Origin of the sequence: Streptomyces blastmyceticus (genome assembly GCF_039521185.1) — a bacterium.
Lineage (GTDB): Bacteria > Actinomycetota > Actinomycetes > Streptomycetales > Streptomycetaceae > Streptomyces > Streptomyces blastmyceticus.
Genome location: NZ_BAAABW010000043.1, coordinates 1 through 84,240, shown reverse-complemented (window position 1 = coordinate 84,240; position 84,240 = coordinate 1). Strand labels below are relative to the sequence as shown.

78 protein-coding genes and 8 tRNA genes are annotated in these 84,240 nt (G+C 72.3%); 67 read left to right on the top strand and 19 right to left on the bottom strand.

Translation table 11 applies throughout. The features are described from left to right. The first annotated feature begins 126 nt into the window (after nt 1-126). From ABD269_RS34765 to ABD269_RS34745, 5 genes are all read left to right on the top strand, one after another. A complete protein-coding gene (locus ABD269_RS34765; RefSeq protein WP_344124553.1) occupies nt 127-768 on the top strand; it encodes a GNAT family N-acetyltransferase in 642 nt (213 codons plus the stop codon). Between the two features lie 162 nt (nt 769-930). Then, nucleotides 931-2,184: a precorrin-6y C5,15-methyltransferase (decarboxylating) subunit CbiE gene (gene cbiE / locus ABD269_RS34760; RefSeq protein ID WP_344124551.1), complete on the top strand. Its 1,254-nt coding sequence runs from the start codon at nt 931-933 to the stop codon at nt 2,182-2,184. Between the two features lie 218 nt (nt 2,185-2,402). After that, nucleotides 2,403-6,251: a nicotinate-nucleotide--dimethylbenzimidazole phosphoribosyltransferase gene (gene cobT / locus ABD269_RS34755; RefSeq protein ID WP_344124549.1), complete on the top strand. Its 3,849-nt coding sequence runs from the start codon at nt 2,403-2,405 to the stop codon at nt 6,249-6,251. Between the two features lie 209 nt (nt 6,252-6,460). Next, entirely contained in the window at nt 6,461-7,708 is a 1,248-nt protein-coding gene (gene cobA / locus ABD269_RS34750; protein ID WP_344124547.1) for a uroporphyrinogen-III C-methyltransferase, read from the top strand. A 28-nt stretch (nt 7,709-7,736) separates the two neighbouring features. After that, nucleotides 7,737-8,555 carry a TrmH family RNA methyltransferase gene (locus ABD269_RS34745; RefSeq protein ID WP_344124545.1) on the top strand — a complete coding sequence of 273 codons (819 nt, stop codon included), beginning with the start codon at nt 7,737-7,739 and terminating at the stop codon, nt 8,553-8,555. A 24-nt stretch (nt 8,556-8,579) separates the two neighbouring features. Here the strand turns inward: ABD269_RS34745 and ABD269_RS34740 are convergent, their stop codons facing one another. Then, the gene (locus tag ABD269_RS34740; protein ID WP_301894559.1) at nt 8,580-9,839 is read right to left on the bottom strand and encodes a serine/threonine-protein kinase; all 1,260 of its coding nucleotides are present in this window, start codon (nt 9,837-9,839) and stop codon (nt 8,580-8,582) included. 611 nt (nt 9,840-10,450) lie between these two features. On the opposite strand from ABD269_RS34740, the gene ABD269_RS34735 reads away from it, so the two are divergent. Then, on the top strand, nt 10,451-10,657 hold the full coding sequence (locus ABD269_RS34735; protein WP_301888805.1) for a hypothetical protein: 207 nt from the start codon (nt 10,451-10,453) through the stop codon (nt 10,655-10,657). Nucleotides 10,658-10,877: 220 nt separating this feature from the next. Here the strand turns inward: ABD269_RS34735 and ABD269_RS34730 are convergent. The 6 genes from ABD269_RS34730 to ABD269_RS34705 all read right to left on the bottom strand — a co-directional run bounded on the left by ABD269_RS34730 (nt 10,878) and on the right by ABD269_RS34705 (nt 11,410). Continuing rightward, a tRNA-Val gene (locus tag ABD269_RS34730) sits at nt 10,878-10,949 on the bottom strand. Nucleotides 10,950-10,972: 23 nt separating this feature from the next. Next, a tRNA-Val gene (locus tag ABD269_RS34725) sits at nt 10,973-11,044 on the bottom strand. 14 nt (nt 11,045-11,058) lie between these two features. Continuing rightward, a tRNA-Val gene (locus ABD269_RS34720) sits at nt 11,059-11,130 on the bottom strand. A gap of 20 nt (nt 11,131-11,150) precedes the next feature. Continuing rightward, nucleotides 11,151-11,225, bottom strand: a tRNA-Val gene (locus ABD269_RS34715). Between the two features lies 1 nt (nt 11,226). Beyond that, a tRNA-Cys gene (locus tag ABD269_RS34710) sits at nt 11,227-11,300 on the bottom strand. Between the two features lie 37 nt (nt 11,301-11,337). Then, nucleotides 11,338-11,410 (bottom strand) — tRNA-Gly (locus ABD269_RS34705). 163 nt (nt 11,411-11,573) lie between these two features. Here ABD269_RS34705 and ABD269_RS34700 point away from each other — a divergent pair. From ABD269_RS34700 to ABD269_RS34690, 3 genes are read left to right on the top strand one after another with little or no spacing between them, the layout of a single operon-like run. Continuing rightward, nucleotides 11,574-12,629 (top strand): chorismate-binding protein, encoded by a 1,056-nt coding sequence (locus tag ABD269_RS34700; RefSeq protein ID WP_344124561.1) that lies wholly within the window; start codon nt 11,574-11,576, stop codon nt 12,627-12,629. Next, entirely contained in the window at nt 12,626-13,447 is an 822-nt protein-coding gene (locus tag ABD269_RS34695) for an aminotransferase class IV (RefSeq protein ID WP_344124542.1), read from the top strand. Before ABD269_RS34700 ends, ABD269_RS34695 begins: the two co-directional genes overlap by 4 nt. Nucleotides 13,448-13,487: 40 nt before the next feature. Further along, a complete protein-coding gene (locus tag ABD269_RS34690; RefSeq protein ID WP_344124540.1) occupies nt 13,488-14,324 on the top strand; it encodes a GNAT family N-acetyltransferase in 837 nt (278 codons plus the stop codon). Between the two features lie 36 nt (nt 14,325-14,360). Here ABD269_RS34690 and ABD269_RS34685 read toward each other — a convergent pair whose 3' ends face one another. Next, the gene (locus ABD269_RS34685) at nt 14,361-14,876 is read right to left on the bottom strand and encodes a DsbA family protein (RefSeq protein ID WP_301888809.1); all 516 of its coding nucleotides are present in this window, start codon (nt 14,874-14,876) and stop codon (nt 14,361-14,363) included. 191 nt (nt 14,877-15,067) lie between these two features. On the opposite strand from ABD269_RS34685, the gene ABD269_RS34680 reads away from it, so the two are divergent. Next, entirely contained in the window at nt 15,068-15,526 is a 459-nt protein-coding gene (locus tag ABD269_RS34680) for a hypothetical protein (RefSeq protein WP_301888811.1), read from the top strand. A 171-nt stretch (nt 15,527-15,697) separates the two neighbouring features. Here ABD269_RS34680 and ABD269_RS34675 read toward each other — a convergent pair whose 3' ends face one another. Next, the gene (locus ABD269_RS34675; protein WP_344124535.1) at nt 15,698-16,261 is read right to left on the bottom strand and encodes a CGNR zinc finger domain-containing protein; all 564 of its coding nucleotides are present in this window, start codon (nt 16,259-16,261) and stop codon (nt 15,698-15,700) included. Between the two features lie 201 nt (nt 16,262-16,462). Further along, on the bottom strand, nt 16,463-16,876 hold the full coding sequence (locus ABD269_RS34670; RefSeq protein WP_003959770.1) for an SsgA family sporulation/cell division regulator: 414 nt from the start codon (nt 16,874-16,876) through the stop codon (nt 16,463-16,465). Between the two features lie 192 nt (nt 16,877-17,068). On the opposite strand from ABD269_RS34670, the gene ABD269_RS34665 reads away from it, so the two are divergent. The 4 genes from ABD269_RS34665 (at nt 17,069) to ABD269_RS34650 (ending at nt 18,025) form a co-directional block, all read left to right on the top strand. Then, nucleotides 17,069-17,209 (top strand): hypothetical protein, encoded by a 141-nt coding sequence (locus ABD269_RS34665; RefSeq protein WP_344124533.1) that lies wholly within the window; start codon nt 17,069-17,071, stop codon nt 17,207-17,209. Nucleotides 17,210-17,268: 59 nt separating this feature from the next. After that, a tRNA-Val gene (locus tag ABD269_RS34660) sits at nt 17,269-17,340 on the top strand. Between the two features lie 68 nt (nt 17,341-17,408). Next, complete coding sequence (locus ABD269_RS34655) at nt 17,409-17,891, top strand: SRPBCC family protein (RefSeq protein ID WP_344124531.1); 483 nt, start codon at nt 17,409-17,411, stop codon at nt 17,889-17,891. A gap of 62 nt (nt 17,892-17,953) precedes the next feature. After that, a tRNA-Val gene (locus ABD269_RS34650) sits at nt 17,954-18,025 on the top strand. Between the two features lie 88 nt (nt 18,026-18,113). Here ABD269_RS34650 and ABD269_RS34645 read toward each other — a convergent pair. Next, on the bottom strand, nt 18,114-18,836 hold the full coding sequence (locus tag ABD269_RS34645; protein WP_301888935.1) for a 3'-5' exonuclease: 723 nt from the start codon (nt 18,834-18,836) through the stop codon (nt 18,114-18,116). A 169-nt stretch (nt 18,837-19,005) separates the two neighbouring features. Between ABD269_RS34645 and ABD269_RS34640 the strand changes: the two genes are divergently transcribed. The 6 genes from ABD269_RS34640 (at nt 19,006) to ABD269_RS34615 (ending at nt 25,713) form a co-directional block, all read left to right on the top strand. Next, a complete protein-coding gene (locus ABD269_RS34640) occupies nt 19,006-19,680 on the top strand; it encodes a DUF4365 domain-containing protein (RefSeq protein WP_301888936.1) in 675 nt (224 codons plus the stop codon). Continuing rightward, a complete protein-coding gene (locus ABD269_RS34635; RefSeq protein WP_344124527.1) occupies nt 19,680-20,855 on the top strand; it encodes a hypothetical protein in 1,176 nt (391 codons plus the stop codon). Before ABD269_RS34640 ends, ABD269_RS34635 begins: the two co-directional genes overlap by 1 nt. A 121-nt stretch (nt 20,856-20,976) precedes the next feature. Then, the gene (gene thrS, locus ABD269_RS34630; RefSeq protein WP_344124525.1) at nt 20,977-22,953 is read left to right on the top strand and encodes a threonine--tRNA ligase; all 1,977 of its coding nucleotides are present in this window, start codon (nt 20,977-20,979) and stop codon (nt 22,951-22,953) included. Nucleotides 22,954-23,035: 82 nt separating this feature from the next. After that, on the top strand, nt 23,036-23,599 hold the full coding sequence (locus tag ABD269_RS34625) for an HIT family protein (RefSeq protein WP_301888941.1): 564 nt from the start codon (nt 23,036-23,038) through the stop codon (nt 23,597-23,599). A gap of 102 nt (nt 23,600-23,701) precedes the next feature. Next, the gene (locus ABD269_RS34620) at nt 23,702-24,493 is read left to right on the top strand and encodes a polysaccharide deacetylase family protein (RefSeq protein ID WP_344124522.1); all 792 of its coding nucleotides are present in this window, start codon (nt 23,702-23,704) and stop codon (nt 24,491-24,493) included. Continuing rightward, on the top strand, nt 24,490-25,713 hold the full coding sequence (locus ABD269_RS34615; protein WP_344124520.1) for a YVTN family beta-propeller repeat protein: 1,224 nt from the start codon (nt 24,490-24,492) through the stop codon (nt 25,711-25,713). The genes ABD269_RS34620 and ABD269_RS34615 overlap by 4 nt, the downstream gene beginning before the upstream one ends. Before the next feature lie 66 nt (nt 25,714-25,779). Here ABD269_RS34615 and ABD269_RS34610 read toward each other — a convergent pair whose 3' ends face one another. Next, entirely contained in the window at nt 25,780-27,432 is a 1,653-nt protein-coding gene (locus ABD269_RS34610) for a hypothetical protein (RefSeq protein WP_344124518.1), read from the bottom strand. A gap of 165 nt (nt 27,433-27,597) precedes the next feature. Continuing rightward, nucleotides 27,598-29,805 (bottom strand): elongation factor G-like protein EF-G2, encoded by a 2,208-nt coding sequence (locus tag ABD269_RS34605; protein ID WP_344124516.1) that lies wholly within the window; start codon nt 29,803-29,805, stop codon nt 27,598-27,600. A gap of 302 nt (nt 29,806-30,107) precedes the next feature. On the opposite strand from ABD269_RS34605, the gene pgsA reads away from it, so the two are divergent. From pgsA to ABD269_RS34590, 3 genes are read left to right on the top strand one after another with little or no spacing between them, the layout of a single operon-like run. Then, nucleotides 30,108-30,779: a phosphatidylinositol phosphate synthase gene (gene pgsA, locus ABD269_RS34600; RefSeq protein ID WP_301888947.1), complete on the top strand. Its 672-nt coding sequence runs from the start codon at nt 30,108-30,110 to the stop codon at nt 30,777-30,779. After that, a complete protein-coding gene (locus ABD269_RS34595; protein WP_301888948.1) occupies nt 30,776-31,708 on the top strand; it encodes a phosphatidylinositol mannoside acyltransferase in 933 nt (310 codons plus the stop codon). Before pgsA ends, ABD269_RS34595 begins: the two co-directional genes overlap by 4 nt. Continuing rightward, nucleotides 31,705-32,877 (top strand): glycosyltransferase family 4 protein, encoded by a 1,173-nt coding sequence (locus ABD269_RS34590; RefSeq protein ID WP_301888950.1) that lies wholly within the window; start codon nt 31,705-31,707, stop codon nt 32,875-32,877. Before ABD269_RS34595 ends, ABD269_RS34590 begins: the two co-directional genes overlap by 4 nt. A gap of 23 nt (nt 32,878-32,900) precedes the next feature. Here ABD269_RS34590 and ABD269_RS34585 read toward each other — a convergent pair whose 3' ends face one another. Then, nucleotides 32,901-33,578, bottom strand: coding sequence for a VC0807 family protein (locus ABD269_RS34585; RefSeq protein ID WP_301888951.1), 678 nt, complete (start codon nt 33,576-33,578; stop codon nt 32,901-32,903). A gap of 214 nt (nt 33,579-33,792) precedes the next feature. Between ABD269_RS34585 and ABD269_RS34580 the strand changes: the two genes are divergently transcribed. From ABD269_RS34580 to ABD269_RS34525, 12 genes are all read left to right on the top strand, one after another. After that, complete coding sequence (locus tag ABD269_RS34580; RefSeq protein WP_116210756.1) at nt 33,793-34,335, top strand: LemA family protein; 543 nt, start codon at nt 33,793-33,795, stop codon at nt 34,333-34,335. Between the two features lie 166 nt (nt 34,336-34,501). Then, nucleotides 34,502-35,413 (top strand): pyridoxal 5'-phosphate synthase lyase subunit PdxS, encoded by a 912-nt coding sequence (gene pdxS, locus ABD269_RS34575; RefSeq protein ID WP_301888952.1) that lies wholly within the window; start codon nt 34,502-34,504, stop codon nt 35,411-35,413. Nucleotides 35,414-35,495: 82 nt separating this feature from the next. After that, nucleotides 35,496-36,143: a pyridoxal 5'-phosphate synthase glutaminase subunit PdxT gene (gene pdxT / locus ABD269_RS34570; RefSeq protein WP_344124511.1), complete on the top strand. Its 648-nt coding sequence runs from the start codon at nt 35,496-35,498 to the stop codon at nt 36,141-36,143. An 87-nt stretch (nt 36,144-36,230) separates the two neighbouring features. After that, nucleotides 36,231-36,983: a YebC/PmpR family DNA-binding transcriptional regulator gene (locus ABD269_RS34565; protein WP_301888954.1), complete on the top strand. Its 753-nt coding sequence runs from the start codon at nt 36,231-36,233 to the stop codon at nt 36,981-36,983. A gap of 147 nt (nt 36,984-37,130) precedes the next feature. Next, nucleotides 37,131-37,694, top strand: coding sequence for a crossover junction endodeoxyribonuclease RuvC (gene ruvC, locus ABD269_RS34560; protein WP_344124559.1), 564 nt, complete (start codon nt 37,131-37,133; stop codon nt 37,692-37,694). After that, on the top strand, nt 37,691-38,317 hold the full coding sequence (ruvA, locus tag ABD269_RS34555) for a Holliday junction branch migration protein RuvA (RefSeq protein WP_344124508.1): 627 nt from the start codon (nt 37,691-37,693) through the stop codon (nt 38,315-38,317). The genes ruvC and ruvA overlap by 4 nt, the downstream gene beginning before the upstream one ends. A 101-nt stretch (nt 38,318-38,418) precedes the next feature. Then, nucleotides 38,419-39,489, top strand: coding sequence for a Holliday junction branch migration DNA helicase RuvB (ruvB, locus tag ABD269_RS34550; RefSeq protein WP_301888958.1), 1,071 nt, complete (start codon nt 38,419-38,421; stop codon nt 39,487-39,489). Between the two features lie 163 nt (nt 39,490-39,652). Continuing rightward, nucleotides 39,653-40,144: a preprotein translocase subunit YajC gene (gene yajC / locus ABD269_RS34545; RefSeq protein ID WP_301888960.1), complete on the top strand. Its 492-nt coding sequence runs from the start codon at nt 39,653-39,655 to the stop codon at nt 40,142-40,144. A 148-nt stretch (nt 40,145-40,292) separates the two neighbouring features. Then, nucleotides 40,293-42,086, top strand: coding sequence for a protein translocase subunit SecD (gene secD, locus ABD269_RS34540; protein WP_301888962.1), 1,794 nt, complete (start codon nt 40,293-40,295; stop codon nt 42,084-42,086). A gap of 1 nt (nt 42,087) precedes the next feature. After that, entirely contained in the window at nt 42,088-43,203 is a 1,116-nt protein-coding gene (secF, locus tag ABD269_RS34535; RefSeq protein ID WP_301888963.1) for a protein translocase subunit SecF, read from the top strand. Then, nucleotides 43,200-43,766 carry an adenine phosphoribosyltransferase gene (locus ABD269_RS34530; protein WP_301888966.1) on the top strand — a complete coding sequence of 189 codons (567 nt, stop codon included), beginning with the start codon at nt 43,200-43,202 and terminating at the stop codon, nt 43,764-43,766. Before secF ends, ABD269_RS34530 begins: the two co-directional genes overlap by 4 nt. A gap of 178 nt (nt 43,767-43,944) precedes the next feature. Beyond that, a complete protein-coding gene (locus ABD269_RS34525; RefSeq protein WP_344124504.1) occupies nt 43,945-46,509 on the top strand; it encodes a RelA/SpoT family protein in 2,565 nt (854 codons plus the stop codon). A gap of 77 nt (nt 46,510-46,586) precedes the next feature. On the opposite strand, the gene ABD269_RS34520 is transcribed toward ABD269_RS34525, so the two are convergent. Next, nucleotides 46,587-47,816 carry a DUF349 domain-containing protein gene (locus ABD269_RS34520; RefSeq protein ID WP_344124502.1) on the bottom strand — a complete coding sequence of 410 codons (1,230 nt, stop codon included), beginning with the start codon at nt 47,814-47,816 and terminating at the stop codon, nt 46,587-46,589. 274 nt (nt 47,817-48,090) lie between these two features. Beyond that, nucleotides 48,091-48,912 (bottom strand): peptidylprolyl isomerase, encoded by an 822-nt coding sequence (locus tag ABD269_RS34515; RefSeq protein ID WP_344124558.1) that lies wholly within the window; start codon nt 48,910-48,912, stop codon nt 48,091-48,093. Nucleotides 48,913-49,097: 185 nt separating this feature from the next. On the opposite strand from ABD269_RS34515, the gene ABD269_RS34510 reads away from it, so the two are divergent. The 4 genes from ABD269_RS34510 to ABD269_RS34495 all read left to right on the top strand — a co-directional run bounded on the left by ABD269_RS34510 (nt 49,098) and on the right by ABD269_RS34495 (nt 53,244). Next, complete coding sequence (locus tag ABD269_RS34510) at nt 49,098-49,820, top strand: MBL fold metallo-hydrolase (protein WP_301888973.1); 723 nt, start codon at nt 49,098-49,100, stop codon at nt 49,818-49,820. 11 nt (nt 49,821-49,831) lie between these two features. Next, nucleotides 49,832-51,094, top strand: a complete 1,263-nt coding sequence (hisS, locus tag ABD269_RS34505; RefSeq protein ID WP_301888976.1) for a histidine--tRNA ligase — start codon at nt 49,832-49,834, stop codon at nt 51,092-51,094. A 58-nt stretch (nt 51,095-51,152) separates the two neighbouring features. Further along, on the top strand, nt 51,153-51,803 hold the full coding sequence (locus ABD269_RS34500) for a vitamin K epoxide reductase family protein (RefSeq protein WP_344124497.1): 651 nt from the start codon (nt 51,153-51,155) through the stop codon (nt 51,801-51,803). Nucleotides 51,804-51,885: 82 nt separating this feature from the next. Then, the gene (locus ABD269_RS34495) at nt 51,886-53,244 is read left to right on the top strand and encodes a replication-associated recombination protein A (protein WP_344124495.1); all 1,359 of its coding nucleotides are present in this window, start codon (nt 51,886-51,888) and stop codon (nt 53,242-53,244) included. 31 nt (nt 53,245-53,275) lie between these two features. Here the strand turns inward: ABD269_RS34495 and ABD269_RS34490 are convergent, their stop codons facing one another. Beyond that, nucleotides 53,276-54,007, bottom strand: a complete 732-nt coding sequence (locus ABD269_RS34490) for a DUF2470 domain-containing protein (RefSeq protein ID WP_344124493.1) — start codon at nt 54,005-54,007, stop codon at nt 53,276-53,278. A gap of 188 nt (nt 54,008-54,195) precedes the next feature. Here ABD269_RS34490 and rpsD point away from each other — a divergent pair, with 188 nt between their 5' ends. Then, nucleotides 54,196-54,810 (top strand): 30S ribosomal protein S4, encoded by a 615-nt coding sequence (gene rpsD / locus ABD269_RS34485; protein ID WP_116210738.1) that lies wholly within the window; start codon nt 54,196-54,198, stop codon nt 54,808-54,810. 35 nt (nt 54,811-54,845) lie between these two features. Here rpsD and ABD269_RS34480 read toward each other — a convergent pair whose 3' ends face one another. After that, on the bottom strand, nt 54,846-57,071 hold the full coding sequence (locus tag ABD269_RS34480; protein ID WP_344124490.1) for an ATP-binding protein: 2,226 nt from the start codon (nt 57,069-57,071) through the stop codon (nt 54,846-54,848). A 193-nt stretch (nt 57,072-57,264) separates the two neighbouring features. On the opposite strand from ABD269_RS34480, the gene ABD269_RS34475 reads away from it, so the two are divergent. The 14 genes from ABD269_RS34475 to nusB all read left to right on the top strand — a co-directional run bounded on the left by ABD269_RS34475 (nt 57,265) and on the right by nusB (nt 70,320). Next, nucleotides 57,265-57,717: a DUF948 domain-containing protein gene (locus ABD269_RS34475; RefSeq protein WP_301888987.1), complete on the top strand. Its 453-nt coding sequence runs from the start codon at nt 57,265-57,267 to the stop codon at nt 57,715-57,717. Between the two features lie 8 nt (nt 57,718-57,725). Further along, entirely contained in the window at nt 57,726-58,052 is a 327-nt protein-coding gene (locus ABD269_RS34470) for a DUF6167 family protein (protein ID WP_301888989.1), read from the top strand. Further along, complete coding sequence (alaS, locus tag ABD269_RS34465; RefSeq protein WP_116210736.1) at nt 58,052-60,721, top strand: alanine--tRNA ligase; 2,670 nt, start codon at nt 58,052-58,054, stop codon at nt 60,719-60,721. The genes ABD269_RS34470 and alaS overlap by 1 nt, the downstream gene beginning before the upstream one ends. 5 nt (nt 60,722-60,726) lie before the next feature. Further along, nucleotides 60,727-61,191, top strand: a complete 465-nt coding sequence (gene ruvX, locus ABD269_RS34460) for a Holliday junction resolvase RuvX (protein ID WP_301888993.1) — start codon at nt 60,727-60,729, stop codon at nt 61,189-61,191. A gap of 128 nt (nt 61,192-61,319) precedes the next feature. Next, complete coding sequence (gene mltG / locus ABD269_RS34455; RefSeq protein WP_344124483.1) at nt 61,320-62,942, top strand: endolytic transglycosylase MltG; 1,623 nt, start codon at nt 61,320-61,322, stop codon at nt 62,940-62,942. Continuing rightward, a complete protein-coding gene (locus ABD269_RS34450) occupies nt 62,939-63,781 on the top strand; it encodes a shikimate dehydrogenase (RefSeq protein ID WP_344124481.1) in 843 nt (280 codons plus the stop codon). The genes mltG and ABD269_RS34450 overlap by 4 nt, the downstream gene beginning before the upstream one ends. 169 nt (nt 63,782-63,950) lie before the next feature. After that, a complete protein-coding gene (gene aroC / locus ABD269_RS34445) occupies nt 63,951-65,135 on the top strand; it encodes a chorismate synthase (RefSeq protein ID WP_344124479.1) in 1,185 nt (394 codons plus the stop codon). Next, nucleotides 65,132-65,668: a shikimate kinase gene (locus ABD269_RS34440; protein WP_301888997.1), complete on the top strand. Its 537-nt coding sequence runs from the start codon at nt 65,132-65,134 to the stop codon at nt 65,666-65,668. The genes aroC and ABD269_RS34440 overlap by 4 nt, the downstream gene beginning before the upstream one ends. A gap of 7 nt (nt 65,669-65,675) precedes the next feature. Next, nucleotides 65,676-66,764 (top strand): 3-dehydroquinate synthase, encoded by a 1,089-nt coding sequence (aroB, locus tag ABD269_RS34435; RefSeq protein WP_344124477.1) that lies wholly within the window; start codon nt 65,676-65,678, stop codon nt 66,762-66,764. Continuing rightward, a complete protein-coding gene (gene aroQ, locus ABD269_RS34430; protein WP_344124475.1) occupies nt 66,761-67,201 on the top strand; it encodes a type II 3-dehydroquinate dehydratase in 441 nt (146 codons plus the stop codon). The genes aroB and aroQ overlap by 4 nt, the downstream gene beginning before the upstream one ends. Before the next feature lie 163 nt (nt 67,202-67,364). Continuing rightward, nucleotides 67,365-68,105, top strand: coding sequence for an AAA family ATPase (locus ABD269_RS34425; protein WP_344124473.1), 741 nt, complete (start codon nt 67,365-67,367; stop codon nt 68,103-68,105). 58 nt (nt 68,106-68,163) lie between these two features. After that, nucleotides 68,164-69,270 (top strand): M24 family metallopeptidase, encoded by a 1,107-nt coding sequence (locus tag ABD269_RS34420; protein ID WP_344124471.1) that lies wholly within the window; start codon nt 68,164-68,166, stop codon nt 69,268-69,270. A gap of 46 nt (nt 69,271-69,316) precedes the next feature. Further along, a complete protein-coding gene (gene efp / locus ABD269_RS34415; RefSeq protein ID WP_102921817.1) occupies nt 69,317-69,883 on the top strand; it encodes an elongation factor P in 567 nt (188 codons plus the stop codon). A gap of 2 nt (nt 69,884-69,885) precedes the next feature. Then, the gene (gene nusB, locus ABD269_RS34410) at nt 69,886-70,320 is read left to right on the top strand and encodes a transcription antitermination factor NusB (protein WP_116210727.1); all 435 of its coding nucleotides are present in this window, start codon (nt 69,886-69,888) and stop codon (nt 70,318-70,320) included. A gap of 81 nt (nt 70,321-70,401) precedes the next feature. Here the strand turns inward: nusB and bldD are convergent, their stop codons facing one another. Continuing rightward, nucleotides 70,402-70,902 (bottom strand): transcriptional regulator BldD, encoded by a 501-nt coding sequence (gene bldD, locus ABD269_RS34405; protein WP_004948690.1) that lies wholly within the window; start codon nt 70,900-70,902, stop codon nt 70,402-70,404. A gap of 221 nt (nt 70,903-71,123) precedes the next feature. Here bldD and pyrR point away from each other — a divergent pair, with 221 nt between their 5' ends. From pyrR to ABD269_RS34340, 13 genes are all read left to right on the top strand, one after another. Then, entirely contained in the window at nt 71,124-71,711 is a 588-nt protein-coding gene (gene pyrR, locus ABD269_RS34400) for a bifunctional pyr operon transcriptional regulator/uracil phosphoribosyltransferase PyrR (RefSeq protein WP_301889004.1), read from the top strand. A 104-nt stretch (nt 71,712-71,815) separates the two neighbouring features. After that, on the top strand, nt 71,816-72,796 hold the full coding sequence (locus tag ABD269_RS34395; protein ID WP_344124465.1) for an aspartate carbamoyltransferase catalytic subunit: 981 nt from the start codon (nt 71,816-71,818) through the stop codon (nt 72,794-72,796). 2 nt (nt 72,797-72,798) lie between these two features. Further along, nucleotides 72,799-74,085, top strand: a complete 1,287-nt coding sequence (locus ABD269_RS34390) for a dihydroorotase (RefSeq protein WP_344124463.1) — start codon at nt 72,799-72,801, stop codon at nt 74,083-74,085. Next, nucleotides 74,082-74,654 (top strand): PH-like domain-containing protein, encoded by a 573-nt coding sequence (locus ABD269_RS34385; RefSeq protein ID WP_344124461.1) that lies wholly within the window; start codon nt 74,082-74,084, stop codon nt 74,652-74,654. Before ABD269_RS34390 ends, ABD269_RS34385 begins: the two co-directional genes overlap by 4 nt. After that, complete coding sequence (carA, locus tag ABD269_RS34380) at nt 74,651-75,793, top strand: glutamine-hydrolyzing carbamoyl-phosphate synthase small subunit (RefSeq protein WP_344124459.1); 1,143 nt, start codon at nt 74,651-74,653, stop codon at nt 75,791-75,793. The genes ABD269_RS34385 and carA overlap by 4 nt, the downstream gene beginning before the upstream one ends. Beyond that, entirely contained in the window at nt 75,786-79,097 is a 3,312-nt protein-coding gene (gene carB / locus ABD269_RS34375) for a carbamoyl-phosphate synthase large subunit (RefSeq protein ID WP_301889010.1), read from the top strand. Before carA ends, carB begins: the two co-directional genes overlap by 8 nt. A gap of 75 nt (nt 79,098-79,172) precedes the next feature. Then, entirely contained in the window at nt 79,173-80,288 is a 1,116-nt protein-coding gene (locus ABD269_RS34370) for a quinone-dependent dihydroorotate dehydrogenase (protein WP_344124456.1), read from the top strand. Beyond that, nucleotides 80,285-81,151, top strand: a complete 867-nt coding sequence (gene pyrF / locus ABD269_RS34365) for an orotidine-5'-phosphate decarboxylase (protein ID WP_344124454.1) — start codon at nt 80,285-80,287, stop codon at nt 81,149-81,151. The genes ABD269_RS34370 and pyrF overlap by 4 nt, the downstream gene beginning before the upstream one ends. 226 nt (nt 81,152-81,377) lie before the next feature. Beyond that, nucleotides 81,378-81,701, top strand: coding sequence for an integration host factor (locus ABD269_RS34360; protein ID WP_116210718.1), 324 nt, complete (start codon nt 81,378-81,380; stop codon nt 81,699-81,701). A gap of 38 nt (nt 81,702-81,739) precedes the next feature. Beyond that, nucleotides 81,740-82,330 carry a guanylate kinase gene (gene gmk, locus ABD269_RS34355; RefSeq protein ID WP_344124453.1) on the top strand — a complete coding sequence of 197 codons (591 nt, stop codon included), beginning with the start codon at nt 81,740-81,742 and terminating at the stop codon, nt 82,328-82,330. 60 nt (nt 82,331-82,390) lie between these two features. Further along, complete coding sequence (gene rpoZ, locus ABD269_RS34350; protein ID WP_004948662.1) at nt 82,391-82,663, top strand: DNA-directed RNA polymerase subunit omega; 273 nt, start codon at nt 82,391-82,393, stop codon at nt 82,661-82,663. 112 nt (nt 82,664-82,775) lie between these two features. Then, nucleotides 82,776-83,984, top strand: a complete 1,209-nt coding sequence (coaBC, locus tag ABD269_RS34345; RefSeq protein ID WP_344124452.1) for a bifunctional phosphopantothenoylcysteine decarboxylase/phosphopantothenate--cysteine ligase CoaBC — start codon at nt 82,776-82,778, stop codon at nt 83,982-83,984. Nucleotides 83,985-84,161: 177 nt separating this feature from the next. Then, a partial coding sequence (locus tag ABD269_RS34340; protein WP_225845865.1) for an S-adenosylmethionine synthetase N-terminal domain-containing protein occupies nt 84,162-84,240 on the top strand: 79 nt, incomplete at its 3' end.

Below are 84,240 nucleotides of genomic sequence, written 5' to 3'. Positions count from 1 at the left end.
GTGCGCGGGCCTGCGGCCGTACGGGGTCGCGCTTGGCGCACCCGCGCACCCATGCTGCATGCTGGTGCACTCGAAGCCAGGACCGAGACCGTCCCGAGCACACCCTCCCCGGCGTTGGAGCAGCACATGACATCCACCTTCCCGGACATCTCCATCAGTACGGACCGGCTGGTGCTGCGCCCGTTCGACGCCCAGGACGTGCCCGCGCTCGCCGAGATGATGAGCGACGAACTCGTCACCGCCTGGACCTCCGCGCCCCACCCCTACACCACCGCCGACGCCCGCGACTGGGCGCTGCGCCAGGCGCCGGCCGAGCGCACCCAGGGGCGCGGAATCGTCTTTGCGGTCACCGAGTTCCTCACCCAGCGCCTCGTGGGCTGTGTGCACCTGCACCACACCGACTGGCGCACCCTCTCCGCCGAGGTCGGCTATGTCGTCGCCCCCTGGGCCCGCGGCGAGGGCTACGCCTGTGAATCCGTGCTCGCCGTCGCCGAATGGCTCTTCCGCGACCAGCGGTTCGAGCGTCTCGAACTGCGCACCGCGGCCGACAACACCGCCTCCCAGCAGGTCGCCCAGAAGATCGGCTGCATCAGCGAGGGAGTCCTGCGCAACGCCTGGATAGGCCGCGGCCGCACGGCCGACGGCAGCTGGACGGAGACCCGCAGCGACCTCATCGTCTGGAGCCTGCTCCCCGAGGACCTCGACGAGGTGCGCGAACAGCACGCGAGCGGCCCCGGCTACGCGGGGGCCTTCCGCGACTGGCGCTGACCCGGCGCGCGGCCCGCGGGCGCACCCGCCCGTACGACCGCACGCGCCCACTCCGGACCGTCCGCGGGCCCCTCGGCCCGGACCGACCGGGGTAACCTCACCCTGCCCACGCCTGTGTGGGCTCCCCGACCCGCGACAACGAGCCCCAGGAGACTGACGACGATGGCCGACCGGGTCACGGTGATCGGGTGGGACGGCTCACCGCTGACGGACACGGCCCGCTCGGCCCTGGCCGCCGCCACCCTGGTGGCGGGCGCGGGACACCACCTCGCGCTGCCCGAGATCCCGCCCACAGCCGAGCGCGTCAGGCTCGGCAGCGTCGACCTCGCCGCCCGCCGCATCGCCGGACACCGCGGCTCCGCCGTGGTCCTCGCCGACGGCGACCCCGGCTTCTTCGGCGTCGTGCGCGCCCTGCGCGCCCCCCAGCACGGCCTGGAGGTCGAGGTCGTCCCCGCCGTCTCGGCCGTCGCCGCCGCCTTCGCCCGCGTGGGCATGCCCTGGGACGACGCCCAGGTCGTCGTCGCCCACAGCCGCGACCTGCGGCGCGCCGTCAACGTCTGCCGCGCCCACACCAAGGTCGCCGTCCTCACCTCGCCCGGCGCGGGCCCCGCCGAACTCGCCCTCCTCCTCGGGCCCGTGCACCGCACCTTCGTCATCTGCGAGGAACTGGGCACCGACCGCGAACAGGTCACCGTCCTCACCTCCGACAAGGTCCCCGACCACACCTGGCGCGACCCCAACGTCGTCATCGTCATCGGCGGCTCAGGACCCGGCGCCGCCCAGCCCGCGGCCCAGGGCTGGGGAGCCACCCGGCAGCGCACCGCCGGCGGCTGGATCGCGGGCCGCGACCCCGGCTACCCCCCGGCCGTCCGCGGCTGGGCCCTGCCCTCCGACGCCTACGGCACCGGCCTCGGCGAAGGCGAGTCCGCCGAGCTGCGCGCCGCCCAACTGGCCCGGCTGGGGCCCCGCGTGGGCGACCTCGTCTGGGACATCGGATCCGCGAGCGGAGCGGCCTCCGTCGAGGCCGCCCGGTTCGGCGCCGCCGTCATCGCCGTCGACCGCGACGCCGACGCCTGCGCCCGCACCGCCGCCGCCGCCCGCCGCTACGGCGTACAGCTCCAGGTCGTCCACGGCATCGCCCCCCACGTCCTGGAGGACCTCCCCGAGCCCGACGTCGTCCGCGTCGGCGGCGGGGGAGCGCCCGTCGTCGCCGCGTGCGCCGCGCGCCGTCCCGAGCGGATCGTCGCCCACGCCGCGACCCGCGACGAGGCCGAGGCCATCGGCCGGGCGCTCGCCGAAGGCGGCTACGCCGTGGAGTGCGCGCTGCTCCAGGCGGTGGAGCTCGACACCGGCGCGTGGACCGAGCGCGAGCGCGCCGTGGCCTTCCTTCTGAGTGGTCGCCACACCCACCTGTGAGCCCGGCGCGCCGGGCGGAGGGTAGGGTTGCGGATCGTTGTACCGCCCCTCGGTGTCCGACACCACAGTCGTCAATGTCCCGAACGTTCCCTCCTTTTGGCGGGAGCACGGCAAGGTAGGGGCGGGCGACATGCAACGTGCCGCGAGGCATGGACGCTCGTTCTTGACTATGGGCGTGAGCGGTTGGAAGGAGCACTACCGATGGGCGAGGGGTACGCATGACCGACACCGGCCAGTTCCCGGGCGAGGGACAGCCGGAGAACGCAGGCGAGCTTCCCGGCCCCTCGTTCCCCGCGGATGCCGTGGCCCCTGCCGATCCCGGCGCCCCGGCCGCCTACACCTTCCTGGACCACGGTGGTGAGGCGGACGGCGCCGAGGAGGACGACCTCCTGCTGATGCCGGGCGCCCAGGGCGCCTGGATGGAACAGCCCGCCGTCCAGGGCGGCACGCACGAGACCGGCGGCCGCGACACCGGCTCCGTCGATTACGGCGACGTCCGGACGCCGCCCGGCTCCGCCGCCCCGGCCGCGCCCGCGGCCCCGCGGCGCCCCCTGCACATGGGCCCGCCCGTGCCGGATCCCACGGGCGGGGTCGTGCGTTCCCTCGCCGACCGTGGCCCGGCGGCCCCGCACCAGGCGCCCGCGCCCGGGCGCCAGCCCGCGCCGCCCGTGACGCCGGGCCAGGGCCCCGAATACCTCGACGTCCCGCACGAGGGCGCGGACGTCCAGCAGGCCCCGCGGCTCGGCGAGGTGCCGCAGCAGCAGCCGGGCACCTGGGACGCGCAGCCGCAGCACGTGGCAGCGGAGCCCGCCCCGGTACCCGTCGCCGAACCCGTGGCGGAGGCGGCCCCCGCGCCGGTCGCGGAAGCGCCCGCGGCTCCCGCCGTCGCCTTCGTGCCCGCGCAGGCCACCGCCGCACACCCGGCCGACACGGGCCACGGGATAGTCGCCGACGGTTCCGGACAGACCGCGCCGGGCACGGAGGCCGTCGCCGCCGAGCAGATCCCGGCCGAACACCCGGTCGTCACGCAGCAGCCGGTGGCACCGGCCGTGGCACAGAGCGAGCCCGTCGCCGCACCTGCCGATGTGCCTGTTGACATGCCTCTTGACATGCCTGTTGACGTGACGTCAGCCGTCACGGCTCCGCCGGTCGCCGTCGAGCCGATGGCAGTCGAGCCGACGGCAGTAGAGCCGGTCGCGGCCGAGCCGGTGGCACCCGTGCACCAGGCCGTTCCCCAGGTCGCCGTCGCCGTCACGGCTGTCGCGGAGGCCGCGCCCGTACCGTCCGAGGTGCCCCAGGCCGCGCCCGCCGACGCGCACGTCGCACCCGAGCCCCTGCCCCAGTCGCCGGGCCCGGTCGTGGAGCCCGTCCAGGTCCAGGAGAGCGCCCGGCCCGCGCCCGTACCGCAGGAGGCCGCGCCCGCCGAGGCCGTCCCGGTGTACGCGGACGCCGGTTCCGGTGAGCAGGTCCCCGTGGCCGTGGCACCGGCCGTCGACAGCGCGCAGCAGGCTCCGGTCGCCGCCGAGGGCACTGCTGTCACCGAGGCTCCCGCTGTCGCCATGAACAATGCCGCCGAGAACGAAGCCGCCGAAAACTCCGGCGTCACCGAAGCGGCCGCCGAGCAGATCCCGGTACCGGTGGCCGCCGAGGCGCCGCAGCCCGCGCCGGCCGTGGTGGAGGCGCCCGCATCTGTAGACGCCGGTTCCGGACAGCCGGTTCCCGCCGCCGTGCCGCTTTCCGAGGAGGCGCCGGAGGCCCCGGCCGCCGCCGCTCCCGAGCCGGTCCCGGCCCCGGTCGCCGAGGCCGCGGAGCCCGTACCGGCCGCTCCCGTCACGGCTGTTGCCCCCGAGCCGCAGGCCGTACCGGCCCCCGAGGCCGACCGGCAGCCGCAGGTCCCCGTGGCCGAGGCACCCGCGCCCGTCGCGGTCGTCGACGCCGTCGTGCCGCAGGCACCGGCCGCCGAGCAGGAGGCCGCGCCGCAGGAGCAGGTCTCCGAGGACGTGCACCTCGTACCCCGGCCGCAGGACACGGTGGTCCAGCAGACCGCCGCCCTCGCACAGGACACCGTGGTCGTGCACGCCGAGCCGCGGCCCGTACCGGCCGAGGCGGCCGCGCCCGACGCCGTGGAGCCCGTACCCGCGCAGCAGGAGGAGGAGCCGGCGGCACCCGCCGCCGTGCACATCCCCGCCCCGCAGCAGGAGCCGGTCCCCGCCGCCGCGCCCGAGCCCGTGGCCGTCCCCGCGCCGCGCACCGCCGTCGCGGACGCCGGCCCCGAGCCCGTGCAGCACGCGCCCGAGGAGGCACCGGAGGTGGTGTACGAGGAGCCGGCCGGCCCCGCGGCCGTCGGCTACGGCGACGCGGAGCGCGCCGCCGTCCACCGCGTGATGCGGGAACGGCGCGACATCCGCAAGGGCTTCCGCACCGACCCCATCCCGCACGAGGTGCTGCTGCGCGTCCTGGAGGCCGCGCACACCGCGCCGAGCGTCGGGCACTCCCAGCCCTGGGACTTCGTCGTCATCCGCTCCGCCGAGACCCGGCAGGCGATGCACGAGCTGGCGGCGCGTCAGCGCGACGCGTACGCCAAGTCCCTCCCCAAGGCACGGGCCAAGCAGTTCAAGGAACTGAAGATCGAGGCGATCCTCGACACGCCCGTCAACATCGTCGTCACCGCCGACCCCACCCGCGGCGGCCGCCACACCCTCGGTCGGCACACCCAGCCGCAGATGGCCCCGTACTCCTCCGCGCTCGCCGTCGAGAACCTCTGGCTCGCCGCGCGCGCCGAAGGGCTCGGCGTCGGCTGGGTCAGCTTCTTCGACGAGCGGGAGATGGTGCGCGAACTCGGGCTGCCCGAGCACCTGGAGGTCGTCGCCTACCTCTGCGTCGGGTACGTCGACGAGTTCCCCGACGAGCCCGAGCTGATGCAGGCGGGCTGGGCCAAGCGGCGCCCCCTGTCGTGGGTCGTGCACGAGGAGACGTACGGGCGGCGCGCGCTGCCCGGCGAGGACCCGCACGACCTCCTCTCGGAGACCCTGCGCGGCATCCGGCCGCTGGACGCCAAGGCGCTCGGCGAGGCGTGGGAGCGCCAGAAGCGGATGACCAAGCCCTCCGGCGCGCTCGGCATGCTGGAGATCATCTCCGCGCAGCTGTGCGGCCTCTCGCGGAAGTGCCCGCCGCCGATCCCGGAGCCCGCCGCCGTGGCGATCTTCGCGGGCGACCACGGCGTGCACGCCCAGGGCGTCACGGCGTGGCCGCAGGAGGTCACCTCGCAGATGGTCGCCAACTTCCTGGGCGGCGGCGCCGTGTGCAACGCCTTCGCCAACCAGGTGGGCGCCGAGGTCTGCGTCGTGGACGTCGGCGTCGCGGGCGACCTGCCCAGCACCCCCGGCCTCCTCCCGCGCAAGATCCGGCCCGGCACGAGCGACTTCACGACCGGCGCCGCGATGTCCCGCGAAGAGGCGCTGCGCGCGATCGAGGTGGGCATCGAGACGGCCCGCGACCTCGTCGCGGCGGGCAACAAGGCGCTGCTGACCGGCGAGATGGGCATCGCCAACACCACCGTGTCGGCCGCCCTCATCGCCGTCTACACCGAGGCGGACCCCGCCGAGATCACCGGCCGCGGCACGGGCATCAACGACGAGATGCACGCCCGCAAGGTCGACGTCGTCCGGCGCGCGCTCGAACTCCACCAGCCGGACCCGAAGGACCCGATCGGCGTCCTCGCCGCGGTCGGCGGCCTGGAGCACGCCGCGCTCGTCGGCCTGATCCTGGGCGGCGCGTCGCTGCGCACGCCCGTGATCCTGGACGGCGTGAGCGCCGGGGCGGCCGCGCTGGTGGCGCGGGCGATCGCCCCCGAGGCGCTGGCCGCGTGCATCGCCGGTCATCGCAGCGCGGAGCCGGGCCACGTCGCGGCCCTCACCAAGCTGGGCCTGCGCCCGCTGGTCGACCTCGACCTCCGCCTCGGCGAGGGCACGGGCGCGCTGCTGGCCCTGCCGGTCGTGCAGAGCGCTGCGCGGGCGATGCACGAGGTGGCGACGTTCGATGCCGCGGGTGTCACCGAGAAGGGCTGACCCTTCCGGGGCTCCGCCCCACCCCGCCGGTCGAGCCCACCGGGGTGGGGCGTGAGCCCGGATCGCGTCCGCGGGTCGTCCGTGGCCGGTCGCGCAGTTCCCCGCGCCCCTGACGGGGCGCAACCCCCGGAACCCGGACAGGGGACGGGCCCCGATGCGGGAGCCCATAGAGTGTCACCAGCACCCTGACCAGCCACTCCGGAGGAGCCATGGCCGAGCCCGCGCGCAGCGAAAGCGCCTATCCCGTCGGACTGCGTCTCTCCGGTCGGCGCGTCGTCGTCCTCGGTGCCGGCCAGGTCGCCCAGCGCCGGCTGCCCGCCCTCGTCGCGGCCGGCGCGGACGTGCTGCTGATCTCCCCGTCCGCGACCCCCTCCGTCGAGGCCATGGCGGAAGCGGGCGAATTCCGCTGGGAGCGCCGCCGTTACCGGGACGGCGACCTGGACGGCGCCTGGTACGCGCTGATCTCCACCGACGACCCGGCCGCCAACGAGGCGGCCTCCGCCGAGGCCGAGGCCCGCCGGGTGTGGGCCGTGCGCAGCGACGACGCCGACGCGGCCACCGCCTGGACCCCGGCCACCGGCCGCAGCGAGGGCGTCACCGTCGCCGTGCTCACCGGCCGGGACCCGCGCCGCTCCGCCGCCGTACGCGACGCCGTCGTGGAGGGCCTGCGCGACGGCTCCCTCGCCGCCCCGCGCTACCGCGCCCGCGACACCGGCGCCGGCCCCGGCAGCGTCGCCCTCGTCGGCGGCGGGCCCGGCGACCCCGACCTGATCACCGTGCGCGGCCGCAGGCTGCTCGCGGAGGCAGACGTGGTCATCGCCGACCGCCTCGGCCCCCGCGACCTCCTCGACGAACTCCCGCCGCACGTCGAGGTGATCGACGCGGCGAAGATCCCGTACGGCCGGTTCATGGCCCAGGAGGCCATCAACAACGCCCTCGTCGAGCACGCCCGCGCCGGGAAGACCGTGGTCCGGCTGAAGGGCGGCGACCCCTTCGTCTTCGGCCGCGGCATGGAGGAGGTCCAGGCGCTGGCCGAGCAGGGCATCCCCTGCACCGTCGTACCCGGCATCTCCAGCACCATCAGCGTGCCCGCCGCCGCCGGGATCCCGGTCACCCACCGGGGCGTGGCCCACGAGTTCACCGTCGCCAGCGGGCACGTCGCCCCCGACGACGCGCGCTCCCTCGTCGACTGGGCCGCCCTCGCCAAGCTGCGCGGCACGCTCGTGCTGCTGATGTCGGTGGAGAACATCGGCGCGATCGCCGCCACCCTCATCCACCACGGCCGCCCCGCCGCCACCCCCGTCGCGGTGGTCCAGGAAGGCACGACCGCCGCCCAGCGCCGCATCGACGCGACCCTCGCCACCGCGGGGGAGCGGGTCAAGGCGGAGGGCATACGCCCCCCGGCCGTCATCGTGATCGGCGACGTCGTGACGGTCGGCCCGGAACCCCGCGGCTGACCCGCACCAAAGAGGACCAGGACACAGCATGGCCGAGCTCATCACCATCGACGACCCCGACGACCCCAGGCTGCACGACTACACCGGCCTCACCGACGTCGAGCTGCGGCGCAGGCGCGAGCCCGCCGAAGGACTCTTCATCGCCGAGGGCGAGAAGGTCATCAGGCGCGCCGGGCAGGCCGGGTACGCGATGCGGTCCATGCTGCTCACGGCCAAGTGGGTCGACGTCATGCGCGACGTCATCGACGGGAGCGACGCCCCCGTCTACACCGTCACCCCCGAGCTCGCCGAGCGGGTCACCGGCTACCACGTGCACCGCGGCGCCCTCGCCTCCATGGCGCGCAAGCCGCTCCCGGACGCCGGTGAACTGCTGCGGGACGCCCGGCGTGTCGCCGTCCTCGAAAGCCTGGTGGACCACACCAACATCGGTGCGATCTTCAGAAGCGCGGCCGCCCTGGGCATGGACGCCGTCCTGCTCTCCCCGGACTGCGCCGACCCGCTCTACCGGCGCTCCGTGAAGGTGTCCATGGGCGCCGTCTTCTCCGTGCCCTACGCCCGCCTGGAGACCTGGCCCCAGGACCTGGAGACCGTGCGGGCCGCCGGGTTCCGGGTGCTGGGCCTGACCCCGGACGAGAAGGCCGTCTCCATGGACGCCGCCGCCCCGCACCGGCTCGACCGGGTGGCGCTCATGCTCGGCGCGGAAGGTGACGGGCTGTCGGCCCGCGCCCTGCGCGCCGCCGACGAGTGGGTCCGCATCCCCATGGCCCACGGCATCGACTCCCTCAACGTCGGAGCGGCCGCGGCCGTGGCGTTCTACGCCGTGACGACGGGCCGCCCGGAGAGCTGACGCCTCCCGGCCCCCGACGTGACGTCAGGAACCGTCCGGGGCCGACGGCGTGTCACCGGCCGCCGCCGGGCCCTGCGACGCCACGGGCACCTGGGGCAGCCCGCCCATGCTGTGCGCCGGGCCCTGGCAGCCCTGCGCCACCGCGATGCCCAGCGCGACCAGCAGCGTCACCACGACGAAGACCGTCAGGCGCTGCCGCAGCAGCCGCCGGTCCGGCCCCGGACGCCGGGCGCCGGAGCCCGTCCGCACACCGGGACGAGCCCCGCCGCGCGCCCCGCCGGGCCGCGCCGGACGCGGCACCGCCGGCCGGGCCGGGCCCGACTGGCGCGGCGGCTGCGGGCGCGGGGTGTGCGCCTGGACCGCACGCCGCTCGGTGCGCTGCTCCGCGTACTCCGTGGCCCGCCGGCCCGCGGGCCGCTCGGGCTCCCGGCGCGCCGCCGGGTGCCTGCCGTCCGGCAGCCCGTGCGCCTCGCGCGCCGCGATCTCCTTCAGCCGCAGCGACAGCTGGAGCGTGCTCGGCCGCTCCTCGGGATCCTTGGCCAGACACGCGTGCACCAGCGGCGCCAACGCGTCCGGCACGGCCATGAGCTGCGGCTCCTCGTGCACGACGCGGTAGAGCATGACCTCGGAACTGCCCTGGCCGAACGGGGAGTCCGCCGTCGAGGCGTACGCGAGGGTCGCGCCCAGCGCGAAGACGTCCGTCGCGGGCGTCACGGCGGCACCGCGCACCTGCTCGGGCGCCAGGAAGCCGGGCGAGCCGACCGCCGTCCCGACGTGCGTCAGCGTGCTCGCCCCGGTCGCCCAGGCGATGCCGAAGTCGATGATGCGGGGGCCCTTGGGCGACAGCAGGATGTTCGACGGCTTCAGGTCGCGGTGCACCACCCCCGCGTCGTGCACGGCGAGCAGGCCTTCGGCCAACGCCGCCCCGATGGACGCGGTCTGAGCCGCCGACAGCGGCCCCTCCTCGTTCACCTTGTCGTGCAGCGAGGGCCCCGGTACGTACTGCGTGGCGAACCACGGGCGGTCCGCGTCCAGATCGGCGGCCACCAGCCGCGCCGTGCACCCGCCGCGGATCCGCCGGGCCGCCTGCACCTCACGCGCGAACCGCGACCGGAACTCCTGGTCCTCGGCCAGGTCCGGCCTGATCACCTTGAGCGCCACCCGCTGCCCGCGCCGGTCGGAGCCGAGGTACACCACGCCCATGCCGCCTGCGCCCAGCCGGCGGTGAAGCCGGAACGAGCCGACGACACGCGGGTCCTCGCGCCGGAGCCGCATCATCGCCATCTTCATCCCCGCTGCCCGGTCCGTCTGACGTGCCCAGCTTACGGATTGCCGGGCGACCGCGCTGATAGGCCGCGCATGCGTCGGCGACCGGTTTGCCGGAGCCCCGTGGGATCCCCGACGCCCGGGCCCGGGGAGCGGGTTGCGTACGGCCGGGCCGGGTGCGATCCCCCAAGCCGCAGCCGGAGAAGGGGGATTGGGCGCCCCTCCGGCCTGCGGCGCGCCGCCGCGGCGGGCGTGGCGGACCCGGCCGGGGCGTGCGGAGCGGGCACGGGCCGGGGAGCGGAAAAGATGAAGATCACCCGGCGGTGCGGCCCGCCCGAAGTGAGCGAAGTCACGCCCGCGGCAGGCGTACGGGCCCCGGGCACCCCCTCCGGGAAGACCCGGGGACCGGGCCCGTCCGTCTCCAACCAGAGGAGTAGCCGCCCGGGGCCCGGTCATCCTCCGGGAGGCCCGGCAATCGGTACGAGGGCATGACGCCCCCGAGGGCCCCCGCGCCTAGTGTTTGAGGAAGAGCGGCGGGTGACGCACTCGTCCCCCGAGGTCAGCGCCCGCCGCTCGTCGATCACGGCAGGCGTGAACGGCGGGAAAGGGTCGCACGGCGGGAGAGGACCATGGCGCAATCCGCGGGACGTTCGGTCATCCGGACACAAGCCCAGCGGGCCGTCGATGCCTTCGGCCCCCGCCCGTCCGGCACCCGCCACCCCCTCGTCGCGGCGGCCATGGTGCTGCCCCTCGCGGGGTTCCTCGCCGTGGTCTTCGGCGGCTGGGACGCCGTCGTCACCCAAGCGTCGTCCGTGGCCGGAATGCTGGGGCGCTGAGGCGCCCCGGGCCCGGGAGAGCGGCCCGGGCCGGGGACAGGACCGGCTGATCAACCCCGTGGGGACGGGGGTACGGCGGACGGCACGACGGGCCGGGCACCTGGGGAGGTGCCCGGCCCGTCGCGCGTCCCGGCACGGCCGAGTGCCTGCACAGCTGGGTCCCGGCACGGAAAACGGCCGGAGGCCGGAGCTCTAAGCCCCGGCCTCCGGCCGATCCATGTGCGCGATACTGGGATTGAACCAGTGACCTCTTCCGTGTCAGGGAAGCGCTCTCCCGCTGAGCTAATCGCGCGGGGAGATCCGTGCGGATCTCGGTGGACGATACTGGGATTGAACCAGTGACCTCTTCCGTGTCAGGGAAGCGCTCTCCCGCTGAGCTAATCGTCCGGGATGTTACTGCGTGCGCGATACTGGGATTGAACCAGTGACCTCTTCCGTGTCAGGGAAGCGCTCTCCCGCTGAGCTAATCGCGCGGGAAGGTCCGTGCGGACCTTGGTGGACGATACTGGGATTGAACCAGTGACCTCTTCCGTGTCAGGGAAGCGCTCTCCCGCTGAGCTAATCGTCCTTGGAGGTGGAGACGGGATTTGAACCCGTGTAGACGGCTTTGCAGGCCGTTGCCTCGCCTCTCGGCCACTCCACCAGGAGTGCGGGGGTTCGGGAAGATCCCCCAGACTGCGAGCGGACGACGAGACTCGAACTCGCGACATCCACCTTGGCAAGGTGGTGCTCTACCAACTGAGCTACGTCCGCAGTGTCTGTCCGGTTCGCTTCCGCGTCCCGGCGACGTGTTGAACTCTAGCGGATTCCAGCGCCAGCTCAAATTCCGTTTCCGCAGCGTGCTGCGCTGATTGTCCGTCCCGGCCACCCGGCGTGGCCCCGCCATAGACTCGTTGACGTGCACCGCTCCCCTCCGATGTCCCTCCCGATGGCCCGCTTCGGCGGCCTCCTCGCCACCGATCTCCGCGACGTCACCCGCGACCCGGCAGCCCTGGACTCCACGGGCTGGTGGGCGGTGGTCGCGGACTTCGAGGGAGGTCTGCTGTGCGCCCGCTTCGGGGACGTACGGCCCGCGCCCGTCCCCACGGCGGACCCCGGCCGCTGGCACGGCCCCGCGCGCGAGGACTGGACGTCCTCCCTGGACCGGGCCGCCTATGTCGCGGGCGTGCGCCGCATACGCGAGCACATCGCGGCCGGCGAGGTCTATCAGGCCAACCTCTGCCGCGTCCTGAGCGCGCCCCTGCCGGACACCGCCGACGGCGCCCCCGCCGACATCGACGCCCTGACCGCGCTCCTCGCCCACGGCAACCCCGCCCCCTACGCGGGCACCGTCCGCCTGCCCGCCCACGGCGTGGAGGTCGCGACCGCCTCCCCGGAGCTCTATCTGCGCCGCACCGGCCGCACCGTCGAATCCGGGCCGATCAAGGGCACCGGCCGCACCGCGGCGGACCTCCTGGAGAAGGACCACGCCGAGAACGTCATGATCGTGGACCTCGTCCGCAACGACCTCGGGCGTGTCTGCGCCACCGGCTCCGTGACCGTCCCCGCACTCTGCGCGGTCGAACCGCACCCCGGCCTCGTCCACCTCGTCTCCACCGTCCGCGGCACCCTCGCCGACGGCGCCGGATGGGCGGAGCTCTTCGCGGGCACCTTCCCGCCCGGCTCGGTCACCGGCGCCCCCAAGGCCAGCGCCATGGACATCATCCGGTCCCTGGAGACCGCGCCCCGCGGCCCCTACTGCGGCGGCGTCGGCTGGGTCGACGCCGACCGCGGCACCGGCGAACTGGCCGTGGGCATCCGCACCTTCTGGATCGACCGCACCACCCGCCCCACCCTGCGCTTCGGCACCGGCGCCGGGATCACCTGGGGCTCGGACCCCGAGCGGGAGTGGGCCGAGACGGAACTCAAGGCGTCCCGGCTCCTCGCGATAGCGTCGGGCACACACCAGCCGCTCGGAGGGACGAAACGGTGACGATCTGGCTCAACGGCTCCCTGTACGACGAGGACAGCGCCCGCGTCTCGGTCTTCGACCACGGGCTGACGGTCGGCGACGGCGTCTTCGAGACGCTCAAGGCCGTCCACGGCAGCCCCTTCGCCCTGACCCGCCACCTCACCAGGCTGGCCGCCTCCGCCCGCGGCCTCGGCCTGCCCGCCCCCGACCTCGACGAGGTCCGCCGGGCCTGCGCGGCGGTCCTCGACGCCAACCCCATGCCGCTCGGCAGGCTCCGGATCACCTACACCGGCGGCCTCGCCCCCCTCGGCTCCGACCGCGAGGCCACCGACCCCACCCTCGTCGTCGCCCTCGGCCCGACCACCCGGCGGCCCGACACCACCACCGCCGTCACCGTCCCCTGGACCCGCAACGAACGCGGCGCGCTCGCCGGGCTCAAGTCCACCTCGTACGCCGAGAACGTCGTCGCCCTCGCCCGCGCCCGGGAACACGGCGCGACCGAGGCCCTCTTCGCCAACACCGCCGACGAGCTCTGCGAGGGCACCGGATCCAACGTCTTCGTCGTCCTCGACGGGGAACTCCACACCCCGCCCCTCGCCTCCGGCTGCCTCGCCGGGATCACCCGCGCCCTCGTCGTCGAGTGGACCGGCGCCCACGAGACCACCCTGCCCGCCGACGCCCTGGACCGTGCCGAAGAGATCTTCCTGACCTCCACCCTGCGCGACGTCCAGGCCGTGCGCGCCGTCGACGGACGCCAACTGCCCACCGCCCCGGGCCCCGTGACCGCCAAGGCCGCGCGGATCTTCGAGGAGCGCTCGGCCGCGGACATCGATCCGTAAAGCCCGTGACGTACGGGCGCGGGGCAGGTAGAAAACTTCAGTGACCACCACCCTGCGCCCCACCGCCCCCGAACAGCGCACCGCCGCCGGCGGCCGGTCCCGCTCGTACGAGGTCTGCGTCAACAGCAGACCCGTCGGCCGCATCGACCTGGCCACCGACGACCGGTTCGGCCCCACGGTCGGCCGGATCGTCCGGCTGGGGATCGACGAGCGGGACCGCCACCGCGGACGCGGCACCGTCGCCGCGCTCGCCGCGGAAGAAGTGCTGCGCGGCTGGGGGTGCGGCCGCGTCGAGGTCTCCCTGGACGCGGAGGCGGAGGTCGCCCTGGGACTCGCGGGCGCGCTCGGCTACGTCGAGCGCAACCGCAACATGGCCAAACCGCTCACCACCGCCCCCCGGCTGCCCGAGGGCACCGAGGGGCGGCCCATGGCCGAGGACGAGTACACCGCCTGGGACGAGCACGCGCGCGCCGCCTACGCCCAGAGCTGGATCGACCGGGGCGTGCCCGCCGACGAGGCGCACGCCAAGGCCGCGGCCGACCACCGCAGCGCGCTCCCCGACGGCCCGGCCACCCCCCACGCGCTGCTGAGGGTCCTCACCCACCACGGCACCGCCGTGGGCACCCTCTGGGTGGCCCTGCGCGACCACGGCCCCGACGAGCCCGGCGCCTACGTCTACGACGTCGAGGTCGCCGAGGAGCACCGCGGCCACGGCCACGGCCGCTCCCTGATGCTGCTCGCCGAGGCGGAGTCGCTGGCCGCCGGTGCCACGGAGATCGGGCTCAACGTCTTCGCGGGCAACACACCCGCCCTGCGCCTGTACGAGTCCCTGGGCTACCGGCCGACGGAGTACCACCTCTACAAGCCACTGCTGTAGCCGGTCGTGGCGCCCCGGGGGAGAGGGGAGGCGGGATCAGCCCGCCAGCAGCCGGTCCGCGATCGCCTCGACGCGGGACCGCAGACCGCTCTGGTCCTTGGAACCGTCCAGCAGCTCCCCGCCGATCACATACGTCGGAGTGCCCTTGACCCCGATGGCCTTCCCCTCCGCCTGGTCCGCGTCGACGATCAGCAGATGGCGGCCGTCGATCAGCGCCGTGTCCACCTCTTCGGCGTCCAGCCCCAGCTCACCGGCCACCTCGACGAGCAGCTCCTCGCCCCGGGCGGCCAGCTCCTCCACGCGGGCCAGCACCGCCTCGGCGTACGGCCACCCCTTGCCCTGCTCGGCGGCCTCCTCGGCGGCCTGCGCGGCCGCGTAGGAGTGCTTGTGCTTCTCCAGCGGGAAGTGCCGCAGCCGGATGTCCAGCCGGTCGCCGTAGTGATCGCGCAGGGCGCGCAGGTCGGTGAGGGCCGTCCGGCAGTCCGGGCACTGCAACTCGCACCAGACGTCGAGGGTGGCACGCGCGGTGGTGCCGGTATTGGTGTCGCTCATGGGGTCAGTCTCCCAGCCCCGGCGCTCTAGGGGCGCGTCAGCCCTGGGGAGGAGCGCGCCCCCGAGATGACCCCCAGATCTCCCCGAGCCCCCGGCCGATCGTGGCCAGTGCGGCGCGGCCCGGTGCAGGATGGAAGGAGGCACCCCGCCCGGGGAGCCCCCGCGCAGCGCGAGAAAGCAGGAGGAGCAGGATGCTCGCCTCGACGATCTGTGCCACGGCGGTGTCCGCGGCCGGCCTGGGCATCGCGGTGCTGACGGCCTACCGCAAGCGTTTCCTCGCCGCGGCCCGAATAGCCGCGTACGCCCTCGTCCCGGTCGGCCTGGCCATGACGGGGATCCTCCGCTGGGTCACCGGCCTGGTCTTCGACCCCGGGGTCTGGCTGGGCTTCGGCGTGCTGGCGCTCTCGGCCGTCCTCTTCATGATCACCAGAGCGGTGGAGCGGCGCGGAGCCGAGGGCGGCAAGGCCGGCCGCAAGGAGCGCAAGGCGGCAGCAGCCGCCGCGAGCCGCGAGGCACTGGCCCCCGGCGCCTCCGCTCCGTCACTGGATCCGGCCCGCACCGCGACCCGACCTCAGGCCAAGGGTAAGAAGGCAGGCGGGGCCGAGGACTTCTCGGATATCGAAGCCATTTTGAAAAAGCACGGCATTTAGCGAACCCGCCCCGACGGCCGCCCGCTTGTCGCCCCGTCAGCCATGGATGCTCCGGGCGACCGAATACCGGGCCGCCCCCGCGCTTTCCCGAATTTCTCCGTGCGATTTCCGGCATCCGCATTCCGGCATGTTTTCCCGGCCGTCGGACGCCCTTGCCGAAGGGGCGCTTCCTCAGCCCGTGGCTTCCTTGCGCCGGGCCCGGTACGCGGCGACATGGAGCCGGTTCCCGCACGTGCGCCCGTCGCAGTAGCGGCGCGAGCGGTTGCGGGAGAGGTCCACGAAGGCGCGCCCGCAGTCCGGCGCCTCGCAGCGCCGCAGCCGCTCCCGCTCGCCCGCCACCACAAGGAAGGCCAGCGCCATCCCGCCGTCCGCGGCGAGGTGTTCGGCGAGGGACGCCCCCGGCGCGAAGTAGTGCACATGCCAGTCGTAGCCGTCGTGATCCGTCAGCCGGGGCGTCGTCCCCGCCTCGGCCACCATGGCGTTCAGCAGCTCCGCGAGCGCCGCCGTCTCCCCGGCCGCGAAGGCCCGCGCGAACCGGTCCCGCACCGCCCGTACGGCCACGAGATCCCGCTCCCCGAGAGCGCCGACACCGCTGATGTCGTGGCGCTCGACGAACTGCCGCAGCGCGGCCGCGTCGGCGAGAGTGTCCGGCCCGCCCCCGGGCCCCGCGGTCGCGGTGTTCACGAGGTCGACCACGGCGTCGAGCGCGCACCGGGTGTCGTGGTTGATCAGCACGGTTCGTTCGCTCCCTGGCCGACGCGGGTTGGGGCGGCATTTGTTCGATCGGGAGCACCGACTCTAGCGGCTCCACAACGCGACGGCGCCGTCGCCCGCGGTGGATCCGCGGTGACGGCGCCGTACGGCCCGCACTGTGCGAGGTGTGCGCACCCGACCCCCCGAGTGGGCGGGCGCGCCGGGGTCAGCCCCGGCCCGGGCTCAGCTCTCGGCCAGGATGTGCGAGAGCTCCGTATCCAGGTCGAAGTGACGGTGCTCGGTGCCCGGCGGCACCGCGGCGTCGGTCCGCTTCAGGAACGACTCCAGGGCCCGCGCCGGGGCCTCCAGCAGGGCCTCGCCCTCGGGCGAGCTCAGGGCGATGCAGACGACGCCCTGACCGTGGCTGCGGGACGGCCAGACACGGACGTCTCCGGTGCCGGTGGGCCGGTGCAGCCCCTCGGCGAGCAGATCTCTGGCGAAGACCCACTCGACCGTCTCCTCGGCTCCGGTGTGGAAGGTGGCGTGCACTGCATACGGATCGGCCGTGTCGTACCGCAGGCCTGCGGGTACAGGCAGTGAGGATTCGCTCGACACGACGAGGCGCAGGTGCAGCTCGCAGCTGACCGTGGTGTTCATAAGCGCCAGGGCCTTTCGCTCAGTGTGCGCTCGGGGATTCGCACGTCGGCGAAATCGACATGCCACCTACGGTGCCGTTGTAAACCCCTCTGACCGTTTTGAGACTGTTCGGATACCTCGTACGGCGGAGCCGTTCCCCGGCGAATACCGCCATTCCGGTGAGTTCCGGTTCGGTCCGGTACGTTGGAGCGTATGAATGCGGAGAGTGACGAGCGGCGGCCCCGCGCGACGGCGGCCGGTGGCCGGACCGAGGCGCCCGCGCACGGGGAGCGGACCACGGCGGAGCCACCGGCCCTCGGCTCCCGGGCCCCGCAGTGGAACGCCCACCGCTGAGCCGCCCCCGAGCCGGTTCCGAACACCGTCTGACATGCGGTAATGTTTGCGGTGCGCCCGGGCGATTAGCTCAGCGGGAGAGCGCTTCGTTCACACCGAAGAGGTCACTGGTTCGATCCCAGTATCGCCCACACAGGACCGAGGGTCCGCAAGGTTTCACCCCTTGCAGACCCTCGGTTTTTTGTTGTGTCCTGGGCCCATGCCTCTCCCGTCGGTACTGGTCGACCCGAACCGGTACCGCTTCCACGCCGCTTGGGCCTTCCCCGTCCCGCCCGACACGCTCTACGCCTGTCTGGAGGTCCCGGAGGACTACCCCTCCTGGTGGCCCCAGGTGCGGGAGGTCAGGCGCACCGGCATCGACGCGGGCACCCTCCGGGTCCACTCCTTCCTCCCGTACGAGCTGGCCTTTGCCGTCCACGGTGGCCGCCGCGACCCCGTCGCCCGCACCCTGGAGATCGCCATGACCGGCGACCTGGAGGGCTGGGCGCGCTGGACCGTCCTGCCGCACGGGCGCACCGGCAGCCAGGCCCGCTTCGAGCAGGACGTCGAGGTGCGCAAACCCCTGATGAGGCGCCTCGCGATCCCCGCGCGACCGCTCTTCGTCGCCAATCACGCCTGGATGATGCGCGGCGGGCGGCGAGGGCTCCGGGCCCGCCTGGAGGCCGGAGGCGACCGAATTTGATGAAGCGCCGCCACGGCCTGTATTGTTCAGTGCGTTCCCGGGGGAGACCCCGAGAGCCGCTCGGGCGATTAGCTCAGTGGGAGAGCGCTTCGTTCACACCGAAGAGGTCACTGGTTCGAACCCAGTATCGCCCACCCCGAGAAGGCCGCCACGTCAACCGACGTGGCGGCCTTGTGCGTTGACCGGCAGCACGCCTTCCGCCGGCCGCACTTCCCGCCGCTCTCACGCCGCCGCGGGCAGCGCCGGCCGCAGCGGCCACGCCGGATCGCACGCCTCCTGCGAACCGTTGCGGGCGAACCACGCCTGGAGCCCCCGCGCCTGCGCCGCGTGCCACACCGCCTGCCGCGCGTGCAGCTCCACCGGCGTCAGCCGCTCCAGCCGCGCCGCGAAACGCCGCCCCACCGCCCGCACGACCTCCAGCGACGCCAGCGCGTCCGCGGCCGCGTCATGCGCACCCGTCAGCTCGACCCCGTACTGCGCACACAGATCCGTCAGCGTGCGCCGGCCCTTGCGATAGCGGTCCAGGTGCTTGTCCAGCACCCACGGATCCAGCACACACAGCGCCGCCGACCCGAGATACGCCGCCAGCGCCGACGCGCGGTGCCGCCGCAACTCCCGGTCCAGCAGCGTCAGATCGAACGGCGCGTTCATCACCACTATGGGTATGCCGTGCGCCGCCTGCTCGGCCAGCGACCGCGCCACCTCCTCCATCACGGGAGCCGGCCAGCGCCCGTTCCGCTGGAGGTGCTCGTCCGTCAAGCCGTGTATCGCCGTCGCCCCCGGCGGAACCGGGACCCCCGGATCCACCAGCCAGCGGGTGACCGACGGCGGCGCCCCCTCCGACGACTGCACCACCACCGCAGCCGAGACGATCCGGTCGTGCTCGACATCGACTCCCGTGGTCTCGGTGTCGAAAGCGGCGAGTGGTCCCTCGAACCAGCACATGTGCCCAACTCCTCGCGCTTGTCTGCCGAATGGCGTGTTTTCGCCCTCCCCGCGAGGTGATACCCGGGGAATCCGTCACGCGAACCGCCCTTGTTTGCAGTGGAGTTGCAAAGGAGACAACACAGATGTACGGACCGGAGGGTCCGACGACGCCCGGAGGGATTCGGACATGGCGTTCCCGCGGCCCGAACGGGGCGGGCCGGCCCCCGCGAACGGAAGGCGCGACCGGCCAGGACCGCCCGAGCCCACGCGCGGCGCACTCGCCACCACCGCCTGCATGGAGACGCTCCAGGTCGGCTATCTGCACGCGGTCGCCGCGGCGGCCGGCTGCTCCCTGGCCCAGCCCTTCCCCGACTACGGCATCGACTGGCACGTCAGCCACAGCGCCCCCGGCCACACCGTCGACGACGAAGTCACCATCAAGGTCCAGCTCAAATGCACCTATCAGCTGGGCCCCCGGCTGCCCGCCCGCCCCGACCCCCGCCCGGCCAGACCACCGGGCACCACCCGCCCCACCGACCGGCTCGACCCCCGCCCACCCCCGCAGCCCGCCCCGACCTTCGCCTTCACCCTCGACAACGACCACCTGGCCAAGCTCGCCCGCACCCCCGTCTCGGTCCACAAGATCCTCGTCGTGATGATCGTGCCCCGCGCCCGCGACGACTGGATCCGCGCCGGACACGACAACCTCGAACTACGGCACTGCTGCTACTGGACCAACCTCGCCGGACACCCGGTGACCGGCAGGAGCAGGACCACCGTGCGCATCCCCACCACACGCATCTTCGACGACCGTGCGCTCTGCGAGATCATGACGCGGGTCGGGGCGGGAGGGAGACCCTGATGCACCGGCCGAGCCACCGCTCCGCACGACCCCCCACCCCTCCCGACCCCGCCGTCCTCGGCGCCCTCCTCGCCCGCCACGGCTGGCGGCGGCGCGGCGGCACCCCCGGCGCGTACAGCCGCTGGACCCCGCCCGACGGCACCGGCACCAGCCTGCTGCTCCCCGAGAGCCGCGGCTACCCCGACAGCGCCGACCTGCTCACCGAGGCGCTCACCGCCCTCGAACGCAGCCCCGCCCCCTCCGCGCGCGACATCCTCCTGTCCCTGCGCGTGCCGGGCGACGAGATCCGCTGGCGGCGCGAGGTGCCCGACCCCGGCGTCCCGGCCGCCGTCTGGGCGGCACAGGAGCGGTTACGGGCCGGGGCGCGGGCGATGCTGCTCGCCGCCGCCCTCGCCGCCCATGAACCGGCCGGCTACCACGGCGCCCGCCACCGCCGTCGCGCGGAGGCCGCCCTGGACCGGCTGCTGGTCGGGCCCGCGCCCGGCGGCCGGGAGCTGACCGTCTTCCTGCCCGTCGGATCCGAGGAAGGCGGCGGCCGCCCGGTCACCACCGCCCTGCTCCGCGCCCTCTACGCGGCCCGGGACGCCACCGACTACCAGCGCGCCACCGGGGGCCGGGAGGCATTCGAGTCCGCCGTCGAGGCGGGGGTGTGCCAGGAGCTGACCGAGGCGATCATCACGCTCGTACGCGGCTCCGAGGGCATCCGCATGGACCTGCACTGGTCGCCGACGACGGGACCGCCCGAGGGCTTCGCCGCGCACCCCGAGCCGGTGGAGTTCTCGCCCGGAGACCTGCCCGTACTCCGCGAGGCGGGCGCCCGCTACGTCCGCAACGAACCCTCGGTGCCCGTACGGCTCACCGGCGCCGTGGTGCGGATGCGCCGCGACCGGCCCGGCGGGGCGGGAGTGGTACGGCTCCGGGTCCTCACCGGAGCGGAGGTGACCCAGGTGCGGATCGCCCTCGGCGAGGACGACTACCGCATCGCGGGCCACGCGCACCTGCTGGGGCTGCCGGTCCGGGTGAGCGGACGGCTGGAGAGCCGGGGCGGCTTCCGGCGGCTGGCGGACGCGGCCGGCGTCATGCCCGTGACCGTGGACGACGCCGAGCGGGACCGCCTGCTCAAGACGCTGCAGGAGAATCCGGACTTCTTCGAGGAGGCCTGCGAGGGCGAGTGACCGGCCCGGTTCCCGGGCCCTCCGTACGCGGTGGCAAACCGTTTCGCGACCAAGGGGCCGGGCTCGGTACGATTCAGGCGCGCAGTGTCCACTGTCGCGCCCCCTGAGTCAGGAGAGACCGGTGTCAGACGTCCGTGTGATCATCCATCGCGATTCCGAGCGGGAAGAGCGCGTGGTGACGACGGGCACTACTGCCGCCGACCTGTTCGCCGGGGAGCGCACCATCGTCGCCGCACGCATCGCGGGCGAGCTGAAGGACCTCGCGTACGTCGTCGTCGACGGCGAGGAGATCGAGCCCGTCGAGATCTCCTCCAAGGACGGCCTGGACATCCTGCGCCACTCCACCGCGCACGTCATGGCGCAGGCCGTGCAGGAGCTCTTCCCCGAGGCCAAGCTGGGCATCGGCCCGCCGGTCAAGGACGGCTTCTACTACGACTTCGACGTCGAGAAGCCCTTCCACCCCGATGACCTCAAGGCCATCGAGAAGCGCATGCAGGAGATCCAGAAGCGGGGCCAGAAGTTCTCCCGCCGCGTGGTCACCGACGAGGCCGCCCGCGAGGAGCTCGCCGACGAGCCGTACAAGCTGGAGCTGATCGGCCTCAAGGGCTCCGCCTCGCACGACGACGGCGCGGACGTCGAGGTGGGCGCGGGCGAGCTGACCATCTACGACAACCTCGACCCGAAGACGGGCGAGCTGTGCTGGCGCGACCTCTGCCGTGGTCCGCACCTGCCGACCACGCGGTTCATCCCGGCGTTCAAGCTCATGCGCAACGCCGCCGCGTACTGGCGGGGCAGCGAGAAAAACCCGATGCTCCAGCGCATCTACGGCACCGCCTGGCCGTCGAAGGACGAGCTGAAGGCACACCTGGAGTTCCTGGCGGAGGCCGAGAAGCGCGACCACCGCAAGCTGGGCTCCGAGCTGGACCTCTTCTCCATCCCGGACGAGATCGGCTCGGGTCTCGCGGTCTTTCACCCGCGCGGTGGCATCATCCGCCGGGTCATGGAGGACTACTCGCGCAAGCGGCACGAGGAAGAGGGGTACGAGTTCGTCTACACCCCGCACGCCACCAAGGGCGCCCTCTTCGAGAAGAGCGGCCACCTGGACTGGTACGCCGACGGCATGTACCCCCCCATGCAGCTCGACGCGGGCACGGACTACTACCTCAAGCCCATGAACTGCCCGATGCACAACCTGATCTTCGACGCGCGTGGCCGCTCGTACCGTGAGCTGCCCTTGAGGTTGTTCGAGTTCGGTACGGTCTACCGCTACGAGAAGTCGGGCGTCGTCCACGGCCTGACCCGTGCCCGTGGCTTCACGCAGGACGACGCGCACATCTACTGCACCCGCGAGCAGATGGCGGAGGAGCTCGACACGACGCTCACCTTCGTGCTCGACCTGCTGCGCGACTACGGCCTGAACGACTTCTACCTGGAGCTGTCCACCAAGGACCCGGAGAAGTTTGTCGGGAGCGATGAGACTTGGGAGGAGGCCACCGAGACCCTGCGCAAGGTGGCCGAGAAGCAGGGCCTCGAACTGGTCGCCGACCCGGGCGGCGCGGCCTTCTACGGCCCGAAGATCTCGGTGCAGACGCGGGACGCCATCGGTCGTACGTGGCAGATGAGCACCATTCAGCTGGACTTCAACCTGCCCGAGCGTTTCGACCTCGAGTACACGGCGGCCGACGGCACCAAGCAGCGTCCGGTCATGATCCACCGTGCGCTCTTCGGTTCGATCGAGCGCTTCTTCGCGGTCCTGCTGGAGCACTACGCGGGCGCGTTCCCGGCGTGGCTGGCCCCGGTGCAGGCGGTCGGCATTCCGATCGGTGACGCGCACGTCGAGTACCTGCAGGAGTTCGCCGCCGAGGCGAAGAAGAAGGGTCTGCGGGTCGAGGTCGACGCCTCGTCGGACCGGATGCAGAAGAAGATCCGTAACGCTCAGAAGTCCAAGGTGCCGTTCATGGTCATCGCGGGTGACGAGGACGTCGCCAACGGTGCGGTGTCCTTCCGCTACCGCGACGGGTCGCAGGAGAACGGCATCCCGGTTGACCAGGCGATCGCCAAGCTCGTGGACGTCGTAGAGCGCCGCGTTCAGGTCTGATGCGTTTCCCCGCACTCGCGGGGGCAAGAGGGGCGGCCCATCAGGGTCGCCCCTCGTCGTATGCCGCCCCGCCCCGGGGAATATGCTGCTCACCATGACGACTGAGCCGGAGCAGCAGATCGGAGTAGGGTCCCCGGACGCGTTCCAGCGCCTGTGGACGCCCCACCGGATGGCGTACATCCAAGGGGAGAACAAGCCGAGCGGCCCGGGCGCCGGTGACGGCTGTCCGTTCTGCTCGATTCCGGCCAAGTCCGACGAGGACGGCTTGATCGTCGCGCGCGGCGAGCGCGTCTACGCGGTGCTGAATCTTTATCCCTACAACGGCGGACACCTCATGGTCGTCCCGTTCCGCCATGTCGCCGACTACACCGAGCTCGACGAGGCCGAGACGCTGGAGCTCGCCGACTTCACCAAGCGGGCGATGGCCGCGCTGCGCGCGGCCTCCGGTGCGCACGGCTTCAACATCGGCATGAACCAGGGTGACGCCGCGGGCGCGGGCATCGCCGCCCACCTGCACCAGCACGTGGTTCCGCGCTGGGGCGGGGACACCAATTTCATGCCGGTCGTGGGCCACACCAAGGTGCTGCCCCAACTGCTTGCGGACACCCGCAAGATGCTCGCGGACGTCTGGCCCGCCGGTTCCTGAGGCGGCCGGGTTCACCCGTATACCCGGGCGGACGGTGACACGCGTCCGTGAAAAGCGGGCAAATCTCCCAAAGTCTTAATAACAAGAAGTTCTAATGGAGCGGTGACCTTCCTTCACCGCCGCACCGTGTTGCGCGCGGCCGCCGGTGGCGCCCTCGCCGGGGCGGCCGCCGTGGGCTGCGGCCGGAACGACGGGTCCACCGGCTCCCGGGCCGCCGACCCGTCCGTACGGGCGACGGCGCCGCCGCGGCCTCCCGGATCGCCGTCCGCCCTGCCCGTGCTCCCGGCGGGGCTGCCCGTCCAGATCGAGCACGGCCCCCGTACCGGCACGGCCGTGGCGCTCACCTTTCACGGCCAGGGCGACCCGCGGTCCGCGACCGGGCTGCTGGGGGAGGCCGAGCGGGCCGGGGCGCGGGTGACCGTGCTCGCGGTCGGCGAGTGGCTCGACGCCCACCCCGAGATGGCGCACCGGATCCTCGACGGCGGTCACGAGCTGGGCAATCACACCATGCGCCACCTCGACATCTCGGCGATGGGCGAGGCCGACGCCTATGCGGAGATCACCCGGTGCGCGGACCGGCTGCGCCGGCTGACGGGCGGGATCGGGCGCTGGTTCCGGCCGTCGCGCGCGCAGTTCGCCACCGACCGGGTGGCCGGGCTGGCGCGCAAGGCCGGTTATCAGCACGTCCTCTCCTACGACGTGGACTCCCTCGACTTCACCGACCCCGGCGCGGAGGAGGTCCGGCGTACGGTGCTGGGCGCGGTGCGGCCCGGGTCGGTCGTGAGCCTGCACTTCGGGCACGACGGCACGGTGGCCGCGCTGCCCGCGATCCTCGACGGCCTGCACCGCCGCGGTCTGCGTGCGGTGACGACTACGGAGCTGCTGACCCGATGATCCAGTCCTCGCACGACCGACACTGCCGTCGCTCCCCTCTCCGGTCCCGTTTCCGTGGTGCCCGCCTGGCCCTCCTGTGTGTCACCGCCGGTGCTCTCCTGGTCTCCGGCTGCGGCGGGGATTCCGGTGACGAGGCGGCCGACGCGCATCCGCGCGAGGGCACGCACCGGAAGGCGCAGGCGGCTCCGCAGGGGCTGCCGGGGATGCCGCCGCTGCTGGATCCGCACGACCTGTACGCGGCGGACCGGCCGAATCTGCTCTCGCCGGTGGTGAAGGACTTCCCGTCGCGGGTGTATGTGCCCAATACGGAGTCGGACTCGGTCAGCGTCATCGACCCCAAGACGTACAAGGTGATCGAGACGATCCCGGTGGGGGCCCAGCCGCAGCACGTGGTGCCGTCGTGGGACCTGAAGACGCTGTGGGTCAACAACGACCGGGGGCACACCCTGACGCCCATCGACCCGGCGACCGGCAAGGCGGGGAAGCCGGTCGACGTGCACGATCCGTACAACCTCTACTTCACGCCCGACGGCAAGTACGCGGTGGTGATGGCGTCGATGGACCGGGAGCTGGTCTTCCGGGACGCGCACACGATGAGGCGGAAGAAGACGGAGCCGGTGAAGTGCAAGGGGGTCAACCACGCGGACTTCTCGCCGGACGGGAAGTACTTCATCGTCTCGTGCGAGTTCTCGGGGGAGCTGCTCAAGGTCGACACGGCGAAGATGAAGGTCATCGGTCAGCAGAAGCTGCCGTTCGACGGGGCCATGCCGCAGGACGTGAAGATCTCCTCGGACGGCAGGACGTGGTACATCGCGGACATGATGGCGGACGGCATCTGGGTGCTGGACGGTGACAAGTTCACGGAGCCGTGGCTGATGCCCACGGGCAAGGGGGCGCACGGGCTGTACGTCAGCCGGGACTCGAAGTCGATGTACATCTCCAACCGGGGCGAGGGGTCGATCTCGGTGCTGGACCTGCCGAGCCGGAAGCTGGTGGAGAAGTGGGAGCTGCCGGGCGGCGGCAGTCCGGACATGGGCGGGGTGTCGGCGGACGGCAAGGTGCTGTGGCTGTCCGGGCGTTATGACTCGGAGGTGTACGCGATCGACACCAGTGACGGGCATCTGATCGCGAAGATCCCGGTGGGCGCGGGGCCGCACGGGCTGGCCGTCTATCCGCAGCCGGGGCGGTATTCGCTGGGCCACACCGGGATCTTCCGGTGAGGCCCGGCGGTTGACGGCGGGTCAGGCGGGTCGGGTGGGGCGCCTGCTCGGGGGCGCCCCACCGGCTCAGGCGTTGTAGACGTCGGCCGCGCGCGGCTGGGGGTCCTGGACGGCGCCGCTGAGGTTCATGGCGCGGCCGGCGAAGCGCTCGGTGTTCACGCCGTTCTCCGCGAGGACGCGGAGCGCGGCCTCGTGGACGACGCGGAGGACGGGGGTGGTGGCGCGCAGCGCGTCGTCGGCCATGAAGCGGTGGCGCCAGGGCTTGTCGGCCCAGGCGTGGCGCAGGCCGAAGGGCTCGGGCAGGACGAGCTTGCCGCCCCAGAACTCCAGCAGGGGCGGGTACCAGGTGAGGGGGGCGCGGGCGGCGAGCCGGACGACTTCCTTGGCGGGCACGATCGACAGGTTCCGGGTGCGGGTCTCCCAGAATTTGACGGTCTTGGTGACGGTCTTGGTGCGGGGTGAGGGCTTGCCCATGAAGAGGCCGTGGACGGGGCCGAGGGCGTGGCCGGTGACCTCGATGCGCAGGGTCTTGTGCAGGACGGTGACGGTGATCAGGAGGGTGATCACCAGCTGGCCGTCCCAGAGGACGAACTGCACGCCGAGATAGTGCCTGCTGCCCGCGCCGAACTGCTGCTCGTTGCAGATCTTCTGGAGCTCCGCGCCCCGTATCTGGAAGCCGTCGGTGCCTTCGGGGCGGGAGACGGCGCCCGCGCCCTCGCCGACGGGGGAGACCACCCAGTGCTCGACGGCCGGGGTGGGGAAGCCGCCGGTGTGCAGGGGGCTGCGCTCCAGCAGGCGGAGCTGGTCGTGGATGGCGCGGATGACGTCCCAGCTGCGGAAGGGGTTGATCTCCTTCTCGGGGTCGGCGGGGACGAGTTCCTCGGCGAGCTGCCAGCTGCCCCAGCGGGTGCCCATGCCGAGTATGCCCTTGGGGCCCGCGTAGAAGACGACGTTGCTGTGCTGTTCGGCGGAGAGCCGTTCCAGGGACTGGCGCAGGCGCTCGGCGGCGGTCTCGCCGGGGTTCTTGGGCACGGCTTCCGGGATCTTCGCGCCGATGCCGCCGCCGGAGAGCAGGCCGGTCCAGCGGTCGCGGAGGTCCTTGGCGGTGTTCTCGCAGACGCGGTGGGCGAGGAAGCCGCCGATGAGGGGGGCGATGAGCATGGCGCGGAGGTAGATGCCCCAGAAGCCGTGGAACGGCAGCTTGATCATGAAGATGACCGCGCCGATGCCGAGGGCCGCGAGGAGGGCCATGGCGAGCGCGCCGGCCTTCTTGTTCTGCGCGCCCGCGAAGGAGCGGCGCAGCTGGAAGGCGCCGAGCCACAGGAGGACGCCGGGGAGGAAGAGCACGCCGGCGACGAGCATGATGACGGTGAGCCGGATGTCGCGCTGTTTGCGGATGCGGCTGGCGGCCAGGCAGTGCTCGACGACGGGCTGGGGGTCGAGGCCGAAGGACTGGATGAGGGGTTTGCGGCCGCCGCCGAGCACGCGGAGCTGCACGGCGCGGGAGAAGGCCTCGCCCAGGTTGGGCTCGAACAGCGATATGCGGGGCGGCTTGACCTCGGAGGTGGCCCAGTCGGAGTTGGCGTCGAGGAGCTTGTCGACGGGGCCGTCGCGGTAGGCGGCGGAGGCGAGCGCCTGGGTCGCGGCGGTCTGCCCGGAGGAGCCCGAGAGCGGGATCTGCGCACCCGGGCTGAAGTCGAACGGATCCCCTGCTGCCACTGCTGCCCCCAATGCCGCGCATGCCCGATGACGCGGCCGCTTCCGACGGCCGCCCGTGTCATACGTGTTGGTCCGCGTATCCAGCGTATCCGGGCGAGGTGCCGGATGTCGCCGGAGATCGCAAAGCCGCCCGCCTCCGGTGAGTTGGGGCGGGCGGCTTGCGAACTATGCTCCGTTCTCGGTGAGTTCGCCGATGCGCTCGGCGAGCTGCGGGGGCATCGGTTCGTGGCGGGCGTAGGAGCGGGTGAAGCGGCCGGTGCCGTGGGAGAGGGAGCGCAGGTCCACGGCGTACCGCCCGATCTCGATCTCGGGGACCTCGGCCCGTACGAGGGTGCGGCCGCTGCCGGACTGCTCGGTGCCGACGACGCGGCCGCGGCGGCCGGAGAGGTCGCTCATGACGGGGCCGACGTAGTCGTCGGAGACGAGGATCTCCATCTCGGCGACGGGTTCGAGGAGGTGGATGCGGGTGTCGGCGGCGGCTTCGCGGAGGGCGAGGGCGCCGGCGGTCTGGAAGGCGGCGTCGGAGGAGTCGACGGAGTGGGCCTTGCCGTCGAGGAGGGTGATCCGGACGTCGACGAGGGGGTATCCGGCGGCGACGCCGCGGGCGGCCTGGGCCCGTACGCCCTTCTCGACGGAGGGGATGAACTGGCGGGGGACGGCGCCGCCCACGACCTTGTCGACGAATTCGATGCCGGAGCCGCCGGGGAGGGGTTCGACCTCGATCTCGCAGATGGCGTACTGGCCGTGGCCGCCGGACTGTTTGACGTGCCGGCCGCGGCCGGTCGCCTTCGAGCCGAAGGTCTCGCGGAGGGAGACCTTGTGGGGGACGGTGTCGACGCGTACGCCGTAGCGGGTGCGCAGCCGTTCCAGGGCGACGTCGCGGTGGGCCTCGCCGAGGCACCACAGGACGACCTGGTGGGTGTGCTGGTTCTGCTCCAGCCGCATGGTGGGGTCCTCGGCGACGAGGCGGGCGAGGCCCTGGGAGAGCTTGTCCTCGTCGGCCTTGCTGTGGGCCTGGATGGCCACGGGCAGCAGGGGGTCGGGCATCTGCCAGGGCTCCATCAGGAGCGGGTCGTTCCTGGCGGAGAGGGTGTCGCCGGTCTCGGCGTGGCCGAGCTTGGCGACGCAGGCGATGTCCCCGGCGATGGCCTGGCCCAGCTGGCGCTGGTGTTTGCCGAAGGGGGAGGAGAGGGCGCCGACGCGCTCGTCCACGTCGTGGTCCTCGTGGCCGCGGTCCTCCAGGCCGTGGCCGGAGACGTGCACGGTCTCGTCGGGGCGCAGGGTGCCGGAGAAGACGCGGACGAGCGAGATCCGGCCGACGTAGGGGTCGGAGGACGTCTTGATCACTTCTGCGGCGAGGGGGCCTGAGGGGTCGCAGGCGAGGGGGGCGTGCGGGCGGCCGTCGGGGGTGGTGACGGTGGGGGCCGTGCGCTCCAGGGGGGTGGGGAAGCCGCCGGTGATCAGCTCCAGCAGCTCGACGGTGCCGAGGCCCTGGCGGGCGCCCTCCTGGGCGGGGGCGGCGGCGAGGACGGGGTGGAAGGTGCCGCGTGCCACCGCGCGTTCGAGGTCCTCGATCAGGGTCTTGACGTCGATCTCCTCGCCGCTCAGATAGCGGTCCATGAGGGTCTCGTCCTCGCTCTCGGCGATGATCCCCTCGATGAGCCGGTTGCGGGCCTCGTCGATGAGCGGGAGCTGGTCGGGGCCGGGTGCGGTCTCGGCGCGCTCGCCCGAGGAGTAGTCGAAGACGCTCCGGGAGAGGAGGCCGGTCAGGCCCGCGACGGTGCGGTGGCCGTCGGGTCCCTCGGGGCCGTGCAGGGGGAGGTACAGCGGCAGCACGCGGTCCGGGGAGTCGTCGCCGAAGGCGGTGCGGCAGGTCTCGGTCATCGTCTCGAAGTCGGCGCGCGCGGCCTCCAGGTGGGTGATCACGATCGCGCGGGGCATGCCGACGGCGGCGCACTCCTCCCAGACCATGCGGGTGGCGCCGGTGATGCCCTCGGTGCCCTCCGCCGCGGAGACGACGAAGAGGGCCGCGTCCGCGGCGCGCAGACCGGCCCTCAGCTCGCCGACGAAGTCGGCGTAGCCGGGTGCGTCCAAGAGGTTGATCTTGATCCCGGCCCATTCCACGGGGACCAGGGACAGCTGTACGGAGCGCTGCTGGCGGTGCTCGATCTCGTCGTAGTCGGAGAGCGCGCCGCCGTCCTCGACGCGTCCGGCCCGGTTGACGGCCCCGGTCGCCAGGGCCAGCGCCTCCACCAGCGTCGTCTTTCCGGAGCCGCTGTGGCCGACCAGCACCACGTTGCGCACTTGACCCGGCCGGTCGGCCGACACCGCCCTGCCCGCGGCCCCTGGATATGTGCCCGTCTTCTCGCCCATGTGTCCCGCCTCCCGGTCGACACCTGCGGTACTTCGAGCTTTCCACTGCGGTAACGCTGCGTCCATACATCGCACACGGAGGCGTATACCGGAAGCGGTTCCCCGGTGGTGGGCGCGCTTGGCCGGAAACGGCCCGGAAACGGGCAGGGAACGGGTCGTGGCCGTACCGTGGCGCGCCCGCGGCGAGGGGGACGGGGGCGGGGTGGAGTGATGCGTGCGCGGCGGCCCCCGGCCGCCTGGCTACGATGGGCCAGCCGGTGGCCTCCTGACCACGCGGCCCGCCACGACCCTCCGGGAAGGCCATGCTGAACAAGTACGCGCGTGCGTTCTTCACGCGTGTTCTCACGCCGTTCGCCGCCCTGCTCATCCGCCTGGGCGTCAGCCCCGACGCGGTCACCCTCATCGGGACCGGCGGCGTGATGGCGGGCGCGCTGGTCTTCTACCCCCAGGGCGAGTTCTTCTGGGGCACGGTCGTCATCACGCTGTTCGTCTTCTCCGACCTGGTCGACGGCAACATGGCCCGCCAGCTCGGCCGCTCCAGCCGCTGGGGCGCCTTCCTGGACTCGACGCTCGACCGCGTCGCGGACGCGGCGATCTTCGGCGGTCTGGCCCTGTGGTACGCCGGGCGGGGCGACAGCCTCACCCTGTGCGCGGTGACGATCTTCTGCCTGGCCAGTGGGCAGGTGGTGTCGTACACCAAGGCGCGCGGCGAGAGCATCGGGCTGCCGGTGAACGTCAACGGCCTGGTCGAGCGCGCCGAGCGGCTCGTGATCTCGCTGGTGGCCTGCGGCTTCGCCGGGCTGCACAAGTTCGGCGTCCCCGGGATCCAGTACCTGCTGCCCGTCGCGCTGTGGATCGTCGCCGTCGGAAGCCTGGTCACGCTGATCCAGCGCGTGGTGACCGTGCGCCGGGAGGCCGCCGAGGCGGACGCCGTCGCGGCCGGGGCGGAGGACCGGGGGGACGCGTCAGCGTGAGGGAGAAGCTGACCGACGCCCTCTACGGGCTCGGCTGGGGCACGGTCAAGCGGCTTCCCGAGCCCCTCGCCGTCGGGCTGGGGCAGCGGATCGCGGACACGGTCTGGAAGCGGCGCGGCAAGGGCGTGCTGCGCCTGGAGGCCAATCTCGCCCGGGTGCTGCCCGACGCGTCCCCGGACCGCCTGGCCCGGCTCTCGCGGGCGGGCATGCGCTCGTACATGCGCTACTGGATGGAGTCCTTCCGGCTGCCTGCCTGGAGCGAGGAGCGCATCCGCAACGGCTTCTCCGCCGAGGACCTGCACCGCCTGGAGGAGGCGCTGGCCAGTGGCCGCGGCGTGGTGCTGGCCCTGCCCCACATGGGCAACTACGACCTCGCGGGCGCCTGGGTGACCACCCGGCTCGGGGTCCCCTTCACCACGGTCGCCGAGCGGCTCAAGCCCGAGTCCCTCTACGACCGCTTCGTGGCCTACCGCGAGGGGCTCGGCATGGAGGTCCTGCCGCACGCGGGTGGCAGCGCCTTCGGGACGCTCGCGCGGCGGCTGCGCGCCGGGGGGCTGGTCTGTCTGGTGGCCGACCGTGATCTCTCCTCCTCCGGGATAGAGGTCAAGTTCTTCGGCGAGGCGGCGAAGATGCCCGCGGGGCCGGCGATGCTGGCGGTGCAGACCGGTGCCCTGCTGCTGCCGGTGACCCTCTGGTACGACAGCTCGCCCGTGATGCGGGGGCGCATCCACGCGCCGGTCGAGGTGCCCGAGACGGGCACCCGGGCGGAGAGGGCCGCCGTGATGACCCAGCAGCTCGCGGACGCCTTCGCCTCGGGCATCGCCGAGCACCCGCAGGACTGGCATATGCTCCAGCGACTGTGGCTCGCCGACCTCGATCGGCGCGATGATGAGCCCACCGACAAGAGCTCCGGAACGGAGAAGCCTTGAGGATCGGGATCGTCTGTCCTTATTCGTGGGACGTCCCCGGCGGCGTCCAGTTCCACATCCGGGACCTGGCCGAGCACCTCATCCGGCTGGGCCACGAGGTGTCGGTGCTGGCCCCGGCGGACGACGAGACGCCGCTGCCGCCCTTCGTCGTCTCGGCGGGCCGCGCCGTGCCCGTGCCCTACAACGGGTCGGTGGCGCGGCTGAACTTCGGCTTCCTGTCGGCCGCCCGGGTGCGCCGCTGGCTGCACGACGGCGACTTCGACGTCATCCACATCCATGAACCCACCTCCCCCTCGCTGGGCCTGCTGACCTGCTGGGCCGCGCAGGGCCCGATCGTGGCGACCTTCCACACCTCCAATCCGCGCTCGCGCGCGATGATCGCGGCCTATCCGATCCTCCAGCCGGCGCTGGAGAAGATCAGCGCGCGGATCGCGGTGAGCGAATACGCCCGCAGGACGCTCGTCGAGCACCTGGGCGGCGACGCCGTCGTCATCCCCAACGGCGTCGACGTGGACTTCTTCGCCCGCGCCGAGCCCAAGGAGGAGTGGCAGGGCACTCCGGGTGCCCCGACCATCGGCTTCATGGGCCGCATCGACGAGCCCCGCAAGGGCCTGCCCGTCCTGATGCGCGCCCTGCCGAAGATCCTCGCGGAGTGCCCCGGCGCCCGGCTGCTGGTGGCCGGGCGGGGCGACGAGGAGGAGGCCGTCGCGAGCCTGCCCCGGGAGATGCGGGCCCGCGTCGAATTCCTCGGCATGGTCAGCGACGAGGACAAGGCACGGCTGCTGCGCAGCGTCGATGTCTATGTGGCGCCGAACACCGGTGGTGAGTCCTTCGGCATCATCCTCGTCGAGGCGATGTCGGCGGGCGCGGCCGTCCTCGCCAGCGATCTGGACGCCTTCGCGCAGGTCCTCGACCAGGGCTCGGCGGGCGAGCTGTTCGCCAACGAGGACGCGGACGCGCTGGCCGCCGCCGCCGTACGGCTGCTGGGCGACCCCGCGCACCGGGCGGGGCTCAGCGAGCGGGGCAGCAAGCACGTACGCCGCTTCGACTGGTCGAGGGTCGGCGCGGACATCCTGGCGGTCTACGAGACGGTGACGGCCGGTGCGGCTTCGGTCGCCGCCGACGAACGCACCGGCCTCTTCGCCCGCTTCGGACTGGCGAGGGACTGACGGCGGGGCCCCGAGGCCCTCGCTCAGACCCTGCTGGGCGCCTCTTCCAGGTGCTCCCGGTTGCCGGGACCGGCCGTGCCGAACAGGGACCGGCCGTGCTGGGCCCGGAAGCGCCTGCTGCGCCGCACCGTGGCCACGATCACCAGGCCCAGCAGGGTGAAGGACTGTATCCGCCCGACCAGCGGCACCACGTCGACCGGCAGCGTCAGCGCCAGCACCGTGCTCAGGGCCGCGTCGAGGAGCTGCACGCAGCCCCAGAGGGTGGTGAGCCCGCGCAGGGCGCTGCGGTACTCCGGCATCTCGTGCCAGGCGCGCTCGGCGTCCTCCAGCGCGGCTCCGGTGCGCAGGCGCTCGCCGAACCGGAACGCGAAGGGCCGTGCCGCGAGGAGCGTGGCCAGGATCCACAGCCCCAGCAGCGCGGGCAGCGCGGCGTCCTTCAGCAGCAGCACCCGTGGGTTCCCGCTGATCAGTGAGGTCGCGGCCGAGACGGCGAGCAGCCCCACGACGAACAGGTCGAAGAATTCGAGGCGCCGGCGGAGGACGGCCGTGCCGAGCGCGTGGGCGGCCGGGACCACACTGCTGAGCAGGAGGGCCTGCCACTGGGCCGCGCCCTGCGCCCGCAGTATGTAATACACCGCGAGCGGCAGCACGATATTGACGGCCAGGGGGACGAGCAGGGCTCGCCTGGAGTGCGATTCCATGAGGTGCCTCCGTGGGTGTGGCGTCCTGCTCCCGAAGTTAGGCGCGGCCCGGGTGGAGGCGGATCGGCGCCAGGGTCGAGTCCGGGTGGATGTTCGCGGCCGCCGCTCCACCCCTGGGTGGAGCGGTCGGGGGCGCCCGGCGCGGGCGCGACGGACCGTCACGTTCAAGCCGGGCGCGGGGCCGGCCGGGCGGTGAGCGGTAACGTGGGCCCGCGTGACCACTTTGATCTGGATCGTCGCCGCGCTCGTCGTCATCGGCGTCTATCTGAGCTGGACCGCCGGCCGGCTCGACCGCCTGCACAGCCGCATCGACGCCGCGCGCGCCGCGCTGGACGCGCAGCTGCTGCGGCGCGCCTCGGTCGCCCAGGAGCTCGCCACCGCCGGGGTCCTCGACCCGGCCGCCTCGATCGTGCTCTACCAGGCCGCGCACGCCGCCCGGCAGGCGGAGGAGGAGCACCGCGAGGTCGCCGAGAGCGAACTGAGCCAGGCGCTGCGCGCGGTGTTCGCCGAGGCGCCGCAGGTCGAGGCGGTGCGGGCGGCGCCCGGCGGCGAGGAGTCGCTCGGGGAGCTGACCGCGGCGGTCCGCAGGGTGCCCATGGCCCGCCGCTTCCACAACGACGCGGTCCGCGCCGCGCGGGCGGTCCGTACGCACCGGGTGGTGCGGTGGTTCCGGCTGGCGGGCCACGCGCCGTTCCCGCTCGCCTTCGAGATGGACGACGAGCCGCCGGTCGCGCTGGGCGCCGGGGCCCACGACTGACCCGCGGGCCCTGCGGCGCCGGGCCCGAGGCGGCCCGGCCGGGGCGAATCCGCCTGTCACGGCCGCCCTGACAAGCCACCGGCCTCGGATTGGCCCTTTTTCCCGGGCCGAGGTGGCCGCTTGTATGAGGGAGCAGCATCACCGCCCTTGATAGCGAGGTCACAACGTGTCCAGCACGTCCCCCAGCACCACCACCCCCGAGACCGGCACCGCGCGCGTCAAGCGCGGCATGGCCGAGCAGCTCAAGGGCGGTGTGATCATGGACGTCGTCACGCCCGAGGAAGCCAAGATCGCCGAGGACGCGGGCGCGGTCGCGGTCATGGCCCTGGAGCGGGTGCCCGCGGACATCCGCAAGGACGGCGGCGTGGCCCGGATGTCCGACCCGGACATGATCGACGGCATCATCGACGCGGTCTCCATCCCGGTGATGGCCAAGTCCCGCATCGGGCACTTCGTCGAGGCCCAGGTGCTCCAGTCCCTCGGCGTCGACTACATCGACGAGTCCGAGGTGCTCACCCCGGCCGACGAGGTCAACCACAGCGACAAGTGGGCCTTCACCACCCCCTTCGTCTGCGGTGCCACCAACCTGGGCGAGGCGCTCCGCCGGATCGCCGAGGGCGCGGCCATGATCCGCTCGAAGGGCGAGGCCGGCACCGGCAACGTCGTGGAGGCCGTGCGCCACCTGCGTCAGATCAAGGGCGAGATCGCCCGCCTGCGCGGCTACGACAACAACGAGCTGTACGCCGCCGCCAAGGAGCTGCGCGCCCCGTACGAGCTCGTCAAGGAGGTCGCCGAGCTCGGCAAGCTGCCGGTCGTGCTGTTCTCCGCCGGTGGTGTCGCCACCCCCGCCGACGCCGCGCTGATGCGCCAGCTCGGCGCGGAGGGCGTGTTCGTCGGCTCCGGCATCTTCAAGTCCGGTGACCCGGCCAAGCGCGCCGCGGCGATCGTGAAGGCCACCACCTTCTACGACGACCCGAGCGTCATCGCGGACGTGTCCCGCAACCTGGGCGAGGCCATGGTCGGCATCAACTGCGACACCCTTCCCGAGTCGGAGCGCTACGCCAACCGCGGTTGGTAGTCCCGTCGTCCCGAACCTGAACGGTGGGCGGCCCGCAGCTGCGGGCCGCCCACCGGCCGTCCCGTGTTGAGAGGTACTCACCGTGTCCACCGCCGACAGCCCCGTCATCGGCGTACTTGCCCTCCAGGGTGACGTCCGCGAGCACCTGATCGCTCTCGCCGCGGCCGACGCCGTCGCGCGCCCGGTCCGCCGCCCCGAGGAACTTGACGGCCTCGACGGCCTGGTGATCCCCGGTGGCGAGTCCACCACTATGTCCAAGCTGGCCGTCGCCTTCGGGATGCTCGAGCCGCTGCGCGAGCGCGTACGGGCCGGGCTGCCCGTCTACGGCACCTGCGCCGGCATGATCATGGTCGCGGACAAGCTCCTGGGCGGCCGGGAGGACCAGGAGACGCTGGGCGGGATCGACATGATCGTGCGCCGCAACGCCTTCGGCCGCCAGAACGAGTCCTTCGAGGCGTCCGTCGAGGTCTCCGGCATCGAGGGCGGCCCCGTCGAGGGCGTCTTCATCCGCGCCCCCTGGGTCGAGTCCGTCGGCGCGAGCGCCGAGGTGCTCGCCACCTACGACGGCCACACCGTCGCCGTGCGGCAGGGCAATGTGCTCGCGACGTCCTTCCACCCGGAGCTCACCGGCGACCACCGCGTGCACGCGCTGTTCGTGGAGATGGCCCGTCGGCACGCCCGTGCGGGGCTCGCCCCGGGCGGCAGGGGCGTGTGCGTCACCGCTGCGTGAGGGGTGGTGGTTGGGAGACCGGTGGGCCGATCCCGGTAGGATCACAGTCGTTCGTTCAGAATTTGGTTACGCGAAGGAGACAGGCGGATGTCCGGCCACTCTAAATGGGCTACGACTAAGCACAAGAAGGCCGTGATCGACGCCAAGCGCGGCAAGCTCTTCGCGAAGATGATCAAGAACATCGAGGTCGCCGCCCGCACCGGCGGCGCCGACCCGGCCGGCAACCCGACGCTGTTCGACGCCATCCAGAAGGCGAAGAAGAGCTCGGTCCCGAACAAGAACATCGACAGCGCCGTCAAGCGCGGTGCCGGTCTCGAGGCGGGCGGTGCCGACTACGAGACGATCATGTACGAGGGCTACGGCCCGAACGGTGTCGCCGTGCTCATCGAGTGCCTCACCGACAACCGCAACCGCGCCGCCTCCGACGTCCGCGTCGCCATGACCCGCAACGGCGGCTCGATGGCCGACCCGGGCTCGGTGTCCTACCTCTTCAACCGCAAGGGCGTCGTGATCGTCCCCAAGGGCGAGCTCACCGAGGACGACGTCCTCGGCGCGGTCCTGGACGCGGGTGCCGAGGAGGTCAACGACCTCGGTGAGTCCTTCGAGGTCCTCAGCGAGGCCACGGACATGGTCGCGGTCCGCAGCGCGCTCCAGGACCAGGGCATCGACTACGACTCCGCCGAGGCCAACTTCGTGCCCACCATGCAGGTGGAGCTCGACGAGGAAGGCGCGCGCAAGATCTTCAAGCTGATCGACGCGCTGGAGGACAGCGACGACGTGCAGAACGTCTTCGCCAACTTCGACGTCTCCGACGAGGTCATGGCCAAGGTCGACGCCTGACGCAGGCGCGCACGACGGGCTCAGCCGACGGGCCGACGGGGACACCACCCGTCGGCCCGTCGGCGTGATCCGCCGTTGTCAGTGGCAGCCGATAGCCTGCGACAGCAGCAGGAACACACGGTCGTACGGCGAAGGGGAGGGCACGCGATGCGGGTGCTGGGGGTGGACCCGGGCCTGACCCGGTGCGGCATCGGCGTCGTCGAGGGCGTCGCCGGACGGCCGCTGCGCATGCTCGGCGTGGGCGTCGTCCGCACCCCCGCCGACGCCGAGGTCGCCGACCGCCTCGTCCTCGTCGAGCGCGGCATGGAGCAGTGGCTGGACGAGCACCGCCCCGAATTCGTGGCCGTGGAGCGGGTCTTCAGCCAGCACAACGTGAGCACGGTGATGGGCACCGCACAGGCCAGCGCCGTCGCCATGCTCTGCGCGGCCCGCCGCGGGCTGCCCGTCGCCCTGCACACCCCCAGCGAGGTCAAGGCCGCCGTCACCGGCTCGGGCCGGGCCGACAAGGCGCAGGTCGGAGCCATGGTCACCCGCCTGCTCCGGCTCGACGCGCCGCCCAGGCCGGCGGATGCCGCCGACGCCCTCGCCCTGGCCATCTGTCATATCTGGCGGGCCCCCGCGACCAACCGCCTCCAGGAGGCCGTCGCCGCCCACCGCCGCACCACGCGCCCGCGGGACGCGGCCGTACGAACCCTGAAGGGCAGCGCATGATCGCCTTTGTCTCCGGCCCGGTCGCGGCCCTCGCCCCCGACACCGCCGTCGTCCAGGTCGGCGGCATCGGCATGGCCGTCCTGTGCACACCGAACACCCTGTCCGGCCTCCGGATCGGCCAGGAGGCCAAGCTCGCGACCTCCCTCGTGGTGCGCGAGGACTCCCTCACCCTCTACGGCTTCGCCGACGACGACGAGCGGCAGGTCTTCGAGCTGCTCCAGACCGCCAGCGGCGTCGGGCCCCGCCTCGCCCAGGCCATGCTCGCCGTGCACTCCCCGGACGCCCTGCGCCGCGCCGTCTCCACCGGTGACGAGAAGGCGCTCACCGCCGTGCCCGGCATCGGCAAGAAGGGCGCGCAGAAGCTGCTCCTGGAGCTCAAGGACCGCCTCGGCGAGCCGGTCGGCCCCGCCGCCGCGCGACCGGGCGCCGGCCCCTCGGGGGCGGTGGGCTGGCGCGAGCAGCTGCACGCCGCGCTCGTCGGCCTGGGGTACGCGGCCCGGGAGGCGGACGAGGCGGTCACCGCCGTGGCACCGCAGGCCGAGGCGACCGTCGCCGCGGGCGGCGTGCCCCAGGTCGGGCAGCTGCTGCGCGCGGCCCTGCAGACCCTGAACCGGGCCCGGTGACCCGATAGCCGTCGACCGGGGCCCCGGCCCCGGTCCTCAACCGCCGCACGGGCTTGGACAAACGCCCGACCTCGACCGTCACGAATCGTGAGGCACCACCCGTGAACTGGGAAGACGACTCCGCACCCACCGCGGCCGACAGGCTGGTCGGCACCACCGCCGACGGCGAGGACCAGGCCGTCGAGGCCGCCCTGCGCCCGAAGGACCTCGGCGAGTTCGTCGGCCAGGAGCGCGTGCGCGAGCAGCTCGACCTCGTCCTGAAGGCCGCGCGCGCCCGTAACGCCACGGCCGACCACGTCCTGCTGTCCGGCGCCCCCGGGCTCGGCAAGACCACCCTCTCGATGATCATCGCGGCCGAGATGGGCGCCCCCATCCGCATCACCTCCGGCCCCGCCATCCAGCACGCCGGTGACCTCGCCGCGATCCTGTCCTCCCTCACCGAGGGCGAGGTGCTCTTCCTCGACGAGATCCACCGCATGTCCCGGCCCGCCGAGGAGATGCTCTACATGGCGATGGAGGACTTCCGGGTCGACGTCATCGTCGGCAAGGGCCCCGGCGCCACCGCCATCCCCCTGGAGCTGCCGCCCTTCACCCTCGTCGGCGCCACCACCCGGGCCGGGCTGCTGCCGCCCCCGCTGCGCGACCGCTTCGGCTTCACCGGCCACATGGAGTTCTACGCCCCCGCCGAGCTCGAGCGGGTCATCCACCGGTCGGCCCGCCTGCTCGACGTCGAGACCGACGCGGAGGGCGCGGCCGAGATCGCGGGCCGCTCCCGGGGCACCCCCCGCATCGCCAACCGCCTCCTGCGCCGCGTCCGCGACTACGCCCAGGTCAAGGCCGACGGCGTCATCACCCGGGAGATCGCCGCACAGGCACTCGCCGTCTACGAGGTCGACGCCCGTGGCCTCGACCGGCTGGACCGCGCCGTGCTGACCGCGCTGCTCAAGCTCTTCGGCGGCGGCCCCGTCGGCCTGTCCACCCTCGCCGTCGCCGTGGGCGAGGAGCGCGAGACGGTCGAGGAGGTCGCCGAGCCCTTCCTCGTACGGGAAGGGCTGCTCGCCCGTACGCCCAGGGGCCGCGTCGCCACGCCCGCGGCCTGGGCGCACCTCGGTCTGGAGGCGCCGCGGCGGCCCGCGGGCGGGGCCGGGGGACCGGGGCTGTTCGACGCGTGACGGCGCGTGGGCTGGTCCGGTCAGGAACCCCGGTGCCATGCTGAGCGTTGTTCCCTAGGCGCGGACTCGCTTAGACTCCGCCGATGCCGTCCGTATCGGTGCGGCATACCACCCCCGTAGACCAGGCCGCGCCTCCGTGGTCGTGTGAAGGAAACCCCGTCCCGTGAATATCATGACTCTCCTGCCGTTCATCGTGCTTATCGGGGCCATGTTCCTGATGACCCGGTCGGCAAAGAACAAGCAGCGCCAGGCGGCCCAGATGCGCGACCAGATGCAGCCGGGCACCGGCGTGCGGACGATCGGCGGCATGTACGCCACCGTCAAGGAGGTCAACGACGACTCGGTCCTCCTCGAGATCGCCCCGGGCGTGCACGCCATCTTCGCGAAGAACTCCATCGGCGCCGTCCTCCAGGACGACGAGTACAACCGCATCGTCCACGGCATCGAGCCCGACGAGTCCGAGACCCCTGTCGTCCCGGACGACGCGTCGTCGCTGACCGAGGCCGACACTCCGGCCGACACGAAGATCGACCTCGGCAAGGCCACCCCCGCCGAGGACGAGGCCGCCAAGGGCGAGAAGGCCGACGAGGCGGGCGCGGACGAGGCCAAGGACGCCAAGCGGGACGGCAAGCCGGGCGACACCGACGCCAAGTAGCACCACCCGGGAACCGCGGAGCACTCACCGATCAGTGCGCCGCGGTTCCCCTTCGGTCTAGGCTCCGGCGGGGGCAGGTCCCCACAACACTTCGTGGCCGTCCGGGAAACACCCGACGCCGGGCGGTTGGACAGGGAGAAACGACAAGGTGGCAGCACCGAAGAAGGGCCGCAGGTCCCCGGGCGGCCAGGGCAGGCCGGGCCGCGTCCTGGCCCTGATCCTGATCGCCATGGTGGCGCTCACCGGGGGAATGTTCGCCTCCGGGCGCACCACACCGCGGCTGGGTATCGACCTCGCGGGTGGCACCAGCTTCACGCTGAAGGCCAAGAACGAGCCCGGCAAGCCCAATGCGATCAATGACACCAATATGAACACGGCCGTCGGCATCATCGAGCGGCGTGTCAACGGCCTCGGTGTCAGCGAGGCCGAGGTTCAGACGCAGGGCCGCGACCACATCGTCGTGAACATCCCCAAGGGGACGAACGCGGAGCAGGCCAGGCAGCAGGTCGGCACGACCGCCAAGCTGGGCTTCCGGCCCGTGCTGAACGTCGCCCCCGGTGCCAAGGCGCCCGAGCCCAACTCCAGCCCCTCCGCCGGGAGCAAGGACAAGGGCGACAAGAGCGGTGACAAGAGCAAGGACGACAAGAACAAGCCGTCCGGCTCCCCCTCGCCCTCCGCGAGCACGCAGGGCCGCGCCGTCACCGACGCGCTGAAGGCCGATGCCGCCACCACCCCGAGCGCCTCCGCCTCCGCGGGCAAGGACGACGCGGGCGCCAAGAAGGACGACAAGTCCAAGCAGGACACCAACCCCTCGCCGGCCCCCGCCGACGTCGCCGCGCTCCAGAAGAAGCTCGACGCGCTGGACTGCTCCACCAAGGAAGGCCGCTCCGCCGCGAGCGAGGCCGCCGCCCGCGCCGCCGCGACCGACACGATCGTGGCGTGCAAGAAGGACGGCTCCGCCAAGGAGATCCTCGGCCCGGTGTCCGTCGAGGGCACCGGCGTCAGCAGCGCCTCCGCCGTCTTCGACAGCCAGCAGGGCCGCGGCTGGATCGTCCAGCTGAAGTTCACCTCCGGCGGCTCCAAGAAGTTCGCCGACGTGACCGGCCAGCTGGCCACCAAGCAGTCCCCGCAGAACCAGTTCGCGATCGTCCTGGACGGCGAGGTCGTCTCCGACCCCTCCGTGTCCAGCTCGATCAACGGCGGCCAGGCGGAGATCTCCGGCGGCTTCACCCAGCAGAGCGCCCAGGACCTGGCCAACGTGCTGTCCTACGGTGCCCTGCCGCTGTCCTTCAGCGTCGAGACCGAGACGACCGTCACCGCCGCGCTCGGCGGCGAGCAGCTGCGCGCCGGTCTCATCGCCGGTGCCATCGGCCTCGCCCTGGTCATCATCTACCTGGTGGCCTACTACCGCGGTCTCGCGCTCGTCGCCCTCGCCAGCCTCCTGTGCTCCGCGATCCTCACGTACGTGATCATGGTGTTGCTGGGGCAGGCCATCGGCTTCGCGCTGAACCTGCCGGCCGTCTGCGGCGCCATCGTCGCGATCGGCATCACCGCCGACTCCTTCATCGTCTACTTCGAACGCATCCGGGACGAGATCAGAGAGGGCCGGACGCTGCGCCCGGCCGTCGAGCGGGGCTGGCCGCGTGCCCGCCGCACCATCCTGGTCTCCGACTTCGTGTCCTTCCTCGCCGCCGCGGTGCTCTTCATCGTCACCGTCGGCAAGGTGCAGGGCTTCGCGTTCACCCTCGGTCTGACCACGCTCCTCGACGTCGTCGTGGTCTTCTTCTTCACCAAGCCGCTGATGACGCTCCTCGCCCGCCGCAAGTTCTTCGCCAGCGGCCATCCGTGGTCCGGGCTGGACCCCAAGCGGCTCGGCGCCAAGCCGCCGCTGCGGGGCTCCCGCCGTCGCCCCTCCGCCCCCGTCGACCCCAAGGAGGCGTGAGATGTCCAAGCTCGGCAACCTCGGCGCCCGGCTCTACCGCGGTGAGGTCGGCTACGACTTCGTCGGCAAGCGGAAGATCTGGTACGGCATCTCGATCCTCATCACGATCACGGCCATCGTCGGCCTGGCCGTGCGCGGCCTGAACATGGGCATCGAGTTCTCCGGCGGCGCGGTCTTCACCACGCCCACGACCTCCGTCTCGGCCGAGCAGGCCAAGCGGACGGCCGAGGACACCTCGGGTCACCCCGCCATCGTCCAGAAGCTCGGCAACAACACGCTGCGCGTCCAGGTCAGCGAGCTGACCACCGAGCAGTCGCGGACGACCCAGGCGGCGCTGGCCAAGAAGCTCGACGTCCCGCTGAACAAGATCAACGCCGATATCGTCGGCCCCAGCTGGGGTGACCAGATCGCCAACAAGGCCTGGACGGGCCTGGCGGTCTTCATGATCCTCGTGGTGATCTACCTGGCGATCGCCTTCGAATGGCGCATGGCGATCGCCGCCCTCATCGCCCTGATCCACGACCTCACCATCACCGTCGGCGTCTACGCCCTGGTGGGCTTCGAGGTCACCCCGGGCACGGTGATCGGTCTGCTGACCATCCTCGGTTACTCCCTCTACGACACCGTCGTCGTCTTCGACGGTCTGAAGGAGAGCTCGAAGGACATCACCAAGCAGACCCGCTGGACCTACAGCGAGATCGCCAACCGCAGCCTCAACGGCACCCTGGTGCGCTCCATCAACACCACCGTCGTGGCGCTGCTGCCGGTCGCCGGCCTGCTCTTCATCGGCGGCGGCTTCCTGGGCGCGGGCATGCTCAACGACATCTCCCTCGCCCTCTTCGTCGGCCTCGCGGCCGGTGCGTACTCCTCGATCTTCATCGCGACCCCGCTGGTCGCCGACCTCAAGGAGCGCGACCCGCAGATGCGGGCCCTGGCCAAGCGGGTGGCGGCCAAGCGCGCCGCCGCGACCGCCAAGGCCGAGTCCGGCGAGGGCGAGCCGCAGGACGAGGAGTCCTACGGCGAGGAGCCGGAGGACGCCTCCCCGGCGGGCATCGTCCGCCAGGCGACGCCCCGCAACCGCGGCGGCCGCGGCCGTCCCTCGGGGAAGCGCCGATGAGCGCCGTGGAGGTCGGCATGACCGACGAGAAGCTGCGTGAGACGCTGCTCGCGCACATCCACGATGTGCCGGACTACCCGAAGCCGGGCGTGATGTTCAAGGACATCACCCCGCTGCTCGCGGACGCCAAGGCGTTCGGCCTGCTCACCGACACCTTCGCCGAGCTGTGCGAGCGCCTCGGCGCGACCAAGGTCGTCGGCCTGGAAGCCCGCGGGTTCATCCTGGGCGCCCCGGCCGCCGTCCGCGCCGGGATCGGCTTCATCCCCGTGCGCAAGGCGGGCAAGCTCCCCGGCGCCTGCCTCGCCCAGTCCTACGAGCTGGAGTACGGCACCGCCGAGATCGAGATGCACGCCGACGCCGTGGGCCCGGGGGACCGGGTGCTGGTCATCGACGACGTGCTCGCCACCGGCGGCACCGCGGAGGCGGCGCTCCAGCTGATCCGCCGGGCCGGCGCCGAGGTCGCGGGCGTCGCCGTGCTGATGGAGCTCGGCTTCCTCGACGGCCGGCGACGACTGGCCGAGGGCCTCGGCGACGCGCCGCTGGAGGCACTGATCACGCTCTGACCCGTAAGGGACGACAACGGCGCGATCGACGACGACGCGGGGCGGGCACCGGGAGGATCCGGTGCCCGCCCCGCGTTCGTGCCCGGCACCACCCGGCCGCGCGGCGGCCACGCCGCCCGGCTCGATACCATGGCAGTCCGGACCTGAACGGGGGGCCGGACCCGCATGAGGAGTGCTCTTGCCAGACGAGGCCCAGCCGCTCACCGCCGCACAGCCGGACAAGCCGTCTCCCGAGGCCGCGGCGGCCACGGGCACGCCCCAGGGCCGCCCCGACAGCGCGCCTGAGCCCGAGGCCCGCACGGCTCCCGAGGCCCCCAAGGGTTCCGACGGTCCCGAGGCCGCGGCCGACGCGCAGCCGGCCCCGGCGCCCGCCGCCGACAAGGCGGCCGTCGTGCCCGCGGGCGCCTCACCCGTCCGGCCCACCGTCCCGCAGGGACCCGCCCCGCGCTCCGGCTCCTCCAGCCGGGTCCGGGCCCGCCTCGCCCGCCTGGGCGTCCAGCGCTCCAGCCCGTACAACCCGGTGCTCGAACCGCTGCTGCGCGTCGTCCGCGGGAACGACCCCAAGGCCGACACCGCCACCCTGCGGCAGATCGAGCGCGCCTATCAGGTCGCCGAGCGCTGGCACCGCGGGCAGAAGCGCAAGAGCGGCGATCCGTACATCACCCACCCCCTCGCGGTGACCACGATCCTCGCCGAGCTGGGCATGGACCCGGCCACGCTGATGGCGGGCCTGCTGCACGACACCGTCGAGGACACCGAGTACGGCCTGGACACCCTGCGCCGTGACTTCGGCGACCAGGTCGCCCTGCTGGTCGACGGAGTCACCAAGCTCGACCGGGTCAAGTTCGGCGAGGCGGCGCAGGCCGAGACCGTGCGCAAGATGGTCGTCGCCATGGCCAAGGACCCGCGCGTCCTGGTCATCAAGCTCGCCGACCGCCTGCACAACATGCGCACCATGCGCTACCTCAAGCGGGAGAAGCAGGAGAAGAAGGCCCGCGAGACGCTGGAGATCTACGCCCCGCTGGCGCACCGGCTGGGCATGAACACCATCAAGTGGGAGCTGGAGGACCTCGCCTTCGCGATCCTCTACCCCAAGATGTACGACGAGATCGTCCGCCTCGTCGCCGAGCGCGCCCCCAAGCGGGACGAATACCTGGCCATCGTCACCGACGAGGTCCAGGCCGACCTGCGCGCCGCCCGGATCAAGGCCACCGTCACCGGCCGCCCCAAGCACTACTACAGCGTCTACCAGAAGATGATCGTGCGGGGCCGTGACTTCGCCGAGATCTACGACCTGGTGGGCATCCGCGTCCTCGTCGACACCGTCCGCGACTGCTACGCGGCGCTCGGCACCGTCCACGCCCGGTGGAACCCGGTCCCGGGGCGGTTCAAGGACTACATCGCGATGCCGAAGTTCAACATGTACCAGTCGCTGCACACGACGGTCATAGGCCCCAGCGGCAAGCCCGTGGAGCTGCAGATCCGCACCTTCGACATGCACCGCCGCGCGGAGTACGGCATCGCCGCGCACTGGAAGTACAAGCAGGAGGCCGTCGCCGGGGCCTCCAAGGTCCGCACCGACGTCCCCAAGAACGCCGGGAAGAACCAGGACACCGTCAATGACATGGCCTGGCTGCGGCAGCTCCTGGACTGGCAGAAGGAGACCGAGGACCCGGGCGAGTTCCTGGAGTCCCTGCGCTTCGACCTCTCGCGCAACGAGGTCTTCGTCTTCACGCCCAAGGGCGATGTCATAGCGCTCCCGGCCGGGGCCACCCCGGTCGACTTCGCCTACGCCGTCCACACCGAGGTCGGCCACCGCACCATAGGCGCCCGGGTCAACGGCCGCCTCGTCCCGCTCGAATCGACCCTGGACAACGGCGACCTGGTCGAGGTCTTCACCTCCAAGGCGCCCGGCGCCGCCCCGTCCCGCGACTGGCTCGGCTTCGTCAAGTCACCGCGCGCCCGCAACAAGATCCGCGCCTGGTTCTCCAAGGAGCGCCGCGACGAGGCCATCGAGCAGGGCAAGGACGCCATCGCGCGCGCCATGCGCAAGCAGAACCTGCCGATCCAGCGGATCCTCACCGGCGACTCGCTGGTCACCCTCGCGCACGAGATGCGCTACCCCGACATCTCCTCCCTCTACGCCGCCATCGGCGAGGGCCATGTCGCGGCGCAGGGCGTCGTGCAGAAGCTCGTCCAGGCCCTCGGCGGCGAGGACGCGGCCACCGAGGACATCGAGGAGTCCGCGCCCATCCGCGGCCGCTCCAAGCGGCGTTCCAGCGCGGACCCCGGCGTGGTCGTCAAGGGCGTCGACGACGTGTGGGTGAAGCTGGCCCGCTGTTGTACGCCGGTGCCGGGCGACCCGATCATCGGCTTCGTCACGCGGGGCAACGGCATCTCGGTGCACCGCGCCGACTGCGTCAACGTCGACTCGCTCTCGCAGCAGCCCGAGCGGATCATCGAGGTCGAGTGGGCGCCGACCCAGTCGTCGGTCTTCCTCGTCGCCATCCAGGTGGAGGCGCTGGACCGGTCCCGGCTGCTGTCGGACGTCACCCGCGTCCTGTCCGACCAGCACGTCAACATCCTCTCCGCCGCCGTGCAGACCTCCCGCGACCGGGTGGCCACCTCGCGCTTCACCTTCGAGATGGGCGACCCCAAGCACCTCGGTCACGTACTCAAGGCGGTGCGCGGTGTGGAGGGCGTCTACGACGTCTACCGCGTGACCTCGGCCCGCAGGCCGTAGTCGACACACAAGGGAAAGCGGACATGAGTAAGGGGCTCCGGCAATAGCCGGAGCCCCTTACGTCATGCGCTACGCGTTCAGCCGCCGAACTCCTCCAGGCCCTTCAGGGCCTGGTCCAGCAGCGCCTTGCGGCCCTCCAGCTCCTTGGTGAGCTTGTCGGCCTTGGCGTCGTTGCCCGCGGCACGCGCCTTGTCCGCCTGCTCCTGGAGCTTGTCGACCGCGGCCTGCAGCTGCCCGGTCAGACCGGCCGCGCGCGCCCGGGCCTCCGGGTTGGTGCGCCGCCACTCGCTCTCCTCGGCCTCCTGGAGCGCGCGCTCGACGGTGTGCATCCGGCCCTCGATCTTCGGCCGGGCGTCCCGCGGCACGTGACCCACGGCCTCCCAGCGCTCGTTGATCGAACGGAACGCCGCCCGCGCCGCCTTGAGGTCCGTCACCGGCAGCAGCTTCTCCGCCTCGGCGACCAGCTCCTCCTTGCGGGTGAGGTTGACCTGCTGCTCGGCGTCGCGCTCGGCGAACACCTCGCCGCGCGCCTGGAAGAAGACGTCCTGCGCGCCGCGGAAGCGGGCCCACAGCTCGTCCTCCGCCTCGCGCTGGGCGCGCCCGACGGCCTTCCAGTCCGCCATCAGCTCGCGGTAACGCGCGGCCGTCGGGCCCCAGTCGGCGGACCCGGAGAGCGACTCGGCCTCGGCGACCAGCTTCTCCTTGGCCTTGCGGGCCTCCTCGCGCTGGGCGTCCAGCGACGCGAAGTGCGCCTTGCGCCGCTTGGAGAACGCCGAGCGGGCGTGCGAGAAGCGGTGCCACAGCTCGTCGTCCGCCTTGCGGTCCAGCCGCGGGAGGCCCTTCCAGGTGTCGACCAGGGCGCGCAGCCGCTCGCCGGCCGACCGCCACTGCTCGCTCGCGGCCAGCTCCTCGGCCTCGGCGACCAGCGCCTCCTTCGCCGTGCGGGCCTCGTCGGACTGCTTCGCCTTGGCGGCCTTGCGCTCCTCGCGGCGCGTCTCGACCGTCGCGACGAGCTTGTCGAGCCGGACGCGCAGCGCGTCCAGATCGCCGACCACGTGGTGTTCGTCGACCTGCGTCCGCAGGTGGTCGATCGCGGTCGTCGCGTCCTTGGCCGACAGGTCGGTGGTCCTGACCCGGCGCTCGAGGAGGCCGATCTCGACGACCAGGCCCTCGTACTTGCGCTCGAAGTAGGCGAGTGCCTCGTCGGGGGAACCCGCCTGCCACGAGCCGACGACCTGCTCGCCGTCGGCGGTACGCACGTACACAGTCCCCGTCTCATCGACGCGGCCCCATGGGTCGCTGCTCACAGCGCCTCCTCCACATGATGCCGGGGCCGGTGCGCGGCCCCTCGGGCATCGTCCACAGTTGTTCCGGCAGGGCCGCGCCCTGACCGGTCCGACGGCTTGATCGATTGGGTGCGGGCAGCCGTCGGATCAGGCACCCTACACAACGCCAACATAGGCGACCGGTGGCCCGGCTGTCCGTATCCCGCGCGACCGAAATTTCGCCGTGCGCAGGCCCGGAAGGGCCCGGTCGTACGGCGGGACGGCCGCGGGGAGTGGCGGAATACCCCGGCGGGGCTCAGGACTTGGCCACGGTCGCCTTGTCGATCGTGACGGTCGCGTTGGGCGCGCCGTCGGGGGCGCCGCCCTGCACGCCGGCGTCCGCGATCTTCTTGAGCACCTTCATGCCGTCGGCGCCGATGGTGCCGACCGGGGTGTACTTCGGGTCCAGCTTGCTGTCCTGGTAGACGAGGAAGAACTGGCTGCCGCCGGAGTCCGGCTGGCCGGTGTTGGCCATCGCGACCGTGCCCGCCGGATAGATGCCGTCCTTGATCCGCGGGTCCTTGAGGTTCTCGTCCGGGATCGTGTAGCCGGAGCCGCCCGTGCCGTTGCCCTTGGGGTCACCGCACTGCAGGACGTAGATGTTGGCGTTGGTGAGCCGGTGGCACGAGCTGTGGTCGTAGAACCCCTCGCCGGCCAGGAAGTTGAACGAGTTCACGGTGTGCGGCGCCTTGTCGGCGTCGAGCTTGATGTCGATGCCGCCGCAGGTGGTCTTCAGATCCATCGCGTACGAGGCCGACTTGTCGACGGACATCGCGGGCTCCGACTTCCACGACTTGGTGGAGGGGGAGCCGGGGGCCGCCTTGGCGCACGGGTCCGGGCCCTTGCTCGGCGGCGTGGAGCTGTCCGGCGCCGCCGCGTCCGTGGTGTCCTTCTTGCCGCCGCCGGACAGCGCGCCCGTGGCGTACGCGGTCGCGCCCGCGGCGAGCACCACGGCCAGGCCCGCGGCGATCACCGCGTTCCGGCGGCGCGCCTTGCGGCGGGCCGCCTCGCGGCGCTCCTGCTGCCGCTGGAACTTCTCCCGGGCGAGCTGCCGCCGCCGCTGCTCGTTACTGACCACCGGGTCGTCTCCTCGTGCCGTCTGGTCCATGGTGGATCCGGATGTTGCGGGGTGTGCCCGTACCGTATACGGGTTCGCTGTGACGGGAGTGCCGCCGGTAGGCTCTGTACCGGCCGGGGTTCCCCGCCGGGGAGCCCCCGCCGGTCCACTGCTGGAATTCTGCTGGTCGATCATTAAGGACGAATGTGCTTATCGCCGGGTTCCCCGCCGGGGCCTGGGGCACCAATTGCTATCTGGTCGCCCCGGCCGCAGGCGAGGAGTGCGTGATCATCGACCCGGGCCACCAGGCCGCCCAGGGCGTCGAGGAAGCGCTCAGGAAGCATCGGCTCAAGCCCGTCGCCGTCGTCCTCACCCATGGACACATCGACCATGTCGCCTCGGTCGTCCCGGTGTGCGGCGCCCACGACGTCCCCGCCTGGATCCACCCCTCGGACCGCTACATGATGAGCGACCCGGAGAAGGCCCTCGGCCGCTCCATCGGGCAGCCCCTCATGGGCGAGCTGACCGTGGGGGAGCCGGACGACGTCAAGGAGCTCACCGACGGCGCCCGGCTGGACCTCGCCGGGCTGGAGTTCTCCGTCGCGCACGCGCCCGGCCATACCAAGGGGTCGGTGACCTTCCGGCTGCCCGAGAGCTCCGACGTGCCGTCGGTGTTCTTCTCGGGCGACCTGCTGTTCGCCGGCTCCATCGGACGCACCGACCTGCCCGGCGGCGACCACGCCGAGATACTCCGGTCGCTGGCACGCGTGTGCCTGCCCCTGGACGACTCGACCGTGGTGCTGTCCGGCCACGGCCCCCAGACCAGCATCGGCCGCGAGCGCGCCACCAACCCGTACCTGCGGGACCTGGCGGAAGCGCGCCCCGGCCTCGGAGGCGGCGCCACCGCCCCTCCGCGACGAGGAATGTGACGATTTTTCCCGTGAGTACGTTCAAGGCCCCCAAGGGCACCTACGACCTGACCCCGCCCGACTCCGCGGTCTACCTCGCGGTGCGCGAGGCCATCTCCGCGCCGCTCAAGCGCTCCGGGTACGGCTATATCGAGACCCCCGGCTTCGAGCAGGTCGAGCTGTTCTCCCGCGGTGTGGGCGAGTCCACCGACATCGTGACCAAGGAGATGTACACCCTCACCACGCGCGGCGGCGACGAGCTCGCGCTGCGCCCCGAGGGCACCGCCTCCGTGCTGCGCGCGGCCCTGGAGGCCAACCTGCACAAGGCGGGCAACCTCCCGGTCAAGCTCTGGTACTCCGGCTCGTACTACCGCTACGAGCGCCCGCAGGCCGGCCGCTACCGCCACTTCTCGCAGGTCGGCGCCGAGGCCATCGGCGCCGAGGACCCGGCGCTCGACGCCGAGCTGATCATCCTGGCCGTCGACGCCTACAAGTCGCTCGGCCTGAGCAACTTCCGGCTGCTGCTCAACTCCCTTGGCGACAAGGAGTGCCGCCCGGCCTACCGCGACGCGCTCCAGTCCTTCCTGCGCGGCCTCGACCTCGACGAGGACACCCGGCGCCGCATCGAGATCAACCCGCTCCGGGTCCTCGACGACAAGCGCGAGGCCGTGCAGAAGCAGCTCGTCGGCGCCCCCATGCTCCGCGACCACCTCTGCGAGGCGTGCAAGGAGTACCACGAGCAGGTGCGCGAGCTGCTGACCGCGGCGGGCGTCGCCTTCGAGGACGACGAGAAGCTGGTCCGCGGCCTGGACTACTACACCCGCACCACCTTCGAGTTCGTCCACGACGGCCTCGGCTCGCAGTCCGCGGTGGGCGGCGGCGGCCGCTACGACGGCCTGTCCGAGATGATCGGCGGACCGGCGCTGCCGTCCGTCGGCTGGGCGCTCGGCGTCGACCGCACGGTGCTGGCGCTCAAGGCCGAGGGCATCGAGCTCGACCTGCCCGCCGCCACCCAGGTCTTCGCCGTGCCGCTGGGCGACGAGGCCCGGCGGGTGCTGTTCGGCCTCGTGACCGAGCTGCGCCGCGCGGGTGTCGCCACCGACTTCGCGTTCGGCGGCAAGGGCCTGAAGAACGCCATGAAGTCGGCCAACCGCTCGGGCGCCCGCTTCGCGCTCGTCGCGGGTGAGCGGGACCTCGCCGAGGGCATGGTGCAGCTCAAGGACCTGGAGACCGGCGAGCAGACACCCGTCGCCCTCGACGCGGTGGTGGGCGAACTCCTCACCAGGCAGGGCTGATTGTCAGGGCCCTGGTGCAGAATGGCCGCACGGACCGACTGATGGGATCAATGGCGCTATGACCACTTCGGCACTCGACCGCTCCGACACCGACGGCGAGGAGCGGGACGGCCCGGCCACGGGCTCCGTGGGTGGCGGCCGCTCGTTCGCGCTGCTGCTGGTCGTCACCGGTGCCATGGGCCTGCTGGCGTCCTGGGTCATCACGCTCGACAAGTTCAAGCTGCTCAAGGACCCGAACTACGTCCCGGGGTGCAGCCTCAACCCGATCGTCTCCTGCGGCAACATCATGCAGAGCAAGCAGGCGGAGGCGTTCGGGTTCCCCAACCCGATGCTCGGCCTGGCCTGCTACGGCGCGATCATCGCGATCGGCCTGGCGCTGCTCTCCGGTGCCCGCTTCCCGCGGTGGTACTGGCTCGGCATGGAGGCCGGCTGCCTCTTCGGCGTCGGCTTCGTCAGCTGGCTGCAGTACGAGTCGCTGTACGTCATCGGGTCGCTGTGCCTGTGGTGCTGCCTCGCCTGGGTCGGCACGATCGTCATGTTCTGGTACGTGACCGTGCAGAACGTCCGCAGCGGCTTCATCCCCGCACCGCAGGGCCTCAAGCGCGTGTTCCTGGAGTTCCACTGGGTGGTGCCGGTGCTGCACATCGGCATCATCGGGATGCTGATCCTCACCAAGTGGTGGGACTTCTGGACCGGCGGCACCGCCTGACCGCCGCCCTCCACGCCTGAACGAACGCCGTCGGACCTCTGGGTCCGGCGGCGTTGTCAGTGGTGTGGCATAGGGTTTCGGCGTGGAACCCGACCTCTTCACCGCAGCCGCCGAGGACCGCCAGGAGAAAGACCCGGCGAGCAGTCCGCTGGCCGTCCGGATGCGCCCGCGGACCCTCGACGAAGTCGTCGGCCAGGGGCATCTCCTCAAGCAGGGTTCCCCGCTGCGCCGGCTCGTGGGGGAGGGGAGCGGCGGTCCGGCCGGGCCGTCCTCGGTGATCCTCTGGGGCCCGCCCGGCATCGGCAAGACGACCCTGGCCTATGTCGTCAGCCAGGCCACCAACAAGCGCTTCGTGGAGCTGTCCGCGATCACCGCCGGGGTGAAGGAGGTGCGAGCCGTCATCGACGGCGCCCGCCGCGCCTCGGGCGGTTACGGCAAGGAGACCGTCCTCTTCCTCGACGAGATCCACCGCTTCAGCAAGGCCCAGCAGGACTCCCTGCTGCCCGCCGTCGAGAACCGCTGGGTCACCCTGATCGCGGCCACCACGGAGAATCCGTATTTCTCGATCATCTCGCCCCTGCTGTCCCGCTCCCTGCTGCTGACCCTCCAGGCCCTCACCGACGACGACCTGCGCGGGCTGCTGCGCCGCGCGCTCACCGACGAGCGCGGCCTGGGCGGCGCGGTGTCGCTGCCGGAGGACGCCGAGGGGCACCTGCTGCGGATCGCCGGAGGCGACGCCCGGCGGGCGCTGACGGCCCTGGAGGCGGGCGCGGGCTCGGCCATCGCCAAGGGCGAGGCCGAGATCACCCTGGAGACGCTGGAGGAGGCCGTCGACCGCGCGGCCGTGCGCTACGACCGCGCCGGGGACCAGCACTACGACGTCGCCAGCGCCCTGATCAAGTCGATCCGCGGCTCCGACGTGGACGCCACCCTGCACTACCTGGCCCGGATGATCGAGGCGGGGGAGGACCCGCGGTTCATCGCCCGGCGGCTGATGATCTCCGCGAGCGAGGACGTCGGCCTGGCCGACCCCACCGCGCTCCAGACGGCGGTCGCCGGTGCGCAGGCCGTCGCGCTGATCGGCTTCCCGGAGGCCCGGATCGTGCTCGGCCAGGTGGCCGTGGCGCTCGCGCTCGCGCCCAAGTCCAACGCGGCGTACCTCGCGATCGACGCGGCCCTCGCGGACGTCCGGGCGGGCCTCGCCGGGCCCGTGCCGCCGCACCTGCGCGACGGGCACTACAAGGGGGCCGAGAAGCTCGGCCACGCGCAGGGCTATCTCTACCCCCACGACCTGCCCGGCGGCATCGCCGCCCAGCAGTACGCACCGGACGCCATCCACGGCAAGCGCTACTACGAACCGACGAGGTACGGCGCGGAGGCGCGCTACGCGGATGTGGTCGAGCGGGTCCGCAAGCGGCTGCGGGGCGAGTCGGAGGGCTGAGCGCCGGCCCACCCCTGAAGGCCGCGCCGGCTCACTCCTCCGCGGCGTCGAAGAGGGCGTGCATCGCCTGCCGCAGTGAGGTGATGTCCCGCACCGGCTCGGGGAATTCGAAGCGCACGTCGAAGGACCGGTCGGCAGCCGTGCCCTCGCCGTGCGCGGTGGTGAACCGCACGCGCAGCCCGTAGCGGCCCAGGGACAGCGGTACGGCCCGGTCACGGGCGCAGCGCGGCCGCCGCTCGCCGAGGAGCGAGCTCAGCGCGCGCACCTGCTCGCCGTGCGAGGAGTGCAGGTGCTGGAGCAGCTCCGCCTCGTGCTCGACCAGGGGGTCGGGGTGGGCGCGGGCGAAGTCGTCCGGTTCGACGCTCTCGGCGCCCCACAGGTCGTCGACGCTGCTCTCGCCGACCTCCAGCCGCAGCATCATCCGGCCGGGCTCGGTCACCCCGGGCACCGAGGTCAGCCAGCCGGAGAGCCAGGCGCGGCCCCGGATCCGGTTGGGCACGGAGACCGGCGCGACGTCGGTGATCTCCAGCACGGCGGCCAGCTCGTCGTCCTGGGCGTGCGTGGCGGCGCGTACGGCCGGTGAATCCGCGGGGAAGACCAGGAACACCTCGCCGTCGGGCCCCACGCTGCGGGCCTCGGGCGCGAGCAGTTCTGCGGGCAGCCCGGTGCCCGCGCCGGTCCCGCCCGTCAGCCCGGGGATCAGCAGTACCGCGGAGCATGTACTCTGTACGAGAGTTCGTGTGCGCTCGGCTGCTGACGGCATCCGTGCGATTTCAAGTCCGCTGGGACGCGGCTGACCACGATCTGATCGGACCTCCGTCGCGTCGACGCCATCAGTTGCGTCGGCCTCTTTCGTGCTGTCCGTGATGTGACTGGTGTTCCCCGGACGAGACATGCGATCTCCTTGAGTAAGGTGAGCCTAACCTAACCTACAACGGAGGTCTGGAGAACGTGCCTAACCAGTCGCGTCCCAAGGTCAAGAAGTCTCGTGCGCTCGGCATCGCGCTGACGCCGAAGGCCGTCAAGTACTTCGAGGCCCGCCCCTACCCGCCGGGCGAGCACGGCCGTGGCCGCAAGCAGAACTCGGACTACAAGGTCCGTCTGCTCGAGAAGCAGCGTCTGCGCGCCCAGTACGACATCAGCGAGCGCCAGATGGCCCGCGCCTACGACCGCGCCAAGAAGGCCGAGGGCAAGACGGGCGAGGCCCTGGTCGTCGAGCTCGAGCGCCGCCTCGACGCGCTGGTCCTGCGTTCGGGCATCGCCCGCACCATCTACCAGGCCCGCCAGATGGTCGTCCACGGCCACATCGAGGTCAACGGTGGCAAGGTCGACAAGCCGTCGTTCCGCGTCCGTCCCGACGACGTCGTGATGGTCCGCGAGCGCAGCCGCGCCAAGCACCCCTTCCAGGTCGCCATGGCCGGTGGCTACGACACCGAGGGCGAGACCCCGCGCTACCTGCAGGTCAACCTGCCGGCGCTGGCCTTCCGCCTGGACCGTGAGCCGAACCGCAAGGAGATCCCCGTGATCTGCGACGAGCAGCTCGTCGTCGAGTACTACGCCCGCTGATCCTGCGGAAGTAGCGGCTCCTGCGAGCTCCTCGCTCAGCCCGTCGTCTCCCCGGCCTCCACGGCCGGTGAGCCGGCGGGCTCGCGCGTTTCCGGTCTCCGTACGCCCGCGGCCGGCGCGGCCGCCCGGGTGCCCTGCACCGGCACCCGCTCCGCCCGGGGCCCGCACCGCGCCACCACCGCGTCCAGGTCCAGCCGGGCCCCCTCGCGCACGCACTCCTCGTACCGCCGCGTGCCCAGCACCTCCCGCAGTCGGCGCTCGCACAGCGCGTGCGGCGCGTTGAAGTGGCGCGAACCGAACAGCGGCAGCCCCACCGAGCGCCACAGCCGCCCCGCCGCGCCCTGGAGCACCGCGGCCTCCTCCGCGCCGCCCTCGTCCAGCGTCACCAGCGCCAGCAGCTCCACCGCGAGCACCGCGCCCACCAGGTCGTGGAAGGCGTGGTCGACGGCCAGGCACTCCTCCAGCAGCGGCCGGGCGCCCGCGGTGTCCCCGCCGCTCCACGCCGCGAAGCCCAGCACGTACAGCGCGTACGCCAGCGACCGGCGCTCGCCGTGGTCCGCGCAGACGTCCCGGACCTCCTCGCACAGCCGCACCGCGCCCGCCGGATCGCCCTGGAAGGCGACGGCCATCGCCAGCTCCACCTGGCCCATCAGGACATTGCTGTTCAGCTCGCCGATCTCCTGAAAGCGCGCCAGCGCCGACCGCAGCAGCTCCTCGGCGCGCGGCAGGTCGTCCGAGACCAGGGCCAGCGCGCCCGCCCGGTGCTCGGCATAGGCCAGGCCGCGGGCGTGGCCGCTGTGCTCGGCCGTCTCCCGGCACTCCGCCAGCGCCCCCACCGCACGGGCCGGGTCGCCCTGGAGCACCGCCACATGACCCAGCACCCACAGGGTCTTCAGCCGGGTCTCCTCGTTGTCCGCCTCGGCCTCCAGCGCGCGGTCCAGCCAGTGCCGCCCCTCCGCCAGCCGCCCGCAGCCGACCCAGTAGAACCACAGCGTCGCCGCGAGGTACTGCCCGATGTGGGCCTCGCCCTTCTCCTCCAGGCTGTACTCCAGGGCGATCCGCAGGTTCGGCAGCTCCGCCTCGATCCGCGCCGCCACCTCCGCCTGCCGGGGGCTGAACCAGTCCAGCTCGCACCAGGTGACCAGGCCCATGTACCAGTCGCGGTGCCTGCGCCGCATCCGCTCGCCGTCCGCCAGCGCGTCCAGCCAGCCCGCCCCGTACATCCGCACCGGGTCCAGCAGCCGGTAGCGCGGACCCAGCGGGGTGTCCTCCCGCACCACCACGGACTGCGCCACCAGCTCGGCGAGCACGTCGAGCAGCCCCTCGGCCGGCAGCTCGGGACCCGAGCAGACGTACTCCGCTGCCTCCAGGTCGAACAGGCCCGCGAAGACCGTCAGCCGCGCCCACAGCAGCCGCTCGGCAGGCGTGCACAGCTCATGGCTCCAGCCGATGGCCGTACGCAGCGTCTGATGGCGCGGCAGCGCGCTTCGCACGCCCCCGGCCAGCAGCCGGAACCGGTCGTCGACCCGCTCCAGCACCTGTGCCACCGACAGCGGGCCCAGCCGCGCCGCCGCCAGCTCCAGGGCCAGCGGGATGCCGTCCAGCCTGCGGCACAGCTCCTCCGCGGCGGTGCGCTCCTCCTCCCCGCCGCGGAGCCACGACCCGGCGCGGTCCTCGAAGAGCTCGGCCGCCTCCGGGTCCGACAGCGGCGGCAGCGGGAAGACCTGTTCGCCCGCGATCCCCAGCGGCCGCCGGGAGGCCACCAGGATCCGCAGCCCCGGCGCCCGCCGCAGCAGCGCGTGGACGAGTGCCGCGCACGCTTCCGTCAACTGCTCGCACCCGTCCAGGACCAGCAGCAGCCGCCGCTCGGCGAGCTGCTCCAGCAGGGACGCGCGCGGCGGCCGGTCCGTGTGGTCGGTCAGCCCCAGGGCCTCGGCGACCGTGTGGTCCAGCAGGGCCGGGTCGGTGAGCGAGGTGAGCCCGGCCAGCCACGCCCCGTCGCAGAAGCGATCCTGCAAAGCGGTGGCGAGCCGGAGCGCGAGCCGGGTCTTGCCGACGCCACCGACCCCGGTGACCGTCACCAGCCGGGCCCGCTCCACCTGCGCGGCGAGCGCGTCCAGTTCGCGACCGCGGCCGATGAAACGGCTGGGCTCGGCGGGCAGATTGCCCGGCGGCCCCGGCCGGTGACAGCCCGGTGCGGCGGCACCGTGGGAGCCGGGGGAGGGGGTGCCGGGGAGCGGAGAGCCGGAGAGAGGTGGCATGGCACACAGAGAGTACTGATGAGTGTGCGCACCGTAAACTCCGGCTGGTCGGCAGGGTGGACGCCGCGACAATCCGGTACGGGCGCCGAGGCCCGGCGCGATAAGGTCGTACAGGACGTCAAGGGGCGTCCGCAGACGTCCTGAGACAGCAGGCGGCAGTCGAGCAACGACGACCAGCAGGGAGCGGTGCAGCGTGTCCGGTGGAGAGGTGGCCGGGATCCTCGTGGCCGTCTTCTGGGCGATCCTCGTGTCGTTCATGGCCCTGGTCCTGGTGCGGCTCGCGCAGACGCTCAAGGCCGCCACCAAGCTGGTGGCCGACGTCTGCGAGCAGGCCGTGCCGCTGCTCGCCGACGCCTCCGCGACCGTGCGCTCCGCCAACACCCAGCTCGCCCGCGTCGACTCGATCGCCGCGGACGTCCAGGAGGTCACGGCGAACGCCTCCGCGCTCTCCTCGACCGTCTCCTCCGCCTTCGGCGGGCCCCTGGTCAAGGTCGCGGCGTTCGGCTACGGCGTGCGGCGCGCGATCGGCCGCAAGACCGCGCCCGCGGAGGCGGCGCCGCAGCGCTCCGTGTTCGTCGGCAAGACCGTCGGCCAGAAACTGCCGTCCGCCCGGCGCGGCAGCCGCCGAATCCGTGGGAAGGGTTGACCCCAGGAATGTTCCGCCGCACCTTCTGGTTCACGACCGGTGTAGCCGCCGGTGTCTGGGCCACGACCAAGGTCAACCGCAAGCTGGCCCGGCTCACCCCGGAGAGCCTGGCTCTCCAGGCGGCGGACCGCGCGGTCGTCGCGGGCCGCCGGGTCAAGCTCTTCGCCCTCGACGTCCGCGACGGCATGGCGCACCGCGAGGCGGCCCTCAAGGACGCACTCGGCCTCACGGCCGATCCCGACCCCGAGCGCCGGGAGCTCCCCGAACAGCGCCGGCTGGTCGCACTCGAACAGCAGCACACCTACCACTCGTTCACCCGGAAAGAGGACCACTGATGGAGTCGGCTGAAATCCGCCGCCGCTGGCTGCGCTTCTTCGAGGAGCGCGGGCACACCGTCGTGCCGTCGGCGTCGCTCATCGCGGACGACCCGACGCTGCTCCTGGTCCCCGCGGGCATGGTCCCCTTCAAGCCGTACTTCCTCGGCGAGGTCAAGCCCCCCTTCACGCGCGCCACCAGCGTGCAGAAGTGCGTCCGCACGCCGGACATCGAAGAGGTCGGCAAGACCACCCGCCACGGCACGTTCTTCCAGATGTGCGGCAACTTCTCCTTCGGCGACTACTTCAAGGAAGGCGCCATCAAGCTGGCCTGGGAGCTGCTCACCGGCTCCGTGGCGGACGGCGGCTACGGCCTGGAGCCGGAGAAGCTCTGGATCACCGTCTACCTCGACGACGACGAGGCCGAGCGGATCTGGCGCGACGTGGTGGGCGTCCCCGCCGAGCGCATCCAGCGCCTGGGCAAGAAGGACAACTTCTGGTCCATGGGCGTCCCCGGCCCCTGCGGCCCGTGCTCCGAGATCAACTACGACCGCGGCCCCGAGTTCGGCGTCGAGGGCGGCCCGGCCGTCAACGACGAGCGGTACGTGGAGATCTGGAACCTGGTCTTCATGCAGTACGAGCGCGGCGCCGGCGAGGACAAGGAGAACTTCCCGATCCTCGGCGACCTGCCGTCGAAGAACATCGACACGGGCCTCGGCCTCGAGCGCCTCGCCATGATCCTGCAGGGCGTACAGAACATGTACGAGACCGACACCCTGCGCGTCGTCATGGACAAGGCCACCGCCCTCACCGGCGTGGCCTACGGCGCCGCCCACGACACCGACGTGGCCCTGCGCGTGGTCGCCGACCACATCCGCACCTCCGTGATGCTCATCGGCGACGGCGTCACCCCCGGCAACGAGGGCCGCGGCTATGTGCTGCGCCGCATCATGCGCCGCGCCATCCGCAACATGCGCCTGTTGGGCGCCACCGAGCCGGTCGTCGGCGAGCTCGTCGACACCGTCCTGACGACGATGGGCGAGCAGTACCCGGAGCTGCTCACCGACCGTAAGCGCATCGAGACGGTCGCCCTCGCCGAGGAGGCCGCCTTCCTCAAGACCCTCAAGACCGGCACCAACATCCTCGACACCGCCGTCACCGAGACCAAGACCTCCGGTGGCACGGTGCTCCCCGGTGAGAAGGCGTTCCTGCTCCACGACACCTGGGGCTTCCCGATCGACCTCACCCTGGAGATGGCCGCCGAGCAGGGCCTGACGGTGGATCAGGACGGCTTCCGCCGCCTGATGAAGGAGCAGCGGGAGCGGGCCAAGGCCGACGCCAGGGCCAAGAAGACCGGCCACGCCGACCTGTCGGCCTACCGCGCGCTGGCCGACACCGCCGGCGAGACCGACTTCACGGGCTACACCCGCACCGAGAACGAGGCCACGGTCCTCGGCCTGCTCGTCGACGGCGTGCCCTCGCCCGCCGCCACCGAGGGCGACGAGGTCGAGGTCGTCCTCGACCGCACCCCCTTCTACGCCGAGGGCGGCGGCCAGCTCGCCGACCAGGGCCGCATCCGCCTCGACAGCGGTGCCGTCATCGAGGTCCGCGACGTGCAGAAGCCCGTCCCGGGCGTCAACGTCCACAAGGGCGTCGTCCAGGTCGGCGAGGTCACCGTGGGCGCGTCCGCCTACGCCTCCATCGATGTGACGCGCCGTCGGGCCATCGCCCGTGCCCACAGCGCCACCCACCTCACCCACCAGGCGCTGCGCGACGCCCTGGGCCCGACGGCCGCCCAGGCCGGCTCGGAGAACTCGCCCGGCCGCTTCCGCTTCGACTTCGGCTCCCCGGCCGCCGTGCCCGGCAGCGTCCTCACGGACGTCGAGCAGCGGATCAACGAGGTCCTCTCCCGTGAACTCGACGTCCAGGCCGAGGTCATGAGCATCGACGAGGCCAAGAAGCAGGGCGCCATCGCCGAGTTCGGCGAGAAGTACGGCGAGCGGGTGCGCGTCGTGACCATCGGCGACTTCTCCAAGGAGCTGTGCGGCGGTACGCACGTCGCCAACACCGCCCAGCTGGGCCTGGTGAAGCTGCTCGGCGAGTCCTCCATCGGCTCCGGCGTGCGCCGTGTCGAGGCCCTGGTGGGCGTGGACGCCTACAGCTTCCTCGCCAAGGAGCACACGGTCGTCGCCCAGCTCCAGGAGCTGGTCAAGGGCCGCCCGGAGGAGCTGCCGGAGAAGATCTCCGGGATGCTCGCCAAGCTCAAGGACGCCGAGAAGGAGATCGAGCGCTTCCGCGCCGAGAAGGTGCTCCAGGCCGCCGCCGGTCTCGCCGAGGGCGCCAAGGACATCCACGGCGTGGCCCTGGCCATCGGCCGGGTGCCGGACGGCACCGGCGCCGACGACCTGCGCAAGCTCGTCCTCGACGTCCGCGGCCGGATCCAGGGCGGCCGGGCCGCCGTCGTCGCGCTGTTCACCGTGGTGAACGGCCGTCCGCTGACCGTGATCGCCACCAACGAGGCCGCCCGTGAGCGCGGGCTCAAGGCCGGCGACCTGGTGCGCACGGCCGCCAAGACCCTCGGCGGCGGAGGCGGCGGCAAGCCGGACGTCGCCCAGGGCGGCGGCCAGAACCCCGACGCCGTCGACGAGGCCGTCGCCGCCGTCGAGCGCCTCGTCGCCGAAGCGGCCTGATCGCCGTGCGACGTGGCAGGCGCATCGCCGTCGACGTGGGCGACGCCCGGATCGGGGTCGCCTCGTGCGACCCCGACGGGATCCTCGCCACCCCGGTCGAGACCGTTCCGGGGCGCGACATCCCGCAGGCCCACAAGCGGCTGGTGGCGATCGTCGCGGAGTACGAACCGATCGAGGTCGTCGTCGGCCTGCCCCGCTCCCTCAAGGGGGGAGAGGGGCCGGCCGCGGCCAAGGTGCGGACCTTCGCCAAGGAGATGGCCCGGCGGGTGGCGCCCGTGCCGGTGCGGCTGGTCGACGAGCGCATGACGACCGTCACAGCCGCGCAGGGACTGCGCGCCTCCGGGGTCAACACCAGAAAGGGGCGCTCGGTCGTCGACCAGGCCGCCGCCGTGGTCATCCTGCAGAACGCGCTGGAGATCGAGAAGGTCTCCGGCCGGCCTCCCGGCGAGGCCGTCGACGTGGTCATCTGATCGCAGTACGGTAACGTTCCGCGCTGACATGGCAGCCGTTCGGACGTCTCCCGTACAGGACCGGACGATTCGAAGCCCGCACTCCGCGGAGTGCCGACCGGCTGCCGCTGTGCGGCACTAGGGGATTGATGACTGAGTATGGCCGGGGCCCCGGGTCCCAACCGTGGCATCCCGAGGACCCTCTGTACGGGGACCAGGGATACGACGGTCAGCAGCAGCATCCGCAGCATCAGCACCCCCAGCAGCCGTCACAGCCCCAGTACGGTCAGCAGCAGTACGGCTGGGACCCCTCGCAGGGCGCGGGGGGTCCCTACGGCACCGGCGCCGGGGACCACTACGGTCAGCAGCCCGTCGACCCGTACACCGGCGCCCCCCCGGACTACTACGGCACGCAGGACGCCTACCCGCCGCCGCAGCCCCAGCACCAGCGCGGGCCGCAGGGGCAGCACGCGACCCAGCAGCAGGTGCCGCAGCAGGCCCAGCAGCACGACACCCAGCAGCAGCCGGCGCCGACGTTCGAGCAGCACGCGCAGTGGCGCTCGGAGCCCGACGAGGAGAAGCTCTCGCTCTTCGACGACCTCCCCGGGCCCGTCCGGACGGAGGCGGAGGAGGACGAGCCGGCCGAGGAGCGCCCGCGCGGCCGTGACCGGCGCGGCAAGAAGACCAAGAAGAACAAGCGCCGCAGCGGCACCGCCTGTCTGCTGGTCGCCGTGGTGCTCGTCGGCGTCGTGGGCGGTGGCGGCTACCTCGCCTACGACTACTGGCAGACCCACTTCGGCGCCGCGCCCGACTACGACGGCGAGGGCACCGGGCAGGTCCAGGTCGAGATCCCCAAGGGCGCGGGCATCGGCCAGATGGGCGAGATCCTCCAGAAGGCGGGCGTCGTCAAGAGCGCGGGCGCCTTCACCGAGGCCGCGGGCAAGGACCCCAAGGGCAAGGCCATCCAGCCCGGCACGTACACCCTGCACCAGGAGATGTCCGGTGCGGCGGCCGTGTCGATGATGACCAACACCTCCAACTTCCTCACCATCGGCGAGGGCCGCCGGGCCGTCTCGGTCTACGCCGCGATCGACACCAAGCTCGGCCTCGCGCAGGGCACCACCAAGGACGTCGCCAAGAACCAGGCGAAGAACCTCGGGCTGCCCGACTGGGCCAACAGCGACCCCAAGATCAAGGACCCGCTGGAGGGCTTCCTCTACCCCTCGCAGTACAACGCGAGCAAGGGCACCAAGCCCGAGGAGATCCTCAAGCAGATGGTCGCGCGGGCCAAGGAGAACTACGCCAAGGTCGACCTGGAGGGCAAGGCCAGGGAACTCGGCCTGAAGTCCCCGCTCCAGCTGATCACCGTGGCGAGCCTGGTCAACGCCGAGGGCATGACCCACGACGACTTCCGCAAGATGTCCCGGGTGATCTACAACCGGCTCAAGCCGACCAACACCCAGACCAACGGCAAGCTCGAGTTCGACTCGACGTACAACTACATCAAGAACCAGAGCAAGCTCGACCTCGACCCCAAGCAGCTCCGGTCGTACGACGATCCGTACAACACGTACCACTCCAAGGGCCTGCCGCCCGGTCCCATCGGCAACCCCGGCGAAGAGGCGCTGAAGGCCGCGATGGACCCCGAGCCGGGCGACTGGTACTACTTCGTCTCCGTCGACGGCAAGACGACGAAGTTCGCGAGCACGCTGGCCGAGCACGACAAGCTCGTCCAGGAGTTCAACGAGAACCAGAGGAAGAAGCAGGGATGAGCCCCGACCCCGGGCGCCGCAGGGCCGCCGTGCTCGGATCGCCGATCGGTCACTCCCTCTCCCCGGTCCTGCACCGCGCCGCCTACGCGGAGCTGGGCCTGGGGGAGTGGACGTACGACCGCTTCGAGATCGACGAGGCCGGGCTGCCCGGCTTCTTCGCGGGGCTCGACGGCACCTGGGCGGGGTTCTCGCTCACGATGCCGCTCAAGCGCGCGGTGATCCCGCTGCTCGACGAGGTGAGCGACACCGCCGCCTCCGTCGAGGCCGTCAACACCGTCATCTTCACCGAGGACGGCCGCCGCCTCGGCGACAACACCGACATCCCGGGCATCGGGGCCGCCCTGCGCGAGCGCGGCGTCGAGAAGGTCGGCTCCGCCGCCGTCCTCGGCGCCGGGGCCACCGCCTCCTCCGCCCTCGCCGCCCTCGCCCGGATCTGCACCGGCGAGGTCACCGCCTATGTGCGCAGCGAGGAGCGGGCCGCCGAGATGCGCCAGTGGGGCGAGCGGCTCGGCGTGGCCGTCACCACCGCCGACTGGTCCCGGGTGGCCGAGGCGTTCGCCGCGCCCCTGGTCGTCGCCACCACCCCGGCCGGTGCCACGGACGCCCTCGCCGCCGCGGTCCCGGACCGCCCCGGCACGCTCTTCGACGTGCTCTACGAACCGTGGCCGACCCCGCTGGCCGCCGCCTGGACGGCGCGCGGCGGTGCCGTCCTCAGCGGCCTGGACCTCCTGGTGCACCAGGCGGTGCTCCAGGTCGAGCAGATGACCGGCCGTACGCCGGGCCCCCTGGCGGCTATGCGCGCGGCGGGCGAGAGCGCCCTCGCGGCCCGCGCCCGCTGACCACGACCTGATCAGGTCCGTCCACAACCCGGACCTGCGGCCGGGGAAGGGCCCGGGACGTGGGAGGATCGGAGACGGCGGACCAGGGCCGCGCGCCCCCAGCCACCGCTGGGAGGTACCCCCGGGTCGCGCCGCAGCATGATCAGAAGGCGCGAGCAGAGGAGTCCCGTTGAGCAGGTTGCGCTGGCTGACGGCCGGAGAGTCCCATGGTCCGGCACTGGTGGCGACGCTGGAGGGTCTTCCCGCCGGTGTGCCGATCACCACGGACATGGTGGCGGACCACCTGGCCCGGCGGCGCCTCGGCTATGGTCGCGGCGCGCGCATGAAGTTCGAGCGCGACGAGGTCACCTTCCTCGGCGGTGTGCGCCACGGCCTGACCATGGGTTCCCCGGTCGCCGTGATGGTCGGCAACACCGAGTGGCCCAAGTGGGAAAAGGTCATGTCCGCCGACCCCGTCGACCCCGACGAGCTGGCGGCGCTGGCCCGCAACGCCCCGCTGACCCGGCCGCGTCCCGGCCACGCCGACCTCGCGGGGATGCAGAAGTACGGGTTCGACGAGGCCCGCCCGGTCCTGGAGCGCGCCTCTGCCCGCGAGACCGCGGCCCGCGTCGCCCTCGGCGCCGTCGCCCGCTCCTACCTCAAGGAGACGGCCGGGATCGAGATCGTCTCCCACGTCGTGGAACTGGCCGCCGCCAAGGCGCCGTACGGCGTCTACCCCAAGCCCTCCGACGTCGAGCGACTGGACGCCGACCCGGTGCGCTGCCTGGACGCGGACGCGAGCAAGGCGATGGTCGCCGAGATCGACCAGGCCCACAAGGACGGTGACACCCTCGGCGGCGTCGTCGAGGTGCTCGCCTACGGCGTCCCCGTCGGCCTCGGCTCGCACGTCCACTGGGACCGCCGGCTCGACGCGCGCCTCGCCGCCGCCCTGATGGGCATCCAGGCCATCAAGGGCGTCGAGGTCGGCGACGGCTTCGACCTGGCCCGCGTGCCCGGCTCCAAGGCGCACGACGAGATCGTCGTCACCGACGAGGGCATCCGCCGCACCTCCGGCCGCTCCGGCGGCACCGAGGGCGGCCTCACCACCGGTGAGCTGCTGCGGGTGCGGGCCGCGATGAAGCCCATCGCGACCGTGCCGCGCGCCCTGGCCACCGTCGACGTGGTCACCGGCGAGGCCACGCAGGCGCACCACCAGCGCTCCGACGTCTGCGCCGTCCCGGCCGCGGGCATCGTCGCCGAGGCCATGGTGGCGCTGGTGCTGGCCGACGCCGTGGCGGAGAAGTTCGGCGGCGACAACGTCGCCGAGACCCGCCGCAACGTCCAGGGCTACCTCGACAACCTGGCCATCAAGTGACCTCCCCCGCCGTCGTGCTGGTGGGCCCGCCGGGAGCCGGCAAGTCCACCATCGGTGCCCTGCTCGCCCAGCGGCTGGGCACCGGCTACCGCGACACCGACGCCGACATCGAGCGGACCGCGGGCAAGCCCATCCCGGAGATCTTCATCGACGAGGGCGAGCCGCACTTCCGCGCGCTGGAGCGGCAGGCCGTCAGCGCCGCCGTGGCCGAGCACCCCGGGGTGCTCGCCCTCGGCGGCGGGGCGGTCATGGACGACGGCACCCGCGCCCTGCTCAAGGGCCTGCCGGTGGTCTTCCTCGACGTCGAACTCGCCGACGCCGTGCACCGGGTGGGCCTGGACGCCCCGCGCCCGCTGCTCGCGGTCAACCCGCGGCAGCGGTGGCGGGAGCTGATGGCGGCGCGCCGCCCGCTCTACACCGAGGTCGCCCGCGCCACTGTCGCCACCGGCGGCCGTACCCCGGCCGAGGTGGCCGACGCCGTGCTCGAGGCGCTGGCGCTGCCCCGGGACCGTACCCCCGACACCACGCAGTGAGGAACGCATGACCGACGCCCCCACCCGCATCCGGGTCGCCAGCGCGGGCACCGCCCCGTACGACGTCCTGGTCGGCCACCGGCTGCTGGACGAGCTGCCCGGCCTGATCGGCACCGAGGCCAAGCGGGTCGCCGTCCTCCACCCGGAGGCGCTCGCCGAGACCGGCGAGGTGCTCCGCCAGGACCTGGCCGCGCAGGGCTACGAGGCCATCGCGGTCCAGCTCCCCAACGCCGAGGAGTCCAAGACCGTCGAGGTCGCGGCCTACTGCTGGAAGGCGCTGGGCCAGACCGGCTTCACCCGCACCGACGTCATCGTCGGCGTGGGCGGCGGCGCCACCACCGACCTGGCCGGCTTCGTCGCCGCGACCTGGCTGCGCGGGGTGCGCTGGATCGCCGTGCCCACCACCGTGCTGGGCATGGTCGACGCCGCGGTCGGCGGCAAGACCGGCATCAACACCGCCGAGGGCAAGAACCTCGTCGGCGCCTTCCACCCCCCGGCCGGGGTCCTGTGCGACCTCGCCGCGCTGGAGTCGCTGCCCGTCCACGACTACGTCAGCGGGCTCGCCGAGGTGATCAAGGCGGGCTTCATCGCCGACCCGGCCATCCTCGGCCTGATCGAGGCCGACCCCGAGGCCGCCCGCACCCCGCAGGGCCCGCACACCGCGGAGCTGATCGAGCGCGCCATCCGGGTCAAGGCGGACGTCGTCTCCGCCGACCTCAAGGAGTCGGGCCTGCGCGAGATCCTCAACTACGGGCACACCCTCGCCCACGCGATCGAGAAGAACGAGCGCTACAACTGGCGGCACGGCGCCGCCGTCTCCGTCGGCATGGTCTTCGCCGCCGAGCTCGGCCGCATCGCCGGACGCCTGGACGACGCGACCGCCGACCGGCACCGCGCCATCCTCACCTCCGTGGGCCTGCCCGTCACCTACCGCGGCGACCAGTGGCCCAAGCTCGTGGAGACCATGAAGGTCGACAAGAAGTCCCGCGGCGACCGGCTGCGCTTCATCGTCCTCGACGGCCTCGCCAAGCCCACGGTCCTGGAGAGCCCCGACCCGGCCATGCTGCTCGCCGCCCACGCGGAGATCGCGGCGTGAGCGGGCGGGTGCTCGTATTGAACGGGCCCAACCTCGGGCGGCTCGGCTCGCGCGAGCCCGACGTCTACGGCTCGACCTCCTACAAGGGGCTGGTCGAGGTCTGTACGAAGCTCGGTGCGGAGCTCGGCTTCGCGGTCGAGGTCCGTGAGACCAACGATGAGGGCGAGCTGGTCCGCTGGCTGCACGAGGCGGCCGACGGGCGGATCCCGGTCGTCATCAACCCCGGGGCGTTCACCCACTATTCGTACGCGATGCGGGACGCGGCGGCCCAGCGCACCGCGCCCCTCATCGAGGTGCACATCTCCAACCCGTACGCGCGGGAGGAGTTCCGCCACACCTCGGTGATCGCGGCGGTGGCCAGCGGCACGGTGGCGGGCTTCGGCATCGGCTCGTACCGGCTCGCGCTGCGGGCCCTGGCGGAGGAACTCGCGGGCTGAGCCGGGCGTTCCCGGTGCGAGGGCCGGGGAGGGTGCTCTCGGGTACTCTCCCGTCTGGTCGGCCCGGGGGGTGGCCGCGGGACGAACCACCCGTGACCACCCACCCGCGGGCCCCCTTCACCACGCGGCGGAGCCGCGTCCGTACGAGACGGAGTGCCACCGGATGCAGCACCCAGTGGGACCGCCGCTGCCGCCACCCCACCCGCCGGTGCCGCCGCACCCCGCACCGGCACCCGGGTGGCCCGCCCCCGTGCCGCACCCCACGGCACCGCCTTCCGTGCCGGATCCGACCGGGCACCTCCAGCTCCCGCCCGACGCCCCCGTCCTCGCCGCCGACGCCGCGCACGCGGCCGTCGCGGTGCTGCTCATCGGCCCCGCCGGGGCCGGGAAGACGACCGTGGCCCGGCACTGGGCGGACACCCGCCGGGTGCCCACGGCGCACATCAGCCTCGACGACGTGCGCGAGTGGGTGCGCTCGGGCTTCGCCGACCCGCGGTCCGGGTGGAACGACCACTCCGAGGCGCAGTACCGCCTCGCCCGCCGCACCTGCGGCTTCGCCGCCCGCAACTTCCTTGCCAACGGCATCTCCTGCGTCCTGGACGACGCCGTCTTCCCCGACCGGCCCGTCGTCGGCCTCGGCGGCTGGAAGCGGCACGTCGGCCCGGGGCTGCTGCCCGTGGTCCTGCTGCCCGGCCTGGAGATCGTCCTGGAGCGCAACGCCCAGCGCACCGGCAACCGGCGCCTCGGCGACGAGGAGGTCGCCCGGATCCACGGCCGGATGGCCGGCTGGTACGGCTCCGGCCTGCCGATCATCGACAACTCCCAGCAGGACGTCGCCACCACGGCCCGGCTGCTGGACGACGTCGTCGCCCGCGCCCTGGCCGCCCCGCCGGGCCACCGGTAGCGCCCGGTCGGACGCGCTGGGACGGCCCGCCCCGGCACTCGGCCGTACGCTCAAAAGCATGTCCGAGGTGTACGCGGCGCGCCGCGCGCGGCTGCGTGAGCGCTGCGAGGCGGCCGGGAGCGAGGCCGCGCTGGTGTCCGGCGACGCCAACGTCCGGTATCTGGCGGGCGGGGCGCCGACGGGTGCCGCGCTGCTCGTCGGGCCCGCAGAGGACTCCCTGCTGTGCCGAGGCGACCCGGTCGCGGAGCGCTCTGCCGACCGCCCCGCCGAGGGCTTGCGGATCGTGGTGCTGCCCGCGCCGGACGGCGACCCCGCCGTGGCCGGGGCCGAGCGCGCCGCCGCGGCCGGGGCCCGCTCGCTGGCCGTGGAGGAGCACCACCTGACCGTCTCCCGCCACCGCGCGCTGCGCTCGGTCGCGCCCCGGCTGCGCCTGGACGACCTGGGCACGGCCGTGGAGCAGCAGCGGGTGGTCAAGGACAACGAGGAGATCTCCGCGCTGCGGATCGCCGCGGAGATCGCCGACCAGGCGCTGGGCGAGCTCCTGGAGTCGATCCTCGTCGGCCGCACGGAGCGGCACCTGGCGCTGGAGCTGGAGCGCCGCCTGGTCGACCACGGCGCGGCCGGACCGGCCTTCACCACCTCGGTCGGCACGGGCCCCAATTCGGGGCTGGCCGGGCACGTGCCCACCGACCGCCGGGTGGAGGAGGGCGATTTCCTCTGTGTGTGCCTGGGCGCCGACTACCGCGGCTACCGCAGCGAGGTGGCCCGGACCTTCGTCATCGGCACCACCCCCGCGGACTGGCAGATCGAGCTGTACGATCAGGTCTTCGCCGCCCAGCGGGCGGGCCGGGAGAAGCTCGCGCCGGGCACTCCGTACCGCGACGTGGACCGCGCGGCACGGGTCGTCCTGGAGGCCGCGGGCCACGGTGAGCGGCTCGGACCGCGCATCGGACACGGCGTCGGACTCGAAAACGACGAGGACCCTCGGCTGACGCCCTCGGCAATGGGTAAACTGGACGCTTGCGTGCCGGTCACCGTAGATCCGGGGGTTCACCTCCCGGGGCGGGGCGGCGTCCGGATCGATGACACGCTCGTCGTCCGCCCAGAGGCGGACGGCGGACCCGAGCTACTCACCATCACGACCAAGGAGCTGCTCGCGCTGTAGCGCGTGCCTTCGGGGTCCCAGCTTCAGTCCAGGAGATTCCGCAACCGTGGCTTCCACGAACGACCTCAAGAACGGCATGGTGCTCAAGCTCGACGGAGGCCAGCTCTGGTCCGTCGTCGAGTTCCAGCACGTCAAGCCCGGCAAGGGCCCCGCCTTCGTCCGCACGAAGCTGAAGAACGTGCTCTCCGGCAAGGTGGTCGACAAGACCTTCAACGCCGGTGTGAAGGTCGAGACGGCCACCGTCGACAAGCGCGGTATGCAGTTCTCGTACATGGACGGCGAGTACTTCGTGTTCATGGACATGGACACGTACGACCAGCTGCACGTCGACCGCAAGGCCGTCGGTGACGCCGCCAACTTCCTGATCGAGGGCTTCGAGGCCGTCGTCGCGAAGCACGGCGACGAGGTGCTCTACGTCGAGCTGCCGGCCGCCGTCGAGCTGACCATCGAGCACACCGACCCGGGTGTCCAGGGCGACCGCTCCACCGGCGGCTCCAAGCCCGCCAAGCTGGAGACCGGCTACGAGATCCAGGTCCCGCTCTTCATCACCACGGGTGAGAAGATCAAGGTCGACACGCGCACCGGCGATTACCTCGGTCGGGTGAACAGCTAACCGTGGCCGCCCGCAGCAAGGCCCGTAAGCGCGCCTTCCAGATCCTCTTCGAGGCCGATCAGCGCGGTACCACCGTGCAGAACGTCCTCGCGGACTGGGTCCGGCATTCGCGCTCCGACGACCGGCAGCCGCCGGTCAACGAATACACGATGCAGCTGGTCGAGGGGTACGCGGAGCACGTCTCCCGTATCGACGAGCTCATCGCCACCTATGCGGTCGACTGGGACCTGGACCGGATGCCGGTCGCGGACCGGAACATCGTGCGGCTCGGTGCCTACGAGCTGATCTGGGAGGACGAGACCCCGGACGCGGTGGCGATCGACGAGGCGGTGCAGCTCGCCAAGGAGTTCTCCACGGACGACTCGCCGTCCTTCGTGAACGGCCTGCTCGGCCGTTTCAAGGACCTCAAGCCGAGCCTTCGTCGCGACGAGAGCTGACAGACGCAAAAAGCCGCGGGGCGGGGAGAAACCTTCGAAGGTTTCTCCCCGCCCCGCGGCTTTTCCCTAATGGGTCGAGGCTCAGGCGTCCTCGTGCTGGACGGCGCGGCGCGCGTCCGCGTCGAGCACTCCCCAGCTGATCAGCTGCTCGGTGAGCACCGAGGGCGACTGGTCATAGATCACGGCAAGCGTGCGCAGGTCGTCCTGGCGGATCGACAGGACCTTGCCGTTGTAATCGCCGCGCTGGCTCTGGATGGTCGCGGCATAGCGCTGGAGCGGGCCCGCCTTCTCGGCCGGCACGTGGGCCAGGCGCTCAAGGTCCAGGACCAGCTTCGGCGGCGGCTCGGCGGCCCCGCCCGGCGTGGTGCCCGGCAGCAGTTCCTGCACCGGAACGCCGTAGAAGTCGGCCAGCTCGGCCAGGCGCTGCACGGTCACGGCACGGTCGCCGCGCTCGTACGAACCCACTACCACGGCCTTCCAGCGGCCCTGGGACTTCTCCTCGACGCCATGAAGGGAGAGGCCCTGCTGGGTGCGGATGGCGCGGAGCTTGGCCCCGAGCTGTTTGGCGTATTCGCTGGACATAAAGCTCCCCGGACGCGTATAGACGTGCGGCTCCGCCGCGCGGCTGGTAACTCACTGTGAGGTTACGCAGCGTAATCTGCCTTCGTCAAGCCGAATGGTCCACAGCATCGCCCGTGCGGGGTGGTGGCCGGTGTCCGCCCCGGACCCTGGTAACGTGAAGAACGTTAATCCGACGTCCTTTAATGTCCGTCCCGTGAGGCGGAGAAGGGGGTCCGTTTCGTATGGACGCAAACCGTGACGTGAACCAGGCCGGTTCCGCCGCCCGTCCCGTGCTCGAAGCACCGGACATCGCCCGGGTCCTGACCCGTATCGCCCACGAGATCGTCGAGCGCGCCAAGGGCGCCGACGACGTGGTGCTCCTCGGCATTCCGACGCGCGGGGTCTTCCTCGCCCGCCGGCTGGCCGCCAAGCTCGAGGAGATCACCGGAGGCAAGACCCCGGTCGGCTCCCTCGACATCACCATGTACCGCGACGACCTGCGGCTCCGCCCTGCCCGCGCGCTCGCCCGCACCGACATCCCCGGTCCGGGCATCGACGGGCGCCTGGTGATCCTCGTCGACGACGTGCTCTTCTCCGGCCGGACGATCCGCGCGGCGCTCGACGCGCTCAACGACATCGGCCGCCCCCGCGCCGTCCAGCTCGCGGTTCTCGTCGACCGCGGCCACCGCGAGCTGCCGATCCGCGCCGACTACGTCGGCAAGAACCTCCCCACGTCGCTGCGGGAGACGGTCAAGGTGCAGCTCACCGAGGAGGACGGCCGCGACAGCGTGCTCCTCGGCGTGCGCGAGACCGCTCCGGCCCAGCAGTAGCGGTCTCCCCTCCGGCCCCGGCGACCGCCGGTTCCGCGCAGCCGCATGCCCGGCCGCGGGCCGCTCGCCACCCCCACACACCTCCTCGACCACGGAGCATCCGGATGAAGCGCCACCTCATCTCGGCCACCGACCTCACGCGCGACGACGCCGTCCTGATCCTCGACACCGCCGAGGAGATGGCCCGGGTCGCCGACCGGCCGATCAAGAAACTGCCGACCCTGCGCGGCCGTACCGTCGTCAACCTCTTCTTCGAGGACTCGACGCGGACCCGCATCTCCTTCGAGGCGGCCGCCAAGCGGCTCTCCGCCGACGTCATCAACTTCTCCGCCAAGGGCTCCTCGGTCTCCAAGGGCGAGTCCCTCAAGGACACGGCCCTGACCCTGGAGGCCATGGGCGCCGACGCGGTCGTCATCCGCCACCACGCCTCCGGCGCCCCCTACCGGCTGGCGAACTCCGGCTGGATCGACGGCGCCGTGGTCAACGCCGGTGACGGCACCCACGAGCACCCCACCCAGGCGCTCCTGGACGCCTTCACCATGCGCCGCCGCCTGATCGGGCGCGACACCGGGCTCGGCGAGGACCTCGCGGGCCGCCGGATCACGATCGTCGGCGACGTCCTGCACAGCCGGGTGGCCCGCTCCAACGTCCACCTGCTGAACACCCTCGGCGCCCACGTCACCCTGGTCGCACCGCCCACCCTGGTGCCGATCGGCGTCGAGCAATGGCCCTGCGAGGTCTCCTACGACTTGGACGCGGTGCTGCCGAAGTCCGACGCCGTCATGATGCTGCGCGTCCAGCGCGAGCGCATGAACGCCGCCTTCTTCCCCACCGAGCGTGAGTACTCCCGCCGCTACGGGCTCAACGGCGACCGGATGGCCCGTATGCCGGAACACGCCATCGTGATGCACCCCGGCCCGATGAACCGGGGTATGGAGATCACCGCGGAGGTCGCCGACTCCGACCGCTGCACCGCGGTCGAGCAGGTCGCCAACGGCGTCAGCACCCGCATGGCCGTCCTCTACCTGCTGCTCGGCGGCTCCGAGCCGGCCGTCACCACCACCCGCACCGAGGAGAACAACTAACCATGAGCAAGATCCTTATCCGCGGTGCGAAGATCCTCGGCGGCGAGCCCCAGGACGTCCTCATCGACGGCGAGACCATCGCCGAGGTGGGCACCGGCATCGAGGCGGGCGACGCCACCGTCGTCGAGGCCGACGGCAAGATCCTGCTGCCGGGCCTCGTCGACCTCCACACCCACCTGCGCGAGCCGGGCCGCGAGGACTCCGAGACCGTGCTCACCGGCACCCGGGCCGCGGCGAGCGGCGGCTACACCGCGGTCTTCGCCATGGCCAACACCTTCCCGGTCGCCGACACCGCCGGCGTCGTGGAGCAGGTGTGGCGGCTGGGCAAGGAGTCCGGCTACTGCGACGTCCAGCCCATCGGCGCCGTCACCGTCGGCCTGGAGGGCAAGCAGCTCGCCGAGCTGGGCGCCATGCACGACTCCGCCGCCGGGGTCCGCGTCTTCTCCGACGACGGCAAGTGCGTCGACGACGCGGTGATCATGCGCCGCGCCCTGGAGTACGTGAAGGCGTTCGGCGGCGTCGTCGCCCAGCACGCCCAGGAGCCCCGCCTCACCGAGGGCGCCCAGATGAACGAGGGCATCGTCTCCGCCGAGCTGGGACTGGGCGGCTGGCCCGCCGTCGCCGAGGAGTCGATCATCGCCCGCGATGTCCTCCTCGCCGAGCACGTCGGCTCCCGGGTGCACATCTGCCACCTCTCCACGGCGGGCTCGGTGGAGATCGTCCGCTGGGCCAAGTCGCGCGGCATCGACGTCACCGCCGAGGTCACCCCGCACCACCTGCTCCTCACCGACGAGCTCGTCCGTTCGTACAACCCCGTCTACAAGGTGAACCCGCCGCTGCGCACCGAGCGCGACGTGCTGGCGCTCCGTGAGGCGCTGGCCGACGGCACGATCGACATCGTCGCCACCGACCACGCCCCGCACCCGCACGAGGACAAGGACTGCGAGTGGGGCGCCGCGGCCATGGGCATGGTCGGCCTGGAGACCGCCCTGTCGGTCGTCCAGCACACCATGGTCGACACCGGCCTCCTGGACTGGGCGGGCGTCGCCGAGCGGATGTCCTCCCGCCCGGCGGAGATCGGCCGCCTCGCCGGCCACGGCCGTCCGGTCGCCGCGGGGGAGCCCGCCAACCTCACTCTGGTCGATTCCGCTTACCGTGGACCCGTGGACCCCGCGGGCTTCGCCTCCCGCAGCCGCAACACCCCGTACGAGGGCCGTGAGCTGCCGGGTCGCGTCACCCACACCTTCCTGCGGGGACGGGCGACGGTCGTGGACGGGAATCTCGCGTGACACCTGCACTGATCAATCTGGCGGCCGGGGAGAAGTCCCAGGCGGTCACCGACTGGGCCGCACGGGCCGGCTGGGTCGTCGGGCTGCTGCTCTTCATCGCGCTGGTCTACTGGCTGATGCGCGAGGGCTGGAAGTGGCGCGGCACGCTCCAGGGCGACCTGCCCGAGCTGCCCACCGCCCCGGAGACGCCCGCCGAGCCGCGGCTGACGATGACGGGCCGCTACCACGGCTCCACCACCGCCGGGCAGTGGCTCGACCGGATCGTCGCGCGCGGCCTCGGCACCCGCAGCCGCGCCGAGCTCACCCTGACGGACCGGGGCGTCACCGTCGTACGGCCCGGCGCCCAGGACTTCTTCATCCCCGCGGACCGGCTGCGCGGCGCCCGGCTCGACAAGGGCATCGCGGGCAAGGTCCTCACCGAGGGCGGCCTGCTGGTGATCACCTGGGCGCACGGCGACCGGGAGATCGATTCCGGTTTCCGCTCGGACACCGCCGCCGAGCACCCCGCCTGGGTCGAGGCCCTCACCCAGTTGCACCACATGAACCACAACACGGAAGGCGCACGATGACGACCTCCACCAGGGGGACCGCCAAGGTCCCCGCCGTACTCGTCCTGGAGGACGGCCGGACCTTCCGCGGCCGCGCCTACGGGGCCATGGGGGTGACCTTCGGCGAGGCGGTGTTCTCCACCGGCATGACCGGCTACCAGGAGACCCTGACCGACCCGTCGTACCACCGCCAGGTGGTCGTCATGACCGCCCCGCACGTCGGCAACACCGGCGTGAACGACGAGGACCCCGAGTCGCAGCGGATCTGGGTCGCCGGCTACGTCGTCCGCGACCCCGCCCGGATCCCCTCCAACTGGCGCTCCCGCCGCTCGCTGGACGAGGAGCTGGCCCGCCAGGGCGTCGTCGGCATCAGCGGCATCGACACCCGCGCCCTCACCCGCCACCTGCGCGAGCGCGGCGCGATGCGCGTCGGCATCTTCTCCGGCAACGCCCTGCCCGACGAGGGCACGATGCTCGCCGAGGTGCGCCAGGCCCCCGAGATGCAGGGCGCCGACCTCTCCGCCGAGGTCGCCACCAAGGAGGCGTACGTCGTCCCCGCGATCGGTGGGAAGAAGTTCACCGTCGCCGCGGTCGACCTGGGCATCAAGGGCATGACCCCGCACCGCATGGCCGAGCGCGGCATCGAGGTGCACGTCCTGCCCGCGACCGCCACGGTCGAGGACGTGTACGCGGTCGAGCCCGACGGCGTGTTCTTCTCCAACGGCCCCGGCGACCCGGCGACCGCCGACGGTCCGGTCGCCGTCATGCAGGCCGTCCTGGAGCGCAAGACCCCGCTCTTCGGCATCTGCTTCGGCAACCAGATCCTCGGCCGCGCCCTCGGCTTCGGCACCTACAAGCTGAAGTACGGCCACCGCGGCATCAACCAGCCCGTGCAGGACCGCACGACCGGCAAGGTCGAGGTCACCGCGCACAACCACGGCTTCGCCGTCGACGCCCCGCTCGACCGGGCGACCGACACGCCGTACGGCCGGGTCGAGGTCTCCCACGTCTGCCTCAACGACAACGTGGTCGAGGGCCTCCAGCTGCTCGACCAGCCGGCGTTCAGCGTCCAGTACCACCCCGAGGCAGCAGCGGGTCCGCACGACGCGGCCTACCTGTTCGACCGCTTCGTCCAGCTCATGGAGGGCCAGCGTGCCTAAGCGCACCGATATCCAGTCCGTCCTGGTCATCGGCTCCGGCCCGATCGTCATCGGCCAGGCCGCGGAGTTCGACTACTCCGGCACCCAGGCCTGCCGGGTCCTCAAGTCCGAGGGCCTGCGGGTCATCCTGGTCAACTCCAACCCGGCCACGATCATGACCGACCCGGAGATCGCCGACGCCACCTACGTCGAGCCGATCACCCCCGAGTTCGTCGAGAAGATCATCGCCAAGGAGCGCCCCGACGCCCTCCTGCCCACCCTCGGCGGCCAGACCGCGCTCAACACCGCGATCTCCATGCACGAGAACGGCGTGCTGGAGAAGTACGGCGTCGAGCTCATCGGCGCCAACGTGGAGGCGATCCACAAGGGCGAGGACCGCGACCTGTTCAAGGGCGTCGTCGAGGCCGTCCGCACCAAGATCGGCCACGGCGAGTCCGCCCGCTCGGTCATCTGCCACACCATGGACGAGGTCGTCGCGGGCGTCGACACGCTCGGCGGCTACCCCGTCGTCGTACGCCCCTCCTTCACCATGGGCGGCGCCGGCTCCGGCTTCGCCCACGACGAGGAGGAGCTGCGCCGCATCGCCGGCCAGGGCCTCACGCTCTCCCCGACCACCGAGGTGCTCCTGGAGGAGTCCATCCTCGGCTGGAAGGAGTACGAGCTGGAGCTGATGCGCGACAAGAACGACAACGTCGTGGTCGTCTGCTCCATCGAGAACTTCGACCCCATGGGCGTGCACACCGGTGACTCGATCACCGTCGCCCCGGCGATGACGCTCACCGACCGCGAGTACCAGCGGCTGCGCGACATCGGCATCGCGATCATCCGCGAGGTCGGCGTCGACACCGGCGGCTGCAACATCCAGTTCGCGGTCAACCCCGACGACGGCCGGATCATCGTCATCGAGATGAACCCCCGCGTCTCCCGCTCCTCGGCGCTCGCCTCCAAGGCCACCGGCTTCCCGATCGCGAAGATCGCCGCCCGGCTCGCCGTGGGCTACACCCTGGACGAGATCCCCAACGACATCACCGAGAAGACCCCGGCGTCCTTCGAGCCCACGCTCGACTACGTCGTGGTCAAGGCCCCGCGCTTCGCCTTCGAGAAGTTCCCGGCCGCCGACGCCACCCTCACCACCACCATGAAGTCGGTGGGCGAGGCCATGGCCATCGGCCGCAACTTCACCGAGGCGCTCCAGAAGGCCCTGCGCTCCCTGGAGAAGAAGGGCTCGCAGTTCGACTTCGTCTCCGTGCCCGGCGACAAGGCGGAGCTGCTGGAGAAGGCGGTCGTCCCCACCGACGGCCGGATCAACACCGTCATGGCCGCGATCCGCGCCGGGGCCACCCCGGAGGAGGTCTTCGACGCGACGAAGATCGACCCGTGGTTCGTCGACCAGCTCTTCCTGATCAAGGAGATCGCGGACGAGCTGGCCGCCGCCGAGAAGCTCGGCGCCGAGCTTCTCGCCGAGGCCAAGCGGCACGGCTTCTCCGACGCCCAGATCGCCGCGATCCGCGGCCTGCGCGAGGACGTCGTCCGCGAGGTCCGGCACGCCCTCGGCGTCCGCCCGGTCTACAAGACGGTCGACACCTGCGCTGCCGAGTTCGCCGCGAAGACGCCGTACTTCTACTCCTCCTACGACGAGGAGAGCGAGGTCGCGCCGCGCGAGAAGCCCGCCGTGATCATCCTCGGCTCGGGCCCCAACCGCATCGGCCAGGGCATCGAGTTCGACTACTCCTGCGTCCACGCCTCCTTCGCGCTCAGCGACGCGGGCTACGAGACCGTGATGGTCAACTGCAACCCCGAGACCGTCTCCACCGACTACGACACCTCCGACCGGCTCTACTTCGAGCCGCTCACCCTGGAGGACGTCCTGGAGATCGTCCACGCCGAGACCCTCGCCGGTCCCGTCGCGGGCGTCGTCGTCCAGCTCGGCGGCCAGACCCCGCTGGGCCTCGCCCAGGCGCTCAAGGACAACGGCGTGCCGATCGTCGGCACCTCGCCCGAGGCCATCGACCTCGCCGAGGAGCGCGGCGCCTTCGGCCGCGTGCTGACCGAGGCCGGCCTGCCCGCGCCGAAGTACGGCACCGCCTTCTCCTTCGAGGAGGCCAAGGGCATCGCCGCCGAGATCGGCTACCCCGTCATGGTCCGCCCGTCCTACGTGCTCGGCGGCCGCGGCATGGAGATCGTCTACGACGAGCCGTCGCTGGGGGAGTACCTCACCCGTCACGCCGGCCTGATCTCCGAGCACCCGGTGCTCATCGACCGCTTCCTCGACGACGCCATCGAGATCGACGTCGACGCGCTCTACGACGGCCACGAGCTCTACCTCGGCGGCGTCATGGAGCACATCGAGGAAGCGGGCATCCACTCCGGCGACTCCGCCTGCGCGCTGCCCCCGATCACCCTCGGCGGCCACGACATCAAGCGGCTGCGCACCTCCACCGAGGCCATCGCCAAGGGCGTCGGCGTCCGCGGCCTGATCAACATCCAGTTCGCCATGGCCGGGGACATCCTCTACGTCCTGGAGGCCAACCCGCGCGCCTCCCGCACGGTCCCCTTCACCTCCAAGGCGACCGCCGTGCCGCTCGCCAAGGCCGCCGCCCGCATCTCGCTGGGCGCGACCGTCGCCGAGCTGCGCGCCGAGGGCATGCTGCCCAAGGAGGGCGACGGCGGCACCCTGCCGCTGGACGCGCCGATCTCCGTCAAGGAGGCCGTGATGCCGTGGAGCCGCTTCCGGGACGCCTCCGGCCGCGGCGTGGACACCGTCCTCGGCCCGGAGATGCGCTCCACCGGCGAGGTCATGGGCATCGACTCGGTCTTCGGCACGGCGTACGCCAAGTCGCAGGCCGGCGCGTACGGCGCGCTGCCCACCAAGGGCCGCGCGTTCGTCTCGGTCGCCAACCGCGACAAGCGCTCGATGATCTTCCCGGCGCGCGAGCTGGTCGCCCACGGCTTCGAGCTGCTCGCCACCTCCGGCACCGCCGAGGTCCTCAAGCGCAACGGCATCAACGCCACCGTCGTGCGCAAGCAGAGCGAGGGCGAGGGCCCCAACGGCGAGAAGACCATCGTCCAGCTCATCCACGACGGCCAGGTCGACCTGATCGTCAACACCCCGTACGGCACCGGCGGCCGCCTCGACGGCTACGAGATCCGTACGGCCGCGGTCGCCCGCGCCGTGCCCTGCCTGACCACGGTCCAGGCCCTCGCGGCCGCCGTCCAGGGCATCGAGGCGCTCACCCGCGGCGACGTCGGCGTGCGCTCCCTCCAGGAACACGCCGGAGCGCTGACCGCCGCCCGCGAGGCGTAGGCCACGGAGGGGGACACCGGAAGGTGTCCCCCTCTTCGTGAGCCCCTCGCCCCTCCTCGCCCAAGAAGGCTTGAAATGTACCGTCTCCTCTTCGACCTGCTCTTCAAGCGCATGGACCCGGAGAAGGCCCACCACCTGGCCTTCGCCTGGATCCGCGCCGCCGCCCGCGTGCCGGTCCTGCGGACCCTCGTCGCGGCCGTCCTCGCCCCCCGCCACAAGGCGCTGCGCACCGAGGCCCTGGGCCTGCGGATGCACGGCCCGTTCGGGCTCGCCGCGGGCTTCGACAAGAACGCCGCCGCGATCGACGGCATGGCGATGCTCGGCTTCGACCACGTCGAGATCGGCACCGTCACCGCGCAGCCCCAGCCCGGCAACCCCAAGAAGCGCCTCTTCCGCCTCGTCGCGGACCGCGCGCTCATCAACCGCATGGGCTTCAACAACGACGGCTCCGCGGCCGTCGCGGAGCGCCTCGCGGCCCGCCAGGAGGTCTTCCGGACGACTGTCGGCGTGAACATCGGCAAGACCAAGGTCGTCCCCGAGGAGGAGGCCGTCGCCGACTACGTCACCTCCACCGAGCGCCTCGCCGCCCACGCCGACTACCTCGTGGTCAACGTCTCCTCGCCGAACACGCCGGGCCTGCGCAACCTCCAGGCCACCGAGGCGCTGCGCCCGCTGCTGGCCGCCGTCCGCGAGGCCGCCGACCGCACGGTCACCACGCGCCGCGTGCCGCTGCTGGTGAAGATCGCCCCCGACCTCGCCGACGAGGACGTCGACGCCGTCGCCGACCTCGCCGTCGAGCTCGGCCTGGACGGCATCATCGCCACCAACACCACCATCGCCCGCGACGGCCTCGGCCTCGCGACCCCGAAGCGCACCGTCGAGGCCATCGGCGCGGGCGGCCTGTCGGGCGCCCCCCTCAAGGCCCGCTCGCTGGAGGTCCTGAGCCGCCTGTACGCCCGTGTGGGCGACCGGATCACGCTGGTGGGCGTCGGGGGCGTGGAGACCGCCGAGGACGCCTGGGAGCGGATCCTGGCGGGCGCGACCCTGGTCCAGGGCTACAGCGCCTTCATCTACGAGGGCCCCTTCTGGTGCCGCCGCATCCACCGGGGCCTCGCCGAGAAGCTGGCCGCCAGCCCGTACGCCACCCTCGCCGACGCGGTCGGCGCCGAGCACCGGAAGGTGACCGCATGACCCTGGAACCCTTCGGCACCCGCCTGCGCCGCGCCATGGACGAGCGCGGCCCCCTCTGCGTCGGCATCGACCCGCACGCCTCGCTGCTCGCCGACTGGGGCCTCTCGGACGACATCGTCGGCCTGGAGCGCTTCACGCACACCGTCGTGGAGGCGCTCGCCGACCGCGTCGCCGTCCTCAAGCCGCAGTCCGCCTTCTTCGAGCGCTTCGGCTCGCGCGGCATCGCCGTCCTGGAGCGGGCCGTCGCCGACGCCCGGGAGGCCGGCGCGCTGGTCCTCATGGACGCCAAGCGGGGCGACATCGGCTCCACCATGGCCGCGTACGCCGCCACCTACCTCGACCCCGCGTCGCCGCTCTTCTCGGACGCCGTCACGGTCAGCCCCTACCTCGGCTACGGCTCGCTGCGCCCGGCGCTGGACCTGGCGCGCGAGAGCGGCACCGGCGTCTTCGTCCTCGCGCTCACCTCGAACCCCGAGGGCGCGGAGGTGCAGCACGCGGTGCGGGCCGGCGGCGCGAGCGTCGCGGCGACCATGCTGGACCACCTGCGGGCCGAGAACGCGGGTGCCGCGCCCATGGGCTCGTACGGCGCGGTCGTCGGCGCGACGCTGGGCGACTCGCTCGCCGCCGCCGGGGCCGACCTGGCGATCAACGGCCCGCTGCTCGCCCCCGGCATCGGCGCGCAGGGCGCGACCGCCGCCGACCTGCCGAAGGTCTTCGGCGCGGCCGTCCGCGACGTCGTCCCGAACGTCAGCCGGGGCGTGCTGCGGCACGGTCCGGACGTCGCCGCGCTGCGCGAGAGCGCCGGGCGGTTCGCGGACGAGGTGCGGGCCGCGGTGGAATCGGGTGGCCCGACGGCAGGTTAGCGCCAATCCCGGACAAGAATTGTCGGCCAGTATGTCCGGAAAAGTCCCGGTCGAGCGAGTCTGACCAGGACTTTTCGTCTGTTCTCGCTGACTGGAGCGGGATCGGCCGCTAGTCTCCGACGAGAGCGAACGTGCAAGCGCGTTGCGCGTTGCTCACCAGGTGTGTGCCGACTAGGTTCCACACCGGTCCGTTATCCGACAGTTCGATATCCGAGGTGACGTAGGCGTGGCTCTTCCGCCCCTTACCCCTGAACAGCGCGCAGCCGCGCTCGAAAAGGCCGCCGCGGCTCGCCGGGAGCGCGCCGAGGTCAAGAATCGGCTCAAGCACTCCGGCGCCTCGCTGCACGATGTGATCAAGCAGGGCCAGGAGAACGAGGTCATCGGCAAGATGAAGGTGAGCGCACTCCTGGAAAGCCTTCCCGGCGTGGGCAAGGTCCGCGCCAAGCAGATCATGGAGCGGCTCGGGATCTCCGAGAGCCGCCGGGTGCGCGGTCTCGGCTCCAACCAGATCGCGTCTCTGGAGCGTGAGTTCGGCGGCAAGGCCGCCTGACGTTCCCAGGCACTCCCGGGAACCGGGATAATCACTGCATGAGTACTGCAGTCTCCCGGGGGACGTCCCCCGTATCCCCGGCCAGACAACCGCGGCTGACCGTGCTCTCCGGCCCCTCCGGGGTCGGCAAGAGCACGGTCGTCGCCCACATGCGCAAGGCCCACCCCGAGGTGTGGCTCTCGGTCTCCGCCACCACCCGCAAGCCGCGCCCCGGCGAGCGGGACGGCGTCCAGTATTTCTTCGTCGACGACGAGCAGTTCGACAAGCTCGTCGCCAACGGTGAGCTGCTGGAGTGGGCCGAATTCGCGGGCAACCGCTACGGCACCCCGCGCCAGCCGGTCCTCGACCGGCTGGCCGCGGGGCAGCCGGTGCTGCTGGAGATCGACCTCCAGGGCGCCCGGCAGGTCCGCGAGAGCATGGCGGACGCCCGGCTGGTCTTCCTCGCGCCGCCGAGCTGGGACGAGCTGGTCCGCCGGCTCACCGGCCGGGGCACGGAGTCGCCCGAGGTCATCGAGCGCCGCCTGGCCGCGGCCAAGGTCGAGCTGGCCGCCGAGTCCGAGTTCGATGTGACGCTCGTCAACACCTCCGTCGAGGACGTGGCGCGCGAGCTGCTAGCCTTGCTGCGTTGAACTGGGGGTATCCCCAGACCCCTGAAGTTCTCGATCTCCACCCCCATCGGAAGGCAGACAGTGTCCTCTTCCATCACCGCGCCCGAGGGCATCATCAACCCGCCGATTGATGAGCTGCTCGAGGCAACCGACTCGAAGTACAGCCTGGTGATCTACGCCGCCAAGCGCGCCCGCCAGATCAACGCGTACTACTCGCAGCTCGGCGAGGGCCTGCTGGAGTACGTCGGCCCGCTGGTGGACACCCACGTCCACGAGAAGCCGCTCTCCATCGCGCTCCGCGAGATCAACGCCGGTCTGCTGACCTCCGAGGCCATCGAGGCCCCGGCCCAGTAAGCGGCGCATTCGACGTCATCGAGGGCCCGGCAGCGCCGCTGCCGGGCCCTTGGTGTGTCATGGGGTAGGTAGACCCACGGAAGTGTGCGAGAGCGCGGGGAGAAGCGAAGCGATGGACAAGCCCAAGGTCGTCCTGGGGGTCAGCGGCGGGATCGCCGCCTACAAGGCGTGCGAGCTGCTGCGCCGCCTCACCGAGTCGGGGCACGACGTACGCGTCGTACCGACGGCCGCCTCCCTGCACTTCGTCGGCGAGGCCACCTGGTCCGCGCTCTCCGGCCACCCGGCGGCCACCCAGGTGTGGGACTCCGTCCACGAGGTGCCGCACGTCCGCATCGGCCAGGAGGCGCAGCTCGTCGTGGTCGCGCCCGCCACCGCCGACATGCTGGCCAAGGCCGCCCACGGCCTCGCCGACGACCTGCTGACCAACACGCTGCTCACCGCGCGCTGCCCGGTCGTCTTCGCGCCCGCCATGCACACCGAGATGTGGGAGAACCCGGCCACCCAGGAGAACGTGGCGACCCTGCGCCGCCGCGGCGCGATCGTCATCGAGCCCGCCGTCGGCCGCCTCACCGGCGTCGACACCGGCAAGGGCCGCCTCCCCGACCCCGAGGCGATCTTCGAGGTCTGCCGCCGGGTGCTGGCCCGCGGCGCCCGGGCCCAAGAGGCCGACCTGGCCGGCCGCCACGTGGTCATCAGCGCGGGCGGCACCCGCGAGCCCCTGGACCCCGTCCGCTTCCTCGGCAACCGCTCCTCCGGCAAGCAGGGCTACGCCCTGGCCCGTACCGCCGTGGCCCGGGGCGCCCGCGTCACCCTCGTCGCCGCCAACACCGCGCTGCCGGACCCCGCCGGGGCCGACGTGGTCCGGGTCGGCACCGCGATACAGCTGCGCGAGGCGGTGATCGAGGCCGCGGCCGACGCCGACGCGGTGGTCATGGCCGCCGCGGTCGCCGATTTCCGGCCCGCCCACTACGCCGAGGGCAAAATCAAGAAGCGGGACGGGCAGGAGCCCGCGCCCGTCGGGCTCGTCCGCAACCCCGACGTGCTCGCCGAGCTCGCGGCCGCCCGCCCCCGCCCCGGGCAGATCGTCGTGGGCTTCGCCGCCGAGACCGACGACGTGCTCGCCAACGGCCGCGCCAAGCTCGCCCGCAAGGGCTGTGACCTGCTGGTCGTCAATGAAGTGGGGGAGCGCAAGACCTTCGGCGCGGAAGCGAGCGAGGCCGTGGTCCTCGCCCCCGACGGCTCCGAGACCCCGGTCCCGTACGGGCCGAAGGAGACCCTCGCCGAGACCGTCTGGGACCTGGTGACCGAGCGCTTCTCCTGATACGGCCACGGCGCCGCCTGAGGCGGGGATCACAGGTCACGGCGCCGTGGATGCGCGACAGGATGTCCCAATGCCTGGAACGCCGGATAAACTGACCTCTGGATCCCGCGCCGAGCGCAGCTCTCGGCCGGGTCCGTCAATGATCAGCCAGCAGCCGCTGCAACCCCAGGGAGCGATGTGTCCCGCCGCCTGTTCACCTCGGAGTCCGTGACCGAGGGTCACCCCGACAAGATCGCTGACCAGATCAGCGACACCA

Excerpts from the sequence above, each read along its gene's own strand:
- ABD269_RS34395 (WP_344124465.1), top strand. The coding sequence starts at position 71,816 with ATGAAGCGCCACCTCATCTCGGCCACCGACCTCACGCGCGACGACGCC.
- ABD269_RS34685 (WP_301888809.1), bottom strand. The coding sequence starts at position 14,876 with ATGAGCGACACCAATACCGGCACCACCGCGCGTGCCACCCTCGACGTC.
- ABD269_RS34565 (WP_301888954.1), top strand. The coding sequence starts at position 36,231 with ATGTCCGGCCACTCTAAATGGGCTACGACTAAGCACAAGAAGGCCGTG.
- cobA (WP_344124547.1), top strand. The coding sequence starts at position 6,461 with ATGGCCGAGCCCGCGCGCAGCGAAAGCGCCTATCCCGTCGGACTGCGT.
- ABD269_RS34740 (WP_301894559.1), bottom strand. The coding sequence starts at position 9,839 with ATGGCGATGATGCGGCTCCGGCGCGAGGACCCGCGTGTCGTCGGCTCG.
- pyrR (WP_301889004.1), top strand. The coding sequence starts at position 71,124 with ATGGACGCAAACCGTGACGTGAACCAGGCCGGTTCCGCCGCCCGTCCC.
- ABD269_RS34735 (WP_301888805.1), top strand. The coding sequence starts at position 10,451 with ATGGCGCAATCCGCGGGACGTTCGGTCATCCGGACACAAGCCCAGCGG.
- ABD269_RS34765 (WP_344124553.1), top strand. The coding sequence starts at position 127 with ATGACATCCACCTTCCCGGACATCTCCATCAGTACGGACCGGCTGGTG.
- cobT (WP_344124549.1), top strand. The coding sequence starts at position 2,403 with ATGACCGACACCGGCCAGTTCCCGGGCGAGGGACAGCCGGAGAACGCA.
- ABD269_RS34420 (WP_344124471.1), top strand. The coding sequence starts at position 68,164 with ATGTCCGAGGTGTACGCGGCGCGCCGCGCGCGGCTGCGTGAGCGCTGC.
- ABD269_RS34470 (WP_301888989.1), top strand. The coding sequence starts at position 57,726 with ATGTTCCGCCGCACCTTCTGGTTCACGACCGGTGTAGCCGCCGGTGTC.
- cbiE (WP_344124551.1), top strand. The coding sequence starts at position 931 with ATGGCCGACCGGGTCACGGTGATCGGGTGGGACGGCTCACCGCTGACG.
- pgsA (WP_301888947.1), top strand. The coding sequence starts at position 30,108 with ATGCTGAACAAGTACGCGCGTGCGTTCTTCACGCGTGTTCTCACGCCG.
- aroB (WP_344124477.1), top strand. The coding sequence starts at position 65,676 with ATGACCGACGCCCCCACCCGCATCCGGGTCGCCAGCGCGGGCACCGCC.
- ABD269_RS34500 (WP_344124497.1), top strand. The coding sequence starts at position 51,153 with ATGACCACTTCGGCACTCGACCGCTCCGACACCGACGGCGAGGAGCGG.
- ABD269_RS34670 (WP_003959770.1), bottom strand. The coding sequence starts at position 16,876 with ATGAACACCACGGTCAGCTGCGAGCTGCACCTGCGCCTCGTCGTGTCG.
- ABD269_RS34490 (WP_344124493.1), bottom strand. The coding sequence starts at position 54,007 with ATGCCGTCAGCAGCCGAGCGCACACGAACTCTCGTACAGAGTACATGC.
- ABD269_RS34480 (WP_344124490.1), bottom strand. The coding sequence starts at position 57,071 with ATGCCACCTCTCTCCGGCTCTCCGCTCCCCGGCACCCCCTCCCCCGGC.
- ABD269_RS34425 (WP_344124473.1), top strand. The coding sequence starts at position 67,365 with ATGCAGCACCCAGTGGGACCGCCGCTGCCGCCACCCCACCCGCCGGTG.
- ruvA (WP_344124508.1), top strand. The coding sequence starts at position 37,691 with ATGATCGCCTTTGTCTCCGGCCCGGTCGCGGCCCTCGCCCCCGACACC.
- pyrF (WP_344124454.1), top strand. The coding sequence starts at position 80,285 with ATGACCCTGGAACCCTTCGGCACCCGCCTGCGCCGCGCCATGGACGAG.
- ABD269_RS34370 (WP_344124456.1), top strand. The coding sequence starts at position 79,173 with ATGTACCGTCTCCTCTTCGACCTGCTCTTCAAGCGCATGGACCCGGAG.
- ABD269_RS34530 (WP_301888966.1), top strand. The coding sequence starts at position 43,200 with ATGAGCGCCGTGGAGGTCGGCATGACCGACGAGAAGCTGCGTGAGACG.
- ABD269_RS34390 (WP_344124463.1), top strand. The coding sequence starts at position 72,799 with ATGAGCAAGATCCTTATCCGCGGTGCGAAGATCCTCGGCGGCGAGCCC.
- ABD269_RS34680 (WP_301888811.1), top strand. The coding sequence starts at position 15,068 with ATGCTCGCCTCGACGATCTGTGCCACGGCGGTGTCCGCGGCCGGCCTG.
- ABD269_RS34665 (WP_344124533.1), top strand. The coding sequence starts at position 17,069 with ATGAATGCGGAGAGTGACGAGCGGCGGCCCCGCGCGACGGCGGCCGGT.
- secF (WP_301888963.1), top strand. The coding sequence starts at position 42,088 with ATGTCCAAGCTCGGCAACCTCGGCGCCCGGCTCTACCGCGGTGAGGTC.
- coaBC (WP_344124452.1), top strand. The coding sequence starts at position 82,776 with ATGGACAAGCCCAAGGTCGTCCTGGGGGTCAGCGGCGGGATCGCCGCC.
- ABD269_RS34450 (WP_344124481.1), top strand. The coding sequence starts at position 62,939 with ATGAGCCCCGACCCCGGGCGCCGCAGGGCCGCCGTGCTCGGATCGCCG.
- bldD (WP_004948690.1), bottom strand. The coding sequence starts at position 70,902 with ATGTCCAGCGAATACGCCAAACAGCTCGGGGCCAAGCTCCGCGCCATC.
- ABD269_RS34700 (WP_344124561.1), top strand. The coding sequence starts at position 11,574 with ATGTCCCTCCCGATGGCCCGCTTCGGCGGCCTCCTCGCCACCGATCTC.
- ABD269_RS34585 (WP_301888951.1), bottom strand. The coding sequence starts at position 33,578 with ATGGAATCGCACTCCAGGCGAGCCCTGCTCGTCCCCCTGGCCGTCAAT.
- ruvC (WP_344124559.1), top strand. The coding sequence starts at position 37,131 with ATGCGGGTGCTGGGGGTGGACCCGGGCCTGACCCGGTGCGGCATCGGC.
- gmk (WP_344124453.1), top strand. The coding sequence starts at position 81,740 with ATGAGTACTGCAGTCTCCCGGGGGACGTCCCCCGTATCCCCGGCCAGA.
- ABD269_RS34615 (WP_344124520.1), top strand. The coding sequence starts at position 24,490 with ATGATCCAGTCCTCGCACGACCGACACTGCCGTCGCTCCCCTCTCCGG.
- carA (WP_344124459.1), top strand. The coding sequence starts at position 74,651 with ATGACGACCTCCACCAGGGGGACCGCCAAGGTCCCCGCCGTACTCGTC.
- ABD269_RS34625 (WP_301888941.1), top strand. The coding sequence starts at position 23,036 with ATGCTGCTCACCATGACGACTGAGCCGGAGCAGCAGATCGGAGTAGGG.
- ABD269_RS34635 (WP_344124527.1), top strand. The coding sequence starts at position 19,680 with ATGCACCGGCCGAGCCACCGCTCCGCACGACCCCCCACCCCTCCCGAC.
- ABD269_RS34655 (WP_344124531.1), top strand. The coding sequence starts at position 17,409 with ATGCCTCTCCCGTCGGTACTGGTCGACCCGAACCGGTACCGCTTCCAC.
- ABD269_RS34645 (WP_301888935.1), bottom strand. The coding sequence starts at position 18,836 with ATGTGCTGGTTCGAGGGACCACTCGCCGCTTTCGACACCGAGACCACG.
- mltG (WP_344124483.1), top strand. The coding sequence starts at position 61,320 with ATGACTGAGTATGGCCGGGGCCCCGGGTCCCAACCGTGGCATCCCGAG.
- ABD269_RS34605 (WP_344124516.1), bottom strand. The coding sequence starts at position 29,805 with ATGGGCGAGAAGACGGGCACATATCCAGGGGCCGCGGGCAGGGCGGTG.
- alaS (WP_116210736.1), top strand. The coding sequence starts at position 58,052 with ATGGAGTCGGCTGAAATCCGCCGCCGCTGGCTGCGCTTCTTCGAGGAG.
- ABD269_RS34640 (WP_301888936.1), top strand. The coding sequence starts at position 19,006 with ATGGCGTTCCCGCGGCCCGAACGGGGCGGGCCGGCCCCCGCGAACGGA.
- ABD269_RS34745 (WP_344124545.1), top strand. The coding sequence starts at position 7,737 with ATGGCCGAGCTCATCACCATCGACGACCCCGACGACCCCAGGCTGCAC.